Raw genomic sequence first — 115,343 nt, 5'->3', positions numbered from 1 at the left:
CGACAAATTTATTTTTCGGCCGATTGAACAGTTCCAGCGGCGTGCCAACCTGCTCGATGCGACCGGCGTTCAGTACCACAATGCGCTGCGCCATCGTCATCGCTTCCACCTGATCGTGAGTCACATAAATCATGGTGGTGCGCAGTTTCTGATGCAGGCGAGACAGCTCGCCGCGCGTCTGCACGCGCAGCTTGGCATCCAGATTGGAAAGCGGTTCATCAAACAGGAACAGGTCAGGTTCACGCACGATCGCACGACCAATCGCCACGCGCTGCTGCTGCCCACCCGACAGCGCACGCGGTCGGCGATCCAGATAAGGTTCCAGCCCCAGCATGCGGGCGGCTTCATCAATGCGACGGATGATTTCGTCTTTGGGGAAGTGCAAGTTCTCCAGCCCGAACGCGAGATTCTTGCGCACCGAAAGGTGCGGATAGAGCGCGTAAGACTGGAACACCATCGCAATCTTGCGCTCTGCTGGCGTGAGATCGTTCACCTTGTGGTTGTCGATCAACAGCTCACCGCTGCTGATCTCTTCCAGCCCGGCAATCATGCGCAGCAGCGTGGATTTTCCACAGCCCGACGGCCCCACAAAGACCATGAACTCGCCATCATGAATCGTTAAGTCCACGCCTTTGATGATGTTCACCGCACCATAGTTTTTGTGGACGTTTTTTAGTTCAAGACTCGCCATTGTCAGCCCTCGCAAACAGAATCTAACTGTGCCAATAACATCAGCATGACCAGCGCCTGCCCGTAAGGCACGGCGACATTGGGAATATCGCGATAGAACTGTAAGTCGTGTCCCATCGCTGTGCCGTCCGAGACACCCTGTACCACGCCCTGTGCGTCAATCTGCGCCACCACGGCGGCATAGCCTTTTTCCAGTACGTCCTGCGGGAAATCGTGCAGCATGCCCAATCGACGCGCCGTCAGAATCCCGGCGATAAATCCGGCGCTGGCGGAGGTCTCCAGCGGCGAATCTGGGTCATCCAGCAGCGTGTGCCACAGGCCAGACTCGTGCTGGCAACGTGCCAGCGTTGTCGTTTGCTGCTCCAGAATCGCTTCCAGCGTGCGCAATACCGGCGCGGACAGTTGATCCTCCGCCAGCACTCGCATTTCCGGCAGCACCAGCGTGATCCAGGCGTTGCCGCGTCCCCAGAATGCATTGGCATAGTGATGGCGACCGACAAACGTCCAGCCGTGATACCACAGCCCGCTACGCACATCGGCCAGATAGCGCGCATGCGTAACGAGCTGATATTCCGCTTCTTCGATCAGATCGCGGCGGGAGAGCAATTTCCCCGCCACCACCAGAAACAGACCGGCCATAAACAGCGTGTCGTCCCACAATTGCCCGGTGTTTGGCCGCTCTTTCACCGTGTGCTGGAAGCCGCCGTCCTCGGTTTTCGGTAGCGAGTGCAGCAGCCAGTCCGCCCAGTCACTCACGGTTTCACGCCACTGCGCGGGCGCATCCGGTTTGTCCTGACACAGCAACGCCAGCACCAGCATCGGCGCCGTCGAGTTGATCTGACGCGGCGGCAGCCCGGCATCCAGCTTTTGCTGATACCAGTTCGCCAGCGTCGTCAGCATGGTGTCGTCCTGCGTCAGATGCGCCAGCTTCCAGAAACCGTACAGCCCGACGCCGACTTCCCAATCCCACTCTTCGAATTGAATCGTCAGTCCGGCGTCCGGCGTGTCGTCCTGCGTCACGCTGTCGATTGCTTTCAGGCGGCAAAATGCCCGCGCCACCTGCGCCAGCAGCGCTTCGGTTTGTTGTCGGTTAAGTGAACCTGTCTGCATGTCATGGGTTTCCTGTGTTGAACTGCGGGACGACCGGGACATCGTCGGGAAAAATGAAAGGCTGCTGCGCCACGCTGAATCCTGCTTTGTGGCTAAAGGCCAATTCGCCGTAATCGGGATCGTCGATACGCACGCCGTCGCTGTCCTGTATCAGCGAACGCCCTCGGAAGCGGGCAGCGAATGCGGCGAATCCTTGTGCGCCGTCGCCGCTGTCCACGGCAACGAACCACACGTTCTGTTCGCCATACGCGCGCAGTTCGCCTTCCGCCTGCTGGCCTGCGGTCGCAAACGGCTGTAATCCGGCGGGATTATGAAACGCGGCATAGCCGTTGCCGCCGCGTACGAAGCACCAGACATCTTCAACGATGACCTCATCCAGCGCGGTTTGTGGCAGATAGAGGTGCGTCCACGGACGGACATCCTGTTGCAGATCGAACACCATCAGCGCGCGATTACGGTACTGCATCAAGTGCGGCAAACGTCCATTGCCCGCCCAATAAGAAGGACGGTGCACGCCGTCAGGGCGATCTTCGCCGGGGTGGTTCACCCACAGGCGGGCGGCATAGTGCGTACCCAGCCGCACGTCCAGCAGATGCTGCTGGTGTCCGGGCTGGCCGGGGTGATGATCGAAGACGGAAGAAAACGCCACGTCGTTCTGCTTCCAGGCGATGATGCGGGCGCTGCGGTTCAACCCTTGAACCCAACGTGCTTCTGCACCGTGCGGCAGTGACCAGTGTGCAATTCGATCCGTCGTTTCCGGCGGCTGATAGTCGCTCAGGCACAGCAGCGGCAGCGCGGCACAGTGCGGAATCAGCCAGCCCTCGCCCCACATCAGCGCACACAGGCCGGACAGTTCGGTCAACATGCCGGAGCGCAGTTCTTTATCGTAGGCGCGTCCCATGGTGCCAACCGCGACGCCGTTCTGATGTACCCACGCCGTCATCAGCATGATGCGGTCAATCACCACGCGAGACTTCTCGCGCAGATCGGCATCCTGCGCCAGTTCATACAGCGCCACCAGCCCAATCAGATCGATGGGGTAATAGGCAGCCGAGTTCCACTCCACCAGCCCGTGCTCCAGAATGGAATCAAACCAGCGCATCAGGCGTTCGTGAGCAATCGCTTTCTGCTCCAGACCGCGGCGGCCGCTGCATGGGAAGGTGTCATCAGGGAAGTTTTGCCCGGCCAGATATTGCGCGACGTGGAAGCACAGGCAGTGGTTTTCGCTCCAGAACCACATGGTGTCGTTGCCCGGTTCATCAATCCAGTAGCGGAAACCGAGAATCGCGCTGCGCACGCGACGCCAGTCCTGTGGTGGCAACTGCTGCCCTTGATAGCGCTGCCACAGCCAAATCAGCGGCACCAACTGGAAATCGGCACAGTCTTCGCGGCGGCTGATTTTTTGCAGCGCGCTATTGAGAATCGGCGCGGCGGCATCGTTGCCCTCACCCGTCGCGACAATCGCCAGTAGCCGCCCGAGGCGTTCAAAACCGTGCAGCGCGGTATGGCGTAGCACCGCTTCACGCCGCGCGGCCAGCGTCGGTAACGCAGGCATCGTTTGCGATGGCAAGCGCCCGAAACTGAGCGTTCGCGTCAGCGTAACGCCATTGCAGGTCGCGGCACAGACCAGATCGTAGTAGCCCACCAGAACCGCAGGCAGATCCACCTGCCAGCCGAGATTGCCAGCAGGCAGCGTTTGTTTTTGCTGCCATGCAGGGACGGATTCGTTGACGTTGCCAATCAGCCGATGCGCCATCGTCACGGATTCCGGCAGCGGCTGCGCGCTATTGAGCACCAGCACAGGCGGTTGGATCAGGTTATTTTCCAGCGTCAGCCTGTTCACCCAGCTATCCAGCGCGGCCAGCTGTGCGCTGAGCGCCGCGTCTTCATCAAGCTGCCAGAAGAGCGTGTCGTCCCCCTGATAGCACAGGCTGAACAGGTAGTCGGTATCACGTTCGCACAGCTCTTCGCTATGCACCACCAGCGTGTTCGCCCCTGCTTGCAGCGGCAGTGTGATGTCACAGGTTTGTTCGGTATTGCGGGTAAACGGCGTAAAGCGGGTAATCGGTTCGCCGTTCAGCCACAGCGTGACGCCGCCGCAGGTGCTGAGCGTAAACGGTGCCGCTTGGGCGCTGTTGCTGTGGATCACGCAGCGGGAAAAGCGCTGCACGTGAACCGGACACGGCCAGAAATCGCTGAAATTTACGCTGCGGCTTTCATCGCCGCCGCTCCACATCAGCGGGAAGCGTAAATCGTCCGGCAGCGCCACCTCGCGCTTTGCCTCTTCCTGCAAAAAACGCACGCGGCAGGGCAGCACGCCGACATCGACAAAACCGTTAATAAAGCGGTAATTCACCTTATCCGGCAGCGTATCCGGCTCGGCGAAATAACGTTTTTCCGTCAACTCGGTGATGAGAAACCGATTAATGACGCCGTTCTTCTTTAATTTCCAACCGATATTCATACGGAATCCTGTTTACGGCGTTGAAAAATAAAATAACGAAAATTTATGGCGGCACTTATTTGCACTCTCGCTGTGCACACCCTGCCAATATTTAGGGCAGCGGGCCATTCTCTGCACCGTGACATCGCAATTAGAATGCAAATTTGCATTAAATTGTCATTTGCATTCATTTATTGACATTTCGCATTAATAAATAAGATTCTCGCGTTTATATATGTGATTAATATCACAAAAATGCTTTATTTAAATCAACATTTAAAATATCTTTAACCTGCTTCACATAAATCAATCAGCGTTCTGTCCATGATTGCATGATGAAAATGACAGATGAATGCAAATTTGCATTAATTAAAAGACAGCCTAAATCGCAGGAATAAAATAAATCCCGTCGCCAACGCCAGGGTATTTACGTCATTAATCAAACATAAGATGTGCTCACCAACGGAGAGGTTTATGATGCGTTCCAACACCGCGTTATTTTTTTCCGCCCTTGCACTGGGGTTATTCAGCAGCAGCGCGTTAGCCGCTAAAACGCAAATAACATTTTTATATAGTGACGACGATCCCGAATTAGTGCATTTCATGGAGCAGAAAGTAAAAGCTTTCTCCCAGAGCAATGAGCGCATCGATGTGAATTTTGTCAGCACCGGCTATAACGCGCTGCAAACACAGTTGCCGATGCAGCTGGCAGCAGGCTTAGGCCCGGATATTGCCAAAACCACGCAAATGGGGCTGCTCGGCTATACGCTGGATTTGCGCCCTTACCTGAAAGACCCCGCCGCCTTTGAGAAACGCTACAGCGCCGGTATCGAAAAGATCATGCGCGTGAAAGGCGTGCACAAAGCGGATGCGCTGCCGGGCTTTGTCGCGTCCTGGACCGCCGATCTGCCGTTCGTTAACGTGACGCTGTTTGAACAGGCGGGCGTTCCTCTGCCGCAGCCGGGCTACACGATTGATGATTTGATGAAAGCCTCGAAGCTGGTTGCGGAAAAAACCGGCGTGCATATCCCCTTCACCATCGACCGCAGCGGTTTCCGCTTCTCTGGCCCAGCTTACTCTTACGGCGCACGTTACGATAAAGACGGACTGATCAACTTCCCGGACGCCGCCGCGCAGCAGTGGATTAAAGATCTGAAACGCTGGTCGGACGAAGGCGTGTTCCCGCGTGAAATGTGGGGCGCGGCAGGCGGTGGTCAGTACAAGAGCATGGCGGACGATTTCGTGAACGGCAACATCGTGACCTACTTCTCCGGCAACTGGCTGTTGAACCAGTTCAGTAAGCAGATTGGCGACGGTTTTGACTGGAAAGTGCTGCCTGCGCCGTGCAAAGAGAAATGCATCTCGATGGGCGGAGCGACCTTCATCATGCCGTTCACCACCACCAAACACCCGCAGGAAGTCGCCGAATTTATGGAGTGGCTGGGCAGCGAACCGCTACAACGTGAGATCGCCGAGCGCTTCAATATTATTGTCGGCGCGGATATCACCGATCTGCACTACCAGACCAAAGATAAGCACGTGATCGACGGCCTGAACACCGCGCGTGAAGAGATCAAAAAGATCCCGTCTTACGTCTTTGATTGGGAACGCATGGAAAGTCTGGGCGCGAACGAACTGTACCCTATTATCCTGACGCGCTTTACCCAATATCTGAACGATCAGGTGTCGTTTGATGAGTATCTGCGCCTGACGTCAAACGATGTGAAGCGCCTCAACGAGACGATCGCGACCAATCAACAACAGCGGAAAAACGCACCGTGAAATGGCTGCTGAGGGAGATCGACATCGATGGCGATCGTCCCTTTGATCGCATTAGCGAAAGCACGATATGCGAACAGCGCTGGCCGGGACAACATCGCTATCTGCTGGTCACCGGCGGTTTCACTCGTCTGCTGCACTGGCATGACGGCCTGCTGACCTGCCGCGGCGGCGACCGTTTTCCCATCGGCGACCCAGCCAGCCTGTCGCGGCTGGGGCTGTGGGCGGTACAGGAGATGCTTCAGGCCGTTGAGGGCATCACGCCGCTTACGCCGCTCAGTGAAGCGCTGTTCCTGCACTTCGATAAGCATGTCGATCGCGTGATCGACTGGTCAAAGCAGGCACAGGCCGCTGACTACACCACGCTCGGGCACGTTGTGCTGGCACACCCGCAAGACGCGCTGTCGGTGCAGTTGCTGACCCGCTGTGCGGGCGAGTTGAGTCTGCTGCTCAACAGCCTGCCGGACTCACAAACTGAACCCGTCAGCCTCAGCGGCGATCTGGCGATTGCCTGTCTTCCCTATCTGGATTCTGGAGCGCACGCATCATGACGACATGGCTCTATGCCGGTGTGGATGGCGGCGGTACAGGCTGTCGGGCACGTATTTATCAAGCCGACGGTACGCCGCTCGGTCAGGGACACGGCGGTCGTGCCAATCTGCTGCTCGGCGTGGAAAGCGTGCGCCAGTCGGTGGACGATGCCATCGCGCAGGCGTTGAAGCACAGCGGGCTGTCGCCGGATGACGCATCCCGGCTGAAAGTCGGACTGGCACTCGCCAGCGCAGAACATCGCACCGCCTACGAGGCGTTTCTGGCGTTGCCACATCCTTACGCGACGCAGGTGCTCAACACCGATGCTCTGGGTGCCTGTCTGGCCGTCAATCAAGGGAAAGACGCAGGCGTGGTCATTGCCGGAACCGGCTCCTGTGGGCTGGCGTGGCAGAACCAGACGATTACCGCCTACGGCGGCCATGAATTCCCGATTTCCGATCAGGGTAGCGGCGCACGGCTTGGGCTGGCGGCGCTGCAACATACCTATAATGTGCTGCAAGGCTGGTGCACGCCGTCTGCGCTCAGTCAGCGTATCGACGATTTCTTTTCCGCCAGCACAGCGCCCACGAACACGCTCGACGCGCTACAGACATTTAGCCAACAGGCGAAACCGGGCGACTATGCACAGTTCGCCCGCCACGTATTTGACTGCGCTCAGCAGGATGATGCCGTTTCTCATGCGCTGCTAGCGCAAACGGCCAGCGAAATCAGCCTGCTGTTGGCCGCCGTGGCACGCCACGCAACACCTCGCTTATCGCTCATGGGCAGCATCGGCCTGCATATTCGGCCCTGGCTACCAGACGAGTGGCAATCCCAACTCGCCGCCCCGGTGGGTGATGCGCTCGACGGCGCACGATTGATTGCCTGTCATGATTATGCGTTATACCGCTAGTCCTTTGGGTTCGACCAGCAACCCCGCCTATGGAGATAGTCATGGAATCACTCACTCGCAGAACCTTCGTCAAGCTCGGTGCAGGCAGCGCCATCACGCTGGCTGGCGGCTTTTTTCACGCGAATGGCGAATCAGCAGCCCCCGCCGGGCCGCTGCGCATTGCCATTATTTCAGACGTCCACGTCCACAATATCTACGGTAACTACGATTTTGACGGCCTGCCCGATGCGCAGACCGGAAAGAAGCTGACCATTCGCACCTTGAAAGATTCGGTGAATTCGACCCGCATCTTCAACGAGCCCTACTTTGCGCTGCTGGCCGCGCTGGACGAACTGGCAAAACAGCAGGTGAAATACGTGGTGCTGTCCGGCGATTATTCTGATGACGGCCAGCAGCCTACCGTTGAAGGGATTGCCGCCATCCTGACGCAGTATGAACAGCGCCACGGGATGCGATTCTTCGCCACGCCCGGCAACCACGATGTCAATCGCCCTCAGGGGGATGACTCCTGGCAACGGATGCTCAACGCCGACGGCAGCAGCACCATGCTGAGCAGCAAACCCGGCGTTAAGCTTGGCGACGCGCAGTCGCTGATTGTCACCGCCAAGATGCAGGCGCTCGGCTATGAGCGCGGCCTGCCGCTGATGAAGCCGTTTGGTTTCTTTAAACGCGACGACTTCCTGCACTGGGAAACGCCGTTTGGCGACAGCGACGAACTCAGTAAACGCCAGTATCTCGCCCGTTCGCCGGACGGCAGCAAGCAGTGGAACATTGTGGACGCGTCCTATCTGGTAGAGCCAGAAGCGGGGCTGTGGCTGCTTTCCATTGATGCCAACGTGTATCAGGTCAAAGACGGCCCGGAGAAACGTGAAGGGATTGAAGGCTACTCCACCAGCAGCAATACCGGCTGGAACGCCTTGCTGACCGAGAAACCGTTCATGCTGCCGTGGGTGAAATCGGTGGTACAGCGGGCGAAAGCGCAGAATAAGAAGCTGCTGGTGTTCTCACACTATCCACTGGTCGATTTCCTCGACGGCACGGTGGAGGACGAAAAGCAGCTGTTTGGCAGCAACAGCTTCATTAAACGCACGCCACGGCCGGAGGTTGCCGAGCAGGCGCTGGCGGCCGGAATTCGCCTGCACTTCAGCGGTCACCTGCACGTCAATGACACCGGCGTGTATCGCGGTTCACAGGGGACGCTGGTGAATGTCGCGGTGCCGTCGCTGGCCGCTTACCCGCCCGCCATGAAGCTAGCGACGCTGCATAGTGACCGGGTCGATATCGATACGCTGGTCCTGCGCAACGTGCCGCAATTCAACCACTTGTTCCCGTTCTATCAGAAAGAGTTGGATCGCACCGGTGAACCGCTGGGCGATATTCTGAAAAGCCGCGATTATTACGACTTCCTGCATCATCATCTGGCGCTGCTGGTACGCCAGCGTTTTCTGGTAAAAGACTGGCCAGAAGATTTATCGCCCCTCATTAACACGCTGAACTGTGGCGATCTGCTGTGGATTGCGCAGCAACAGGATCCGCTCAGCGCCAAAACGCTGCCCGACGCCGCTGAGCGCAAACCGAATGCGGTCGCGGGCACAGATGGGTTACAGGATATTTCACTGCTCACGCTGGTGACCGACTGGTATTGCCTGCGCAACGGCAGCGATCTCGCCTGGCAGGATATTCCGGCTGCGCGGGTGAAACAGTACCGCGCCCTGCTGGCGGCCTACACGCCAACGGCCACACTACCGCCGGACAGCCTGCAATACCGCTTCGGCCTGATGCTAAAAATCCTCGCCGGTTACATCAACGATGAGCCAGCGACTCGCTTTGTGGTTGATATGCAGGGGAATTTCGTCACGGTGTGATGTATTCATGGAATTGGCTTTTAGTCACATTGCTTGTGCACGGTTTCGTGCGCCACACTGGAGATAAAACTGAGCTAACTCATATGCTCACGGGTCTTCTCTTCACGGCGTAAAAAATTATGCTGAGGTGAGCATGAACGCCGAGTGAGCGGCATGGACGCCGCGAAAGCCAGTGCCGCGTCGGGAACGCGTCACTGGCGGCTCGAAAAGCGGGCATGGGCACCGAAGGGACCGCGTTAGCGGCATAATTTCCGCCAAAAGCCGGGGTTCATAGGGGGCTGGCTTAGCCCCCTATGTCGGGCGCGTGCTACGACGTAGCATGAAGATAACAGTGCTTGAAGCGCACGAAATATTCCCCCAAACCAAACCAAACCAAACCTAATCGCCTTACATACTTTCTTACCTATTGCCTCTATCGTCATCGATAAAAATCGGTATGTTATAATATAACAATTAACCTTTTACCGATGATAATGACAAGTTTTTACTCCCTCTCCGCGCTGAAGCGCGTGTTACTGGTTTTCCTGCTGTTGGTGCCGTTGTGGTTATTGGTTGGATGGGCGGTGGTGTTGCCATGATTGCCCTGCAAGAACTGGCCTTTGGCTATCGTAATCAACCACCGCTCGCGACGCTCAGCGGGTGCTTTCATCAAGGCTCGCTGACAGCAATTATCGGCGCAAACGGCACGGGCAAATCCACGCTGCTGAAGACGCTGGCGGGTCTGTTGCCGCCACTATCCGGCTCATTCAGCCTCGGTAGGGGTTGTGAAGATAGCGCTATCGGTTATTTGCCTCAGCTCTCCGAATTTGATCGGCAGTTTCCTATCAACGTACGCGATCTGGTGCTCATGGGCTCGCTGCCCCATCGCGGATTACTACGAAGTATCAATGCCAACTGGCATCGTAAAGCGGCAGACGCGCTCGACGCCGTCTCAATGGCAGACTTTGCCGATCGGCATATTGGCGTCCTGTCCGGTGGGCAGCTACAGCGCGTGCTCTTCGCGCGGCTGATGCTGACTCAGGCTCCCATCATTCTGCTGGATGAGCCTTTTACCGGCGTCGATAGCCACACCACGCAGGCGCTTTTGCAGATTATTGAGCAGCTTCACGCAGAAGGCAGGACTATTCTGGCCGTGTTGCACGATCTGGAGCTGGTCGGTCAGCACTTCCCGAATATCTTGCATCTCACCCCAGACGGCCCTCACTGGGGAGAGGCTCAGCCCATCTTACATAGCCTGCGCAAGGCAGACAGCGATACGCCAACGCTCAGGATCGTCACGTCATGATGTTATTTCACCTTATTGCTTCGCCTTTTACCGAATTCGGTTTTATGCGTCGTGCGCTGGTCGGCTGTCTGGTCATCACGCTAAGCGCCGCGCCGTTGGGCTGTTTCCTGCTGTTGCGACGCATGAGCCTGATTGGCGATGCGCTGTCACACGCGGTCTTACCCGGTGTCGCCATCGGCTACCTCATCTCCGGGATGTCGCTGCTGGCGATGGGGATCGGCGGCTTTATCGCCGGACTGGCCGTCGCCATGCTCTCCGGTTTCGTCACCCGCCACACGGAATTAAAAGAAGACGCCAGCTTTGCCGGATTTTACCTCGGCTCGCTGGCGCTCGGCGTCACGCTGGTGTCACTGCGCGGCTCCAGCGTCGATCTGCTGCATGTGCTGTTCGGTTCGATCCTCGCGGTGGATCGCGCCGCGCTGATCGACATTGCGCTGATCGGATCGACTTCCTTACTGGTACTCGCGGTGATCTATCGGGCGCTGGTGATTGAATCGTTTGACGTGACCTTCCTGCGCATCAGTTCAGGCCGCTATCGGGCGTTGATCCACGGCCTGTTCCTGTCGCTGGTGGTGCTGAATCTGGTCGCCGGGTTCCAGCTGTTAGGCACGCTGATGACGGTCGGCATGATGATGCTACCTGCCGCCAGCGCGAGATTTTGGACGCAGCGTCTGCCCGTCATGCTCGGCATTGCGGTGCTGCAAGGGATGCTCGCCAGCCTGAGCGGGCTGCTGTGGTCCTACTATGCCGAGCTGCCCGCCGGGCCCGCCATCATTCTGACGATTACGCTGTTTTTCTGTTTCTCGGTCTGCGTTGGTCACAACGGCGGGCTGCTACGCCTGCGTCGTTGACCAATGAATCTCGTTATCTGCAATGTTCTGTGAGGAAAGAAATGAAACGTTCACTGTTAGCTATTGCGTTATCCGGCCTGCTGCTTAGCCCACTGGCGATGGCAAAGAATCTTGATGTGGTAGCCAGCTTTTCCGTACTCGGCGATATGGTCAGCCATATTGGCGGCGATCGCGTTACCGTGACCGATCTGGTGAAGGTCAATGGCGATCCGCATGAGTTTGAACCCTCTCCGAAAGACAGCAAGACGCTGGCTCAGGCCGATCTGGTGTTCGTTAACGGGCTGGGGCTGGAGGGGTGGATTGACCGACTGGTCACCGCCTCCGGCTATCATGGCGATGTCATTACGGCCTCAAACGGAATTGAAACCCGCACCATGGTGGAAGATGGCAAAACAGAAACCGATCCGCATGCCTGGAACAGCATGAGCAACGGTGTGGTCTACGCGCACAACATCGTTAATGCGCTGGTGAAAGCCGATCCAACGAATGCCGATTACTATCGTCAGCAGGGTGAAGCCTACATCAAACAGCTACAGGAACTGGATAGCTATGCGAAGAAAACCTTTGCCGCGATTCCGCCAGAAAAGCGTAAAGTGCTGACCAGCCATGACGCGTTTGGTTATTTCGGCCATGCCTACGGCGTGAAGTTCCTGTCGCCGGTAGGCTACTCTACCGAATCGGAAGCCAGCAGCAAAAAAGTGGCCTCGCTGATTAAGCAAATCAAGCAAGAGAAGGTGAAAAGCTACTTCATTGAAAACCAAACCGATGGACGTCTGGTGAAACAAATCGCCGATGCCAGCGGCGCACAGCCCGGCGGTGAACTGTACCCGGAAGCCCTGACTGACGCCTCCGGCCCTGCGGCAACCTATACCGCCGCATTTAAGCATAACGTCGATACTCTCGCCGCCAGCATGAAGTAAATCCCATTCCTGCCAGTGCCACAACACTGGCAGGAAATCTCGCTCTGCCCCGCCCTATGAAAAAAATTCACTACACTTAACCAGCACGATCTTTCCGAGGAGGGTCTATGACATCGCAATCTTTCGACAACAACGGGTTACGCCAGAAACTTCGCGGGCTATGGTTTCTGGAATCCTTCATTGATGTACTGGGTGACGGCAGCGTGGTTCATATGATGGGGGAAGGGGCAACCGGATATATTCAGTACACTGACGATAACTGGATGACGGTGCAAATCATGGGCAGCGACAGAGTGCCCTACGACTCGGGCATCATGACGGAGGTTCAGAGCAGCAGCTGATGCAGGCCGCCGCCACCTACTTCGCGTATGCGGGCCGTTATGAAACCCATGACGCAGCGCAGACCGTCACGCACTATCTGGACTATTGCCTCATTCCGAACTGGATTGGTTCCAGCCAGCTGCGCTACGCACAGTTCAGTGAAAACGACACACGTCTCTGTTTAACAACGGATCCGATGACGTTCAACGGCGTGGTGCATAAACCCGAACTCAACTGGCGGAAGCAGTCGGCCTGACACAACGCGTCATGCACAAGGCGTCAGGCACAAACCCGGTTTACACCAGCGTCAGATTGAACGCTTTGCCTTTCAGCTCCGTTTGCGCCTCGGGCGCTAACGCGCTGTCGGTGATGATATCGGTCAGCTCTGACAGAGGCGTGACGCAGAACAGTGAGTACGCGCCGTACTTGCTGCTGTCGGCCAACAGTATCCGGCGGCTGGCATTCGCGCCAAGATCTTGTTTTACGCCGGCTTTCTCTTCCGTCGGCGTGGTGACGCCTTTATCCAGGCTCCACGAGTTGCAGCTGATAAACGCAATATCGGGGTAAATGCTGCGCAACAGACGGCGGCCGTGTTCACCGATGCAGGACTGGCTGCTGTCATCAATACGCCCACCGATAATCGTCACTTCGATCTGCTTGAACTCAGACAGGAACAGCGCAATTTGCAGATCGGCGGTAATCACACGCAGCGGCAGATGTGTCAGGTGACGCGCCAGCTCCAGCATGGTCGTTCCTGCATCCAGCACCACCGCACTGCCCGGTTTGACCAGCGTTGCGGCATAGCGCGCTATCGCCTGCTTTTCCTGAAGACTGCGTTGTAATTTTTCATTCGTGGTCGGCTGGGAAGGAATAAAACGATTGAGCGTCACGCCGCCATGACTGCGGCTAATCACGCCCTGCTCATCCAGTTTGATCAAATCACGACGGATCGTCGCCGGAGAAGCGTCGATCACGGACACCAGCTCATCTACCGTCACCAGATTATGGCTTTTCAGATAATCCATAATCTGATCAAGACGGCTCTGGCCTCTTACTTTATCCCCGCTCATGCGGAAAGCATCGGTTAATGTAGGATCCACGGCGATATCCATCTTGCTGTCATAAAGTTACTGTAAATTGTTGGTTGCAGGATACCAGAAACCTTCCCGAACACGGGAAGGAAGATATCCTGCAATGCGCGCTGTATCGCGTTTTATTCGCTTACAAAACCCCTGCCATCAACGGTGATAAGTTACCGCCAATCAGGCCAGTTGCATCGCGAGCTGGATAGAGATCGCCATACTTTCGGACTTCGCTTTTCCTGTCCAGGCAATATCAAACGCCGTGCCGTGGTCAGCAGACGTACGGATGAACGGCAATCCGGCAGTGATATTCACCCCATCATAGAAGCCCAGCAGCTTGAGCGGAATGTGTCCCTGATCGTGATACATCGCCACGACCATGTCGTACTGGCCTTCATACGCCTGCAAATAGACGGTATCCGGCGGGCACGGGCCATAAACATCAATGCCTTTGGCCTTCATGGCTTCAACCGATGGCGACACGATTGTGATCTCTTCGTCACCAAACAGACCATTCTCGCCCGCGTGCGGGTTAACCCCAGCAACGGCGATACGTGGGTGGGTAAAACCGACACGCTTGAGGAAGACATCCGCCATGTCGATCACCGTTTCCACGCGATCGCGGTTCAGCGTATCCAGGAATTTACGCAGCGCGATGTGCGTTGAAACATGGATAACCTTCAACTTATCGGTATACAGCACCATCGCATAGTCGCGGCTGTTGGTCAGTTTCGCCAGCAGCTCGGTGTGGCCCGGATAAATATGCCCCGCAGAGTGCAGCGCTTCTTTATTCAGCGGCGCGGTCGCAATCGCGTGGACTTCACCGGCCATCGCCAGCGCAGTCGCTTTCTTGATGCAGCGATAAGCCAAATCGCCCGCCTGTGCCTGAACGACACCAGGCTCCAGCGCCTGAGGATCTTCCAGCGGCTCATCAATGATGTTGATGACGCCCGGCGCGAAGACCGCGTCAGCTGGCTTATCAATGATTTTCAGCTCTACGGCTGGCACCACATTCAGCGCCAGAATACGTCGCATCGTCTGTACGCAGCCCACCACCACGGCAGACGCGCCGGAAAGCTCGCCTTCGGCCAGCGACTTTATAATAATTTCCGGTCCAATCCCTGCCGGATCACCCATCGTTACCGCAATAATTTTACTCACTGACCTTCTCCTCAATAAAACGTAAAACGTCGAGCAAAGTAGTTTCGTTGCCAAAACCCCCCGCTTTAGTCATCACAGGGGTCGTGCCGACAACGCTGTTCAGCAGGTATCCCCAGGGCACACAGGATGCGATTTGCCCCTTAATCTGAAAGCCGGTCGCGCCCAGTGCGGTTGCCACGGCAATCGCAATGTCACCACCGGATAAATACAGTCCGCCCGGCAGACGCTGGTTAGCGCTGCCCGCCGTCAGGCTGTCTAGCGCCTGAACAATATTGCGCGTAAGTTCCCCCAGATAGTGGCTGATCGTTTCGCCAAGCTGCTGTCGGCTAAGCCCAAGCTGCTGGCACCGCGCGTCGATCTCGAAGCGCTGATTTTCGTTATGACAGGTACGAATAATGCAGTGATTACCGCTCATCAACGCCTTCACCGCGTCCTCACTCTGAGATGCTATGACGGTGGATGACTCGGCTGAAAAGAGTGCGTTGATATCAATATCAACCAGCGTGACATCGCTGCGCAGCCTGACGGCCGCAATCTGTTTTTGAGCAATGTCGCTCATCGACCCAACGACAGCCAGCAGTGGCTTTTCGGTTTTACGCGTAAAATTCTGCGTATTCGCCAGCGCTTCGCTCAGGCCCGCCGAACCGACCAGCAAGGGGCGAAACGGCAACGTTCTGGCGGCATCAACGATATGCGCCAGATCGTCCTGCACGTCCGTATCAAGAATAATCAGACGCACGCCCTCGTCCGCCAGCTGCTGCAAACGGTGGGCTAAATTAGCCTGACGGACGTCATCAAGGTGTATCTCCGCCACCGGTAACGCGGTTTGTTCTGCCAGGCGGGTAGCGATAGAAGCGGAGGTCACCGGCGTTTTGGGATCGCTGGCAAATTCCGTATCGGTAAGCAGACGACCATTTACCCAGACTTCACCTTTGCGGGTCACACGCCCCAGCGTCGGTGACGCCGCGGCAATCAGCGCGACGGGCACGGCTGCCGCAGACAGCGCGGCGGCGATTTCCGCCCCCAAATTCCCACGCAGCGTCGAATCAATCTTCTTGATAATCCAGCCTTGCCCGCCTGCTGCCTGCCAGGCTGCAACCGCTTCTGCGGTACGTTGAGACGCCACGTCGTCACGCGCCGCACGGCTATCGGTGTTGATCACCACCGCATCGCCCAGTAAATCCGCGTGCAGTTTATTAACGTCAAAAACGACGCTAACCCGCGCGCCATGCTGCGCCAGACCGACGCCCGCATCATTGGCACCCGTAAAGTCATCAGCGACCACTAATACCTGTTCTGCTGATTGCTGCACGTTTGACATACTCCATCCCCGGTTCATGATTACCTGATAATGATTATATTGAATCACGTTTGATTATATGTGAGCAATATCAAATTATTTAAAAGGAATTTCACCTATAAATTATCACCACGATGTGGCAAATGGCGTTTAGACGTGATGAGAACCACGTCATTTGACTGAAAGTAATCACCATCGCAACCATTATCATCATAGCGATAACGCTCTGGCGAAAGAGAAAAGGCAAGGTAATAAGCATGAACATCAATAGCACTATCCTCAGCGGTTACCGGGTACTTCAGGACATTAGTCACCTGTTGGCAGGGAAACAGCACGTTTTATTTGTCACCGACAAAAACATCGTCGGGCTGCCTGACGTTCAGGCGCTGATCGCACAAGTTAAGCAAGCCGTTCCGCAGGTGCTGTTGGTTGATAATGTTCCTGCCGAGCCAAGCCAGCACGACGTTGCTCAGATACTGAGCCAGCTCACACAAACCCAGACCGATCTGGTGATTGGCGTCGGTGGCGGTAGCGTGCTGGATGTCGCCAAACTGCTTTCCGTACTGTGCGCGGGCGATGACACCGTCACGCTGGATAGCCTGCTGGCAGGGGAAAAACCGACGCGCCGCACGACATCCCTGCTTATCCCGACCACCGCAGGAACCGGCTCAGAAGCCACGCCGAATGCCATTCTGGCGATCCCAGAGAAAGAGACCAAAGTCGGCATTATTACGCCAGTGATGCTGCCGGACTACGTTGCACTGGTGCCGGAGCTGACCATCAGCATGCCGTCACATATCGCCGCTTCAACCGGTATTGATGCGCTCTGCCACCTGATTGAGTGTTTCACCTCAACGATTGCCAACCCGGTCAGCGACAACTACGCGCTGATTGGCCTGAAAAAGCTGTTTGCCAACCTCGAAACCTCCGTGCGCGAGCCGAGCAATATGGAAGCCAAGCTGAACATGCTGTGGGCGTCCTACTACGGCGGTGCCGCCATTGCCCACTCCGGTACGCATCTGGTTCACGCTATGTCTTACCCGCTGGGCGGCAAGTACCACATCCCACACGGCGTAGCGAACGCCATCCTGCTCGCCCCTTGCATGCGTTTCGTGCAGGACGCCGCACAGGAGAAATTCGCACAGGCGTATGACCTGCTGCCGGATGCCGATCTGACGCTCAGTACCGCGGAAAAAGCGCAGGCGCTGGTGACCTACTTCAGCGAGTTGGTTAAACGCCTCAACCTGCCTAACACCTTACAGCAGCTCGGCGTGGAAAAAGACCACCTGCCGTACCTGGTTGATGCCGCGTTACAGGTTCAGCGCCTGATGAAAAACGTGCCAACACAGGTCAGCGCCGACGACGTCCGTGAGGTTTATCTGACCCTCTTTTAAAGCGCGGATTTAGGCAAAACGGTTTTAAATTTTCATCTTTTTGATTATGTGTCACGAGGAAGAACAATGAGTAAAAATATTACCGGCGTCCTGACCGCCATCGTCACGCCGTTTGATAACCAGGGCGAATTTAACCCCGCTGCTATGCGTCTTCAGGTTCAGCGCCAGATGCGCTACGGCAACGGTATTTTTTGTAACGGCACCAACGGTGAGTTTTTCGTACTGCACACCGATGAAAAAGTCGCCGTTACTGAAACCTGCGTTGATGAAGTCGCCGGAAAAGTGCCGGTTGTCGGCCACATCGGTGAAATCTCCACGCGGGAAACCATCAAGCTCGGCAAACGCATCGCCGCGCTGGGTGTTGATGCCGTTTCGGTCATCACCCCGTATTTCATCCCACTCAAACAGGAAGAACTGATCGCCCATTACACCGCCGTCGCCGATGCGCTGACTGTGCCGGTGTTTCTCTACAACATTCCTGCACGCACGGGGAATACGCTGGCGCCGGAAACCGTCCGCACGCTGGCGGATCACCCGAACATCATCGGCATTAAAGACAGCGCAGGCAGCTATGAAAGCCTGAGCGGTTATGTGCAAGCGGTGAAAGGTGTACAGGGCTTTAACGTATTGAATGGCCCAGACTCGCTCATTCACCAGGGCTTTGTTGACGGCTGCTCCGCCTGTATTTCCGGGCTGGCTAACGTGGCTCCGGAACCGATCAGCCAGATTTGGCATCGTTTCCACGCCGGTGACATTGAAGGCTCCCGTCAGGCACAAGAACAGGTTGCCGAGTTGCGTAAGACACTGTACGCCATCGCGTTCTCACCGGCTGTGGTGAAAAAAGCGCTGGCGATCATGGGTGAAGATGTCGGCGTCAGCCGCTATCCGATCCAGTTTTCCGCACAGGATGAAGACAACATCCGCAACATCCTTAATCAATTCTCGCAGTAACAGAGAAATATCAATTTCCACTTATAGGCCGAGAAGATATGAACCATTTTAACCTTACTGACACCCTCATAATCGTTGGGATGATTGTGTTTTATATCGCATTCACCTCATGGTTAACCTACAAGCTCCGCAGTAAATCGAACACCGAGTTCATGGAAGGATCACGCGCGCTACCGGCGTTTATCGTCGGTATCCTGCTGATGACCGAGTTCATCGGTGCCAAATCCACCATCGGTACGGCGCAGTCCGCCTTTGAGAACGGCTTTGCCGCATCCTGGTCGGTGATTGGTGCCGCCATCGGTTTCCCGCTGTTTGGTATGATTCTGGTGAAGAAGATTTATAACACCGGGAAGATCACCATCTCCGGCGCGATTGCCGAGAAATACGGTACCAGCACCAAAAACATTATCTCGATCATCATGATCTATGCGCTGTTGCTGGTTAACGTGGGCAACTACGTCAGCGGCGCGGCAGCCATCGCCACGGTGTTGAAAGTTTCTCTGCCTGTCGCCGCGCTGATCACCGCTGTCGTCAGTACTTTCTACTACTACTTCGGTGGCCTGAAAGGGACAGCCTACATCACGCTGATCCACAGCGCCGTGAAGTACGCGGGCGTCATGATCATTCTGTTCGTCGCGTTGAAAATGACCGGCGGCTTCAAGCCGATGATCGAACAAATGCCGGATTACTACTGGACGTGGGACGGAAAACTCGGTGCAGGCACTATCTTCGCCTGGCTGATCGGGACTATCGGTTCTATCTTCTGTACGCAATTCGTCATTCAGGCCATTTCGTCAACGAAAGATGCCACCAGCGCCAAACGTGCGACCTGGGTTGCCTTCTTCTTCTGTATGCCGATTGCGCTGGCTATCGCGGTCATCGGTGTCGCAGCGAAGTTCGCTCACCCTGAAATCAACAGCCTGTACGCGATGCCGGTCTTCCTGCAAGACATGAACCCATGGCTCGCCGGTCTGGTCACCACGTCACTGGTCGCGTCTATCTTCATTAGCGTGAGTATGGTGGCACTGGCTATCGTTTCCCTGTTGATTAAGGACTTCTACGTTCCTTACTGGAAACCGACGCCAGAAAAAGAAATGAAAATGACCCGAATCCTGTCGCTTGTCGTCGGTTTCGCGCCGCTCCTCTTCGTTCTGTTCGTCCCTGAAATTCTGAAGCTGTCGTTCTTTACGCGTGCCATTCGTCTGTCGATTTCCGTGGTTGCGGTGATTGCGTTCTACCTGCCGTTTTTCAACAGCGCACGCGGTGCAAACGCCAGCCTGATATCAGCCTGCGTCGTCACCTCTGTTTGGTATATTCTCGGCAACCCGTACGGCATCGATAACATGTATGTCGCGTTGGTTACCCCTGCTATCGTCATGCTGATCGACCGCATGATTCCGAACAAAGCGGCCAAAATCAAAATTTCTCAAACTGAAAATAAATCAGGAGCCTGAGTCATGAGTAGCGAAACCATTACCGTGGAACGTAGCGGAAAAGTTCATCACGCAGAAGGCGATGCCGCGCGTCTGGATGCCTACATTCCATCGGAATGCCCGCAGAATCATGCGGCCAACCTGCTCCATCTGCCGAACGGCGATGTGCTGTGCGTCTGGTTCGGCGGCACACAGGAAGGGATTGCGGATATCTCTATCTACATGTCCCGTCTGGTAAAAGGCAGCGATAGCTGGAGTCAAGCCGTTAAGCTGTCTGAAGATGCCACGCGTTCCGAGCAGAACCCGGTTCTGTTCCTCGCACCGGACAACGTGCTGTGGCTGCTGTACACCGCGCAGAAATCCGGTAATCAGGACACCGCGATTGTGCGCTACCGTCAGTCTACGGATTTCGGTGCGACCTGGGGCGAGATCGGCACACTGCTCGATCAGCCGGGTACCTTTATCCGCCAGCCCATCACCGTGTTGGCAAACGGCGACTGGCTGCTGCCGGTGTTCTACTGCCGCGTTCAGCCGGGTGAAAAATGGGTCGGCAACGATGATGACAGCGCCGTAAAAATTTCCAGCGATCGGGGGAAAACCTGGCAGGAATATCCAGTGCCGAACAGCACGGGCTGCGTGCATATGAACATCACCCCGCTGAAGGACGGCACGCTGCTGGCGCTGTACCGTAGCCGCTGGGCGGATTTCATCTACCAAAGCCGTTCAACGGATGGCGGTAAAACCTGGTCAGATCCCGTGCCGACCGAGTTGCCGAACAACAACTCGTCCATTCAGGTGACGACGCTGGAGAATGGCCATCTGGCACTGGTGTTCAACCATATGAGCGCCGCCGATGCTACCGAACGCCGTCTGTCACTGTACGATGAAATCGAGGATGAAGAAGACAAAGCCAGCAATGCCAAAATGCCGGAAGTGCAAGCCGGTGCTCGTAGCGCCTTCTGGGGTGCTCCACGCGCGCCGATGACGCTCGCCATTTCGGAAGACGGCGGTAAGAGCTGGCCGTGGCAGCGCAATATCGAAGTGGGGGACGGCTACTGCATGACCAATAACTCCACGGAGAAGCTGAACCGCGAGTTCTCTTACCCCAGCGTCAAGCAAGCGCCGGACGGTAAGCTACACGTGGCGTTCACCTACTTCCGTCAGGCGATCAAGCACGTCGTGGTGAGTGAGGAGTGGGTCAAAGCGAACTAAACCACGCTGCTTTTTCTCTTTGCCAGCGGGGGCTCTCCCCCGCTACCTTCAGGACACTATAATGATTGCAGGAAACCTCAACGCCCTCAAACTCGCCACGCTGCCCGATGCACTGTGGGCTATTCTGTCCGCACCAGGCATGTCGTTAGCTGAACTGAATGCGCTACCCGAAGGCCGTTATCAGCCGGAAGGAGCCGACTGGTTCTACAACATCGGCACCGTGAACACCGCACCGCGCGCCACACGACATACCGAATTTCACAGCAACTACCTCGATATTCAACTGATTCTGGAAGGCGAGGAGATTATCGGTTACGGTCTGAATGATGTGCACGGTCAACCCGCGACCGAACGTAAGCCGGATCTCTACATTCTGGATAATCCTCAGGTGCCGCATCAGATCCACCTGCGGGCAGGCGACTTCGTCACCTTCTATCCGGGTGAAGCCCATCAGGCGCTGTGTGCCATTAACGACAGCCCTGCTCCGGTCAAAAAAGCCGTGTTTAAAATCCCCGTCACATTGTTGTAATTAAGAATGGTTGCATCAAAGCCGTTAAGTTTGATTAAGGAGACACATGTCATGTCAGCGACAGCCCCTAAACACGCCCTGATTACCGGTAGCAGCTCAGGGATCGGTGCCGCCATCACACAAAAATTACTGACGGAAGGCTGGCAGGTAACTGGCCTGTCACGCAAACCGGGTGATTACTCACATCCAAACTTTACCCACCGCGCGGTGGATATTATGGATACGCCCGCGCTGACGGCCATTCTGGTCGAGATTACGCAGGTCGATGCCATCATCCATGCCGCGGGCATCATGAAAGCCGCCCCGCTCGGTCAGCTTTCGCTGGAAGACGGTGAAACGCTATGGCGATTGCATATCAACGCGGCGCAGGTGCTCGCCGACCGTCTGGTCGATAAGCTGCCGCAGGGTGGCCGCATCGTGCTGCTGGGCAGCCGTACGTCGAGCGGTTCAGCAGGGCGCAGTCAGTACGTCACCACCAAATCTGCGATGATCGGCATGGCAAGAAGCTGGGCGGCGGAACTGGCTCCGCGCGGCATTACGGTAAACATCGTCGCGCCGGGCGCAACGGAAACGCCGATGCTGACGATGCCGGGCCGCCAGAGTTCTCCGCCGAAGCTGCCGCCGATTGGACGCTTCATCCAGCCACAGGAAGTGGCCGATCTGGTGGGTTATCTGCTCTCCCCGTCTGCCGCAGCCATTACCGGACAGCAGTTGGTGATGTGCGGTGGTGCGTCGCTATAAGCCATCACGATGTCCTTGCCAAACCGGCCGCACAGGCCGGTTTGGCTAGCTGCTGGAACGCGGTTCAAAGATAAACTTCACTTTTTCCTGTACGGGGGGATGCTCGTCGTTGTCCATCATGGCGAGTACCAAACGCCCGACCTCCGCACCCAGCTTTTCATAATCAAGCCGCATCGCGGTCAGCGCTGGGAACGTGTGCTCACATTGTTCAGAGCCATCCAGGCAGGTAATCGCCAGATCGTAAGGGACTTTCATCAGGCGGCGCTGGCATTCAAAGAGCGCACCCAGCGCTATTTCCTCATGGCTACAGATAATCGCATCCAGCTCCGGCTGGTTTTGCAGCAATTCCGTCATCGCATAGCGGCCAAACTGTAGGCTAGGCGCTTCCGGGATCGTAATTTTCAGATCCGCATTGTGATAGTGCGCCAGCATGGCTTTATTCCAGCCGTTCAACTGCTGTTTTTGCAAACGGTTATCCGTATGCGCGCCGATATAAGCCACGTGGCGATACCCCTTTTCCAGCAGCGACATCGTCAGTTGCTCCGCCGCTTCGGCCAGGGCGATATCAATATTGATATTCGCACTCAGCACGTCAGCACCGGAAACGTTCACCGTAATAACGTTGCTGGCCTGAATAATGTCTCGGGTTCGCTGTGAGAGTTGCGCGCTGAATAACACCAGCGCCGCTGGCCGCTGCTGCAGGAGTTTTTCGACCATTCCCGCTTCGGTATGCTGGCGATATTCATGGCAGCCCATGATTAACGGAACGTTATGTTTGCCCACCGCCTGTTGCAGCGCCTGCACAAAACGCACGCTGGCGCGATCTTGCTGAAAAGGATAAAGCACCGCGATAGCAGGTTGATAGGCTGATGCCAGCGCGCCTGCTGCCTGATTCGGAACATAGCCCAGCGTTTTTATCGCGTCATTGATTTTCTTCTGTGTGGCATCGGAGACCAGACCGGGTTCCCGCAACGCGCGGGACACCGTCATCGCGCCGACACCGGCATGGCTCGCAATGTCCTGTAGCGTCACGCGACTCGTACTCTCGGTGAGCTGGCTGGCCTCTTGATTGGGTTCATAGCCTAATGCTCTGGCGGCCAGTTCCACTTTGCTGCGTAACTTTTCAGAGACCAGATCGGGTTTGCGCATCACGCGCGATACCGTCATCGTGCCTACACCCGCGTAGTCGGCGACATCCTGTAGCGTAACCTTACCGGTACTGCGACGCTTACGCATGCTCACTTCCTCTCCATTCGTCATTTTTCTCATCGCGCGGTCGCGATAACAGCCTCTTACGTCATTGCTTTCAGGCTAGCGTGAAGGGCGAACGGCCCCGCTTTCCCGACGCATTCACGCCGAACCATCGCCGTTCCTAGTGTGCCTGTGACGACGCGGGGGAACAAATAATGGCCCCGCTTGTGCTAAGCAGGTCACAGTTAATGATAGCCATATCAGTTAGCGCTATCTTTTTAGATGTTAGTCACATTATTTTCGAAGACGGCACACTATCCTGCGTTCAGAATGATACAGAGGTGACTCTAATGCTTAACACTTTACTAACACCAGACGTTGTTCAGATTTTACCTGCCTGTGATGACTGGCGTCACGCTATCGCCTTGTCCTGCAAGCCTTTACTGGATAATGGTTCGATTGAACCCACCTATGTTGAGGCTATCTACCGCTCTCATGAGGCCATCGGTCCTTACTATGTCGTCGGCCCGGGGATTGCTATGCCGCATGCCCGCCCGGAAGACGGCGTGAACCAACTTGCCGTCAGCCTTACGCTGATTCGCGACGGCGTGGTTTTCCATTCCGAAGGCAACGATCCCGTACATTTACTGATCGTTCTGGCCGCCACAGACAGCAATAGCCATATCGATATTATTTCACAGCTCGCTCAGTTGTTCGACACGCCTGATGACGTCGCCGCGTTAATTAACGCGACGGAAGTAGAACAGGTGCTTTCCGTTATTTCTCGTTATTAATTGCCACCAGAGGACACAGATTATGAAAATTACAGTCGTATGCGGTAACGGCCTGGGTACCAGCCTGATGATGGAAATGAGCATTAAAAACATCGTTAAAGAACTCGGCGTGGTTGCTGACGTGGACCACGTGGATTTAGGTTCGGCGAAAGGTACGGACAGCGACATTTTTGTCGGAACCAAAGACATTGCCGATCAACTCGTCGCGCAGGCAGTGGGGGGGAAAATTGTGTCCCTAAATAACATGATCGATAAAGTGGCGATGAAAGAGCGCCTGTCGGTCGCCCTGACAGAACTTGGCGCGTTATAAGCGAGGGATCAAAAATGGAATTCTTCCGTTTTTTAATGAGTGATGTGCTGTCTGAACCGTCCATATTGGTCGGTTTGATTGCGCTTATCGGCCTGATTGCACAGAAAAAACCGGCCACGGAATGCATCAAGGGCACGGTGAAAACCGTAATGGGCTTCCTGATCCTCGGGGCGGGCGCGAGCCTGATCGTGTCCTCGCTGGGGGATTTCGCCCAGATTTTCCACCATGCGTTTGGTATCGCCGGTGTGGTACCGAACAATGAAGCCATTGTCGCGGTAGCACAGAAGAACTTCGGCACCGAGATGGCCATGATCATGTTCTTTGCGATGGTCATTAACATCGCGATCGCCCGCTTTACACCGTGGAAATACATTTTCCTGACTGGCCACCACACGCTGTTTATGTCGATGATGGTTGCGGTGATTCTGGCAACAGCAGGCATGAAAGGGGTGATGCTGATTACCGTTGGGTCGCTGGTCGTTGGGGTATCAATGGTGCTGTTCCCTGCCATTATTCACCCGTATATGAAGAAAGTCACAGGCTCGGATGACGTCGCCTTTGGTCACTTCTCTGCGATATCACAGCTGCTGTCAGCGTTTATCGGCAGCAAGTTTGGTAATAAAGAGAAATCAACAGAGGACATGGAAGTACCGAAGAGCCTGCTGTTCCTGCGTGATACGCCGGTTGCCATCGCCTTTACCATGTTTTTCATCTTCATTTTCACCTGTCTGTTTGCCGGCCCGGAAGCGGTGAAGACGATGAACGCCGGTGGGAAAAACTGGTTCATGTTTTCGCTGATCCAATCCATTACCTTTGCCGCTGGCGTGTATATCGTGCTGCAAGGCGTGCGGATGGTGATTGCGGAAATCGTGCCTGCGTTTAAAGGCATTTCTGACAAACTGGTTCCCAACGCTAAACCAGCATTAGATTGCCCGGTTGTCTTCCCGTATGCCCCAAATGCCGTTCTGGTCGGCTTCCTGAGCAGCTTTGCGGCTGGAGTGATCGGTATGGTCCTGCTCTACCTGATGGGATTAACGGTGATCATTCCCGGCGTGGTGCCGCACTTCTTCGTCGGCGCAGCGGCTGGCGTTTTCGGTAACGCCACCGGCGGACGTCGCGGTGCGATTTTAGGTTCTTTTGCCAACGGGCTGCTGATTACCTTCCTGCCTGTTTTCCTGCTGCCAGTTCTGGGCAGTATTGGACTGGCAAACACCACGTTCAGCGATTCCGATTTCGGCGCGGTGGGGATTCTGCTGGGCATTATCGTGCGCTAAGCCCGCATTGATGAATGTCATCCAACAGATCGGTTTTAGTTAACGGGGGAAATGATGGAATTCTATTTAGATACGGCGGATGTCGCCGCAGTAGAACGACTCGCTGGCGTGTTGCCGATTAAAGGCGTGACCACCAATCCGAGCATTGTCGCACGCGGAAAATCCGATATTTACAGCGTGCTGCGGGATATGCAGGCCATTATCGGCACGGAAGGACAGCTGTTTGCTCAGGTGATGTCGCGCGATCCTGATGTGATGGTGGAAGAGGCATTGAAGCTCAGAGAGGTGATTCCTTCTCTGGTCGTCAAAGTGCCAGTGACGCATGCGGGTTTGAGTGCCATCAGGCAATTGACGGCGCTCGATATCCCTACCCTCGGCACCGCTGTATACGGTGCGGGGCAAGGGTTTTATGCCGCGCTGGCTGGCGCTCGCTATATCGCGCCTTACGTCAACCGCATCGATGCGCAGGGTGGCGATGGGATTGCGCTCGTGAAAGAGCTGCAAACCCTGATTAACCTGCACAGCCCGCAAACTCAGGTGCTGGCAGCCAGCTTTCGCACGCCGCGTCAGGTGCTGGACTGCCTGCTGGCGGGGTGTCGGGCGATTACCGTCGACCCTGCCGTTGCTGAACTGTTCCTGCAAGATCCTGCAGTTGACGATGCGCTTAACCGGTTCGATCACGACTGGCAGGCGCGCTTTGGTCATGCCGATCTTGGCTGATTGATGAAAAACACCACTCGCTCGCCGGGTGGTGTTTTCCACTGTTTACAAACCCACCTGCTCTCCCCTTCTCGCGAATTCAAAGGCGAGCGCCACGTCACCCATTTCCCTCTCATGCGAACGCGCATATCTCACCGTAGCCGTAGATCGGTTCTCCCATAAGATAATTGATTGGACAAAATTTGCACATTGAGGAAGGGGTGATTATATTTATCACTCAGTAGTTTTTTTAGTGATAATAACAATAAATAATAGTTACAATATAAAACTATCTATCTTATAAATTTAAATTACGATTTAAATGGCGCATTGCTGAGGCTCTGTATTCTGGCAGAAATACGGCTTCTATTTGAAATACGGCCTTTACCCTTTGCCGACAGCGATAGTGGCAATACTTTTCTCCTATGGTTGATTCAAAATACGTGTGTATCTTTTATTACATTCAGGAGTCCAGCATGTTACTCAAAACGTTTCTATTCGGCACAATTTTAGGAATAACCTCATTTACGGCTTTCGCCGCCAATCCTGTCGATGGAAAGACACTTAACGTTGCGGTTTCTCCAGCTTCACCACCGATGCTATTTAAATCCGCTGACGGGAAATTAGAAGGTATCGATCTTGAACTCTTCTCTTCTTATTGTAAGGAGAGAAATTGCAAACTGAAAATAACAGAATACTCATGGGATGGCATGCTGGGTGCCGTGGCAAGCGGTCAGGCTGATGTCGCATTTTCAGGGATATCCATCACGGATAAACGTAAGAAAGTCATGGATTTTTCTGCGCCCTATTATGTGAATTCATTTAATCTGGTGAGCTTGAATAACCGCGATATAGACCTGAGCGATCTGAAGAATTTACAAAAATACTCTGTAGGGTTCCCCAGAGGTATGGCTTATGCCGATTTGATAAAAACCGATCTGGAACCCAAAGGATATTACTCGCTCAGCAAAGTTAAACTTTATCCCTCTTATAATGAAACCATTGCCGATTTGAAAAATGGCAATCTCGATCTCGCCTTCATAGAAGACCCGGTTTACTTTAACTACAAGAACAAGCAAAAAGCCCCGATTGAAAGCCGCCATGTTTTTAAAGGCGTTGATCACCTTGGGTTTGCCTTTAAGAAAGGTTCACCGGTGCGCGATGACTTTAATACCTGGCAGAGTGAACAGGGTGAAGAAAAAATATCGGGCATCGTAGATAAGTGGATGAAATAAAAAACGATGTCATCACAAGATATGATAAACATCTATTATTTCTTGTTTGAAGGTGTCAAGTACACGCTCATCGTTACATTGACGTGTTTTGCATCAGCCTTGGTTATTGGATTAACCGTCGCCGTGTTACGGCGACTGGTTTTTCCCTCGGTGAAGAACATACTGGATATTCTGGTCTTCATTTTTCGTGGTATTCCCGTTTTAATCGCCGTTTTCCTCGTTTATTTCGGCCTTCCGGCAATAGGCCTGAGTATTCCCCCCCTGCTTGCCATGAACATTAGCATTGGATTAATCAGCGGGAGTTATCTTGCAGAAGTGTTCCGCGGTGCACTTCAATTGGTTGATCCGTCAGAGATTACTGCCGCCAAGACCGCAGGTTTCGGGAAATTACAAATTATAAGATACATCGAGCTACCGCAAATGCTCCGCTTTTCTGTTCCTGGGGTAGCCAACGAATTCTCATCGGTATTAAAAGCCACACCTTTTGCCTACACGGTTGGCATACCGGAAATCACCAAGCAGGCCATGTCTCTGACCGCAGTCACGATGAACGGTCTGGTCATTTATACGCTGGCGGCAATACTTTATTTTCTCATTTACAAATTATCTATTATTGCCGTAAGGCGGCTTGAAAAATCAGGGTGGCAATAGATGACATTAATAGAATTACGCGAGGTCAGTAAGACACTCGGTAGCAAAAAGGTGCTGGATAATCTCAACTTACAGATTGAGCATGGCGAAATAAAAATCGTCATGGGTCCATCTGGCTGTGGCAAAACGACGTTGCTGCGCTGTCTCGCCCAGCTTGAAAGCCCGGATACAGGTAATATATTTTTTCATGGTCATAACGTTACCGATAAAAAGTTTAATATTCTCGATTTCAGGAAAAAAATTGGATTTGTTTTTCAGAACTACGCGCTATACCGCCATCTGAACGTTATGGACAATATTACTCTGGCGCTGCGTAAAGTATTTAACGTCTCCGAACGCGATGCCAGAACTAAAGCCTTATATGAACTGGAAAGGCTGGGTATGGAGGAGCACAGTATGAAATACCCTTCACAGCTCTCTGGCGGCCAGCAACAGCGCGTTGCTCTCATCCGTGCTCTGGTCACCGATCCTGAAATTATTGTGTTTGATGAGCCGACATCCGCCCTCGACCCGCTCATGACACGTGAAGTAGGTTCGCTTATTAAGCAGCTTCACCGGCGGAAAGTCACCATATTGTGCGTCACCCACGATATACGTCTGGCTAAACAGCTTTGCGACAGAGTGACCTTCCTAAACTATGGCAGGATCCGGGCTGAAGGATCTTTCGCAGAGCTGTCAGCCCTCAATGGCGAGCCGGATATTCATTATTTTTTTGGAGAAAAGTAATATGCTTGCCGGATGGATGAGTTTTTATCACGAGCTGATAGATCAGCTTCCACTGGTGCTTGACGGAATCGGCGAAACAGTAAAGCTGGCGATAGTGGTTTCTCTCACGGGATTTTTCTGGGGCATTGTTATTTTTTTTCTGAGTATCAGCAACCGGCCAGCCGTTAAAAAGCTAACAGAAATGTATATGGACTTCTTTATCGGCACGCCATTAATTCTTATTTTATTTGTCATGTATTATGGCTTGCCACAAACCGGTATTAACTTATCGCCTTTCGCTGTCGCGGTAACGGGATTTACCCTTAATATCGGGGCTTATAACGCCGCCTATATGACAACCGCTTACAATTCCCTGAACAAGTACGAGGCAGAGGCGGCCGTCGTACAAGGGTTTAGCCAATGGCAAATATTTCGCTTAATGATATTGCCTCAGGTATTAATCACCTCAGTGCCCGCCCTGACTAATCAGGTCATTAATAATATCAAGGACAGCACCATCGCTTTTCTCATCCAGTACACTGAATTTTTTTCCCGCATTCAGGAAGTCGCGGCAACTAACTTTGAGTTTTTCAGTGCATACCTGTTTGCTGCGCTGGTTTACTTAGTGCTGATTTCTTTTATTGTGCTGCTGTCCAGAATCATTGAACGCAAGCTGCTTGTTCTCACTCAGGCCTAACCTGACAGGTACCGATGATTGATGCAGATAACGGTCAACGGTTCCCCGCGTACTGATTCCAGCACGCTTTTCCTTCACCGTTCTGTCAATGCAGGACGAAATCGCGGTACTTTTCCACCAGCGTCAGAAAATCATCCAGACCGCATAAAGACAGGCTCTCTTCGTCGTAATAACTCATGCCTTCTTCCAGCTCATCGGTGGTGAAAGACAGCTGATTTGCCTGCACCATCACTTCTTCTTCATCCAGCGACAGCGTGTATTCATGCCCCACGCGCCGCCACTGTCGTTCGCTGCCCGCAACAGAGCGCGCCGCCTCTTCAACGTCAGTCAAGATCGTCAGCTGGCCTTTCACTTCTTCATTGAACCAGTGTCCGATCGCTTCATGTCCCATCGACATACGCACGATGACCTGGCCCGTCACATCCCGCAAAAATTCATAGTCCATGATGCCATCCTCACTGTGATGTTTCTTTTGTTCAGTTTAGTCGCCTCTGCCCCCTCTCGTCGTGATACACCTTCACCTTTCATGCTGCAAAGGCACGATGCCAACCGCCAATGCACAGGCAGCGTGAGGTATGACGCGTATAAAACGGGCAGAAAAAAAGGAGGCACAAGGCCTCCTTCGGTGTAGAGATGCGAACTATAGCGAGTTAGACCGCCGTCTGGAAGATCACGCTATCCGCTTTCTCGGTATATTGACCTAACTGGTCAAAATTCAGATAGCGATAGGTGTCCTGCGCGGTTTTATCCACCTGCGACATGTAGGTCTGGTACTCTTCCGAGGTCGGCAAGCGACCCAGCAGCGACGCAACCGCAGCCAGTTCGGCAGAGGCCAGATACACGTTAGCGCCGGTTCCCAAACGGTTCGGGAAGTTACGCGTCGACGTGGAAACGACAGTCGCACCATCCGCTACGCGCGCCTGGTTACCCATGCACAGCGAGCAACCTGGGATCTCGATACGCGCGCCGCTCTTACCAAACACGCTGTAGTAGCCTTCTTCGGTCAGCTGTGCCGCATCCATCTTGGTCGGCGGCGCAACCCACAGGCGGGTCGGCAGCTGGCCTTTGTGGCTATCCAGCAGTTTACCTGCCGCACGGAAGTGACCGATGTTGGTCATACAGGAACCGATGAAGACTTCATCAATCTTCTCGCCCTGCACGTCAGACAACCAGCGAGCATCGTCTGGATCGTTTGGCGCACACAGGATCGGCTCTTTGATATCGGCCAGATCGATGTCGATCACTGCGGCGTACTCGGCATCGGCATCCGCTTCCAGCAGTTGTGGATCGGCCAGCCATTTTTCCATGCCCTGAATACGACGTTCCAGCGTACGACGATCGCCGTAGCCTTCGGAGATCATCCACTTCAACAGCACGATGTTGGAGTTCAGATACTCGATGATCGGCGCTTTATCCAGCTTGATCGTACAGCCAGCCGCAGAACGCTCCGCCGAGGCGTCGGTCAGTTCAAACGCCTGCTCGACTTTCAGATCTGGCAGACCTTCGATTTCCAGAATACGGCCAGAGAAGATGTTCTTCTTGCCTTTCTTCTCAACGGTCAGCAGGCCTTGTTTGATGGCGTACAGCGGAATGGCGTGAACCAGATCGCGCAGAGTAATGCCCGGCTGCATTTTCCCTTTGAAACGCACCAGAACAGATTCCGGCATATCCAGCGGCATCACGCCCGTCGCGGCAGCAAACGCCACCAGACCGGAGCCCGCAGGGAAAGAGATACCGATTGGGAAACGGGTGTGTGAGTCACCGCCCGTACCGACGGTATCCGGCAGCAGCATACGGTTCAGCCAGGAGTGGATAACACCATCGCCCGGACGCAGCGAGACGCCGCCACGGTTCATGATGAAATCAGGCAGCGTGTGGTGCGTGGTCACGTCAACCGGCTTCGGATAGGCTGCGGTGTGACAGAACGACTGCATCACCAGATCGGCGGAGAAGCCCAGACAGGCCAGATCTTTCAGCTCATCACGGGTCATCGGCCCGGTGGTGTCCTGTGAACCTACAGACGTCATCTTCGGTTCGCAGTATTCGTCAGGGCGAATACCCGCAACGCCACAGGCACGTCCCACCATTTTCTGCGCCAGCGAGAAGCCTTTCTTGCTGACCTCAACCGCTTTGGAAATACGGAACACGTCGCTGTGCGGCAAGCCCAGTGACTCACGCGCTTTAGAGGTCAGACCGCGGCCGATAATCAGTGGAATACGGCCACCAGCGCGGACTTCATCCAGTAAGACGTCAGTCTTCAGCGCGAAGGTCGCCAGCACTTCATTGGTGTCATGACGACGCACTTCACCTTCATACGGGTAAATATCAATCACATCACCCATATTCAGATCGTTCACATCGACTTCGATCGGCAGCGCACCGGCATCTTCCATCGTGTTGAAGAAGATCGGGGCGATCTTACCGCCCAGCACCACACCACCACCGCGTTTGTTCGGGACATAAGGAATATCTTCGCCCATGAACCACAGTACGGAGTTGGTTGCCGATTTACGCGACGAACCGGTACCGACAACGTCGCCGACGTAAGCCAGCGGGAAGCCTTTCTTATTCAGTTCTTCGATCTGTTTGATCGGGCCCACGGCGCCAGGTTGATCGGGATCGATACCTTCACGGGCGTTTTTCAGCATCGCCAGCGCGTGCAGCGGGATGTCAGGGCGTGACCAGGCATCAGGTGCCGGAGACAAGTCATCCGTGTTGGTTTCACCGGTGACTTTAAAGACGGTAACGGTAATTTTTTCCGCCAGTTTCGGGCGGGACAGGAACCACTCGGCATCAGCCCAGGATTGAATCACTTTCTTGGCGTGCGCATTGCCTGCTTTCGCCTTTTCTTCTACATCGTAGAAGTTATCAAACATCAGCAGCGTGTGGGACAGCGCTTCGGCGGCGATCGGTGCCAGCTTGTCGTTGTCTAACGCATCAATCAGCGGATGAATGTTGTAGCCCCCTTGCATGGTGCCCAGCAGCTCGATCGCTTTTTCCTGGGTGACCAATGGGGAAGTGGCTTCGCCTTTGGCGACGGCAGCCAGAAAACCAGCCTTCACGTAGGCGGCTTCATCAACGCCGGGGGGGACACGGTTAATCAGCAGGTCAAGCAATACTTCTTCTTCGCCCGCCGGGGGATTCTTGAGTGACTCAACCAGCGCGGCCATCTGCGTGGCATCTAACGGTTTAGGAACAATCCCCTGCGCAGCCCGGTCGGCTACGTGCTTACGATATTCTTCTAGCACGACGTTCTCCTCGCTCTCATTGTCTTCATTATGCCCGGCGCTCTTGTTCCCGCTTGTGGTGTCCATGCCTGGGTGCCAGCGTGTGGATGTAAGGTAGTAGAGTGTCCGGTCCAGCCTCGTCAGCATATCAGGATTTGAATTGATTGTTAATTCGTTCACATAATAGCAACATTAATTTTTATTCAACTATGCTATGTGCCCAATTTCACTATCACTAAAAAATGCCGACATCAGCAGAATAGCATGTCCCTGACGGCACACACTAACTATGCTGAGTTAACCACATAATAGGTAAGTTTTTAACAACATAGCGCGATTAATCATCGTTTGATGGCGTAGCGATAATCAGAATGTTCGCAATAGAGTCGGGAAAAGTGTTAACAGATGATAGGTGCCTTTACGGCAACGATGCCGGATGACCTCTTTGATAACAGGAAAAAACGCCATGAAGATAATACGGTATCTGCCAATGGTTTTCGTCTCTGCTTTCGCGTTCACCGCATCCGTCTATGCCGCCCCCATCGAGCTGGAGGGTATCGGTTTAACGCGCGATATTCCTTGTAATGGCAATAATGTCAATATTTCAGGCAACGGCAACAACATCGTACTGACGGGCAAATGTGCCACGATTTCCGTCGCGGGCTCTGAGCACAACATCACGTTCGATACCGCGACCTCGCTTATCGTGACCGGTGCAGAGATTGCCGCCACTGGTCAATCGACGGGTGACCTGACCGTCGCCGCGTATAAAAACACCATCCGCACGCACATTTTTTCCGAGGATAAACCCGCAAAGGTGAATGTAACGGGCACGGAACATCATCTCGATCTGGATTTTAAAGGCCCTGCCATTGTTTCCTTCAATGGCATCAGCAACCGCCTCTCATGGGGAGGAACAGAACCAAAGCTCTCTTCCAGCGGTGCCAATAACGTCATCAAACAAAAGCCCTAATTTGCTGCGTTTATTCCTCTGAAAGATGCCTGACAAACGGATTCCGGCAACGAAGAACACACGACCCAATCGACAGCTTGCCGATTGGGTCGTTATTTTTAGTACAAAGAATATCGCATCAATTCCCGCCAGAGCGGGTCACATCAGGCCTTAAACGTCAGCCACGGGCGTAGCCGTGCCACAGGTTGAATCAGCCCTGACTGCGCCTGAATATCAATCACAGGCGCAACCGGCTTATAGGCCGCTGGCGCTTCTTCCCGCAGTCGTTCGTCTTTCAGCGTGATGCATTGCCAGGGCAACGTATCTGCCAGACTCGCCGTATCGACCTTGTTACGCATATTTTGCCGACGTTCGGCACGCCCCGCGCCGTGTGAACACGACCACAGCCAGTCGGGATTTCCCTTTCCTGTAACGAGATAAGAGTAATCGCCCATTGAACCGGGAATCAGCGCAAATTCCCCGGCTTTGGCGGGCGTCGCGCCTTTGCGATGTAGGTTCATTCCGTGCTCCGGCAGAATAATGTTATGCGACAGATCGACCACCAGCTTGCTGGCGTCATGCGTAAACACTTGCTTCCAGGAAGAGCGAATCAGTTCAGTCAGCACGATCCGGTTGATCCACGCATAACGTGCGGCGACGCCCATAGCTTCCATATACTCCGTCGCCTGCTCCTCAACCAGACCAAACAGGCCGGACGCCGGATATTTTTCTCCCGCAGGCCAACAGGCTCGCGCTTTATCGATCCCACGCTGGCCGACATAAAAACCCACGTCCCGTGAACCGGTGTGAATCATCACCACGACTTCGCCTTCCTGCACGCCAGCCTGATACGCCGCGTGCCTGTCCAACACGGCATCGACAATTTGCAGCTCGACGAAATGGTTACCCGCCCCTACCGTGCCCAGACTGGAAGGTCGAAGTATCTCGCGCGGCGCAAAAAACGGCTCAGGCGCATGTCGACTATCGGCACGAACCGCCCCAGTTCCAGCAATGGAGCCAAGTTCCGCCGACAAGCGTCGGAAGTCTACCTCCTGCCAAAGCCCCTGCTGAGGCAATGCCGCCAGCCACGCTGGCAACCCCTCGTCAAAGAGCGCGGAAAACGAATCCGGCGTAACAGGAACATCACGCCGATCCAGCAGTAACGTGTTTTTGAGCGCCTGAATCAGCGCGGGTTTGTGCTCATCGGCATCCGTATGATGCACGCCCGTCGTCAGCAGTCGCATGCCGCAATTGATATCCGTCCCAATCGCCGCAGGGATAACGAAGTTCTCCGTTGTGGCGACAATGCTGCCGACAGGCGCAAGCGTACCGGGATGGAAATCCGGCGTCGCGCGCGCGACACAGACACGCGCATCGCTGCCCGGTAGCTGTACCGAGGCGAAATCCAGCAGTTGCTGAACCGCCTTTTCTTCCAGCGGCAACGTGTCCGGCAACAGAACCTGCGCTTCTGCATGCTCCCTGCGGAGATGATAAATAGAATGTTGGTAATCGGTGTCTATCCCCAAACGGGATAAACGTTTTTGTAAGCGAGTAAATGTAGACATGATGCTACCTAGAAAAACAAAAAATCGCTCCTCCCGTTTCGGAGAGAAGGTTGTTTTTCCTGCAGCAGCAGATTCAGGAAAGGATGTCGCGCTATTCTAGGGAGGAACGCCCCTATTGTAAACCGCACGTCACATCGCGCGGGCTCCGTTATGAATTGTTTTATCGATGTTAGTCATTATCCTCGCTCGAAGCCGGGGATATGATAAGCTCAATATATTAGGCATCACTAAATTAGTCAGTTACGCAGGATGGCAGGAACATGGCGTTGAGCAATTCGGATCGAGAATTCATGCAGGACGGTGCCGCAAAAGCAGCGGCTATGCTGCGCGCGATTGGCAATGAAAACAGGCTACTGGTGCTTTGTCTGCTTATCGAGCACGGCGAAATGTCGGTTGGCACGCTGCTTGAACACATCCCGCTGAGCCAGTCCGCCCTCTCGCAGCATCTGGCAAAAATGCGTGAAGAAGGGTTGATTAGCTATCGGCGCGAATCACAAACGCTGTACTACCGCATCGAAAATCAGGACGTGGAAAAAATCGTCGCCACCTTAAAAGGCATTTTCTGTCCCTGATAACGCCAACGGCCTGCAAGGTGAAGGCCAAGGATGGCACGCAATAAAAAAAACGCCACGGCACAATGGCGCCGTGGCGTTCGCGATTCAGTATGACGGATATAAAACTTAGAACGACGTATTCACGCTGACAAAGAAAGTCCGTCCCGGTTCGTTATAGGTTGCCGCACCGGCACCCGCAATGGTAACCACGTTGTTGTTCACCACATCCTGCGCATTACCCGCGCGGAACAGGCGTTTATCAAACAGGTTATCGACACCACCGGTCACGCTCAGGTTCTTGTTAAACTTATAGGTACTGCTTAACCCGAACAGCGCATAAGGGCTTAACTCATTGGTTGCGCTACCCGTTACGCGCTCACCTTTGTAGTTATATTTCTTCGGCTTCTGACGACCATACCAGGTCACATCGGCCAGGAAGGAAAGGTTCTCCGTTGCCTGCCAGTCTACGGATGAGTTCAGGGTAAACTCCGGCGTAATCGACAGATAATCGCCCGTGGTTTTATTTTTCGATTCCAGCATCCAGGTCAGGTTGTTACGCCAGTTGATGCTTTCCGTAACAGGAACGGTCAGGTTACCTTCCAGTCCCTGAATAACGGCTTTCGGTACATTGCCCCACTGGAAGATGTTGGCATTAGCATATTGGGAATTGGTTCCGCCCACCGCTTTACCGATGACATTGTTGCCTGCTTCAATTTTGTTACGGTAATCGTTATGGAAATAGGTGATACCCGCGATCAACCCATCACGGTGAAACTCCAGACCAATCTCTTTATTCAGGCTGGTTTCCGCCTTCAGGTCTTCATTGCCGATCAGGTAGCAAGACGTGCCACCAGCACAACCCTGTCCACGGCTATAGAGGAGATAATTCTCGTTAGTTTGGTACAAGTTCGGCGCTTTATAAGCACGGGCGATACCTAACTTCAGCGTATAGTCATCACCCAGTTCCTGCGACAGGTTGAGCGACGGGCTCCAGTTGGTGCCTGCCGTACTGTGATGATCGACACGTAACGCCGGCGTCAACATGGTGCTGTCCGTCAGTTGGACGTTATCTTCCACAAAGGCAGAAGCCAGACGAGCCGCGGATTTCTCACTACGACCACTACTGCTCAGTGAACCTATGCTTCCCGCTTCGGTTGTCGTCTGCGTGTTCGACACCGGATCCGTCATCTTCTGCTCGTTCCACTCAACCCCGAACGTGAGCACCTGCTCGACCCAGAGATTCAGCGGAAGATTCACTTCGTTGTGCGCGGTGAAATTATCCAGCTTGATCGTGCCATATTGGTTCGGATTAGTGGTATCAAAAATCCCTTCTAAACCGCCAGACAGTCCTTCAAGGATACGGGTATTGTGCGTACGTTCGTATTGCAGATACGACGTAGAACTGACGCCGCTGTCCCAGTAGCCGCGATGCGTGACCGCAAAGTTCTGGCGGTACATGCGGTTGGTTTCCTTGCCATAATTACTCACGACAAGCGGGTTGGTGTTGGTATTTTGCGAATCGCCCGCATAGATATTGCCCTGACGGCTGGAACCCGCTTCGAATTCCAGCGACTGCTGCTTGGTCATATCCCAACGCAACAGGCCGTTGATATCTTTATTACGCACCCCTTCGCGCCCGGAAGGCAGTGAAGCTGACTGATTACCCGCACGTGCGGACTGATGCCCTTGGTTAATATCGCGCGCATCAGCTTGGGTTTTGTTCAGATTACCAAACAGACGGAAGCTCAGACTGTCAGTCAGACCGCCCATCAGGCTGAAATCGGTACGCTTGGTTGCGCCTTCTGAACTATGCTCCGGCGCGTTCAGGAAGGTATTCCAGGTGCCGTGCCATTCTTGCGTCGGCTGTTTGGTGATGATGTTAACCACACCGCCCGCTGCGCCGTTGCCATAGCGCGCCGCGGCTGGGCCGCGCAGCACTTCAATGCGCTCGACCATATCAGCAGGCACCCAGTTGGTGTCACCACGGGTATCGCGCTCGCCGCGCCAGCCGTAACGCACGGCTGTACGACTCGACACGGGCTTGCCATCCACCAGAATCAGTGTGTTTTCCGGTCCCATGCCGCGGATATCGATCTGGCGGTTGTTACCGCGCTGGCCGCTGGTTGAGTTACCGGATAGGTTGACGCCCGGCATGGTGCGAATCAGATCGGACAGATCGTTAGCAGGCGGACGTTTACTGATATCTTCAGCCGTAATCACCGACACGCCCGGAGCCTGACGGGTTTGCTCAGCGGCCGTCACCACCATCGTATCGCCCGATGCTTTACTTTCGGCCTGATTCTGCACCTGAGGGGCAGGTTCCGTTGAAGGCGAGGTCTGCGCAGCGCTCAGAAACGACGTCATCCCGCAGCTAACGCCAATGAGCGTCGCCAAATAACGACGCGATTGTGGTAGTTTCATCAAAATTATCCTGCCCTGTAAGAAATGAATAAGTAGCCTGAAAAAGGATCAACATCGCAGCCGGTACAGCGACACCTAACGACAATCAGCAAAAACGCTGAATAACGGCGGAGATAAAACGCGTAAACGTGGCGGTTATCGGGGAGAAGCGTCATGCCAACGGCATCACGTCGTGTTGTTATGAAATGCTGTGTGTAATCAATCAGCCCTTTTCTCCGCATTGCCGGAAATGGAAAATGCATTTATCGTGCAATGTGATGTCCTCAACGAAAAATGCTATTGAGAAGTATTTGCATTACCATTTTGGCGCGGTCATTGTTACATTTGTCATTCAGGACGGGGTTTGCTCTAGCAGCAAAATGTTTTGCCAAAGCATCAAAATGGAAGGCGCAGGTCGAAGGGTTTAATCAGGTAGGTAATCACGTGCGCAGCTTCACTCAGTCATCAAAGCCGATCTATAAAGATCACATCGTTCAGCAATCGAGTCTGGTCGCGAATAATTACCGTTTTATCGGCCCTCGGTTGATCGATAACACGCCGGTGCTATTCGGGTCGTTCACTGTCGTACAGCTCAATCCCCATCTGATCCTGCATACCGCGGATGTGATTAATCGTCACAACATGAAAACCCAAAACCTGCTGGATGGCGCAATCAAGCTGGCCATCGTGGTAAGTGGCAATGCGCACATCTCCTTTGGTCATCAGGAACTGCATCTGGGAGAGAAGCAGCCCGCCTCGCTGATTGCGCTGACGGAGCCGACGATGTTTACCCGCATCGGCAAGCGCGATGAATATGAGCGAACGATTACGCTGACGTTCGACAGGGAATGGTTGTACGGCAATATGATGGACACCGTTGGCGACTGGCAGGCTATCCACGATTTCACGCAGACCCATCTGGCGACACACCTGTGGACACCATCCCGGCAGGCGCTGGCGATTGCTTTACAAACGTTGGATGCCGAACCTTGTCAAACGCCCCTCCAGCGCCTGTATCTGGAAATGCAGTGTATGAGCCTGATTATCGAGGCGTTTACTTCATTGACCGCCAGCGTCGCGCAGGAAAAAAGCAGCGGTGTTACCCTGCGCAGCTACCATCGCATTCAACAGGTCAGAGATATGCTGGAAAGCGGCAGCGCCGACCATCTTTCGATGAGTGAAATCGCCAAAAGCGTCAACATGAGCGAAAGCACGCTACAGCGCCATTTTCGTCAGACGTTCAATATGAGCGTGTTTGAATACCTGCGTAACTGCCGTTTGCAGCGCGCCATGCTGGCCTTGCAGAAAGACGGCATCGGCATTGCACAGGCGGCCAGCATCGCCGGTTACAACAGCCCCGCTAACTTTGCCACCGCTCTGCGTCGTGCATTCGGTATCACGCCGGGGCAGCTAAAAGACCGCTTCTGATTCTCAATCACTAATAACCAAATGGAATTTATTATTCCGTTTGGTTATTAATCGCTATTCAGCGATGCGCAGTAAATTAGTGTTTTTCTGCCAGCACATGACTATCCATGACCAATCAGACTGATATCACCGCAACGCTTGCCCACCACATCATCCATAGCGAACCTAATCGAGAAGCGCTAGAGGCCGCACGTAACGGGGTGACTGACTTCGTTTCCACCGCACTTCCCATCGTACAAGGTGCGATTGCCGATAGCGGGCTTGCGCCGTTAAAGCAGGTCTTCAGCGGCACGGACAGCCTGACGCGTAGCCTGATTCTGGGTTATGCAGGACACGTATTGGATTTTGACGATTATCATCCGGCGTTTCGCGGCCACCCCAGCACCGTCATTCTGCCTGCCCTGTTTGCTCTGGCGGCAGAAGATTCCTCCGTCACGGAAGAGGCGTTTTTGACGGCGTATGTGATCGGTGTGGAAGCCGCAGGCAGAATCGGGCTGGCATGCGGCCCGCGTCATTACAGCCTCGGCTACCACAACACGGCGACGCTCGGCGCTATCGCCGCCGCTGCCGCTGCTGCACGTCTGGCTGGCGCGTCGGTAGAACAGACGCAAACCATTCTTGGTCTGGCGGCCACGCAGGCCGCTGGGCTGCGGGCGCAGTTTGGCTCAGCGGTCAAACCGCTACATGCCGGGCTTTCCGCCAGAGCGGGGCTAACCGCCGTCAAGCTGGGCTTGGCGGGCTTCCAGGGCAACGAACAGCAGGTGGTTGACGCCTTTCTTGCGGCGCACGGCGATCAAAAACAGCAGCCGGAGCTGCTGGTTGAAAACTGGGGCGCACCGTGGCGTATGTTGTCTCCCGGTCTGGAGTTCAAGCGCTACCCAACCTGTGGCGGCACCCACAGCGCTGCCGAAGCCGCGTTTGCCCTGCGGGAACGGTGGCATCAGCAGAATGGGGCGGATGCCGATCTGGCCGATGCCATCGAACAGATCACGGTGACTTTCCCACCGGGCGGCGATGTTGCTCCCTTTATCCGTAACGCGACAAACGGTGTAGAAGCCCGGTTCAGCCTGGAATATGTGATTGCGGCGGCACTGATTGAAGGGGAGCTAAAGCTGGCTCATTTTTCAGAGGCCCCGGTTGAAACCACGATCGCCGCGCTGGCGAACCGCGTCATACGCCGCGCCGATGAAACCGCGCCACCCGATGAGCTTGACCCAGAGGCGCGCTTTCATGAGGTGACGCTGTACTTACGTAACGGCAGCACGCTAATCCAGCGCACCACACGTCAGGAAACCTCGGCGCGCCCTACCGATCTCCGCGCCAAGCTGCGGCAAACGATCGGTTCGCTGGCGCATCTCGACAGCAATCAGATCGCCGACCGCTGCGCATTACGGCAGGACGGCGATTTACGCTATTTGCTTGGGCTGTTGTTTTAACAAGACACTGTTTTAGCAAGACACTGGTTTTAGCAGGATGCAGGGATGTGAGTTGCTGTCGATAACCGTCATTATCGACAGCACGATTACTGGTAATACTATTATTGGCAATACCATTGCCGACAACCACCACGCTGTCAGATCGGCTTAATCCGCCTGATGGGAAAGCCATTTCCCTTTTTCATCAAATACCGTCACGCCCGGCACTCTGGAGTAATTCCCTTCCCCCTCTGATTTATAGTGGGTCGCCAGTATATGGGGAGCGCGATAGTCAAAATTGAAATAGCCATCATCAGGATTCTTGACGATCAGCTTGCCCGTGCTGTCGATGAGACCTTCTTCTACCTTGAAGTAGCGATTATCAAGGTTGTTTTTAAATGACGTCGCTTCACCATACGTAAACAGGTTCTTTTTCTCTTGCGCGGAAATAGCCGGGAATCGCGTCACATCAAGCTGACGTAATACATGCAGGAACATCAGACGTTCCAGCGGCGTGCCTGCATCTTTCGGGACTAAAAATTGTAATGTGAGTCCACTTCCCACATTCACATCGTATTCATAGCCGACAAACGCGCTGTCGCCATAAATAAAAAGGTTATCAGCTTCTTTACCTTCGGGGACGATCTCTTTGGTTTCAGCCATGAGTTCAGGAATCGACTGAGGAGCTACCTTAAAATAAACATCGTACTTAAACACTTCCGACGGGAATCGTATTTCAATGCGCGTTTTTGACATGCTCCGTTTAATAAAGCGCTCAGGCTTTTCCATGCGCTGTTCGAGTGCTTTCCAGATAGCCTGATGCATTTCTGCGATCTTAAATTCATCAGCGATCTTTACACCATATTTCGCTTCCAATTCCGGCTGAGACAATGCTAAATCGTACATCGACAATGCCTGCTCGCCGCGGTAACGTTCATCCATCGTACGCAGTACGGCAAACGCGTTGGCTAACGCGACGGTGTCCTCAGCATTCGCTACCCCGATAAAGTAGCGTTGCTTAGCCTCATCATATTGAAAATAGACGGCTTCCAATTTGCCCTGTTGATTATCATATGCCGCGCCGTTTTCCGACTGGAACAACACACCCTTTTGCCCTTCCAGCCACGATGCCAGATTAAAATCCTCTTTTGCCGCGCTAACGGTAAGCAGGTCAAAGTCGGTGTTATGCTGCTTATCCCGATAGGTGTAGATCTGCGTGTCTTTATTTTCCCGATCGATAAGCAGACGCCCCATCTTGCGAATATACATCCCGTGCTCTTGTAGGCTCAGCTTGTCGTACATGCTAAACGGCAGCTTAATCGTGAAATATTCTTCGGGATAAAAGGGGATACCGGGGAAATCATCCATCGGCGCGCGGTTAAATGTTTCTTTCTCTTCAAGAAGCCACGCCTGATAGGCTTTTTTATGTTCTTCAAAACGCTGCTGGATTTTGAGTAAACCGGGTGACTGTTCTTCCGTCTTTTTCAAGACCATGGTGATTTCACAATAATAAAACGCACAGGCAGCGCTTTTATCCGATACGAACGTAACCGTGTTTTTCCCGGTGATGTTTAGCGTGTGCCACATACCGTTGACCCGTATACGGTTGTCTTTCATCTCCTCGGTATATTCGCCATCCTCGTTGTAGTAACTCACCTGCGTCGGCGTCAGATTAAAATAGAGGTCATTTTTAATGCTCTTGAGGTTTTTTGCGATATGTTCCTGAAGGTTATCTCTGTTTTTATTGGCTTCAGGATTTTTACTGTTATCAAACACTACGCTGATATCTTCAACCAGATATTTCCCCTCGCTCAGGGTTTCTTCTCCGTTACAGCCCGACAGCCATAAGGCCATCATGATAATACCCAGGTATTTCTTCATCACTTCATCCCTGTAAAATTAAAAAGCCTCCGAGTGCCGCGGCACGCAGAGGCGAGTCATGCATCAGTAAGCTGATGTTATCAAAAAACTTATTATAATTCAGGCACTGACGGTTAGGGTTTTAGCCATTGGTCCAGAAAGCGAAACACCTCTTCCTGCTGTTCCTGATAGAACACGTGCCCCAGATCAGGCCAGATTTTGGTTTGCAGCTTGCTATCTGCCCGCTGGGATTGCCACACCTTGTGCATTTTGGCGTAAGCATCTTCAACAGATTGCGTCGGGAACAGTTTGTCCTGGCCGCCGTTAAATAGCAGCATCGGTTTTGGTGCAGCTACGCTCGCCACATCGGGGAAATCAAAGCGCGTCGGTTGCCCCGGATGCAGCATATAGAATGATGACTGCCCTCTCAGCACATTGTTACCCGGCGTCATCAGACCGTCATACGTGCCAATCCAGGACACCGCTGCCGTTGCTGCTACCTTGTCGGACAGCGCGGCGAGCTGCCAGGCACGATAGGCACCCATTGAAAAACCCACGACGCCGATGCGTTGTTTATCAACCTGCTCAAGCGATGCCAGAAAGTCCGTCGCCCGCATGTCTTCGTAGGCCATCAGCCCCGCGAGTGAGCGCCCCAGATTAAAGAAATTGCTCGCCAGCGCCTGCTGCTGCTCATACTTGATCGGCCCGCGCGATCCCCAACCTAGCGCATCGACCGCCAACACCACATAGCCCCGCTTCGCGAGTTCATCCCCGACAAAGCGGCCAGTGAAAAACTTATCTGCCCATGCCTGTGCGGAATCGAGCTGTGCGTCATTGCCCCACGGCTTAATCATCTTCTCTTTGCCGATATCAAACTTCGCGCCGTGATCGTGCAGCAGGATCACCGCAGGGTGCAGCCCCGCACTTTTTGGTGTCAGGAGCAACGCGTCTACGCGGCTTTCATCGGTCAGGTTAAAGGCGACTTTCTCCGCCGTATAGCTGCCGCGATCCTGTTTTTCCATCGCCTGCGGGGCAAAGTCTTTGGTGGAATCCGGCGTCAGGAGCAGTGAGCGCAGCGTTTTTCTCGACTGGGCTTGCCACTCGCTAAAATCCGTAAAACGCCCAGATAGCCAGGAATCCGTGTAGGTCATCTGCTGTTTAAGCTGCGGATAAAATGAAGGCAGTCCTTCATCCGTCACCGCCTGATCTGTCGCGGGTTGAATCGTAGGGTTCATATCGTTCGCCATCAGTGAAGGACTGGTCAGCAAAGCCGCCAGTAGCCAGACAGAGGAGCGTAAGGTATTAAGATTCATCATAACCTCAAAAATAAAACGTCGTTTCTTTTTGAGGTTTGATTGTAATTGACGCCGCTAAAAATAAACGGACGGAACGCGCATTCTGCGAAGCCGCAGGCAAAAAAAATCCAGCACCTTTACGGTGCCGGATTATGATTCATCGTAGCAGTAGGCGAAAAATGACATCAGGCTACGGATTCACCTCGTTTACGTTCAGCCACCAGCACAACCCCTTTGCGCGATTCATTCGGTGCAAGGCTCCAGATATCGCTTTCGGGAATACTGCGACCATCATATCGGATTCGTTCTCCGTCATACGGCCAAAACGCACGCTGTTCTGAGTCGAATACAAATACCTGAATACCCACTTCTTTACGCGCCATACGTGCCCACAAGGCTTTCCCACCTGGGAATTGAACGTTATCACTCACCAGCACAATGCCGTCATTAATGAGCGCCTTATACATGGCGCTAGCGACATTGGCGTTTCGTTCACGTTTAGTGACAATCACACCTTCAACCTGAGCAAGAGTGTCATCTACCAGTTGCTGATTTTCGTAATAACCGATGACCGCCAAAATAGTCTCGGTTTCATCATTGCTGTGGCGAGATTTTAGGTCAATCTTTGCGACGACAACATGCCGTAAATCTCCGTTAACGTCATCGGGTTCTCCATATATAGCAACGGCATGATGCCGCTCGTTATGGATATAAATATCCACCGCGCGACCGTTCACACTCGTTTCGCCAATTTTCCGATATTCCCGCGCCATAGTGGCGGGACTATATGACATTGGAAGAATCGCCATATCAAAACTCCCGCTATCGTTGAGTACTGGTGACATTGTAAGCATAGCCTGTTGCTCGTCGTTGGGGACTATCATACCAAACATCATGCACATTTTAGCCAATTTACGCCGCGGCGCTCCCCATAAACATTGCAGCCAGGCGAAACAGGGAAATAGGTTGATTCATCGCAGGCTCACGTGAACAAAAAATCGCACCAGACACCCTAGCGTCGCGTCATAGGGAAGCCGTATTGTCTGGCAGACCACACCACAACGAACGCAATCAATAACAGCACCAACAGCGCCGGAGAGAAAGCAGCAACGCCGAGGCGCTCCAGCAGAACACCACCGATGATACCTCCCCCTGCAATAGCCATGTTCCAGGCGGTAACCAACATAGACTGCGCCACGTCAGTCCCCCCTTCAGCCGTTCTGACAAGAGCCGTCTGGAATAACGTCGCCGCACCGCCGAAGGCTAACCCCCAGACGGCCACTGCCGCATAGACCACAGCTGGTACATCACCTGCCACGCCAAGCGCCAGTACGGACAGGCAGAACAATGCCGCTGGCCGGCTACTGGGCGTGTCAGCGTCTGCGGTTGGCAAAAGCGTCGCACGGCTTGAAGAAAAACTGGGCGTGAGGCTATTTCACCGCAGTACGCACAGCATCACATTGACCGTCAGGCTCACTATTTCTGGCGCGTAGCCGACGAATTCTGGCTGAAATCGAAGCAGCAGAACTGGAGCCGTGGGCGCTACGACTTCCCCCCGGCGAACCAGAGTTGCCATTACCCACCTCGATGGTCTGCAACAACATCGAAACGCGCCTCTGTTTCGCACTGCAAGGGTTGGGGATCGCCTACCTGCCAGACTTCTCCATCCGTGAACCGCTGGCCAGCGGCCATCTACAGCCGATCCTGACCGACTATGTGGAGCGCAGCGGCGTCTTCTATGTGTTGTGGCCTGCCAGCAAACACCCGTCACCAAAAGTACGGGCACTCGTCGATTTCCTCTGCGCGCGAGTGTTTCCCGCCTCTGATGCGTAAAAAAAATCCGGCACCTCTAAAAGGTGCCGGATTGAATTCACGCTATTCGAACCTGAGCGAACTTACTTCTTCTTCGCTTTCGGGTTCGGCAGGTCGGTGATGCTGCCTTCAAAGATTTCAGCCGCCAGACCAACGGACTCATGCAGCGTTGGGTGCGCATGGATGGTCAGTGCGATATCTTCTGCATCACAGCCCATCTCGATCGCCAGACCGATTTCACCTAACAGTTCACCACCGTTAGTACCGACAATCGCACCACCGATAACACGGTGAGTTTCTTTGTCGAAAATCAGTTTGGTCATACCGTCAGCACAGTCAGACGCGATAGCACGGCCAGACGCCGCCCATGGGAAGGTCGCGGTTTCGTAGCTGATGCCTTTCTCTTTCGCTTCTTTCTCAGTCAGACCTACCCAGGCTACTTCCGGTTCGGTATAGGCGATAGAAGGAATCACTTTCGGATCGAAGTAGTGTTTCTTACCGGAGATCACTTCGGCAGCAACGTGGCCTTCATGCACGCCTTTGTGCGCCAGCATCGGCTGACCGACGATGTCGCCGATAGCGTAGATGTGTGGCACGTTGGTGCGCATTTGCTTATCAACGTGGATGAAGCCGCGATCGTCAACTTCCACGCCCGCTTTGCCAGCATCCAGGTTTTTGCCGTTCGGTACACGACCGATAGCAACCAGAACCGCATCGTAACGCTGTGGCTCGGCTGGCGCTTTTTTGCCTTCCATCGTCACATAGATGCCATCTTCTTTGGCTTCTACTGCCGTCACTTTGGTTTCCAGCATCAGGTTGAACTGCTTGCTGATACGCTTGGTGAAGACCTTAACGACATCTTTGTCAGCAGCCGGGATAACCTGATCGAACATTTCAACAACGTCGATCTGTGAACCCAGAGCATGGTAAACGGTACCCATTTCCAGACCGATGATACCGCCGCCCATAACCAGCAGACGTCCTGGGACGCTTTTCAGCTCCAGTGCATCGGTAGAATCCCATACGCGCGGGTCATCATGAGGAATGAAAGGCAGTTGGATTGGACGTGAACCCGCCGCGATAATCGCGTTATCGAAGTTGATCGTCGTTTTACCGTTTTCGCCGTCAACTTCCAGCGTGTTGGCACCTGTGAATTTGCCCAGACCGTTAACCACTTTAACTTTACGGCCTTTCGCCATGCCAGCCAGACCACCGGTCAGTTGGGTGATGACTTTTTCTTTCCACAGACGGATTTTATCAATGTCGGTTTTAGGTTCACCGAACACGATACCGTGTTCTGCCAGTGCTTTGGCTTCTTCAATAACTTTAGCAACGTGCAGCAGGGCTTTGGAAGGGATACAACCCACATTCAGACACACCCCACCCAGCGTGGAGTAGCGCTCTACCAGTACGGTTTCCAGACCCAAATCCGCCGCGCGGAATGCAGCAGAGTAACCCGCGGGGCCGGCACCAAGTACCACTACCTGAGCTTTAATTTCAGTACTCATCATGACCTCTTAATTGATTTCCGGCGGGTCTGTGACGTCACACCCGTCGTCTTTCAAGTGGCAGGTGCGTTAGCATCGTGTCTTCACTCCAGTCACTTACTTGAGTAAGCTCCCAGAGATTCAGCCCCTTGCCGCCTTCCTGCCACCCGAAATCCATAGGGTGTATTTTTAATAACGCCCTCTTCCACCGGGACGTGTCTTTGCCGCAGTAGTTTACAAAATCGTTAACAATTTTGAAACAACAAGCGACTAACGATTTGTCCTTGATCACTGACAGCTGTAACAAATTACAGCTTATCAGAAAAAAGCCGGCCGTCAGGCCGGCTTTTCGATTACATCACCAGACGGCGGATGTCAGACAACATGTTGTTAATGATGGTAATGAAGCGAGCACCATCAGCACCGTCAATGACACGGTGGTCGAAGGACAGAGACATCGGCATCATCAGACGCGGAGTGAACTCTTTACCATTCCAGACCGGTTCCATCGCGGACTTAGACACACCAAGAATAGCGACTTCCGGCGCGTTGACGATCGGCGCAAAGTGCGTAGTCCCGATGCCGCCCAGGCTGGAGATCGTGAAACATCCGCCCTGCATTTCGCCAGCAGTCAGCTTACCATCACGGGCTTTCTTGGAGATCGCCATCAGTTCGCGAGACAGCTCAGTGATGCTCTTCTTGTTCACGTCTTTAAAGACCGGAACCACCAGACCGTTCGGGGTATCAACCGCAACACCGATGTTGATGTATTTCTTCAGCGTCAGACGTTGCGCGTCTTCAGACAGAGAACTGTTGAAGCGTGGCATCTGCTCAAGCGCAGCGGCAACGGCTTTCATGATGAAGACAACTGGGGTGAATTTCACATCCAGTTTGCGCTTCTCAGCTTCGGCGTTCTGCTGTTTACGGAACGCTTCCAGATCGGTGATGTCAGTTTTGTCGAAGTGCGTAACGTGCGGGATCATCACCCAGTTACGGCTCAGGTTAGCACCAGAGATTTTCTGGATGCGGCCCAGTTCCACTTCTTCCACTTCACCAAACTTGCTGAAGTCGACTTTCGGCCATGGCAGCATGCCCGGCAGTCCGCCGCCAGCGGCAGCAGCTGGCGCAGACTCAGCGCGTTTCACTGCATCTTTCACGTAAGCCTGAACGTCTTCGCGCAGGATACGGCCTTTACGACCAGAACCCTTCACTTTCGCCAGATTCACGCCGAATTCACGTGCCAGACGACGGATAACCGGCGTTGCGTGAACGTAAGCATCGTTCTCAGCGAACTCGCTCTTGCCTTCTGCTTTCGCAGCCGGTGCAGCAGCAGGTTTTGCTGCTGGAGCTGGTGCAGCAGGTGCCGCTTCTTGCTTAGCAGTTGGAGCCGCCGCAGGTGCAGCGCCTTCCACTTCGAAGACCATGATCAGTGAACCGGTTTTCACTTTGTCGCCGGTGCTGATTTTGATTTCTTTAACCGTACCCGCGAACGGCGCAGGGACTTCCATTGAAGCCTTGTCGCCTTCTACGGTGATCAGTGATTGCTCAGCGGCGATTTTATCGCCAACTTTAACCATCACTTCAGTCACTTCGACTTCGTCACCGCCGATATCTGGTACGTTAACTTCTTTAGCGGCAGAGGCCGCTGGCGCAGCTGCTGCAGGAGCAGCGGCTTGTGCCGGAGCGGCAGCAGGTGCTGCTCCCGCCACTTCGAATACCATGATCAGAGAACCGGTAGAGACTTTATCGCCGGTGCTGATTTTGATCTCTTTAACCGTACCTGCGAAAGGTGCCGGGACTTCCATAGACGCTTTGTCGCCTTCTACGGTAATCAGAGACTGTTCAGCAGCAACGGTGTCGCCTACTTTAACCAGTACTTCAGTCACTTCGACTTCGTCACCGCCGATATCCGGTACGTTGACGTCTTTCGCTGCCGATGCCGCTGGAGCAGCAGCCGGAGCCGCTTCTTTCTTCTCTTCTGCCTTGGCAGGTGCAGCGTCAGCTGCACCGTCGGCGGAATCGAAAATCATGATCAGTTTGCCAGTTTCAACTTTGTCACCGACAGAGACTTTAATCTCTTTCACGACACCAGCCTGCGGAGAAGGGACTTCCATAGAAGCCTTATCACCTTCAACCGTGATCAGCGATTGTTCAGCTTCAACTTTATCGCCAACCTTCACCAGCACTTCGGTGACTTCAACTTCATCTGCACCGATATCCGGTACGTTGATTTCGATAGCCATGTAATCTTTACCTCTTATGCCAGACGCGGGTTAACTTTATCTGCATCGATGTTGAATTTAGTGATGGCATCAGCAACCACTTTCTTATCGATTTCACCGCGTTTAGCCAGTTCACCCAGAGCCGCAACCACGACGTAAGACGCATCCACTTCGAAGTGGTGACGCAGGTTCTCACGGCTGTCAGAACGACCGAAACCGTCAGTACCCAATACGCGGTAATCGCTAGCTGGGATGAAGTTACGGATTTGCTCAGCAAACAGCTTCATGTAGTCAGTAGATGCCACCGCTGGCGCATCGCTCAGTACCTGAGCCACGTAAGGTACGCGTGGCGTTTCGGTTGGATGCAGCATGTTCCAACGCTCACAATCCTGGCCTTCACGTGCCAGTTCAGTGAAGGACGTCACGCTGAATACGTCAGAACCGATGCCGTAGTCTGTCGCCAGAATCTGAGCCGCTTCACGTACGTGACGCAGGATAGAACCAGAACCCAGCAGCTGCACTTTACCTTTGCTACCTTCAACCGTTTCCAGCTTGTAGATACCCTTACGGATACCTTCTTCTGCACCCTGCGGCATCGCAGGCATGTGGTAGTTCTCGTTCAGCGTGGTGATGTAGTAGTAAATGTTTTCCTGCGCTTCACCGTACATGCGATGCAGACCGTCATGCATGATGACCGCAACTTCGTAGGCAAATGCCGGATCGTAGGAAATACAGTTCGGGATAGTCAGAGACTGAATGTGGCTGTGACCATCTTCGTGCTGCAGACCTTCGCCGTTCAGCGTCGTACGACCGGAAGTACCACCGATCAGGAAGCCACGAGCCTGTTGGTCACCCGCTGCCCAGCACAGGTCGCCGATACGTTGGAAACCGAACATGGAGTAGTAGATGTAGAACGGGATCATCGGCAGGTTGTTGGTGCTGTAAGACGTTGCCGCCGCCAGCCAGGATGAACCTGCACCCAGTTCGTTGATACCTTCCTGCAGAATCTGACCTTTCTGGTCTTCTTTGTAGTAAGCAACTTGCTCACGGTCCTGCGGGGTGTACTGCTGGCCTTTCGGGCTATAAATACCGATCTGGCGGAACAGACCTTCCATACCAAAGGTACGCGCTTCGTCAGCGATGATTGGAACCAGACGATCTTTGATAGATTGGTTCTTCAGCATCACGTTCAGGGCACGTACAAACGCGATAGTGGTAGAGATTTCTTTGTTCTGCTCTTCCAGCAGGGTGCTGAAATCTTCCAGCGTTGGCAGTTCCAGCTTCTCATCAAAGTTCGGCTGACGAGACGGCAGGTAGCCACCCAGCGCCTGACGACGCTCGTGCAGGTATTTGTACTCTTCAGACTCTTTATCGAAAGTAATGTACGGCAGTTTTTCGATATCAGCATCAGACACTGGCACGTTGAAGCGGTCGCGGAAGTAACGCACGCCATCCATGTTAACTTTCTTAACCTGGTGAGCGATGTTCTTACCTTCAGCCGCGTCGCCCATACCATAGCCTTTAATGGTATGTGCCAGAATAACGGTTGGTTTGCCTTTGGTGTCCTGCGCTTTTTTCAGTGCAGCGTAGACTTTCTTCGGATCGTGACCACCACGGTTCAGTGACCAAATTTGATCGTCGGTCCAGTCTTTAACCAGTTCTGCCGTCTCCGGGTATTTACCGAAGAAGTGCTCACGCACATAGGCACCGTTTTTGGATTTGAAGGTCTGGTAGTCACCGTCAACGGTTTCTTCCATCAGTTGGATCAGTTTACCGCTGGTGTCTTTACGCAGCAGTTCGTCCCAACGGTCGCCCCACATGACTTTGATCACATCCCAGCCAGCGCCGCTGAAGATACCTTCCAGCTCGTTGATGATCTTACCATTACCAGTAACCGGACCATCCAGACGCTGCAGGTTACAGTTGATGACGAACACCAGGTTGTCCAGTTTTTCACGGGTCGCGATAGTGATCGCACCTTTGGATTCTGGTTCGTCCATTTCACCGTCGCCCAGGAAGGCATAAACGGTTTGCTTAGAAGTATCTTTCAGACCACGGTTTTCCAGATACTTCAGGAATTTAGCTTGGTAGATAGCACCGATCGGGCCCAGACCCATAGATACGGTCGGGAACTGCCAGAAATCTGGCATCAGTTTAGGGTGCGGATAAGAAGACAGACCGTTACCGTGAACTTCCTGACGGAAATTGTTCATCTGATCTTCGGTCAGGCGGCCTTCAAGGAAGGCACGAGCGTAAACGCCCGGAGAAATGTGGCCCTGGAAGTAGACCAGGTCGCCGCCGTCCTGCGCAGTGCGAGCACGGAAGAAGTGGTTAAAGCACACTTCATAGAAAGTGGCGGAAGACTGGAAAGAAGCCATGTGGCCGCCCAGATCCAGATCCTTTTTAGAAGCACGCAGCACTGTCATGATCGCGTTCCAGCGGATTGCTGAGCGAATACGACGTTCCAGATCCAGATTACCAGGGTACTCCGGCTCGTCTTCCACTGCGATGGTGTTGATGTATTGACGTGCAGCTGTACCAGCAGCAACGCTGACACCGCCTTTACGTGCTTCACTCAGAACCTGATCAATCAGGAACTGGGCGCGTTCAACACCCTCTTCACGGATGACCGATTCGATCGCCTGCAGCCAGTCGCGGGTTTCGATCGGATCCACGTCATTATTTAAACGATCTGACATGGTTATTCCTTATCTTCTCTAATCAGTTAGTTTATGGAGCCTGTCTTCCTGCATTCTGACTCAGGTTTCGTCCTAAGCAAAACGCATGAAGACAGGCTCATCGTCGTCATTACCGCATTCAGAGCCCCAAATTACGGATGCTCAATCCCTGCGTTGCTGGAGCCGACGCAGCGATCTCTCGCGCCGACTATGTTCCCGGTTAAGATCCAGCAATACTTCCTCAATAAACGCCAGATGACGGTGTGATGCTTCGCGCGCCTTTTCCGGCTCACGGGCAACAATCGCCTCAAAAATGCTGGCGCGATGAATGCTAACCTGAGCCAACACTTCACGGCTCAAATAAAGCAATTCAAAATTCTGCCTCACGTTCTGTTCGAGCATCGGCCCCATACAGCGCACCAAATGCAGCAACACCACATTATGCGTGGCTTCTGTTACAGCAACCTGATACTGCATAACGGCTTCTGACTCGGCGTCCAGATCGCCCGCTTCCCTCGCCTTCTCAATCACGGCATGACAATCCCGGATACGCTGCAGATCCGACTCTGTGCCACGCAACGCAGCATAGTAGGCAGCAATGCCTTCCAGCGCATGACGCGTTTCCAGAAGATCGAACTGTGATTCGGGATGTGTGCTCAGTAATTCTGCCAGCGGATCGCTGACGCTTTGCCATAGATTGGCTTGAACGAAGGTACCACCACCCTGACGGCGCAAAAGGAGACCTTTGGCTTCCAGGCGTTGAATGGCTTCTCTCAGAGAAGGGCGGGAAACATCGAACTGTTTTGCCAGTTCGCGCTCCGGTGGGAGCTTCTCGCCGGGGCGCAAGGTTCCCTCAAGGATCAGAAACTCCAGCTGCTGTTCAATCACATCTGACAGTTTGGGCTGACGGATCTTGCTGTATGCCATAGTGGATTCTTCTCTGCGAATGGCGCGGAGTCAATTGGTAATACCAATTTCAAAAACGTGACGCTAAAGTAACAAAGTATTCACCTTCTGTCCATAAGGACCTTGAGCTAAATCACCAATCCCACCAGATTTTAACAAATGCACGAGAAACATGCGGCAAAGTGATAGCCCGCCTGTGGTATTACCATTAATCCCCACTGTCTATATTTTAACTTTTTTGAAACGTAAAGCAGGCATTGCTGAACCGTTTAAATACGAAAATAGTGAATTTAAATGCACAAAATAAGGTTTTTTATTCTTATAAGTGAAGCGTAGTTATCCGCAACTTCACATCGTGGTAAACAGCATTTTACAGCAGGGATAAAGAGATAATAAAAGGGAGTAAAACTAAAGGAGTAGCAGCCCCCTTCTCCCCTGAAAAATCCTCTCTCAATTTTCTCGTCATCAGGCTCTTAATCAGGGAAAGGTAAAATTTTTGATGTGGCGATAGTTTTTAATTATCAGACGATAAGAAATCAGTGCAATCTTGCGTACTTACCACTATTCTCTGCCAAACGGTAGCGGTTTTCTTATTTTAAGAAATACCGATCCGTAAAAATAAAATTACACAAACGTATAGTCACTAATACGCGTGTTCGTTCACACCGTGTTTTTTACTTGCACTGGCAGAGGGTTAAATTTGATGGATAATCAACAAACGGACGGCACGCTAAAGCGTGGTTTGAAAAACCGTCATATTCAGTTGATTGCCTTGGGTGGCGCGGTAGGTACTGGCCTCTTTCTTGGTATTGCGCAGACAATCAAAATGGCCGGGCCATCGGTCCTGTTAGGCTATGCGATTGGCGGCCTGATCGCGTTTCTCATTATGCGCCAACTGGGCGAGATGGTGGTTGAAGAGCCGGTAGCCGGATCGTTCAGCCACTTTGCCTATAAATACTGGGGCGATTTCGCGGGCTTTGCATCGGGATGGAACTACTGGGTGCTGTATGTGCTGGTCGCCATGGCCGAGCTCAGCGCCGTGGGGATTTACGTCCAGTACTGGTGGCCAGACATTCCGACCTGGGTATCCGCCGCCGTCTTCTTCCTGCTGATTAACGCCATCAATCTGGCGAACGTCAAAGTCTACGGTGAGATGGAATTCTGGTTTGCCATCATCAAAGTCGTCGCGATTATTGGCATGATCGTCTTCGGTGGCTGGCTGCTGTTCAGCGGTACGGGCGGGCCGGAAGCGACCGTAACCAACCTGTGGGCGCAGGGCGGGTTCTTCCCGAACGGCGTGCTCGGTCTGGTGATGGCGATGGCGGTGATCATGTTCTCATTTGGCGGGCTGGAACTGGTGGGGATTACCGCAGCAGAAGCGGATGACCCAGAGAAAAGCATTCCACGCGCGACCAATCAGGTTATCTATCGCATCCTGATTTTCTACATCGGTTCACTCGCTATCCTGCTGTCACTGTACCCGTGGGGCAAGGTTGTAGAAGGCGGTAGTCCGTTCGTCATGATCTTCCATGAACTGAACAGCAACGTCGTAGCGACAGTGCTGAACATCGTGGTACTGACCGCAGCGCTGTCCGTTTACAACAGCTGCGTGTATTGCAACAGCCGCATGCTGTTCGGTCTGGCGAAACAGGGTAACGGACCGAAAGTACTGAAAACTGTCGATGCGCGTGGCGTTCCGGTTGTTGCTATCGGTATCTCCGCGCTGGCGACGGCGCTGTGCGTCCTGATCAACTACCTTATTCCCGGAAAAGCGTTCGAGCTGCTGATGGCGCTGGTCGTGTCGGCTCTTGTGATTAACTGGGCGATGATCAGTCTGGCGCACCTGAAGTTCCGTGCGCAAAAGGACAAAGAAGGTACGGTGACCAAATTTAAAGCGCTGCTTTATCCGCTGGGCAACTATATCTGCCTGCTGTTCCTGGCCGGCATATTGGTCATCATGTTCCTGACGCCAGGCATTCAGATTTCCGTCATGCTGATTCCGGTCTGGCTGGTTATTCTGGCCGTGGGCTACTTTATCAAAAAGAAAAATCAGGCGACGTAAGCCTAAGCCTCAGCGTTCACCACATCCTTTTCCATGGCCGACTCTGTCGGCCATTTTCATATTTGCAACGTCCATCACACTTTGCCCCACCCAACCCGTTTGTCCATTTTTGCAACCGATTTCATACGCTCTTTTATCCCTATCGAGAGGAATAATCGTGCTTACACGTTAAGCACAGGAGTCGTATTCATGAAGAACAACGCACTGTCCGTTAAAGAAAAGATCGGCTACGGAATGGGTGATGCAGGATGCAACATGATTGGCGGGGCCATCATGCTATTTCTGAGCTACTTCTACACTGATATCTATGGGCTCTCGCCTGCTTTAGTGGGCACCCTGCTACTTTCCATTCGCGTCATCGATGCCGTCACGGACCCGATTATGGGCGCGATCGCCGATCGCACCCAAAGCCGCTGGGGTCGTTTTCGGCCTTATCTGCTTTGGGTCTGCGTGCCCTACGTTCTGTTCAGCGTCCTCATGTTTACCACGCCGGATTGGAGCTACAACGGCAAAGTCATCTACGCTTTCGTCACCTATTTTCTGATGTCGCTGACGTACACCGCCATCAACATCCCCTACTGCTCACTGGGCGGCGTGATCACCGCCGATCCGCATGAGCGGGTTTCTTGTCAGTCATACCGCTTCATCATGGTCGGTATCGCCACGCTCATCCTCTCTTCGACGCTGCTGCCTATGGCTGAGTGGTTCGGCGGCGAGGACAAAGCGCGCGGCTACCAAATGTCGATGGGCGTGATGGCGATCATTGCCCTATTCATGTTTCTATTTTGCTTTGCTACCGTTCAGGAGCGAATTAAACCCGCCATCCCCACCAACGATGCGCTGAAAGCGGACCTGCGAGACGTCTGGAAAAACGACCAATGGCCGCGCATTCTGCTGTTAACCCTGTGCAACGTCTGTCCCGGATTTATCCGCATGGCAGCCACGATGTACTACGTCACGTGGGTGATGGGAAAGTCCGCCTCATTCGCCAGCCTGTTTATCAGCCTCGGCGTGGTTGGCATGATGTTCGGCAGCGCATTGGCGAAACCCCTGACCGACCGTTTCTGTAAACTGAAAGTGTTTTTCTGGGTCAACATCGCGCTAGCGATCTTCTCCAGCACCTTCTATTTCTTCAACCCTCACCTGACCAGCTTTATTCTGGTGATGTACTTCCTGCTGAACGTCCTGCACCAGATCCCGTCCCCGCTTCACTGGTCGCTGATGGCCGATGTGGATGACTATGGCGAGTGGAAAACTGGCAAGCGAATCACTGGGATCAGCTTCTCAGGCAATCTGTTCTTCCTGAAGGTCGGGCTGGCGATTGCGGGGGCGATGGTCGGCTTCCTGCTGTCCTACTATGGTTATGATGCCAATGCTCCACAGCAAAATGCAGAAGCCATGAACGGCATCATTATGTTGTTCACCCTCATTCCGGGCATAGGCTATTTGATTACCGCAGGCGTTGTGCGTTTGCTGAAGGTCGATCGCCAGCTCATGCAGCAAATACAAATCGATCTGGAAAAACGCCGTAATAACTATCGGGAACTGAGCGAGAGCCGCGACAGTCAATCACTCAACGTCAAAAGAGGAGGAGAGAATGATGAACCCACATCAATGGCCTAACCCACTGATTGAACAACGGGCTGACCCTTTCATTCTTCGCCACACGGATGGACAATATTATTTTATTGCCTCAGTACCGGAATACAATCGGCTCGAAATTCGCCGGGCCAGTTCGCTGGAGGCGCTTGCCCACGCGACCCCGGTGACAATCTGGCGCAAGCATGAACGCGGCCCGTTAAGTGCGCTGATTTGGGCACCGGAACTGCACGTGATTCATGGTAAGTGGTATGTCTATTTCGCCGCTGCGCCGACGGAAGACATCAAAGACGGCTTATTCCAGCACCGCATGTTTGCGCTGGAATGTGCAGACAGCGACCCGCTAAAAGGCAACTGGGTAGAAAGAGGCCGGATTTGTACGCAATTCGATACCTTCTCGCTGGATGCCACCCACTTTGAACATAAAGGCAAACGCTACTATCTGTGGGCGCAAAAAGATCCCGCTATTTCTGGTAATTCGAATCTGTATCTGGCGGAAATGGAAAATCCGTGGACGCTGAAAGGCACGCCGGTCATGTTGAGCAAGCCGGAGCTACCGTGGGAAGTGATGGGTTTTAAAGTCAACGAAGGGCCCGCCGTCATTAAGCACGGCGAACGTCTCTTCATCACCTATTCCGCCAGCGCCACCGATGAAAATTACTGTATCGGCTTACTGTGGGCGAACGCAGACAGCGATCTGTTGAACCCGACAAGCTGGCATAAATCGCAGCAGCCGGTCTTTACCACCAGCCGAGCAAACCGGCAGTTTGGGCCAGGCCATAATAGCTTTACGCAAACAGAAACGGGCGAAGACATTCTGGTTTACCACGCCCGCAACTACACGGAGATCGAAGGCGACCCGCTGTATGACCCGAATCGCCATACGCGGATTAAAACCTTCACCTGGGATCGTGACGGAATGCCCGTGTTCGGCGAACCGCCCGCTGACAGACAATAAGCGAGAAACGGTTGCGCTGGGACGCCCAACGGGAAATTAAACCAGCGCACCGTATATCGTCAGGAGCGCGACGACGACCACTAATACCAGCGTCACCTTTTTCGCCAGCGTCACAGCGGCTTTGGGCGTCTCCACAGGCTCAACGTGGGATTCACGCGCGAGAGAAAATTGAGCCAGTTGAGTCAACACCCAATACTGTGAACTGCGAGAATCCCCCAGCGAAGCGAACCAGGCTGGCAGCGCTTTCTCGCCGTGCCCCAGCAGTGCGTAAGCGGCACCCGCCAAGCGTGCGGGGATCCAATCAAGCCAATGCAGTAAACTATCGACGCCAGACTGCGCGCGCTCCAGCGGGGTGTGGTGGCGGGCAAGCCAGGTTTGGCTGGCGCGTAAAAATGCATACCCCGTTAGCGCAATCGGCCCGTAGGGTCCAGCAGCGATAAACCAGAACAGCGGCGCTAAATAAAACCGGAAATTTATCCACAGCAGCGCATTTTGCAGCTCTTTCAGTTGCTCTCCTTCTCCCGTACCAACGGGCAAACCATGAATCAGCGCCAGTTCAGCCGCCATTTCCCGACTGGCATCCGCCTCGCCGCGCTGTGCCGCCTGCAAATAGCGCCGATAGTGCTGACGGATTTCACCCGCACCAATGCACATCAGGCTGATGACAATCCACAGCAGAAGAGAAATCAGGCCAAACAGAATACCGCTCGTGAGCCACAGCAAGCACGCCACGATGCCCATGCTGCAGAGCGTCAGGAACAGCGTTTGCAATAAAGATGGAGACGGCACGTGCCGGAATACGACCTCAAGCCGATGATCGATCTGCCAGTGCTCGCCCTGTTTGAACAAGCGTTCCCATGCCAGCGTAAGCAACAGTGTAAACAGCGTCATTAATCCAGACTCCCTTTGTTCTCTGTCCCGTTTTCTTGTAGCAGACGATGATAGCCGTCCCAGTCAAATGCCGGTCCGGGGTCGGTTTTACGGCCCGGTGCGATGTCGCTGTGTCCGGTAATTCGCGATAGCGTAATAGGATAGGCCTGCATTAGCAGGCGTGTAATCGCCACCAGCGAGTGATACTGCTGCGCGGTAAAAGGCAGCGTATCCGTCCCTTCCAGCTCAATGCCAATAGAGAAATCATTACAGCGTTCCCGACCTTCAAACACCGAAACACCCGCATGCCAGGCGCGCTGATCGAAAGGCACATACTGGGTGATTTGCCCATCGCGGCGAATCAGGCAGTGTGCCGCGACGCGTAAATGGGAAATATCGGCGAAATAAGGATGCGCAGTGGGATCCAACGTCGCCGTAAACAGTTGATCAATATACGGACCGCCAAACTCGCCAGGCGGCAGACTAATATTGTGGATCACCAGTAGGGAAGGCACCTCATCATTCGGGCGGCCATCATAATGCGGTGAAGGCGTGTGTGTAATGTCGGATAACCAGCCATTTTCCAAAAGCATCGGCGATAACCTCGCATCGTATCGTTTGCCGGCTGAATCAGGCGAAAACTCAATTTCAGGAGTAAAAACAACGTCAGTGTAAAAACCATTGTAGCCAAAAGTCCTTGTATCCAAGATACCATGTTTCACGCCATGCTATCTATTCAACTGGGTATCAATAGGTTTTACCGTTTGTTTTGTGATATTCCCGTCGTTTTCCTGCCTGAACACAATCCCGATACGTTTTTTAGTAAGGTGAAATTCCTAACACCATTATGTGATTAAAATCACATTACAAATGTAATAGCACAATAAAAGGCAATCGTTTTCGTGCATTGCGTCTATTTTTACTTAAAATGCATGACAAAATTATCTTCTGATTTTTTTAGATATTACCAAAACTTATTTTGCGGTCTTACGTACGACGTAAATAACGTCTAACACTATGGTACTTAACATGAAAAAAACTTTCGCCGCAGGCGCTTTACTCGCACTGTCATGCTCAATGCCTGCTCTTGCCGACAGCAATAAAGCCGAATACCTGTCCGACTGGTGGCACCAGAGCATTAACGTCGTCGGGAGCGCCCACACGCGTTTCGGACCGCAACTGAACAGCACGACTTACCTGGAATACGAAGCCTTTGCGCGTAAAGACTGGTTCGATTTCTACGGCTACGCCGATGCGCCTAAGTTTTTTGGTGGCGATCCCGACAGCCGTGGCATTTGGGACAAAGGCTCTCCGCTGTTTGTCGAGATCGAACCACGCTTCTCAATTGATAAACTGACGGGCGCTGATCTGAGCTTTGGTCCGTTTAAAGAGTGGTACATCGCCAATAACGTTATTTACGATCAGGGTCGCAACAGCGGTTCACGCCAGAGTACCTGGTACATGGGCTTAGGCACCGATATTGATACCGGCACCGACCTGTCTCTGTCAGTGAACGGCTATGCAAAATACCAATGGCAGAACTACGGCGCCGCTAACGAAAACGAGTGGGACGGCTACCGTGTAAAAGTGAAATACTCTTACCCACTGGGTTCGATGCTGGGCGGCAACGTCTCGTATATCAGCTTCACCAATTTCGATTTTGGCTCAGAACTGCGTGATAAATCGAACTCAAGCCGCACCAACAATTCCATTGCCTCCAGCCATATTTTGGCGCTGGGCTACGACCACTGGCACTACTCTTTCGTCGCGCGTTATTTCCACAACGGCGGCCAATGGGCTGATGGCGCAGAACTCAATTTCGGCAAAGGCCCGTTTGAAGTGAAATCTACCGGCTGGGGCTACTATCTGGTCGTCGGTTACAACTTCTAAAATCGCTTCCTCTTTCCGGCGACCACGGATGTTCGCCGGAAGACTCATAACAGTAACAGATTGAATTGTAATAAGTATTCATTCTGGATGTCCTGATATAAACAAGGTAGCATAGACCTCCGAATCCCCCTTCGGAGTTTTGTCATGTCAACGCGTCGCTACAGTCAGGAACAACGCCAACAAGCCTTGCTCGCTCGTATTGCACAAGATATCCCCGCCAGCGTGCAACTGGCCTTGCGTGAAGATTTAGGTGGCATCGTCGATGCTAATCAAGATATTACCGCGCTTCTGCTCCCCGACAACGAGACCGCCAGCGCACGCATTATCACGCGTGAAGCAGGTATATTCTGCGGCACACGCTGGCTTGAGGAAGTCTTTTCTCAATTAGGCAATACAACAACGATCGTCTGGCACGTTGCCGATGGCGACGCTATCACGCCCAACCAAACGCTGTGTGACATCACAGGCCCAGCCAAACAGCTCCTGACAGGTGAACGCACGGCGCTGAATTTCCTGCAAACGCTGTCCGGCGTCGCCACTGAAGTCAGCCGCTATGTTGCCGTATTACAGGGAACACGTACTCGACTGCTGGATACACGCAAGACGCTGCCTGGGCTGAGAACCGCGCTGAAATACGCCGTATCATGCGGTGGCGGAGACAACCATCGACTTGGCCTATCCGATGCCTTCCTGATCAAGGAAAACCATATTATCGCCGCGGGTTCAATCAAAAATGCGGTAGAAAAAGCACAGTCTCTGCGCAGCGATGTTCCGGTAGAAGTTGAGGTCGAATCACTGAACGAATTACAGCAAGCGCTGGAAGCGGGCGCCGATATCATCATGCTGGATAATTTCAGTCTGGATAACATCCGGGAAGCCGTTAACACTACGCAAGGCAGCGCGCTGCTGGAGATATCCGGTAATGTCACCCTCGACACGCTGCGTGGCTATGCGGAAACGGGCGTAGACTATATCTCCGTGGGGGCGTTAACCAAGCACGTACAGGCACTGGATTTATCCATGCGCTTCGTCTAACCGCTCTTCTATTTCTATCGGCGAGGTGCTATTTCGCACCTCGTTCACCTCTCGACATCTCATCCTCTCGCACACCACCGTAACAACACAAACGACAAATCCCGCGCGGACTTGCTGTCCCGACAGCGTGAAAATTGCGTCTCTGCTCGCAAAAAATTTTCAATCCTCTGCAAATCGCTAAAAACATGTCGTGGCGCTTTCCTGTTTCACATTTCCCTGCTCGTCAGCCTTCGCTCCCTTTTCTATGCTGCCGCCATCCGTATGGATTTATGTACCGCAACATTTATACGCCACAAAATTTATATGCAACAACAGGGAAATCAACATGACAACACAACAAGGATTTACGCTGATTGAGCTGATGATCGTTATTGCGATCGTCGCCATCCTCAGCGCTATTGGCGTACCGGCTTATCAAGGCTATCTGCAAAAAGCAGCGCTAACGGACATGCTGCAGACGATGGTGTCTTATAAAACGCCTGTCGATCTCTGTGGTCTGGAAAATGCCGCGTTTACGGCCTGCAATGCAGGTAGTCAGGGCATTCCGGGTAGCAAATCTTCACGCTATGTCAGCGCCGTTAGCGTCGCTCAAGGCGTGATTACGCTGACTGGCCAATCCACCCTGCAAGGGCTGCGCGTTGTTCTGACGCCAACGTGGGATACCGAAATCGGCGCTTCACGCTGGACGAAAAGCTGTGCCACGGATGACAGTACAGAAAGGCTGCAATCCGCCTGTCAGGACGTTTTCCGTTTCGATAATACGGCAGGCTAATCATGACAGACTCCTCCTTCTCCTCCGAGCATACCCTCAGCGAATTACAGACGCTGTGCCGACGTTATCAGGCATTGTTGCTCAGTCTCGATGAACAAACGCTGTCGGTCGCCGTCACGGCCTCCCCTTCTGCGGAGATGATTGCCGCGCTGCGTTTCGCCAGCAATCGCCGCATTATGGTGGAGCAATGGCCACAAGCCAGAATGGAACAGCAGCTTAACCCGGTGAACGCCGTTGCCGAGCCCGCAGAAACCTACCATGCCGGCACTTATGCCAACACTCATAACAATATTCATAACAACAGCACCGGGCTGCAGGATCATGACGATGACTCCCCTGTTGCACAATTTATCCATCAAACACTACGTCTCGCCGTTCAGCGGCGCGCCTCTGATATCCACTTTGAGCCATTACTGGACGGCTATCGCGTACGCCTACGCATTGACGGCGTGCTACAGGCCATATCCGCACCGCCGCCCGAACTGACAAACCGTATTACCGCGCGGCTGAAAATCATGGGTAAGTTGAACATCGCTGAACGGCGACTGCCGCAGGACGGCCAATTCAGCCTGACGCTGGATCAACAAGCCTACTCATTACGCATCGCTACGCTGCCCGTACAACAAGGCGAAAAAGTCGTACTGCGTATTCTGCAAACGCACCAGCAGGAGTTAGTACTGGATAAACTCGGGCTCACCGCAAAGGCGTTACAGCAGGTGATTAGCGTGCTGAGCGCCTCACAGGGAATGCTGTTAGTCACGGGTCCAACAGGCAGTGGAAAAACCGTCACGCTTTACAGCGCAATACGCTGGCTAAACGAGTGCAGCCGCAATATCTGTAGCGTGGAAGATCCGGTCGAAATTCCCTTGCAGGGCATAAACCAAACGGCAATCAATCCCAAAGCCGAACTGGGCTTTGGCCGAATTTTACGAGCGCTGCTGCGGCAGGATCCAGACGTCATTATGATCGGTGAAATCCGTGACGCTGAAACCGCAGAAATTGCGGTAAAAGCCGCACAAACCGGCCATCTGGTCATGTCCACGCTGCATACCAATTCTGCCGTAGAAACGTTAACTCGCCTCAGTCATCTGGGCATCCCCGGTTACCTGTTAGCCGCGGCGCTAAAACTCATCATTGCCCAACGCCTTGTTCGTCGGTTATGCCCACACTGTAAAACCCCAGAAGAACCGCTACTTTCACTACCAAACGATGTATGGCAAGGGCCACTGCAACATTGGCAAGCCCGCGGCTGTAGCCACTGTTTTTCTGGCTACTATGGTCGCGTTGCGCTCTATGAATTGTTGCCTATCACGCCAGATTTTCAGGCAGCGCTAGCGGGCAACGCCAGCACAGGGGAATTATCTGCACTCTCTCGCCATGCCGGTTTTCCAACGTTACTGACTGCAGGGCTTGAGTTGGTCAACGACGGCCTGACCTCACTTGCTGAAGTCTACTGTGTAGTGGGCGATGAGCGGTCAATGAATCAGGAGGCGAAATGAGGCTACAGCGCTTATATCACTGGCAGGCCATCACGTCCGAGGGCGAATTTATCGATGGAGAACTCATTAGCACACATCGCCAGCACGCCTATGCCAGCCTGATTGCACAGGGTTACCAGCCGCTTCTCGTAAAAGCCAGCCATTACCTGTCGCTACGCTACTGGAAACGTGAACAGCTAGGCGAGTTAATCAAACAGCTTGCTGCCCTGCTACAAGCCGGATTACCACTGCTGGAAGCATTAAAACTGGTGTCGGAACAGCACGATCGCCCCGGCTGGCGCTGCGTATTACGGGATGTTCGTACCCATGTTGCTCAGGGAAGCTCGCTGTCTGAAGCACTACAGGAATATCCTCACATCTTTCCCGTTCTGTATCGTTCCCTCATTGCCGTCGGCGAGCTAACCGGCAAGCTGGACGCATGCTGCCTACAGCTCGCCCAGCAGCAAGAAAAACAGTCCAGGCTGCAACAGAAAGTCATCAAAGCGTTACGTTACCCCTGCTTTGTTTTAGCAATCGCCATGCTGGTCAGCATGATGATGTTAACGCTGGTTCTACCCGAGTTTGCGTCGCTCTATTCCTCGTTCGAGACGCCGTTGCCGTGGTTTACCCGGCAATTGCTTTATCTGGCAGAAATCATATCTGACTACGGACTGATTGGGTTGCTGATGCTTAGTTGCCTGATTGTGGGGTACGCTCGCTTGAGGCAGAAACGGCCATTGTGGAAAACCCGAGAGCAAGAATGGTTGCTGAAGATTCCTATCGTATCCAGCCTGTTACGCGGTAAATCGCTGAACCAGATCTTCCATATTCTCGCCATGACGCAGCATGCCGGTTTAACGCTCCCGGAAGGACTGGATGCCGCCGCGACGATCCGTCACCCGCTCTATCAAGTCGCAATTCAACAAATACAGGCGCAGCTGCATCAGGGGACGTCGCTATACCATGCCACACAGCATCACGCCATACTGTTCCCTGCGCCCTGTCCGCAACTGATCCGCGTGGGGGAAGAAACCGGTGCGTTGGATGCGATCTTTACACAACTGGCAGAATGGCATGAAGGTCGGGTACAGCAGCAGGCAGACATGCTGACACAAACGCTGGAACCGTTGTTGATGATGGTCGTCGGGGGAATGGTCGGGGCGCTGGTGATTGGCATGTATTTGCCTATCTTCAAGTTGGGGAATGTATTGGCCGGTGCCTGAACCGACCAATACAACATACAAACAGCGACAAACTACGCCGTATGCATCACCGCTGACAGCGGACGGAAAGACGGCGCGTAACGGCGGCAATTACCCGTTGAAAATACGGTTTTCCTGCTCGGCCACGCGGATAAATGTTGTACGCTTTGTCAGCTCTTTCAAACGGGATGCACCCACATAGGTACAGGCCGAGCGCAGGCCGCCAAGAATATCGCGCACGGTATTATCTACCGGACCGCGCAGAGGCAATTTAACGGTTTTTCCTTCTGCAGCACGGTACTCCGCCACACCGCCAACGTGACGCTCCATCGCGGAGGCGGAACTCATGCCGTAGAACAGCATCATCTTCTCACCGTTTTCTTCCACGATGGTGCCTTCACATTCATCATGCCCTGCCAGCATACCGCCCAACATGACGAAATCGGCTCCGCCGCCAAATGCTTTCGCGACATCGCCCGGCATGGCGCACCCGCCGTCACTCACGATTTGCCCACCGAGGCCATGTGCCGCATCAGCACATTCAATAACGGCAGAAAGCTGAGGGTAGCCTACACCCGTTTTAACACGCGTCGTGCAGACAGAACCGGGACCAATGCCGACTTTCACGATGTCCGCACCGGAGAGAATCAGTTCTTCCACCATTTCACCGGTCACAACGTTTCCTGCACAGATAACCTTATCCGGGCAGGCCTCGCGTGCTTTTTGCAGGAACGTGACAAAGTGCTCGGAATAGCCATTGGCGACATCGATACAGATAAATTTCAGCTCAGGCGACAGCGCCAAGATTTGCTTTAACTTGATGAAATCAGCCTCAGATGTCCCGGTCGAGACCATGACATGGCGCAATACCGATGCCGGTGTGCGTTGCACAAACTGAGACCATTGTTCGACAGAGTAGTGTTTATGCACAGCCGTCAGAACATCAAAAGAGGCCAGGACTTCCGCCATACTAAACGTACCCACGGTATCCATATTGGCTGCGATAATCGGTACGCCGGACCAGTTGCCGCCGGCATGGAGGAAGGTGAATTGACGTTCCAGTTCAACGTCGGAGCGGCTTTTCAGCGTCGAACGCTTTGGCCGGATGAGAACGTCTTTAAAGCCTAACTTTAAATCTTCTTCAATACGCATGAGGTTCGAGTTCCTGGTTAATGACGGCGGCATACTCAGCATTGTTACTGAGCATAATCATTTCTGAAAAAATAATGCCCTTTACCAGTGACGTTATCATACGCAGGAATAATCCTGCGGCAAGACTGCGATTTTCACTTTATTTGGGATAAAATCAGAGAAATTTACCTATCACCCAGCAAAGTGATAACGTGAAGCACACTGCGGTTGATACCTGATTGACTTCAGGGGGACTGGAAGATATTCCTCACCCTTGAAAATAGTAGAAATGTTAACTTTTCAACACGGGTGCAATGACATACATCGTAGCCTTAACGGGCGGTATCGGCAGCGGAAAAAGCACCGTAGCTGATGAATTTGCCAAATTAGGGGCCACTATCGTTGATGCGGATATCATCGCGCGTCAGGTAGTCGAGCCTGGAGAACCCGCACTGGATGCCATCAGGCTCCGGTTTGGCGACGCTATGCTCAATACTGATGGTTCATTGAACCGTGCCGCACTACGCCAGCGGATTTTCTCCTCACCAGAGGAGAAACAGTGGCTGAATAATTTACTCCATCCGTTGATCCACCAAGAAACACAGGCCCAGTTTCAGGCTGCATCCGCACCGTACATTCTGTGGGTCGTCCCTTTACTGGTGGAGAACGGTTTACAGCAGCGGGCACAGCGTATTCTGGTCGTTGATGTAGACAAAGAAACACAGCTTGCACGTACGCTGGCCCGCGATGGCATCAGCCAGCAACAAGCAGAAAACATACTGGCAGCACAGGCTACCCGAGAACAGCGCCTGGCTTATGCCGATGATATTATTGATAACAGTCGCTGCCCAAACGAGCTGGCTCCACAGGTTGCGGAATTACACCGCCAGTACCTGGAGCTTGCCGCCTCCGCAGCCGACAGGATGACTAAGAATGAGTGACGCCCCCTCAACGATTTTATTCGAATACCCGCTGAACGAAAAAACACGTACCTGGTTGCGTATCGAATCATTATTGCAGCAGTTACATCAAAACCACTCCCTGACCGATATGGGAGGCGCTCTAACATTTTTTCGTGCTATCGCCGAACTGCTCGATGTGCTGGAACGTGGAGATGTCCGTACCGAGCTGCTGAAAGAACTGGAACGGCAACAGCAAAAACTGCTGCAATGGAGTGATGTACCGGGCGTTGACATGGAGCGTATCCATACGTTGAGACGTCAGTTGAAAGATCTGGCTAGTACGTTGATGGCCGCACCACGAATGGGGCAGTTCTTACGGGAAGATCGCCTGATTGGCATGGTACGCCAGCGGCTTGGTATTCCCGGCGGGTGCTGTAGTTTCGATTTGCCCACTTTGCATAGCTGGCTGCACCAGCCTCAGGAACTGCGTGAGAAATTGGTTTCCGGTTGGCTTAACTCCTTATCACCGCTCAAACAAGCCTTGGACATGATCCTGGAACTCATCCGCCATTCTGGCACGTTCCGCCCACAGACCAGCCTGAACGGTTTTTTCCAGGACAATGCCTCCGATGCTGACCTGCTACGTTTGCGCCTTGAGCAGATACATCAGCTCTATCCGCAGATATCCGGCCATAAGACACGCTATGCCATCCGTTTTCTGCCATTAGATAGCGAAAACGGCCATATTCCTCCGCGTTTAACCTTTGAACTGGCCTGCTGCTAGACTCAGCCCCGGCCAGACAGAAATGCGTTAAGTAGCATATATGTGTTAAGTACCAAATAGAGTGAAAAGAATTTTATGACAGTAGAAATTACGACGGTAAAGTGCCCAACCTGCAAGCAGGCAGTCATCTGGGATGAAACCAGCATCTATCGCCCATTTTGCAGCAAACGTTGTCAGCTCATCGATTTAGGGGAATGGGCTGATGAAGAAAAGCGCATTCCAAGTGATGATATGGTTTCTGATAGTGAAGACTGGAGCGAAACGCGCTAACGGCCACGTTTCGCCACGATAGTTTGAAGGCAGGAGCTTTCAGACAGGAAAAAGTAAAGCCAGATTAAAGCGATTTCAGCCAGCGGATCATCTCCGCATTCGCTGGCGGAAACTCCTCCTCACGTAATTCTTCTACGCCCACCCAGCGAGATTCCTGACCTTCCCGACCATAGGGTTCCCCCTGCCACGTTTCAACCAGAAAGAAATGAAGCGTGATGATTCTCTCCGACGTAGAAAACGTTTTGTCGTTTAGCGGTTGTGGTGCGCTGGCTTCGATGCCCGTTTCTTCACGCAGTTCACGAATCAGCGCCTGCTCTGGCGTTTCACCTTCTTCAACTTTACCGCCGGGAAATTCCCACATCCCTGCCATATGAACGCCATCAGGGCGGCGAGCAATGAAATATTGCTGCTCCGCATTGCGGATGATGCCGACCGCGACGGATAACTGTTTTTGCGTCATGACACTTCCTATCAGATTCTTATCAAGTAAAAGGCGGTCAATGACCGCCCTTGTACTTATCACATATTAACTACTGGATCAGCAGTCAATTATTTCTGCAAGCGACCGTGGCACTGCTTATATTTCTTGCCTGAACCACATGGGCAAGGGTCGTTACGTCCAATTTTACGGTCTGCCTGCGCCGGTGAACCGGTGTTCAGGCTATCTTCTTCCTGATGGCTAAACTGTTGCTGCTGTGCCAAACGCTCAGCTTCTTCGCGGCGTTGCTGCTCCAGCGCTTCAATTTCTTCCGGCATTCTCACCTGAACTTTGCTCAGTGTACTGATCACTTCATATTTCAGTGATTCCAGCATCGCGGCAAACATAGAGAACGACTCACGCTTATATTCTTGTTTCGGATCTTTCTGTGCATAGCCACGCAGATGGATGCCCTGACGCAGGTAATCCATTGCCGCCAGATGCTCTTTCCACAAGGAATCCAGCGTCTGCAACATCACGCCTTTCTCGAAGTTACGCATGACTTCAGCGCCAACCACTTCTTCTTTGCGATGATAAACCTCAAGCGCCTGCTGGAAAATACGCTCACGCAGTGTTTCTTCGTGCAGCTCAGGCTCTTTATCCAGCCACGCCTTGATCGGCATATCCAGATCGAAGTCGTTCTTCAGGCGCTGTTCCAGACCTTCCGTATCCCACATTTCTTCCAGAGATTCCGGTGGAATATAGCTGTCGATGGTCGCTTTAAACACATCCTCACGAATGCTGGTGATGGTTTCACTGATATCGGACACATCCAGCAGTTCGTTACGCTGTGTGTAGATCGCACGACGTTGGTCGTTCGCCACATCATCGTATTCCAGCAGCTGTTTACGAATATCAAAGTTGCGGCTTTCCACTTTACGCTGTGCGTTAGCAATCGCCTTGGTGACCCACGGGTGCTCGATCGCTTCGCCGGGTTTCATCCCCAGTTTACGCATCATATTAGAAACGCGATCGGAGGCAAAAATACGCATCAGCGCATCTTCCATCGACAGATAGAAACGTGATGAACCCGCATCCCCCTGACGACCGGAACGACCACGCAACTGGTTATCGATACGGCGAGATTCATGACGCTCTGTACCGATAATGTGCAAACCACCCGCAGCCAGCACCGCATCATGGCGCACTTTCCAGGCCGCTTTGATTTCTGCAATTTGCGCGTCATCTGGATTTTCCAGATGGGCGACTTCGGCCTGCCAGCTACCGCCCAATACGATGTCCGTACCACGACCGGCCATGTTGGTCGCGATGGTGACCGCACCAGACTGACCCGCCTGTGCAACGATGTCCGCTTCCATGGCGTGGAATTTCGCATTCAACACATTGTGTTTGATGCCCGCTTTTTCCAGCGCCTGAGAAACCACTTCTGATTTCTCAATGGAGATCGTACCGACCAGAATAGGCTGGCCTTTTACAGAGCGGTCTTTGATATCTTCAATGATGGCATCAATTTTTTCCTGCTCGGTCATGTAGACCAGGTCAGGCAAGTCTTTACGAATCATCGGACGGTTAGTCGGCACCACAATCGTATCCAGCTTATAGATGGAGCTGAATTCGAACGCTTCGGTATCTGCCGTACCGGTCATACCTGCCAGTTTTTCATACAGACGGAAGTAATTCTGGAAGGTAATGGAAGCCAGCGTCTGGTTTTCATTCTGAATGGCCACCTTCTCTTTCGCTTCCACAGCCTGATGCAGACCATCAGACCAGCGACGCCCCTGCATGGTACGGCCTGTGTGTTCGTCGACGATGATGACTTCACCGTCTTTCACAATGTAATCAACATCGCGGGTAAACAACACGTGCGCACGCAGCGCAGCAGTCACATGGTGCATCAGCATAATGTTGGTCGGAGAGTACAGCGACTCGCCCTCTTCCATAATGCCTTCTTTCACCAGCAGTTCTTCTACCAGAACCAGACCACGCTCGGTGAGGTTAACCTGACGCGCTTTCTCATCAACAGAGAAGTGGCCTTCACCGTGGAAGGTATCCGAATCTTCTTTCTCCTGACGGATCAGGTGAGGGATGATTTTATTGACGCTGATATAAAGTTCAGAGCTGTCTTCAGCCGGGCCGGAAATGATCAGCGGCGTACGCGCTTCATCGATCAGGATGGAGTCAACCTCATCCACCAGCGCGTAATATAACTTACGCTGCACGCGCTCTTCCGGGCTGAACGCCATGTTGTCACGCAGGTAGTCAAAACCGTATTCGTTATTGGTACCGTAAGTGATATCTGCCGCATAGGCTTCACGCTTCGCTGGAGCAGGCATTCCCGGCAGGTTGATACCAACGCTCAGGCCAAGGAATTCAAACAACGGACGGTTATTTTCGGCATCACGCTGTGCCAGATAATCGTTCACGGTAACTACGTGTACACCACGGCCAGTCAGCGCATTCAGGTACGCAGGCAGCGTTGCGGTCAGCGTTTTACCTTCACCGGTACGCATCTCCGCGATGCACCGCTCGTTCAGTACCATACCGCCGATAAGCTGCACGTCGAAATGACGCATGCCAAAGACACGCTTACTGGATTCACGGACTACCGCGAAGGCTTCCGGCAGCAGGTTCTCTAACGTTTCACCCTTTTCCAGACGAACACGGAACTCTAGCGTTTTCGCTTGCAGTTCCTCATCTGAAAGTTTTTCCATTTCTGGCTCTAAACGACCAATGACATCAACGTTTTTACGCATACGACGCAGCGTACGATCGTTACGGCTACCAAAAATTTTGGTTAGGATATTCATGACCATAATAGTTTTAATCTCACAAGTGCCACGTATCCAGTGGCAACACAACATCGAAAAACTGAGAAACTCAGCAAAAAACGAGAGAAATTTCTTCAGCTAATTATCCACTACACGTTCAGCTGAAAAGAGAGGGCCCTGCGCGGATGCCGCGGATTTGGGCAAGCCAGACGCCGATTTGATGGTGTGCCTGAGGATAAAAAGTGACATGCCCAGCATGGGGGGAGATCACAAAGGGATACTGGGAATCCTGCGTCAGTAACGCATTTAGCGTATCCAGCAAAACCAAAGAGTGAGGTTGAAGATCGTCAACCTGCTCGGCACTGGCCGTCTGTGGCGTCGTCAACGCAAAAGAAAGATGACGGATTACCGTGCGAATCGCATGCTGATGCCAATAATCAACGCTGTAGGACGAGCGCCGATGCGCTTCCTTCAGCGCGACCAGATCGGTAAGGTTCAGCGATACGTGATTCTGGCGACTCACGCTGGAGCTTGAATTAGGGAGTGAGGCGATATCCTGTGAGTCGTTCAGGCTTGTTGGCAGGCCAAGACTCGCCGCGACCATCCCTAATAAGAGATGCGGCCAGAAATAACGTCTGCCAAATTGTCGCCAACGATTTAGAATACCAATCACGAGTAACATCCACCGGAGCCAGGTCTATGCGTGATAGCCGCCCACAATCACTGGAATTTCTGTTTGATAGCGCATCCATGTCGGGTAAAGGCCCGCTACAAGATGTGCAACAGCGCGCTATCGCCTTATTAAAACTCAACCGTGCCGTACGCGGGTTACTGCCTGCACCGTTGCACCCATGGTGCCGCGTCGCTAATTACCGGCAAGGTTTACTGATACTGGAAACCGCCAATGCCAGTTGGCTGATGCGGTTACGTTACGAACAACCTGCGCTGCTCTCTGCATTACGCGCACAAATACTACCATCATTGGCTTCAATCGACATCAGGATTAATCCAACGCTTGCCGCAAAAGGGCATGAAATCGTGAAAAATAATGACATTACGCCGACGGAAAATATCGATGACAAACCGTTGCGTCAGTTGAGTGAACAAAGTGCGGAGACATTGAGGACATTAGCAGGCAACAGCCCGGAAAAACTCAGAAAGATATTAGAACGACTGGCTTCATTGGCCGGAGAGAGTACCAATAAAACCAGTCGTAATAAGAAATGATTACTTCAAGTTCAAGCGTTACGCCAACACGATAGACGGTGCTTTAAATGCCAACGGCATCTCAGCTTCGTCTTCAAAGGTCACGTATTCCCACGCTTCCTGATTTGCCAGCACAGCCTGCAACAGTTTGTTGTTCAGTGCGTGTCCAGATTTAAACGCAGAGAACGCACCGATGATGTTGTGGCCACACATAAACAGGTCACCGATGGCATCCAGCATTTTATGGCGAACAAACTCATCTTCAAAACGCAGACCGTCTTCGTTCAGTACGCGGTAATCGTCAACGACGATGGCACAATCCATACTGCCGCCCAGGCACAACCCACGAGACTGCAAGTATTCGATATCGCGCATGAAACCGAACGTACGCGCACGGCTGATCTGGCGAACAAACGCATCAGCGGAGAAATCCAAACGATAGCGCTGGTTGCCCGCATCAATCGCCGGGTGGTTGAAGTCGATAGTGAAATCCAGACTGAAGCCGTTAAACGGTTTCATCTCGGCCCACTTGTCACCATCTTCAACGCGAACAGGCTGTTTGATACGTACGAATTTCTTGGCACAATTCAGCTCTTCGATACCGGCATCTAACAGCAGATAAACGAACGGGCTGGCGCTGCCATCCATAATTGGAATTTCCGGCGCGTCAACATCAATGACAATATTGTCAATGCCCAACCCTGCAAGCGCAGCGTTAAGATGCTCCACCGTAGAAATACGGACGTCATGCTCATTAACCAGGCAAGTACAGAGCATGGTATCACGCACGGATTTTGCATCAGCCGGAAAATCAACCGGGGGATTCAAGTCTGTGCGGCGATAGATGACCCCGGTATTTGCCGGTGCAGGACGCATGGTCAACGTGACCTTCTTGCCGGTATGTAACCCGACACCAGTCGCCTGAACAATACGTTTTAATGTACGTTGTTTGATCATCATTTTATCTCGCATGTTACTGAACCTACCGACCTAGTATACACCAGGCTCGGTGGCACAGTTTAGCACAAAGAGCGGAGATTCCAACGTTATCTGGCAGCAAATTAGTCTGCCTGCTTACGCAGAAACGCCGGGATATCCAGATAGTCTGGCTCTTTATTCGTCTGCGGATTCTGGTCGTTAACCACTTTAGCAGCAGGTTTTTCCTGCGCCAGTGGCGTCATACCGTGTTGCTGATAACGATGATCCATCACAGGCTGGCTGGCCTGCTTGTTCGTCACCAGAGTAATCTCAGGACGCTTGTCCATGCCGATACCCGTCGCAACAACCGTGACACGCAGTTCATCATTCATTTCCGGGTCAAGCGACGTACCGATTACGACTGTCGCATTATCGGATGCGAATGCACGGATGGTGTTACCTACGGTCTCGAACTCATCCAGACGCAGATCAAAGCCCGCCGTGATGTTGACCAACACGCCACGAGCGCCGGACAGATCGATATCTTCCAGCAGCGGGCTGGAGATCGCCATTTCAGCAGCTTCTTCTGCACGGTCTTCACCACGCGCAACACCGGAACCCATCATGGCATAACCCATTTCGGACATCACGGTACGCACGTCTGCAAAGTCGACGTTCATCAGGCCTGGACGCGTGATCAGCTCAGCAATACCCTGCACCGCGCCTTTCAGTACATCGTTTGCCGCGCCAAATGCATCCAGCAGGGAGATACCGCGTCCCAGCACTTTCAGCAGCTTGTCGTTTGGAATAGTGATCAGCGAGTCGACGTGCTTAGACAGTTCAGCGATACCCTGCTCTGCAAACGCCATACGCTTTTTGCCTTCAAAGTTGAAAGGCTTGGTCACCACAGCGACGGTCAGAATGCCCAGGTCTTTTGCGACTTCGGCAACAACCGGCGCAGCGCCTGTACCTGTACCACCGCCCATGCCCGCGGCGATAAACACCATGTCCGCACCTTCCAGTGCTGAACGCAGTGCTTCACGATCTTCTTCAGCCGAATTACGGCCGACTTCAGGGTTAGCGCCAGCACCCAGACCTTTCGTGATGCCACTGCCGATCTGAATCGTCTGGCCCACAGCCGTTTTGCGTAATGCCTGCGCATCCGTGTTGACCGCGAAGAATTCGACGCCTTCGATGCGCTCACGCACCATGTGTTCGACGGCATTACCACCGCCGCCACCGACGCCGATGACTTTAATCACCGCGTCGTTGGTTAATTCCATTGGTTCAAACATAATTTCTCTCCGTTTGTGCCTGTAACTGCGAGATCATAAAACTGTGCCAGGTGATCTCTTTGATAACATTAAAATTCTTTCCTCAACCAGCTGTTGATTCTCTTGAACCAGTTGCTCACTGAGGCACGTTTTTCGACTTCATGCTCACCACCCAGATGAGATTCTTTTCCGTAATGCAGCAACCCAACCGCCGTTGAGTAATAAGGCTCTTGGGCATAATCCGTCAGCCCTGTTATATTCATTGGTTGTCCAATACGCACCTGTGTATGGAACACACGCTGCGCACAGGCCGCCAGACCGTCTATTTGCGCGGCACCGCCCGTCAGCACGATCCCGGCTGCCAGATGGTGTTTCACGCCTTGTTGACGCAACTGCTCCTGCAACTGTAAAAGTTCATCGTTCACCAAGTTCAACAGCTCGGTGTAACGTGGTTCAATCACTTCCGCCAATGTCTGTCTTTGCAGACTGCGGGGTGGACGTCCTCCAACGCTCGGGACTTCCACATTCTCATCTTTGCCAACGATCGCGCCTAATGCACAACCGTGACGCACCTTGATCGCTTCGGCATCCGTCGGCGGTGTACCAAATGCGTAAGCAATATCGCTGGTAACCACATTGCCCGCATACGGAATCACTTTAGTGTGTCGCAATGCGCCACCGGTATAGACCGCGATATCCATTGTACCGCCGCCAATATCAACGACACACACGCCCAGCTCACGTTCATCTTCTGTCAGAACCGCATAACTGGAAGCCAGTCCCGCAAAAATCAGTTGGTCGACCTTTAAGCCGCAGCGTTCAACGGCTTTAACAATATTCTTCGCCATATCGTTATGGCAGGTTATCAGGTGGACTTTCGCCTGCATGCGCACGCCGGATAAGCCAACCGGGTTTTTAATCCCTTCCTGATAATCGATCGCGTACTCCTGTGGAATCACATGGAGAACACGATGTTCATCACGCACGCGCACGGATTTAGCGGTATGCACCACGCTTTCCACGTCGTCCTGCGTAACCTCTTCTTCTGAAATAGGCACCATCCCTATTTCATTCTGGCAGCTGATGTGTTTTCCCGAGAGCGCCAGATACACGGAAGAGATCTGGCAGTCTGCCATCAACTCAGCCTGATCAATAGCGCGCTGAACACATTTAACGACCGATTCCAGATCGTTTACGCCGCCTTTATCCATACCGCGTGACGGGCAACTGCCTACGCCAATAATGTTGACCATGCCATCGGGCAGAACTTCCCCTACCAGCGCAGCCACTTTTGCTGTACCGATTTCCAGCCCAACTACCAGTTTTCTGTCCGTCGACTTGATCATTGTTGTTTAGCCTGTGCCTGTTTCTGGTTACTGTTCTGTTGCTGATCAATGTCTTAGTGCTGACCAACTCGTTGCCGATCACCGTGTTGTTGTTGATCACCCTGTTGCTGATCAAGCAAAGCTGGAGCCCAACCTATCGCGGCCCCGCTGTCATACCGCAAATCCACATGGCTGATACGTTTGTTTTCGCTCTGAGCCTGCCGCTGCAACAGCGGATACAGCTCGATAAAGCGTTGCAGACGTTTAGCCCTGTCGTCCCGTCCCAATTCGAGGCGAGTATCATCGTCTAATCCTAGTTGCCACGAATGCCGCGCACTCATCGCCACCATTTTTAACGTAAACTTCCCGGCGGCCAGCGTCTGATTCATTGTGCGATAGCCTTCCAGCACTTCTGCTTCACTACCTTCCGGGCCATACAGCAGCGGCATCTTGCGGTTGCCAATACGTTCGGCGGGTACACTGAACGAATTTCCTTCTGCATCAACCATTAGCTGATCATTCCAACGCGCTACCGGAACATATTCAACCAGATGAATCTTTAATTCGTCCGGCCACTGCTTGCGCACGCTAGCCTGTTTTATCCACGACAGACGCTCGATCTGCTGCTGGATCACGTTCACATCCTGTGTCATGAACGTTCCCGGCGACCCCAACGACAAAATGGCCTGACGGATATCGTCGTTGGTGGTGTACTGCCTTTCCCCTGTCACTGCCATGCGGGAGAGCGGTAAGCGGCTGGCATCTTTCATCCACCCCACAACCATCCAGCTTCCCCAGACGATCGTCCCTATCACCATCAGCAGGAAAATCATTCCTGCCAATTGGCCTCCATTACTGCGACGTGTTCCTTTGGTTTCAGGCTCTCGTCCGCGTGTATTCAGCGCTGCCTGCGACATATCAGCCAGCGAGCTCTAAAATTTTCACGACCAGTTGCGAGAAAGTCAGCCCACGTTGGCGCGCTGCCATAGGAACCAGACTGTGGCTCGTCATCCCCGGAGACGTATTCACTTCAAGCAGATAGAAGGCACCGTCGCTATCCAGCATAAAATCGACGCGTCCCCATCCGCTACAGCCCACCGCACGATAAGCCGCCATCGCCAGGCCCGCTAGCGCCTGCTCTTGCTCGTCCGGCAAACCACTCGGACAGAAATACTGCGTATCATCCGATAAATACTTCGCTTCATAATCGTAAAACGTACCCGCAGGCTGAATACGAATAGAAGGCAACACGTCATCACCCAGGATAGCCACCGTATACTCTGGGCCGCTCAGCCACTTCTCGATCAGAATATCGTCATCGTGACGGAATGCTTCTTCCAGTGCCGCAGGCAGTTCGCTCAGCGTATTCACTTTGCTCATCCCCACGCTGGAACCTTCACGGCTTGGCTTGACGATCAACGGCAACCCAAGATGGGTGAATTTCGCCAGCAGCGCGTTTGCCGCCGTTTCTGAATATTGGCGACGATCCAGCGCCACGTATGGCGACACCGGTAATCCCACGGCTTGCCACACCTGTTTGGTGCGGAGTTTATCCATCGTCAGTGCAGATGCCATGACGCCGCTACCGGTATAAGGCAGCCCCAAGAACTCCAGAACGCCCTGCAATGTACCATCTTCGCCACCACGACCATGTAAGGCGATGAAAATCTTGGTAAAGCCTTCTTCCTTTAACGTCGTCACAGAGACGTCACGGGTATCAACCGCATGCGCGTTGATGCCCGCTTCTTTCAGGCCAGCCAAAACCGCCTGACCGGAAAGTAACGACACTTCACGTTCGGCAGAGGTTCCACCAAGCAATACAGCAACTTTCTCAGTCATGATGTTCCTCATTCACTCATCTGTGGCTGTAATCTGGAATCAGCCAGTTTACGCGCCAGTTTACCGATGTTGCCGGCGCCCTGAACCAAAATCAGGTCTTCACCTCGCAGCGCCTGTGACAACAGTTCCGGTAAAGTATCCACATCCGTCACCAGAATCGGATCAATCTTACCTCTGCCGCGAATCGTACGGCACAGCGAACGGCTGTCCGCGCCCGGAATTGGCGACTCTCCAGCGGAATACACATCCAGCATCAGCAGCACGTCAACCTGCGATAGCACGTGTGCGAAATCGTCATACAAATCGCGGGTTCGCGTATAGCGATGCGGCTGAAAAATCATGACCAACCGCTTATCTGGCCACCCGGCGCGGGCGGCTTTAATCGTGGCATCGACTTCCGTCGGATGGTGGCCGTAATCATCCACCAACATCGCCGTACCGCTTTGACCATTCACCAGCTCAAGCGGATATTCACCGAGAAAATCAAAGCGACGACCGGTGCCCTGAAAACGCTCAAGCGCGCGCAGAATCGCCTCGTCATCAATGCCTTCATCGGTCGCCACAGCAACCGCCGCCGCCGCGTTGAGCGCATTGTGACGCCCCGGTGCATTCAGCGTGACAGTAAGCAGTGGTTTATCTTTCCGCTCCAGCGTGAAATGCCCTTGCGCGCCAGTCTGGTGATACCCTGAAATACGTACATCAGCATCGTCGCTAAAGCCATACGTGGTGATATGACGACCCACACGCGGCAACAGCTCACGGATTACCGCATCATCAATACACATCACTGCTTGCCCGTAAAACGGCAGGTTGTGCAGGAAATTGATGAACGTCTGCTTCAGGTTCTCAAAATCACCCTGATACGTGTCCATATGGTCAGCTTCGATATTGGTCACAATCGCTACCATCGGCTGCAAATGCAGGAAAGACGCATCGCTTTCATCCGCTTCCGCAATCAGGTAACGGCTTGAGCCCAAACGCGCATGCGTTCCCGCCGCCTTCACTAATCCACCGTTCACAAATGTCGGATCCAGTCCCGCTTCCGCGTAAATACTGGAGACCATCGCCGTCGTCGTCGTCTTACCGTGCGTACCTGCGATCGCAATACCGTGACGAAAACGCATCAGCTCCGCCAACATCTCGGCACGACGGATCACCGGAATACGTGCGTCATGCGCGGCGACAATCTCAGGGTTATCCGCAGTAATCGCACTCGACACCACCACCACGCTGGCGTTCAGAACGTTCTCTGCACGGTGGTGGAAGTAAATCTGCGCGCCAAGTTCAGTCAACTGCTGCGTCACCGCATTTGGAGCCAGATCGGAACCGCTAATTTCATAACCTTCGTTGGCCAACACTTCGGCGATACCACCCATGCCAGCACCGCCGATGCCGACAAAGTGTATGTGCCGGACGCGATGCATCTCGGGCACGATTGAACGTAGTTTCGCCAGTTGTTGAGTATTCACTTTATTCTATCGCTACCTTGTAGCGTCGTCGCACAGCCTTATGTCCGACAACGTTGTATTAATTAACCATGAGCCACATGTGTGGCCCGACTGCCTGCAGCTGCACTGACTTCCGCCGCAACCCGGTCGGTTGCATCTGGAATGGCCACTGCGCGGGCTTTTTGTGCCATTGTCAGCAAGGTTGCGCGATCCCAACCGGATAGCACCTCGCTAACAGCAGCCACGCTGAACTGTGGCTGCTCAATAATTTTTGCCGCGCCTGCCTTTTCCAACGGCAGCGCATTCCAGTACTGCTGCCGATCTTTATGCTGGAACGGGACAAACAGCGCCGGTAACCCAGCCGCTGCAATTTCACTGACGGTCAATGCGCCGGAACGGCACACCACCACATCAGCCCAAGCGTAAGCTGCCGCCATGTCATCAATAAATTCGGTAATCTTGTGCTGCGTCTGCCCAACATCCTGATAGGCCTGTTGAACGGTTGATAACGCCCCTTTACCAACCTGATGCCAAATCGTCACGCGATCGCCCAGCTGTGCTGCCACACTGGGTAACGTTTGATTCAGCACTCTTGCGCCCTGACTACCACCAACAACCAGCACCCTCACAGGGCCTGAGCGATCGGCTAATCGTGTTTCCGGCGCAGGCAATGCTAGTACATCGGTTCTGACCGGGTTCCCCACAACATCTGCTTTAGGAAACGCGCCCGGGAATGCCTGCAATACCTTTTTGGCGATATGGGATAACCAGCGATTGGTCAACCCTGCAATACCGTTCTGCTCATGTAGGACGACCGGAATGCCGCACAGCCAGGCAGCCAAGCCACCGGGACCGGAAACATAACCGCCCATCCCCAGCACCACGTCAGGCTGGTAACGGCGCATAATCGCGCGAGCCTGACGCACTGCCTGAAAAATACGAATCGGCGCGCTTAACTGCGCCCGAATGCCTTTACCACGCAAGCCAGAAATGCGGATAAAATCAATTTCGATACCATGCTTAGGCACCAAATCGGCTTCCATACGATCCGCCGTACCTAACCAGCGAACCTGCCAGCCCTGCGCCATCAGGTGGTGCGCAACCGCCAGCCCGGGGAAGACATGCCCGCCCGTACCGCCAGCCATCACCATCAAACGCTTGCCTTCGCCACTCATCGGGCACCTCTCGTAAACGCCTGCGCTTTCGTCAGACGCGTTTCAAAATCAATGCGTAACAGCAACACTATTGCCGTCGACATAATCAGCAAACTGGAACCGCCGTAACTGATCAGCGGCAACGTCAGCCCTTTGGTCGGTAGCATCCCCGCCGCCGCGCCTACGTTTACCAGCGTCTGAAAACTGAACCAGATACCGATAGAACACGCCAGAAAGCCCGAAAAACGCTGATCGATCTCCAGCGCCCGCTTCCCGATAGACATCGCGCGAAAAGCGACGAAGAATATCATTAACAACGCTAAAACCACACCGATATAGCCGAGTTCTTCACCTAAAATAGAGAAAATGAAATCGGTATGTGCTTCCGGCAAATATTCCAGTTTCTGTACTGAATTCCCCAGCCCTTGCCCCCAGAATTCACCGCGCCCAAATGCCATCAGGGACTGCGTTAACTGGTAGCCGCTGCCAAACGGATCGTCCCATGGATTCCAGAAAGACGTCACACGGCGCATACGGTAAGGCTCAGCAATAATCAGCAGGCCAACGGCAAACACGCCACAGCCGATGATCGCCAGAAACTGCCACATCTTAGCGCCAGCCAGAAACAGCATCGCCAGCGTCGTAATAAACAGTACCACCACGGTGCCGAGGTCAGGCTGTGCAAGCAGCAGCACCGCCAACACCACCATCACGCCCATTGGTTTGCAAAAGCCCCAGAAGTTATTTCTCACTTCTTCAACTTTGCGCACCATGTAGCTGGACAGGTAGCAAAACAGCGCCAGCTTGGATAATTCCGCAGGCTGAATACGCAATGGCCCCAGCGAAATCCAGCGTGACGCACCGTTGACCGAGCTTCCCACCGCGAGCACCACCAGCAACATAACCATGGCGAGCAGTAGCAGTACCGGGCTGTAACGTTGCCATATCTCCATCGGCACACGCAGCGTGATTAACGACAAGCCAAATGCCAACCCGATATAAATCGCATCACGTTTCGCGAACAGGAACGGGTCGCTGGCAAGACGCTGTCCAACAGGCATAGAGGCCGACGTCACCATCACAAAACCAATCACGGCCAGCCCAAGCGTCAACCACACCAGCGTCCTGTCGTACAGGACAACGCTGAGCGTATCGCTTTCGCGCGTTCCCATAACCCAGCTCTTGATGCGCTCGATAAACGCCAGCCCGAAGAACCGCATCAGCCTAACTCCTCCGCCAGACGAGCGAATTCATCGCCTCGCTGTTCAAAACTGCGGAACTGATCCAGGCTTGCGCAGGCTGGCGACAGCAGCACCATATCGCCCGGCTTAACGCGTTCAGCGATGATACGCATTGCTTGTTCCATCGTTTCTGTCTGCTCGGCAATTTCTGGGCGCAGCGCAGCCAGTTGTTGCCCATCCTGACCGAAGCAGTACAAATGAATGTGCTCGCCCTGCAAATACGGCACCAGCGGCGAGAAATCGGCAGATTTACCGTCACCGCCTAACAGCAGGTGCAACGTGCCTTCTACCGCCAAACCGCTCAATGCGGCCTCGGTGCTGCCCACATTGGTGGCTTTAGAATCATTGATCCACCGCACGCCATTACGCTCGAAAACCATTTGAAAGCGATGAGGCAATCCGGTAAATGACGTCAACGCCGTCAACGCCGACGCACGTGGAATCTTCACTGCATCAGCCAACGCCAGCGCTGCCAATGCATTCGTATAATTGTGCTGCCCAACCAGCTTGATTTCACGGGTATTGAGCACACGTTCACCGTCAACCCGCAGCCAAGTTTCTCCCTGCTGACGGTTAAGGTGATAATCGCCGACATCGACGCCAAAACTGCGACAGCGTGCATCCGCACCGCGAACCGGCATGGTCAGCGCATCATCAGCATTCACAACACACAAATCCGCGTGTTCATAAATACGCAATTTCGCTGCCCGGTACTGCTGTAGACCAAACGGGTAACGGTTAGTGTGATCTTCCGTCACGTTCAAAATGGTTGCCGCAGCAGCGTGCAGGCTACTCGTCGTTTCCAACTGGAAACTCGACAGCTCCAGCACATACAGCTGAGCGGGCTGTTCAAGCAGTTGCAGTGCAGGTAGACCGATGTTGCCCCCCACACCCACCTGCCAGCCTGCGGCACGCGCCATTTCGCCGACCAGCGTCGTCACCGTACTTTTACCGTTAGAGCCGGTAATCGCCACAATTGGTGCCTGCGCTTCACGGCAGAACAGTTCGATATCGCCAACAATCTCAATGCCAGCGTCGGCGGCGTCACATAGAATCGGCGTCGCCAACGCAACACCAGGACTGGCGACGATCAAATCTGCGCTCATCAGCCAGTCTTCATTCAGGCTACCGAGGTGTCGTTCTACCTGCTCCGGCAGCTTATCCAGACCCGGCGGACTGATACGGGTATCCACCACGCGCGGTACGACATCGCGCGCGAGAAAGAAATCAACACAGGAGAGCCCGGTCAGACCCAACCCGATAATGACGACTTTTTTACCCTGATAGTCCACCATGTCTTACCGTACCTTCAGCGTTGCCAGGCCAATCAGCACCAGCATCAACGAAATAATCCAGAAGCGCACAATCACGCGCGGTTCCGGCCAGCCCTTAAGTTCATAATGGTGATGAATCGGCGCCATGCGGAAAATCCGCTGCCCGCGCAACTTAAAGGACCCGACTTGCAAAATCACCGACAGCGTTTCGACCACGAAGACACCGCCCATAATCACTAACAAAAACTCCTGACGCAGCAGGACCGCAATAGTCCCCAGCGCGCCGCCCAGCGCCAGAGAACCTACGTCCCCCATGAAGACCTGCGCCGGATAGGTGTTAAACCACAGGAACCCAAGCCCTGCGCCCACAATCGCGGTACAGACGATCACCAGTTCACTGGCATGACGGATATACGGAATGTGCAGGTAACCGGCAAAGTTCATGTTCCCTGTTGCCCATGCCACCAGTGCAAAACCCGCCGCAACAAACACAGTCGGCATGATTGCCAAACCATCCAGACCATCAGTCAGGTTTACGGCATTACTGGTGCCGACAATCACAAAGTAGGCCAGCGCAACATAGAGCAGGCCCAGTTGCGGCATTACGTCTTTGAAAAACGGCACAACCAGCTGCGTGGCTGGCGTATCTTTACCGATGGAATACATGGTGAAAGCCACCACGAGCGCAATCACCGACTGCCAGAAATATTTCCAGCGGGCAATCAGTCCTTTGGTATCCTTACGGACCACTTTGCGATAATCATCAACAAAACCGACCGCGCCGTAGCCCGCTAACACCAGCAGTACGCACCAGACATACGGGTTAGACAGATTCGCCCACATCAAAACGGAAACGATAATCGCCACCAGGATCATCACGCCCCCCATTGTCGGGGTTCCGCGCTTACTGAAATGTGATTCCGGCCCTTCGTTACGCACCACCTGCCCAATCTGCAAACGCTGCAGCCAGGCAATCATGTGCGGCCCCATCCATAAGGAAATAACCAATGCGGTCAGCAGGCTGACAATGGCGCGGAACGTCAAATAAGAAAAGACGTTAAAGCCGGTATAAAGTTTGGCCAAATGTTCGGCCAGCCATACTAACATTGCGCATTCTCCTGTAATGCATGTACAACCTGCTCCATCGCAGCACTGCGTGAGCCTTTGACCAATACGCTGATGACGTTATGTTCTGACATCAGCACCTTCAAACGTGAAACCAGCGCGGCTTTATCCTGAAAATGCTCACCCTTGCCACTGGCAGTGCCGATCAATTCACTCAACGTTCCCACACTCAATACGCGATCGATTCCCGCAGCACGCGCCGCTTCGCCCACTTGACGATGGCACTCAGGGGCTTCACCCCCCAACTCGCCCATATCACCAACGACCATCACACGGTAGCCCGGCATCTCTGCCAGCACCTGTGCCGCCGCCGTCATTGAACCGACATTGGCGTTGTAGCTGTCATCCAACAGCAGCCTGCCTTCAGACAAAGCTATCGGGAACAGTCGCCCCGGCACCGCCTGAAGCTGAGATAATCCGGCTTTAACGGCTTCCAGCGTCGCTCCGACGGACATCGCCAGCGAAGCCGCCGCCAGTGCATTAGAAATGTTATGTCGACCCGGTAAAGGCAGCAGAACCTGCGTTTCACCAAACGGTGTATGCAGCATGAAACGCGTGCCTTGCGCCAAAACCTCTACGTCGCTGGCAAAAAAATCGATATCGCAAGCAGCCTGCGGTGAGAAACGCCAGACGGTTTTATGATTCAGCATGACCTGCCAGTGCGGGAAATCGTTGCTGTCTGCATTCACGATCGCTACGCCGTCTGCTGGCAAACCAGAAAATATCTCACCTTTAGCCTGCGCCACACCGGCCAGTGAGCCAAAGCCTTCCAGATGCGCGGCAGCCAGATTGTTGACCAGCGCGCTTTCCGGCCGCACCAGATCGGTGGTATAGGCAATCTCACCAATGTGATTTGCCCCCAGCTCAATCACTGCGAACTGGTGTTCCGCCGTCAGACGCAACAGCGTCAGCGGCACACCGATATCGTTGTTGAAGTTACCAGCGGTATACAACACGGAGCCACACTGGCGCAGAATCGCCGCCGTCATCTCTTTAACCGAGGTTTTACCGGAAGAGCCTGTCAGGGCGACAACACGCGCCGTTGACTGCTGACGAACCCAGGCACCCAATTGGCCCAGCGCCAGACGCGTATCGCTCACCAGCAGTTGCGGCACATTGATAGGTAAGTGCTTACTGACTAACAGAGCCGCCGCACCGCCTTTCACTGCATCCGCAGCGTAATCATGCGCATCGAATTTCTCGCCTTTCAGCGCGATAAATAAACCGCCAGACGTCAGCTTACGCGTATCGGTTGAAACATCTTCAATATCAATATTTTCGCCAATCAGCTGCGCATTCAGCACCGTGGCAAGCTGCTGCAAGGAGACGCGAATCATGCAATCACCCCCAGCAGGCGGGCAACGGTGATGCGATCGGAATAATCGAGACGCTGATTGCCCACCAGTTGGTAGTCTTCGTGCCCTTTACCCGCAACCAGCACTACGTCATTTTCCTGCGCCTGCATAATCGCGCTAGTGACCGCTTCAGCACGTCCGTGAATCACCTGAACGCGCCCGGCATCCAGCAGCCCAGAGAGAATATCGGCCACGATCGCCTGAGGCTCTTCACTACGCGGGTTATCATCGGTAACCACAACGCGGTCGGCCAGTTGTTCTGCGATACCGCCCATAAGTGGGCGCTTACCTTTATCACGATCGCCACCACAGCCAAACACACACCAGAGTTTCCCCTGACAGTGCAAGCGTGCCGCTTCAAGCGCTTTTTCCAGCGCATCTGGCGTGTGGGCGTAATCCACAACGACCGTTGGTTTTGCTTCAGCATGGAAAACTTCCATGCGGCCACATACCGGTTGCAGCTGAGAACCCGCGATAACCAATTTATCGAGCGGATAGCCCAGAGACAGCAGCGTTGCCAGCGCCAGCAGCATATTGCTGACGTTAAACGCGCCCATCAGGCGGCTTTCAATTGCACCATGCCCCCAGCTTGAATCAAACGCAATCGTGGCACCGTTATCGTGATAATCAATCTGTGTCGCTTTCAGCCAGCGCCCACGGCAGCCGGGGACAAGATTGTTTTCCATAGTGACGGCAACCGCATCCGGCAGCTTCGCCAACCAGCGCAGTCCGACGTCGTCATCTGCGTTGATAATCATCTGCCCAACACGATGATCGGAGAACAGCGCCCATTTGGCCGCTTCGTAGCTTTCCATATCGCCATGGTAATCAAGATGATCGCGGCTCAGGTTAGTGAACACCGCCGCCGCGAACGGCAACGCAGCCACACGATGCTGCACCAGACCGTGGGAGGACACTTCCATGGCGGCGAACGTCGCACCTTGATCGACCAGTTGGCTCAGCACCTGCTGAACATCGACAGCAGACCCTGTCGTATTCTCCGTCGGAATCGCCCGACCTAATAGACCATTGCCTACGGTGCCCATCACGGCACTCGTTTCGCCTAATGCCTGACTCCACTGCGCCAGAAGCTGAGTTGTCGTCGTTTTTCCGTTGGTTCCCGTTACGCCAATCAGCTGTAGCTTTTCCGCAGGCTGCTGATAAAAACGGCCTGCCAGTGCGGACAGCCGCTGATTCAGGTTGCTGAGATACACCACTGGTACACCGTGCATTTCGCGAACGGTGCCATCAGCGGCCTCACCTTCAGCTTCGGCAACAATCGCTGCTACGCCTTGCGCAATTGCCTGCGGAATATAGCGCCGTCCATCTGCTTTGTGCCCGACAATCGCGACAAACAGATCCCCGGCAGCCGCAACGCGGCTGTCTAATGTCATTTCCCGCAGCGCGCGCGCCGGAGTGTCTTGCACCCACGGCGCAAGTAAATCGCGCAAATTACGATCTGCCACCTGATCCCTCTTCTCTATTAATTACAAACTCGTTTTTGTCGCCTGTCGGCAACGCATCCGGTTCGATATTCATCGTACGCAGAACGCCGCCCATGATGGCGCCAAAGATTGGCGCAGAAACCGCGCCGCCGTAGTACTTCCCTGCCTGCGGATCGTTAATCACGACAACCAGAGCAAAGCGTGGGTTACTGGCTGGTGCCACACCCGCCGTGTAGGCAATATATTTGTTGATGTACTTGCCATCTGGGCCAACTTTCTTGGCCGTACCGGTTTTAATCGCGATACGGTAGCCTTTGATGGCCGCCTTGGTACCGCCGCCGCCGGGTAGCGCAACGCTTTCCATCATGTGCACCACGGAACGCACCAGCGCTTCAGGGAAGACGCGTTCGCCAGGAACCGGTGGATCGACTTTGGTAATCGATAGCGGACGGTAAATACCGAAACTGCCGATCGTGGCGTAGACTCGCGCTAACTGTAACGGTGTTACCATCAGCCCGTAGCCGAAAGAAAAGGTGGCCCTCTCTATGTCAGACCACCGTTGTTTTTGAGGGTATAAGCCACTGCTTTCTCCGACCAACCCCAAATTGGTCGCTTTTCCTAATCCAAAGCGCGAGTAAGTATCTACCAGCGCAGAGGAAGGCATCGCTAACGCCAGTCTGGAAACACCGACGTTACTCGATTTCTGTAGCACGCCCGTCAGCGTCAATTCGCTGTAGCGCGCCACGTCTTTGATTTCATGACCGTTGACGTAGTAAGGCAGCGTATTGAGCACGCTATTTTCTTTGACGACACCACGCTGCAACGCCGTCATTACCACCATCGGTTTAACCGTAGAACCCGGTTCGAAGATATCGGTGATGGCGCGGTTACGCATAATCTCTTTCGGCGTATCCGCAAGATTGTTCGGGTTATAAGACGGGCTATTCGCCATCGCCAGCACTTCACCGGTATTCACATCAACCAGCACAGCCGTTCCTGACTCAGCTTTGTTAAAGGCAACCGCGTTGTTGAGTTCGCGGTAAACCAGCGCCTGCAGACGCTCATCAATGCTCAGCGCCAGATTGTGTGCAGCCTGGCTATCAACAGAAGAGATATCTTCAATCACGCGACCAAAGCGGTCTTTACGCACGGTTCGTTCACCGGGTTGCCCGGTCAGCCAGCGATCAAAGCTTTTCTCAACGCCTTCAATACCCTGGCCATCGATATTGGTGAAGCCGATGAGGTGAGAGGTCACTTGTCCAGAAGGGTAATACCGACGAGATTCCTGCCGCAGATTAATGCCCGGCAGTTTCAGTTTATGAACATATTCGCCAATGGCAGGATTCACCTGGCGAGCCAGATAAACGAAGCGCCCTTTCGGGTTAGCGTTGATCTTGGTTGCCAACTGATCCAACGGAATATCGAGCGCATCAGACAGTGCTTTCCAGCGCGTATCCAACGTAATACCGCCACGATCGTTCACTTCTTTCGGATCGGCCCAGACGGCATTCACCGGCACGCTGACGGCCAAAGGACGGCCAGCACGATCGCTTATCATGCCGCGTGCCGTCGGCACTTCCTGTACGCGCAGAGAACGCATATCCCCTTCGCGCACCAGTTTGTCTGGGTTGATAACCTGAAGATAAGCCGCACGCGCCATCAAGCCAACCATCGCAAGCAGGATACAGCCGCAAAGCAACGCAAAACGCCAGCTAACAAAGCTGGCTTGATCTTCCTGGCGCTTTAACTTTCCTGTACGGGCTGCTTTCATGCTTAGCTGGTTGCCTATTTAGTTCATTGCTTAACCACAATGTTTTCCTGTGACGGATCAACGTGCCCCATTTGCAGTTTTTCCGTCGCGATCCGCTCCACGCGGCTATGATCCCCTAGTGAGTTTTCCTCCAGGATCAAGTTTCTCCATTCGATATCCAACGCATCACGCTCCAGCAGCAGCTGTTCGCGTTCTGCTGTCAGCAGTCGCGTCTTATGCGCCGTGGTGACCACAAAGACCGCAGAAACCAGCACGGCAATCATCAGCAACACCGGGAGCTTTGCATTACGCAGCAAATCCTCACCGATGACGCCGACCAGAGTATGCCGCTCGTTACCGATCACGCTGGCAGTCTCTCAGCGAAGCGCAGAACAGAACTGCGCGCGCGTGGGTTTTCCGCAACTTCTGCTTCCGAAGGCATCAGTTTCTTGCCGACAGCTTTTAGCGTCTGTCCGCCCTGGCTGCGCAACTGTTCTTCCGTTAACGGCAGGCCAGCTGGCACCTGTGGCCCGCGGCTCTGATGGCGAATAAACCGTTTCACAATCCGATCTTCTAACGAGTGGAAGCTAATCACCGACAGACGTCCCTGCGGAGCCAGTACGCTCAGTGCGCCTTCTAGCGCACGTTCGATCTCTTCCAATTCGCTATTGATGTAAATGCGGATCGCCTGAAAACTGCGCGTTGCCGGATGCTTATGCTTTTCTCTAATCGGACTGGCGGCAGCGATCAATTCAGCGAGTTCTTTTGTCCGCGTCATCGGGTCGAGACGATTACGCTCCACAATGGCGCGGGCAATACGTTTGGCAAAACGCTCTTCGCCGAATGTTTTCAAGACCCAGACAATGTCGTCAGCTTCCGCTTTCATCAGCCATTCCGCGGCGGACAAGCCACGTGTCGGATCCATGCGCATATCCAGCGGGCCATCGCGCATAAATGAGAACCCACGCTCAGGGTCATCAAGCTGAGGAGAAGAAACGCCAAGATCGAGCAGAACGCCATCGATCTGCCCGGTCAGCCCGAGTTCCGCAACATATTCCGCCATCGCGGAAAACGGCCCGTGAATAATAGAGAAACGAGGATCGTCAATCGCCTTGGCGGCTTCAATTGCCTGAGGATCGCGATCGATAGCTAACAGACGTCCTTCCGGCCCCAGTTGGGAAAGAATCAGACGAGAATGACCACCACGGCCAAATGTGCCGTCGATGTATATGCCGCCGCTGCGAATATTCAGGCCATTTACTGCCTCATCCAACAGGACGGTGGTATGTTTATAATTTTCCAGCATGGCTATAGCGATAGGTCCTGCAATCGCTCAGACAAAGGTTCCTGAGTCGATTGTTCAGCGTCAATATCATCCCTGACCTGTTGATACCAAGTCTGTTCATCCCACAGTTCAAACTTGTTGAACTGCCCGACTAGCATCACTTCTTTTTTGAGGTCCGCATGCTGCCTTAACGTATTCGCAATCAACAAACGCCCTGCACTATCCATTTGGCACTCGCTGGCATGCCCCAATAACAAACGCTGAACACGACGTTCAGCAGGGTTCATGCTCGACAAGCGCGACAATTTTTGTTCAATAATTTCCCATTCAGGTAAGGGATAAAGCAGCAGGCATGGCTGATGCAGGTCAATGGTGCAAACCATTTGACCTTGCGATTCCCCGTTCAGCATTTCCCGATATCGGGTAGGCACAGCAAGGCGCCCTTTACTGTCGAGGTTAACCAGCGTAGCCCCACGAAACATACCTGAGTTACCCCTCCATAACCTTTTTCACCACTTTACCCCACAAAATCCCACCTTTAAGAGTGTACGGAGGGTATGAAAACCTTGTCAAGCCAGAGCTGGCGCGCTTTGGGATTATTCCTGAATGAATTGGGGCCGTCATAGAGGTAAAAGGAATAAGGAGTCAGAATTAACAAAGATTAACATCATGATAATTTGAGGAAAATTCATAGCGGAACGGGAACATTGCAAACATATAGCCACCAAGTCCGGCATATCGATTATTTTTATTGTCACAAGCTGATACCAAAGGCAGCGGTTTTCAGAATAGTCTTACCAGGCCGAACACCTTGAATACCAAGGCCTACACAAGCCCGCAGCATCATACCGTAGCGGTTAACATCTGCTCAATGTCACATTTTTAACATCAACATCGCCGATTCTTCATTAATCAGCCGATTTACGTTAATTGATGCCCCACCGACGAACGCGGTTTCCTGAAAAGAAAAGCAGGCTCAGGAAATGTATCGAATACATTAAGCGTCCCTCATCCTCAAAACGCATTAAAAATGGAGCACCACAAGCCACCCTGTTTTATCGGTCATCTACTCACTTCCTTTAATGCTTTAACGCAATTCCTTCCCACACAGAAAGGTCTTTCACCAAAAAACCATAACAATTTGTTTTTAAACAATTTTAAATCCCTTGTCGCGATAAAAAAACGGGAAAATTGCCGGGCAGATATAAAGTAGCGGGAAAGTATAAAAAACACTCACAAATAAATATTTTTACCTAGTACAAAGCCAATCATGCAGTGATGTAAACTACACAAACAAAATAAGGCATGACAAAAAACCACATTAAACCATTACACCAGTTTATCCGCCCTAAGAATGGAGCAACCAGGCATGTTTTCCCCGACGTCACGATTGCGAAGTGCCACTGCAGATACCTTTGCGCTCGTTGTCTATTGTTTCATCACCGGCATGGCGATAGAAATCATGCTTTCCGGTATGAGCGTCGAGCAATCGCTGTCTTCACGCTTGTTATCTATCCCCGTCAATATTGCCATTGCCTGGCCGTATGGGCTTTACCGCGATCGCGTGTTGAATATGGCCAGACGTCACGGCGGTGAGCATTTTCTGGTACGCAGCGTCGCCGATCTGTTTGCCTATGTCAGTTTCCAATCCCCGGTTTACGCCATCATTCTCTGGTCTATCGGGGCGAACCCCGCGCAAATCCTGACCGCAGTTACCAGTAATTTGGTGGTGTCGATGGTGACGGGCGTGATATATGGCTACTTTCTGGAATATTGCCGTCGGCTATTCCGGGTCGCCTTGCCGTAAAAGTGAATTGAGGCTGGGTAAGGAAGAAGCGCCATAGCAATTTATGGCGCAAAAAGCAGGTCGAAATTACGCGCGGCTCAAAGAGCCACGACGATACAGATTACGCCGGATACGATTCAAACCAGGTTTCGGCCTTTTCGGCTCATCCAGACTGGCCAACACCAACTCCAGTACGCGTTCCGCGACTTCACGATGGCGCTGAGCGACAGACAATACCGGACACTCCAGATAATCCAACAGTTCATTGTCCCCAAAGGTCGCGATAGCCAGATTATTCGGCAAACGCCCGTTAATCTTCAGGTTGACGTCCATCACTCCCTGCAATAGCGGGAATGAAGTGGTGAATAACGCTTCGGGCATAGGATTATTTTTCAAATAATCCATAAACGCGGCAGCGGCAGCCACGCGTTCATAGCTATTAGAATAAAGGTAATTCACTTCGCGCGGATCGCCCGCCCACGCCTGACGGAACCCCTGCTCACGCAGGAAGCTGACGGAAAGCTCAGGCAAAGCGCCAAGATAAAGTACCGATTTCGCAGGCACTTTTCTTAATTCCTGCGCCAGCATTTCAGCATCTTCAAGATCGGCCCCCACCACGCTGGTGAAGTGCTCACGATCTAACGCCCTGTCTAACGCAATAATCGGCAGACTGCCGTTTATCCAACGTTGATAAAACGGGTGCTCCGGCGGTAATGCGGTAGAAACAATAATCGCGTCAACCTGGCGCTGCAACAGATGCTCAATACAGCGCATCTCATTGTCTGGCTGATCTTCTGAACACGCAATTAATAGCTGATATCCGCGCTGTCTGGCCTGACGCTCCAGATAATTAGCGATGCGTGTATAGCTGGTATTTTCCAAATCGGGAATAACCAAACCAATTGAACGCGTACGCCCGGCACGTAATCCAGCCGCGACGGCGTTGGGATGATAATTGTGCTCCCTGACGACAGCCATGACTTTCTCAACGGTCTTATCGCTCACGCGATATTGTTTTGCTTTCCCGTTAATGACATAGCTGGCTGTCGTGCGTGAAACACCCGCAAGACGCGCGATTTCATCCAGTTTCACGGTAACCCCTTAGTAGGCCGGAAAATAAGTAGGCCGGCTCAATAAATAGTATGATGACCATAAAATCATCATGGATATGGCGTAGATCTAACAGCAGAAGCTTTTGTACGGCAACTGCTTTTATCACGTTACCGACATATTTCAAGCTGCCATATCAATAATGGATGTCTTTTAAGCTGAATATATTGTGTCTATATAAGATAAGGGAAATAAAAAGGCCCGATACTATTATCGGGCCTCTTAAAAGAAAAAGCAGCGAAAAGTCGATTAACGCATGATTTTATCGCCGCGCGATACGCCGACGATACCAGAGCGCGCCACTTCAACAATTTCGGAGACTTCACGTACGGCACTCAGGAACGCATCCAGCTTATCGCTGGTGCCAGCAAGCTGTACAGTATAAAGCGAAGCGGTGACATCCACGATCTGGCCGCGGAAAATATCGGCGCAGCGTTTCACTTCTTCACGACCATAGCCTGTAGCCTGTAGCTTCACCAGCATGATCTCACGCTCAACGTGCGCGCCCTGCCCCAGCTCGCTGACGCGCAGGACATCCACCAGCTTGTGCAGTTGCTTTTCGATCTGCTCCAGCACTTTCTCATCGCCTACCGTCTGGATAGTCATACGAGATAGCGTTGGGTCTTCGGTTGGTGCCACCGTCAGACTTTCGATGTTGTAGCCGCGCTGGGAAAACAGGCCGACGACACGTGACAAGGCGCCTGATTCATTCTCAAGTAATACTGACAAAATCCGCCGCATGATCAGGTCCTCTCCGTTTTGCTCAACCACATTTCATCCATCGCCCCGCCGCGAATCTGCATGGGGTAAACATGCTCGCTGCTGTCGATGTTGATATCAACAAACACCAGACGGTCTTTCTGCGCCAGCGCTTGCAACAGCTTGCTTTCCAGTTCGTCCGGCGTATCGATAGAAATCCCGACGTGACCGTACGCTTCAGCCAGCTTGACGAAATCCGGTAATGATTCCATGTAAGAACTGGAATGGCGGCCAGAGTAGATCATGTCCTGCCACTGCTTCACCATGCCGAGGAAACGGTTGTTCAGGTTAATGACCACCACAGGCAGATCATATTGCAGCGCCGTAGAAAGCTCCTGAATATTCATCTGAATACTGCCGTCGCCCGTTACGCAAATCACCGTTTCTTCCGGCAGCGCAAGTTTGATGCCCAATGCCGCAGGCAGGCCAAAGCCCATCGTGCCCAGTCCACCGGAGTTCACCCAGCGGCGTGGTAAATCGAAAGGATAATACAGCGCAGCGAACATCTGGTGCTGGCCGACGTCCGATGCCACATAGGCTTTGCCTTCGGTCAGCCGATGCAGCGTTTCAATCACCGCCTGTGGTTTAATCTTGTCGCCTTCGGTACTGTATTTCAGACAGTGACGCCCACGCCACTGTTCGATACCCTGCCACCAGTCGCGCAGCGCATCAAACTGCTGTGGTGCGCCATCCTGTGCCAGCAACTCCAACATCAAGGTTAATACTTGTTTAGCATCGCCCACGATAGGGATATCGGCGTTTACCGTTTTGGAAATCGACGCGGGATCGACATCAATGTGCAGAACCGTCGCATTCGGGCAGTACTTCGCCAGATTGTTCGTTGTTCGGTCGTCGAAACGCACCCCTACGGCGAAAATCACATCGGCGTTATGCATAGCCGTATTGGCTTCATATGTCCCGTGCATCCCCAGCATACCGAGGCACTGACGGTGCGTGCCAGGAAAGCCGCCCAGCCCCATCAGGGAGGTTGTCACTGGCAGGTTAAGTTTTTCCGCCAGCGTCAGCAGTTCTTCATGACACTCCGCATTAATGACGCCACCGCCGCTGTAGATAATCGGTTTTTTTGCCGCCAGCAGGGTTTGCAACGCGCGACGAATCTGACCTTTGTGCCCTTGAACTGTCGGATTATAGGAACGCATGCTGACGCTTTCAGGATAAACGTACGGTAGTTTATTCGCTGGATTCATGACGTCTTTCGGCAGATCGACCACCACTGGCCCGGGACGCCCAGTCGATGCCAGATAAAACGCTTTTTTCAGAATCGTCGGGACATCTTCCGCTTTCTTGACCAGAAAACTGTGCTTCACAATAGGGCGGGAAATGCCCACCGTGTCGCATTCCTGAAAGGAGTCATAGCCAATCAGCGAAGTCGCAACCTGACCGGACAACACCACCATAGGAATGGAGTCCATATAGGCAGTAGCGATACCGGTAATCGCGTTGGTCGCACCAGGACCAGACGTGACCAGCACGACGCCGACCTCACCCGTCGCGCGCGCATAGCCATCCGCCATATGTACCGCACCTTGCTCATGCCGCACCAAAATATGCTCGATACCACCAACCGTATGCAGGGCGTCGTAAATATCCAACACCGCACCGCCCGGATAACCGAACACATGTTTTACGCCCTGATCGATCAACGATCGGACCACCATTTCGGCGCCTGACAACATCTCCATGGGTCTGCCTCTTTTGTTCAGAAAGCGGAATCCGCTTCTGTATTGATCGGGAGAAATCCCCGAACTCACGTTGTGTTAATACTGTTAACTTTTAGTACAAGAATACGAAATATTATAGGGATTACTGATAACCCATTAACATAACGCCAGATTATGACGCAGACAAACGGCAAAAAACCACCGCCCTTAATCGTGCCTAGGGGAAATCGAACGTGAGGGAAAAAGGAACTGAGATAAAATACTAACTGAAAACCTTCAGACCTGAGAGATCGTCCATGAAGGACATAAATTACAGAGTGAAATATTGAGGCCGAAAACCACATTTCTTTTCAGGAAACGCGCATCTCGGCCTACAACATCATCAAGACTCGGCGTACATCGCATCAATTTCCAGCTGGTAACGCTGGTTGATGATCTTCCTGCGCAGCTTGAGCGTTGGCGTCAGTTCCCCTTCTGCCATCGAAAACGGCACAGGCAGCAGCGTGAATTTCTTCACCTGCTCCACGCGGGAAAGCTCTTTCTGCATCTCCCGCAAGCGCTGCTCGAACAGCTCAATAATATGGCTGTGGCGCAGCAGCTCCAGACGATCGTGATACTTCAGGTTGATAGAGTGAGCGTATTCTTCCAATGCCTCAAAGCAGGGAACAATCAGCGCAGACACGTACTTACGCGTGTCCGCAATAATCGCAACCTGCTCGATGAAGCGATCCTGTCCCAGCGTGCCTTCCAGATGCTGCGGGGCAATATATTTACCGCCGGAGGTTTTCATCAGATCTTTCAATCGTTCGGTAATAAACAGGTTACCATTGGCATCCAGTTCCCCCGCATCGCCGGTTTTCAGCCAGCCATCTTCGGTAAAAGTGTCTGCGGTTTCCTGCGGACGGTGGAAATAACCCCGCATGATGGTCGCACCGCGCACCTGAATCTCTTTTTCCTCACCAATGCGGACTTCAATGCCCGGCAGCGGCGTACCAATAGAGCCCAGGCGGAAGCGACCTTCCTCCCAGCAGGAAACCGTCGCACAGGTTTCGGTCATGCCGTAGCCATAAATGATGCGAATCCCGATCGACCGGAAAAACAGAATGATGTTGTCATCCAGTCGTGCGCCTGCGGCTGGCATAAAGCGAATCTCGCCCCCCAGTAACTGGCGCAGTTTTCCTAACACCAGACGGTCTGCATAGTGGTGCATAACGCGACGGAAAAGACCGCCCTTCTTCGCGGTCTGGCTCGCAAGAAAAGCGCGTTGCCCCTGCGCGATAGCCCAGTTAAATAGCCGCTGGCGATACCACGGCGCCTGCGCCACTTTTTCATGGATAGCGCTATACACTTTCTCATAAAAACGCGGTACGGCGCACATCACGGTAGGCTTCACCGTCTGCATTGCCTCACGCACCAGATTCGTGTTGCTGAGATACACGTTCTGCGCGCCGCGGTGCATAATGACAAAGCTCCAGGCGCGCTCAAATACGTGGGAAAGCGGTAAGAAACAGAGCGATACGTCATTTTCTGACATATCCAGACGATCGTCATGCAGCTTAAGCTGCATCGCCATGTTGGTGTAATCCAGCATGACACCTTTCGGCTCACCGGTAGTGCCAGAGGTATAAATCAGCGTAAACAGATCGTTGAGATCGCGGCTGTCGATACGCGTTTGCCATTCATCACGCCAGAAATCTTCTACGGCCTGCGCTTCAAATTCATGCAGAGATTGTGCGATGTCGCTACCGCGCAGGTTAACGCCTTCATCCATCACGATAATGTTTCGCAGTTGCGGGCACGTGTCCCGCAGCGCCAGCAGCGCATCCAGTTGCTCCTGACCACCAACGAATATCGTACGGATATCCGCATCATTGATGATGAATGCCGCCTGTGCCGCCGTATTCGTGGCATAGATCGGCACGCTGATCGCACGCAGGTGCAGCAGCGCCAGATCGGCCAGAGACCAGTTCATTGAGTTATGAGAGAAAATCGCAACCCGTTCCTGAACGTCCAGCCCCAACGCTAAGAGCGCGCTGGCAATGCGCTGAATGCGCTGCCCGGCCTGTGTCCAGGTGAGCTGCTGTTCGCCCGCAGGCGTCCACTCGCGCAACGTAATGCGGCCTGCGCAGTGATTGATTCGATCTTGGACCCGGTGCACCACATGGTATGGCTGTAAATGATTATTCATCTGTAAAAGAATTTCTAAGGGGGAAGAATTTGACAGCGTTTCAGCGTACAGCTGTACATTATTTGGCGTGCAGTCTACCGTCATTGTTCAAAACCGCAACGATCTTTCGTTCATTCGACGCAGGCTATCGCTGGTTTACTTGATGCACATCACACCAATCAAAAGTTGACATAACCCTGATAATCGCGTACCAATAAAGGAACACCGAATTTTAGATGACGAGACACCATGTTCAACTTTACTGTCCTACTAGGCCTACTACTAAACGCATCCTTCTTGCGCGGTAGGTTTGTGGGCAGAGTTCAGAACTAAGTTTCTCGCCACACGATACAAAAACCCGCGCTGATGCGCGGGTTTTTTTTTACTCGCCGAGCGCCAAGTACAAGTAGACACGACAAGGAACTAAACCGATGAGCGAGCAAGTCATTATTTTCGATACCACATTACGCGATGGTGAGCAGGCTTTACAGGCGAGTCTGAGTGTAAAAGAAAAGCTGCAAATTGCCTTCGCCCTGGAACGTATGGGTGTTGATGTCATGGAAGTCGGCTTTCCTGTTTCCTCTCCCGGCGACTTTGAATCTGTTCAGACGATCGCCCGTAACATCAAAAACAGTCGTGTCTGTGGCCTGACTCGCTGCGTCGAGAAGGACATCGATGTCGCCGCAGAAGCGCTGCGTGTCGCAGAAGCGTTCCGTATCCACACCTTTATCGCGACCTCGCCGATGCACATCGCCACGAAGCTGCGCAGCACGCTGGATGAAGTGATCGAACGCGCCATTTACATGATCAAACGCGCGCGTAACTACACAGACGACGTTGAATTTTCCTGCGAAGATGCGGGCCGCACGCCAATCCCAGACCTGTGTCGCGTGGTTGAAGCTGCCATCGACGCCGGCGCTCGCACCATCAATATTCCTGACACCGTCGGCTACACCATGCCGCATGAGTTTGGCAACATCATCTCCTCGCTGTACCAACGCGTTCCTAATATCGATAAAGCCATTATTTCTGTTCACACCCACGACGATCTGGGTTTGGCCGTCGGCAACGCCATGGCGGCAGTGCATGCAGGTGCACGTCAGGTAGAAGGCACGCTGAACGGTATCGGCGAACGCGCGGGTAACTGTTCACTGGAAGAAGTCATCATGGCGATCAAAACCCGCCATAACATCCTGAATGTCCACACGAATATCAATCATCAGGAAATCTACCGCACCAGCCAGTTGGTCAGCCAGATTTGCAATATGCCTATCCCCGCTAACAAAGCGGTTGTGGGTGCCAATGCCTTCGCTCACTCCTCTGGTATTCACCAGGATGGCGTGCTGAAGAACCGTGAAAACTACGAAATCATGACGCCGGAATCCATCGGCCTGAAAGAAGTCCAGTTGAACCTGACTTCCCGTTCCGGTCGCGCCGCGGTGAAACACCGCATGGAAGAGATGGGCTATCAGGACAGCGATTACAATCTGGACGATTTGTACTCTGCCTTCCTGAAACTGGCGGACAAGAAAGGTCAGGTCTTTGATTACGATCTGGAAGCGCTGGCCTTTATCAGCCGTCAGCAGGAAGAGCCTGAGTTCTACCATCTGGATTATTTCAGCGTTCAGTCCGGTTCCAGCGTGATGGCAACCGCCTCTGTCAAACTGATCTGCGGCGAAGAAACCCAGTCAGAAGCTGCAACGGGTAATGGTCCGGTGGATGCCGTTTATCAGGCGATCAACCGCATTACGGGTTATCAGGTTTCGCTGGTCAAATACCAACTGACCGCCAAAGGTCAGGGGCGCGATGCACTGGGTCAGGTTGATATTGTCGCGGATTATCAGGGGCGTCGTTTCCACGGCGTCGGTCTGGCAACGGATATCGTTGAATCTTCCGCGCAGGCAATGGTAAATGTATTAAACAACATCAAACGTGCTCAGCAGGTAGAAAAAGAAATTCAACGTCTGCAGCAGCACAGTAACCAACAACAAAACGATAGCAAACAACAAAACAGTCAGGAAACAGTGTGATGACAAAGAGCTACCATATCGCCGTTTTACCCGGAGACGGCATTGGCCCGGAAGTAATGGCGCAGGCCCATAAAGTACTGGATGCGGTACGTCAGCGTTTTGGCATCCGCATTACCACCAGCGAATATGACGTTGGCGGTATCGCCATTGACCGTCAGGGCACACCGCTGCCGCAGGCGACCGTTGCAGGCTGTGAGCAGGCCGATGCGATTCTGTTTGGTTCCGTGGGCGGCCCAAAATGGGAACACCTGCCACCGGCAGAACAGCCGGAGCGCGGTGCGTTATTGCCTCTGCGTAAGCACTTCAAACTGTTCAGCAACCTGCGTCCTGCTCGTCTGTATCAGGGGCTGGAAGCGTTTTGTCCGCTGCGTAGCGATATCGCCGCGAAAGGCTTTGATATCCTGTGCGTCCGCGAACTGACGGGTGGGATCTACTTCGGCCAGCCAAAAGGTCGTGAAGGTAGCGGTCAATATGAGCGCGCTTTCGATACCGAGGTGTATCACCGTTTTGAGATTGAGCGCATCGCGCACATCGCGTTTGAATCTGCTCGCAAACGTCGCAGCATCGTGACCTCCATCGATAAAGCCAACGTGCTGCAAAGCTCGATTCTGTGGCGCGAGATCGTGAATGAAGTTGCCAAAGCCTATCCCGATGTGAAGCTGTCCCATCTGTATATCGATAATGCGACAATGCAGTTAATCAAAGATCCGTCTCAGTTTGACGTGATGCTGTGTTCTAACCTGTTCGGTGACATTCTGTCCGACGAGTGCGCCATGATTACCGGTTCAATGGGCATGCTGCCTTCCGCAAGCCTGAACGAACAAGGCTTTGGCCTGTACGAACCGGCTGGCGGCTCCGCGCCGGATATCGCCGGTAAAGATATTGCCAACCCGATTGCACAGATTCTGTCGCTGGCGCTGCTGCTGCGTTACAGCCTGGGTGCGGATGATGCCGCAGAAGCGATCGAAAAAGCCGTTAATACCGCACTGGCTGAAGGCTACCGTACTGCCGATCTGGCAAGCACCGGCAGCGCGATCGGCACCAATGAAATGGGCGACGTGATTGCGCGTTTTGTCGCGCAAGGGGCATAACCATGGGTAAGACGTTATATCAAAAATTGTTCGAAGCGCACGTGGTTCATGAAGCGCCGAACGAAACGCCGCTGCTGTACATCGACAGACATCTGGTACACGAAGTGACTTCCCCGCAGGCTTTCGACGGCCTGCGCGCGATGGGCCGCAAGGTTCGTCAACCGGGGAAAACCTTCGCGACGATGGACCACAACGTGTCCACGCAGACCAAAGACATCAACGCCAGTGGCGAGATGGCCCGCATTCAGATGCAGGAATTAATCAAAAACTGTGCGGAATTCGGCGTTCAGTTATATGACCTGAACCACCCGTATCAGGGCATCGTTCACGTTATCGGGCCTGAACAAGGGATGACGCTGCCGGGCATGACCATCGTCTGCGGTGACTCGCACACGGCAACGCACGGCGCATTTGGCTCACTGGCTTTCGGTATCGGTACGTCGGAAGTGGAACATGTGCTGGCGACGCAAACCCTGAAGCAGGGTCGCGCTAAAACCATGAAGATTGAAGTCACCGGCGATGCACCACACGGCATCACCGCGAAAGACATCGTGCTGGCGATCATCGGTAAAACCGGTAGCGCAGGCGGCACTGGTCATGTGGTTGAATTCTGCGGTACCGCTATTCGTGCACTGAGCATGGAAGGCCGTATGACGCTGTGCAACATGGCGATTGAGATGGGCGCGAAGGCAGGTCTGGTCGCACCGGACGAGACGACCTTCAGCTACCTGAAAGGCCGTCAGTTTGCACCGAAAGATGCCAACTGGGATGCCGCCGTTGCGTACTGGAGCACGCTGAAATCCGATGATGACGCGCAGTTCGACACGATCGTCACGCTGGACGCCGCTCAGATCGCGCCGCAGGTCACCTGGGGCACCAACCCCGGTCAGGTTATCGCCGTCAATCAGGAAATCCCTAGCCCTGACTCTTTCAGCGATCCGGTAGAACGCGCCTCCGCGGCCAAAGCACTGGCCTATATGGATCTGCAACCCGGCATTAAACTGACTGACGTGAAGATCGATAAAGTCTTCATTGGCTCCTGCACCAACTCGCGTATCGAAGATTTACGCGCTGCGGCAGAAATCGCCAAAGGGCGTAAAGTCGCCGCTGGCGTTCAGGCTATCGTCGTCCCCGGTTCCGGCCCAGTAAAAACCATGGCGGAACTGGAAGGGCTGGATAAAGTGTTCATCGAGGCGGGCTTTGAGTGGCGCTTACCGGGCTGCTCCATGTGTCTGGCGATGAACAATGACCGTCTGAACCCCGGTGAGCGTTGTGCATCAACCAGCAACCGTAACTTTGAAGGCCGTCAGGGTCGCGCTGGCCGCACCCACCTGGTCAGCCCGGCAATGGCTGCGGCAGCGGCAGTGACGGGTCGCTTTGCCGACGTCCGCGAGTTGAATTAAGAGAGAAACCGACATGGCTAAATTTACTCAACACACAGGTCTGGTGGTTCCTCTGGATGCCGCTAACGTCGATACCGACGCCATCATTCCCAAGCAGTTTCTGCAAAAGGTGACGCGTACCGGTTTCGGCCAACACCTGTTCCACGACTGGCGCTTTCTGGATGATGCGGGCCAACAGCCTAACCCTGAGTTTGTGCTGAATCAGCCGCATTATAAAGGGGCGAGTATCCTGCTGGCGCGGGAAAACTTCGGCTGCGGTTCTTCCCGTGAGCACGCGCCGTGGGCGCTGACCGATTACGGCTTCAAAGTCGTTATCGCCCCAAGCTTCGCCGATATCTTCTACGGCAACTCGTTTAACAACCAGCTGCTGCCGGTGAAACTGAGCGACGAGGAAGTGGACGAGCTGTTCAAGCTGGTTGACGGGCAAGAAGGGATTAACTTCACCGTTGATCTGGAAAATCAGGTTGTTCAGGCGGGCAGCAAAAGCTACCCGTTCGAAATCGACAGCTTCCGCCGTCACTGCATGATCAACGGATTAGACAGCATCGGCCTGACGCTGCAACACGAAGCGTCTATTACCGAGTATGAAAAGAATCAGCCTGCATTTTTGAACTGATTCAAGATTACAGATAGCCCGAAGCCCGCACTTTACTGCGGGCTTTTTCTTTTGGAAGAATGGGGGGATTACAGCAGCGAGGCTATCAGATAAAAAGCCAGCATACTCAAGAGCACCGCGCCCACAATATTTCTGATAAAGAATGAAATTACGACACTCACTATCGCGCCGAGAAAATACGGGTTATCAGGAAAGGCGCGAATCACGCCGTGGTCCATTAAAATAATCGGTCCGCAAATCGCAGTGAGTAAACAAGGTGCTGAATACTTTAATGCACGATGGAGTAACACCGGAATTTTTACCGGTACGGCGGGCTCAAGAAAAATATAGCGATTAAAAAACACGATCCCTGCCAAAACGAATATCAATAACCAGCTCATTTTTCTTCCTTAAGCACAGACGCAACGAACACAGAGAAAAACATGCCGCCGACGCCAGCAATAGCAATCGCACCTTCTACCTTGAAATAGGTCAACAGCATCGACAACAGCAGAGAAAACAGGACGCCAGAAAAGGTGCTGATTTTCTTTATCATCGGCACAACAATGGTGATAAACGTGGCAACGATAGAGTAATCAAGATGATATTTATCCAAATCGGGCACAGATGACGCCATGACCACGCCAAGAATACTGAAGATATTCCAAAAAATATAAAAGGTGAAACCCGCACCAATTAAATAGCTGGTACTAACGTTGTTCTTTCTGTCTTTCTTTTCACTGAGTGCAAAAAGCTCGTCTGATAATAAAAAACCGATAGGAAGGCGCTTTCTCAATTTCAACGTTGAAACATATTCGCGTAACGTCAGGCCATATATCAGATGTTGTGCGGTGATAAAAAAAACGGAGATTAATAGCGTCGCGACATTCGCCCCGGACATGAGTAAGCCCAGCGAAACGAGCTGCGCCGCCCCCGCGAAAATAATCGCGGACATCCCGATACTTTGCCCAACGGATAATCCCGACTGGATAGCCATAGAGCCAGCTAAAATTCCCCAGGGCACCACGGACAAACAGAGCGGAAGCATTTCAACCACGCCGGTCATAAAATGCTTCCACGGACTAACAGTGTCTTTTGATTCAGACGATGAACGGGCTACGGTGTTTTCCATATAACATTGCACTACCATAAAAATATCGATAGCGGAAAACTAACAAAACGTTTTTTAAGAGTATTGGATGAATTTGCTGCGCCCCAGAATAGGGGCCGAGTATAACTACAGATTGCCTTTAGCAAACTCGCCCGGCGTCAGCCCCAACGAGTTTTTGAAATGGCGATGGAAGTGGCTCTGATCGGTAAAACCGCACCGTACGGAAACATCGAGGATCGCATCGCCTTTACGCAACAATGCCTTAGCCTTGCGTAGCCGTGCCTGAATCAAGTAGGCGTGAGGCGTAATCCCCACCACCGCTTTAAACTGTCGTAGGAAATGCCACACACTGAGTTCGGCCAGCGCAGCCAATTCAACGAGAGCCAGTTCTCTCTCAGGATAGCTGTCCATAAACACTTTAACGTTCAATATATTTTGGGTCGCAACCGGCAGCATCTGTGGCGTCAGACGCGTCTTGCTGTAGCGCATCGTCAGCCAGGTTAATGACGACAACAGCAGCGTTTCTTTCAAGAGCATATTGCCCGGCTGAGCGAGCATATTGAACGTCATGAGCAGTTGATCCGACAGCCCAGGATCGTGAACAACCGCGTCGGGAAACCACGGGATGGAATCCTTTGAGCGTTGCAGATCCTGATTAATCGAGAGAAAAAGATCGGGATGCGGATAAATGGCGCGATAGGCCCAGCCGGTTTCGACCTCCGAACTCCCCGTGTGTACATCGTCCGCGTTCACCAGAATGATGTCGCCTTTGGGCGCAACGTGCTCTGCACCGGAACGATAAAAACGCTGAGCCCCCTGCTCAATCACACTGATGCAATACGTATCATGCACATGGCGAGGAAAACGCTGCTGGTAGTACTGCGCCTGCAACATATCCAGACCACCTAATGCCTCCAGGTGTCTGAAATGTGTTTGCTCTTGCACTACCGGCTTTTTATGCACGTGTGAATCCTCTTATCGTTTGTACAAAATTGCTCTGGCGGAAGCGACATAGGCGTACTTCTTTATAGCCAGAAACAGCATACCTGTTTCACTGATTCTATCAGAAGCGGGTTCACATCCCCATGCTCGAAAAAACAACGAAAAAAGCCAGCGACAAAGCCGCTGGCCATTGATGACGCATTCTCGTCTTTATGTCTTTTACCAACCGGGTTACATCAGATGAAATCGGGACACGCCAAGATTCAACCGTTCGGCCTGCTGCTCGAGCGATGCAGCAGACGAGGAAGCCTCCAGCACCAGCGTTGCGTTCTGTTGCGTGACGCGATCCATTTCTGATATCGCTAACGACACCTGATTGATACCACTGCTCTGTTCATCAGACGCCAGCGCGATCTCATTCATGATGCGGGTGACATTATTAATTTCAGCCACAATCTCGGCCATCGCTTTACCCGCTTCGGATGCCAGCGTCGTCCCCTCTGCCACTCTGGCTTCGGATTCTTTAATCAGTGCGGCAATTTCCGTTGCGGCGTTAGCCGAGCGCTGTGCCAGATTACGCACCTCTCCTGCGACTACCGCAAATCCTTTACCCTGCTCACCCGCACGGGCAGCTTCTACTGCCGCATTCAGCGCCAGAATATTGGTCTGAAATGCAATCCCATTGATGAGCGAGATAATCTCAGAAATTTTGCCTGAACTCTTGGCAATGTCATCCATAGAACCGACAACTTGTTCCACAATGCCGCCACCGTTCACCGCTTTGGCTGAGGTCTCCGTTGCCACAACGCTTGCATGGTGCGCATTATCGGTATTCTGCTTCACGGCAGCCGTGAGCTGCTCCATGCTGGCCGCCGTTTCCGCCAACGCCGCAGCCTGCTGCTCTGTTCGTGCAGACAAATCCGTATTACCGACGGCAATTTTCGTCGAACTGCTGTGAATCGACTCCGCACTGTCGCGTACCGAGCCAACTGTTTCGGAGAGCGAATCCTGCATTTGCTGGATGTTGTTCCCCAAAATACCGATTTCATTGCGTCCGACATCCACACTCGCGCGCGTTAAATCTCCGTGCGCGATGGCCTGTATGCGTGACACCCAATACTGCACTGGATTAATAATGACCCGACGAATGACGAAGAACGTCATGCCCGTTAACACGATAGCTAAAATAAAGGCACCCGACATGAGCGTATAACCCAGTGTCGAATTCCGTTCAGCCGTCACATTAATATTTTTTGCCATCTCAACCCGATAAAGATAGGACGCTTTCAACGGCACATCATACTCATCATCCAATTTAGACAGGGTCGTCGACTCAAATGCATTGAGTTCTTCAACATTGCCCTTCTTCGCTATGTCAAACATGGGTTTAATACCGCGTTCAACATAATCGCCATAGCGCGCTTTTAATTCGTTATCGCGGGCGAGTTCAACATTTGAGCGAACTGACCTATTTTGATACCCATTAAACATTTGCTGAGACAGCGACAGACGTTCTTCTGCCGCTTTCATACTCGCATTGTAGTTATCCGTAAGACCATTACGTAAGTGATTCACAGCATGGAGCAAATTCATACGCGCTGCACGCATATGATTAGCACTATCAACCAATTCCATTCGAACATTCAATTCCAACGTCGAACTATTTAACGATTGTTCAGCCTGTTTAAGAAAATAGGACGATGTGGAAACTGCCAAGGCAAAAAGAAGTAAAACACCAGAAAAAACAATGACGAAAAGGGGCGTCAGTTTAATATTGTGCACACCAGGTGCAGCGTGCCAAGGTTCTGGTTTTTCGTAAATCGCTATTGACTGATAAGGAACATCGCTCATTTTTACATCCGTCGAGTTATTCAAAAAATTGCTGTGAAGTAAATTGCTGGTAAGCAAGAAAAAATAAAATGCTGCTATATGTTACAGACTATTTAAAGATTGTGACAATGTGCGTTAAACGCAAGATAAAAAACAATGGGCTATAAAAAATAATTTTATCCATAGGAGCGTCATCACAAAAAACCACCTATGATTTCAAAAGAAATAGTTTCCCCAAAAAACAATTTATAATAAAAACCATTACACTCAATTAGTGAATTATTTTAGTCATTATTCTTACATTAATATTAATTATAAGAGAAAAAAATAGATTAACGGCGTCATTCTTTTTTATTGAGAATAAACACGCTTTAACATTCAATATTACTGACTGATTCACTATTTCGTCATCCTGAATACAGAACCCCACATTACCCCGCACGATGAGCACACAAGGCGTCACACGCCGAGAAAAAGCAGTAAGCCGAGTTGCCATTTCGATCACGGTATTTTCCCGCGGACGTACTATGCTGAAAACGTTCAACTCAATGTGTGAGAGGAGCCTATGGCGCGCACTATTCAGCGTTACCGTTTAAGCATCTCTGGCGATTGCCGGGCCTGGTTCAACATCGACCATCGCCTCACCAATGATTTCCCTCGTCCGCCTCATGCCTGAATCAGCGCCACGCTGATCATTTCCTGTTCCTGCATTCCTTACTTCGGCGTCACATAACGTGTCGCGACGGAATTCTTTTTTCTGGAGATCTATGGCATGAAACGCATCCCTGAACCATTCCGCATTAAGATGGTAGAAAATATCCGCATGACAACGCAGGCGGAACGTGAAAAAGCCCTGACAGAGGCGGGGTACAACCCTTTCCTGCTGCGTAGCGAAGACGTCTACATCGACCTGTTGACCGATTCTGGCACTGGCGCGATGAGCGACCGCCAGTGGGCCGGTTTAATGATGGGTGATGAAGCTTACGCAGGGTCACGCAATTACTATCATCTGTGCGAAAAAGTCGAAACCTTGCTGGGCTACCCGTTTACGATTCCCACCCATCAAGGGCGCGGCGCGGAACAGATTTTATTTCCGTGTCTGATAGCCAAGAAACAGCGTGCTGGCGGCGCGAAAAAGCCCATCTTCATTTCCAACTTCCACTTCGATACCACCGCTGCGCACGTCGAGCTAAATGGCGCTCGGGCCATTAACGTCGTCACACCAAAAGCTTTTGATACGAACACGGCCTATGACTGGAAAGGCGATTTCGATCTGGACCAGTTACAAAGCGTGATTTCACAGCATGGCGCGGAGAATGTCGTCGCCATTATCACCACGGTAACCTGCAACAGTTCAGGCGGACAGCCCGTCTCGATGAGCAACATGCGTGACGTTTACCGTATTGCACAGCAGCATCAGATCCCTGTGGTGATTGATTCGGCACGTTTCTGCGAAAACGCCTGGTTTATCAAGCAGCGCGAAGCGGGCTACGCGGATAAATCCATTAAAGCCATCGTGCATGAAATGTATGAATACGGCGACATGCTGACGATGTCCGCGAAGAAAGACCCAATGGTGAATATTGGGGGGCTGTGCTGTTTCCGCAGCGATGAGGACCTGTTTAACGAGGTGCGCATTCGCTGCGTCCCGATGGAAGGTTTCGTCACCTACGGCGGACTGGCTGGACGAGATATGGAGGCACTCGCCATCGGGCTGGAAGAAGGGATGGACGAAGACTATCTGGCCTACCGTATTGGACAGGTCGCCTATCTCGGAGAACGCCTGAAAGCCGGTGGAATTCCGATTCAGTATCCCGTTGGAGGACACGCTGTCTTTGTTGATGCGGCACGGCTATTGCCTCATATTCCGCCAGAGCAATTCCCTGCGCAGGCCCTTAACAATGCGCTGTACCTGGAAGCCGGTATCCGCAGCGTTGAAATCGGCTCACTTCTGCTAGGACGCGATCCAGACACCGGGCAACAGAAAGCGTCACCACTTGAGCTACTGCGTCTGACTATCCCACGCCGGGTCTACACCAACGACCACATGGACTACATTGCAGATGCCCTTATCGCATTAAAAGCCCGTGCCAGCGATATTAAAGGGTTAACGTTCACCTATGAGCCCCCCGTGCTGCGGCACTTTGTCGCCCGTCTAAAACCAGTGGAATAACCCGCTGTAAGCATGCCCGGTGTCTTTCTCTGCGGGCATGCTTCCTTTCCAGTCTTCCTCTTCAATTTGCTTTTGCGAAGCTGCGCGCAGGCCGATCGCGCCGTTTAAATGTCAGCTAAATAAGCAGGTATATTTCATTCTCGACCAACACCAGCGTTGACAATTGTCAACACACGACTTTACCATGACCCTATATAGCGATGAAAAAACATCCAAATAAGCATATTCAGGCAGCTATTGAATACGCACTAGCGCAAGGCTGGCGTTTTTATCCCAGCAACGGGCATGCATTTGGCAGACTTATCTGTGGCACGCCGGATCACAGTACCCATATGATGAGTATTTGGTCCACGCCATCAGTCCCGGAAAATCACGCAAAGCAGATCCGCCGCAATGTCGATAGCTGCCTGATAACGTTGAAACAATAGAAGGTCTATACGGCTTACCGAGGAATTTATGACAACGTATCACTTTTCTCTCACGCTAGCGGGCGTTTCCGCAGATACGGCTGGGCTGGAAGATGCGCTTTTTGCCAGCGGCTGCGACGACGCTCTGATCTGCTTCTATGGCAGCGCCGTCTATCTCGAATTTGATCGAGAAAGCCCCCGTTTTTCTACCGCGGTTATCAATGCTATTCATGATATCGAGTCCGCAGGCATCCAGGCCAAAGTCCACTCCGTCGATGCAGTCTGGGTTGGGATCAGTGATATCGCAGCCTTGTCTGCGCTGTCGCGTCAGGCTATTGCGCTTCTCAAAGATGGAAAACGCGGTGCGGGCGATTTCCCCTCTCCGGTCCAGCGCTTACGCGGTACATCACCGCTGTGGGAATGGAGCGATGTCGCCGACTGGCTGGCCAAACAAAAAAAAATCCCCCAAGAATTAGCCGATAACGCCCGGGAGCTTGCCACGATTAATCTGGCTTTACAGATACGCAATGCCCACCAGCAGGACGAATTAGCACGTTATTGTGCACTGCTCAGCGAAGGCAAGCCATTACGTGAACCAATCATCACGTAAACAACGCCGCTGATACCTCACTACCCTGCAAACCACCCGCAGCAGACAAAGCTAGCGGCAGGTAAACACCATAAAAAAAGCCAGCGAAAAACTCGCTGGCTGGTGAAACATCACCATTACTCAGAATACATTGTTTTACTTAGAATAAATTGTTTTACTCAGAATAAATTGTTTCGCACCACCTAGAGCCAATGACGGTACTCTTCATCAGACATGTCGTTCAGGTGCCACTGCGTTGCCTGCTGCAATAATGCAACGCGCTGTTGGGTAGACATCCATCGCAACCACTTTGCCTTACAGGTCGATAAGTAGGTTTGATAGAACCGATACAAACGGGAAATCGCCATAAGCCACCTCCTCTCTTTCCTTGTTGGAAAGTATCGACGTAATATAGGGAAAGATAAATTGATGACTTTAGTGCAGGGAGTTCCTCTTTTATGTCTTCTCCTCGATTGCAACAACAGTTCATCCGCCTGTGGCAGCACTTTCAGGGGCAAACCACCGACACCACGCTGCAAGAGCTAACCGGGGTACTGAACTGTTCCCGACGTCATATCCGTTCACTGCTGAACGCGATGCAGCAGGAAGGCTGGCTGATCTGGCAGGCAGAAGCCGGAAGGGGAAAACGCTCTCAGCTATCGTTTGTTTATACCGGACTGGCGCTACAGCAGCGGCGCGCCGAGGATTTGCTGGAACAGGATCGCATTGAGCAACTGGTGCAGTTGGTCGGTGATAAAGAAGCGGTACGCCAGATGTTACTTGCCCATCTTGGACGGAGTTTCCGGCAGGGAAAACATATTCTGCGCATCCTCTATTACCGCCCCTTACGCAACCTGCAGCCAGGTTCGGCGCTGCGGCGTTCGGAAATGCACATTGCACGGCAAATTTTTAGCGGGCTGACCAATATAAATGAGGAAAATGGGGAACTAAAACCCGATCTTGCTCACCATTGGCAAATGCTGGCCCCGCTGCACTGGCGTTTTTATCTGCGTCCGGCCATCCGCTTCCATCACGGTCGCGAGCTCACGATGGAGGATGTCATCACCTCCCTCAAGCGCCTCACCGCATCGCCGCTGTTTTCGCACCTTGAAACCATCACATCACCGATGCCCTTCGTGATTGATATCCGGCTGAACAGCGCGGATAACTGGCTGCCGTGGTTATTAGGCAGCGTGCACGCCATGATTTTGCCGCAGGAATGGCAAACGCTACCCGATTTTGCACAACACCCAATTGGCACCGGCCCTTACGCCGTGGTGCGCAATAATAGCAACCAGCTAAAGATCCGCGCCTTCGATGATTATTTTGGCTATCGGGCGCTCATTGATGAGGTCAATATTTGGGTACTGCCCGACGAGCCAGAGGAAATGCCGGTATCTATCCAACTCCAGTCTGACAATTCTCGTCACGAACAGCTGGAAAGCCGGATGGAAGAAGGCGGCTATTTCCTGCTGTTCGATAAGCGTTCGCCGTTAGCATCACGACCGGAAGCTCAGCGATGGCTCAGGCAGGTCTTTAACCCTATTTCGCTACTCAACCACGCCAATATCAGCAACCAGCGTGACTGGTCTCCCGCCTACAGTTTGCTGCCGCGCTGGCACCATCACCATCCCGATGTACCACAATCCATGCCGAAAGGGCTAACGGACGTCACGCTCACGTTCTATCAGGCACACCCTGAATATCGGATATTAAGCGAGATAATGCACACACTGCTGGCACAACACGGCGTCACATTACATATTCAGACGGTCAGCTACGAAGACTGGTATCAGGGCAATGCCGACAGCGATATCTGGTTTGGTAGCCTGAATTGTTACCTGCCGATCGAATTCTCCCTGTTCGCGATGCTCTACGAACTCCCGCTGGCGCAGCACTGTCTGAATGACGATCTGCACGCGGACGCGCAGCAGTGGCGCAATCACTCGCTGCCGATGGCAGAGTGGTGTGAAAAGCTGATCGCCAGCGGCCAACTGCACCCTCTTCTGCATCACTGGCTACAGCTTCAGGGGCAGCGCAGTATGCGCGGCGTCAGGATGAATATGCTGGGCTGGTTTGATTTTAAATCCGCCTGGTTCGCGCCGCCGGAACGCTGAGAGCCTTTCGCTGCCCGACTTAACCCTTTACAATGTGCCGTTCTCAACGGGGTGCGGAAATATTTTTCGCTGAGAAGATACCCGTCGAACCTGATCCGGTTAATACCGGCGAAGGGATTTGAGAGTGCTGCTCATTGCTGCCTCAAAGTCCTTTGCCACCCTATGATTCTCAGGAGTGCAAAGTGTTAAATCAATTATTACCGCGTTCAGCCACCGTGCTGAAAACCAGCCTGTCTTGCCTGCTACTGCTCTCAGCGTCGGCGTTCGCCAAGCCTGCGCTTACCGTATATACCTACGATTCATTCGCTTCCGAGTGGGGTCCAGGCCCTGTCATCAAGACCGCGTTTGAAAAAGAGTGCGAGTGCGAGCTGAACTTCGTCGCGCTGGAAGATGGTGCCTCACTGCTGAACCGTCTGCGTATGGAAGGCAAGAACAGCAAAGCGGATATCATTCTGGGGCTGGACAACAACCTGTTGCAGGCGGCGGAACAAACCGGCCTGTTTGCGCCACACAATCTGGACACCCGCGCCGTCACGGTGCCGGGCGGCTGGAACAATAAGACGTTCGTGCCTTATGACTACGGCTATTTCGCGTTTGTGTATAACAAAAACACGCTGAAGAACCCGCCGAAAAGCCTACATGAGCTGGTGGACAGCAACGAACCGTGGAAAGTGATCTATCAGGATCCACGCACCAGCACGCCAGGACTGGGGCTGCTGCTGTGGATGCAGAAAGTGTATGGCGATGATGCGCCGCAAGCCTGGCAGAAACTAGCGAAAAAAACCGTTACCGTCACCAAAGGTTGGAGCGAAGCCTACGGTCTGTTCCTGAAAGGGGAAGCGGATCTGGTGCTGAGTTACACCACATCGCCAGCCTATCACATCATTGAAGAGAAGAAAGACAACTACGCGGCAGCGACCTTCAGCGAAGGGCACTATCTGCAAATTGAAGTCGCCGGACAGTTGGCTTCCAGCAAAAATCCCGAACTGGCAAAACGCTTTATGCAGTTCATCCTGAGCCCAACGTTCCAGCAGGCGATCCCTACCACAAACTGGATGTATCCGGCGGTGAAAACCGATCTGCCAGCAGGCTTCGCGACGCTCGCGGTGCCGGAAAAAGCCATGCAGTTCAGCGCTCAGGAAGTCGCTGACCAAAGGACGCGGTGGATTCAGGCATGGCAACGCGCCGTCAGCCACTGATCGGCGGACGTCTGTGGCCAGGGCTACTGGCCACCACGCTGTTAATTTCCGTTGCCACACTGGCTTTCGGTGCCCTGTGGCTACAGGCACCCGAAAGCCAGTGGCGCACGCTATGGCATGACAGCTATCTCTGGCATGTCATTCGGTTTACCTTCTGGCAGGCCTTTCTCTCCGCACTGTTCTCTACCGTTCCGGCCATGTTTCTCGCCAGAGCGCTGTACCGGCGACGCTTTCCCGGCCATCGCTGGCTGCTGCGCCTATGCGCGATGACGCTGGTGCTGCCCGTGCTGGTCGCCGTTTTTGGCCTGCTCAGCGTTTACGGTCGCCAAGGCTGGCTGGCCTCTGCGCTGGGCTGGTTTGACCTGAAATATACATTTTCGCCCTATGGGTTGCAGGGCATTCTGCTGGCGCACGTCTTCTTTAATCTGCCGCTGGCAACCCGATTGCTGTTGCAGTCGCTGGAAGGCATCGCTACCGAGCAGCGTCAATTGGCCGCGAATCTGGGCATGAACAGCTGGCAGCATTTCCGGCTGCTGGAATGGCCCGCCCTGCGCCGGCAGATTTTACCCACTGGCGCGCTGATTTTTATGCTCTGCTTCGCCAGCTTCGCCACCGTGCTGTCGCTGGGCGGCGGCCCGCAGGCAACCACGATCGAGCTGGCTATCTATCAGGCATTAAGCTTTGATTACGATCCGGGGCGCGCGGCGCTGCTGGCGTTAATCCAGATGGTTTGCTGTCTTGGTTTGGTACTGCTGAGCCAGCGGCTGGGGCGCATTCTGCCCGTCGGCAGCACACAACAGCTTGCCTGGCGCAACCCGCAAGATAGCGCTTTAAGCCGCCTCACCGATGGCGTGCTGATTGGTGCACTGTTGTTGCTGGTCGTCCCTCCTTTGCTGGCCGTGGTAGTAGATGGCGTGAACCGATCGCTGGTTACCGTGCTGCAACAGCCTGTGCTCTGGCAAACGCTGTTTACCTCGCTGCGCATCGCCTTAGGCGCAGGACTCCTGTGTCTGGTACTGACCATGATGCTGCTCTGGAGCAGCCGCGAGCTCAAGCTACGCCAGAAGCCACTCTACGGGCAGTTGATGAACCTGAGCGGTATGCTCATCCTCGCCATGCCCGGTATTGTGCTGGCAACCGGCTTTTTCCTGCTGCTGAATAACAGCATCGGGTTGCCGCAATCCCCTTACGCACTGGTGGTGTTCACCAACGCGCTGATGGCGATTCCCTACGCGATCAAAGTGCTGGAAAACCCCATGCTTGACGTTGCCGAGCGTTACAACCGACTCTGCACGTCACTGGATATTCGCGGCTGGCAGCGATTGAAGCTGATCGAACTCGCCGCGCTGAAACAGCCGCTGGCGCAGGCGTTAGCCTTTGCCTGCGTGCTGTCGATCGGGGATTTCGGCGTTATCGCGCTGTTCGGCAATGAGCAGTTCCGCACGCTGCCGTTCTACCTGTACCAGCAAATTGGTTCCTATCGCAGCGCCGACGGCGCAGTCACGGCGCTGCTCTTAATGCTGCTGTGCTTTATGTTATTTACCCTGATTGAGAAACTGGCAGGCCGTCATGATCGCGCTTGAGAAATTGACCTACTTTTATCAGCACTTGCCCATGCGTTTTGATTTTCACGTCAAACCGGGCGAGCGCATCGCCATCCTCGGCCCTAGCGGCGCAGGGAAAAG

99 protein-coding genes, 3 pseudogenes and 1 riboswitch (2 of these 103 running past the window's edge) are annotated in these 115,343 nt (G+C 53.2%); of the genes and pseudogenes, 52 read left to right on the top strand and 50 right to left on the bottom strand.

What is annotated here, in order from left to right:
• The 3 genes in view from Q3A88_RS03850 to Q3A88_RS03840 are tightly spaced (at most 2 nt apart) and all read right to left on the bottom strand, a layout consistent with a single transcriptional unit that may run on beyond the window.
• Positions 1 to 691 carry the 5' portion of an ABC transporter ATP-binding protein gene (locus Q3A88_RS03850; protein ID WP_233990221.1) on the bottom strand. Its footprint begins 401 nt before the window's first position, so only the first 691 of its 1,092 coding nucleotides appear in the window; the start codon lies at positions 689 to 691; the stop codon falls past the left edge of the window.
• A gap of 2 nt (positions 692 to 693) precedes the next feature.
• Positions 694 to 1,800 (bottom strand): glycoside hydrolase family 105 protein, encoded by a 1,107-nt coding sequence (locus Q3A88_RS03845; protein ID WP_039465869.1) that lies wholly within the window; start codon positions 1,798 to 1,800, stop codon positions 694 to 696.
• A gap of 1 nt (position 1,801) precedes the next feature.
• Entirely contained in the window at positions 1,802 to 4,264 is a 2,463-nt protein-coding gene (locus Q3A88_RS03840; RefSeq protein WP_317177431.1) for a hypothetical protein, read from the bottom strand.
• Positions 4,265 to 4,717: 453 nt separating this feature from the next.
• Between Q3A88_RS03840 and Q3A88_RS03835 the strand changes: the two genes are divergently transcribed.
• The 8 genes and pseudogenes from Q3A88_RS03835 to Q3A88_RS21875 all read left to right on the top strand — a co-directional run bounded on the left by Q3A88_RS03835 (position 4,718) and on the right by Q3A88_RS21875 (position 12,964).
• Positions 4,718 to 6,025 carry an ABC transporter substrate-binding protein gene (locus tag Q3A88_RS03835; protein ID WP_010286561.1) on the top strand — a complete coding sequence of 436 codons (1,308 nt, stop codon included), beginning with the start codon at positions 4,718 to 4,720 and terminating at the stop codon, positions 6,023 to 6,025.
• Positions 6,022 to 6,573, top strand: a complete 552-nt coding sequence (locus Q3A88_RS03830; RefSeq protein ID WP_317177430.1) for a glucosamine kinase — start codon at positions 6,022 to 6,024, stop codon at positions 6,571 to 6,573. Before Q3A88_RS03835 ends, Q3A88_RS03830 begins: the two co-directional genes overlap by 4 nt.
• The gene (locus tag Q3A88_RS03825) at positions 6,570 to 7,466 is read left to right on the top strand and encodes a BadF/BadG/BcrA/BcrD ATPase family protein (RefSeq protein WP_317177429.1); all 897 of its coding nucleotides are present in this window, start codon (positions 6,570 to 6,572) and stop codon (positions 7,464 to 7,466) included. Before Q3A88_RS03830 ends, Q3A88_RS03825 begins: the two co-directional genes overlap by 4 nt.
• 41 nt (positions 7,467 to 7,507) lie before the next feature.
• A complete protein-coding gene (locus Q3A88_RS03820) occupies positions 7,508 to 9,331 on the top strand; it encodes a metallophosphoesterase (protein ID WP_317177428.1) in 1,824 nt (607 codons plus the stop codon).
• A gap of 574 nt (positions 9,332 to 9,905) precedes the next feature.
• Positions 9,906 to 10,616 (top strand): metal ABC transporter ATP-binding protein, encoded by a 711-nt coding sequence (locus tag Q3A88_RS03815; protein WP_181025861.1) that lies wholly within the window; start codon positions 9,906 to 9,908, stop codon positions 10,614 to 10,616.
• Positions 10,613 to 11,467, top strand: a complete 855-nt coding sequence (locus tag Q3A88_RS03810) for a metal ABC transporter permease (RefSeq protein WP_317177427.1) — start codon at positions 10,613 to 10,615, stop codon at positions 11,465 to 11,467. Before Q3A88_RS03815 ends, Q3A88_RS03810 begins: the two co-directional genes overlap by 4 nt.
• Positions 11,468 to 11,508: 41 nt before the next feature.
• Positions 11,509 to 12,387 carry a metal ABC transporter substrate-binding protein gene (locus tag Q3A88_RS03805; RefSeq protein WP_039465858.1) on the top strand — a complete coding sequence of 293 codons (879 nt, stop codon included), beginning with the start codon at positions 11,509 to 11,511 and terminating at the stop codon, positions 12,385 to 12,387.
• Positions 12,388 to 12,494: 107 nt separating this feature from the next.
• Positions 12,495 to 12,964 (top strand): annotated as a pseudogene (locus tag Q3A88_RS21875) (lipocalin-like domain-containing protein).
• 40 nt (positions 12,965 to 13,004) lie between these two features.
• On the opposite strand, the gene Q3A88_RS03790 reads toward Q3A88_RS21875, so the two are convergent.
• The 3 genes from Q3A88_RS03790 to dtnK all read right to left on the bottom strand — a co-directional run bounded on the left by Q3A88_RS03790 (position 13,005) and on the right by dtnK (position 16,272).
• On the bottom strand, positions 13,005 to 13,820 hold the full coding sequence (locus tag Q3A88_RS03790; RefSeq protein WP_233990211.1) for a DeoR/GlpR family DNA-binding transcription regulator: 816 nt from the start codon (positions 13,818 to 13,820) through the stop codon (positions 13,005 to 13,007).
• 150 nt (positions 13,821 to 13,970) lie between these two features.
• Positions 13,971 to 14,951 carry a D-threonate 4-phosphate dehydrogenase gene (locus Q3A88_RS03785; RefSeq protein WP_317177424.1) on the bottom strand — a complete coding sequence of 327 codons (981 nt, stop codon included), beginning with the start codon at positions 14,949 to 14,951 and terminating at the stop codon, positions 13,971 to 13,973.
• Positions 14,944 to 16,272: a D-threonate kinase gene (gene dtnK / locus Q3A88_RS03780; protein ID WP_317177423.1), complete on the bottom strand. Its 1,329-nt coding sequence runs from the start codon at positions 16,270 to 16,272 to the stop codon at positions 14,944 to 14,946. The genes Q3A88_RS03785 and dtnK overlap by 8 nt, the downstream gene beginning before the upstream one ends.
• A 236-nt stretch (positions 16,273 to 16,508) precedes the next feature.
• Between dtnK and Q3A88_RS03775 the strand changes: the two genes are divergently transcribed.
• The 6 genes from Q3A88_RS03775 (at position 16,509) to Q3A88_RS03750 (ending at position 22,511) form a co-directional block, all read left to right on the top strand.
• Complete coding sequence (locus Q3A88_RS03775) at positions 16,509 to 17,645, top strand: iron-containing alcohol dehydrogenase (protein WP_110162422.1); 1,137 nt, start codon at positions 16,509 to 16,511, stop codon at positions 17,643 to 17,645.
• Positions 17,646 to 17,711: 66 nt separating this feature from the next.
• A complete protein-coding gene (locus Q3A88_RS03770) occupies positions 17,712 to 18,596 on the top strand; it encodes a dihydrodipicolinate synthase family protein (protein WP_110162421.1) in 885 nt (294 codons plus the stop codon).
• A gap of 38 nt (positions 18,597 to 18,634) precedes the next feature.
• Positions 18,635 to 20,050, top strand: a complete 1,416-nt coding sequence (locus Q3A88_RS03765; RefSeq protein ID WP_039549716.1) for a sodium:solute symporter family protein — start codon at positions 18,635 to 18,637, stop codon at positions 20,048 to 20,050.
• 3 nt (positions 20,051 to 20,053) lie between these two features.
• A complete protein-coding gene (locus tag Q3A88_RS03760) occupies positions 20,054 to 21,241 on the top strand; it encodes a sialidase family protein (RefSeq protein WP_317177422.1) in 1,188 nt (395 codons plus the stop codon).
• Between the two features lie 61 nt (positions 21,242 to 21,302).
• A complete protein-coding gene (locus Q3A88_RS03755; RefSeq protein ID WP_039555260.1) occupies positions 21,303 to 21,770 on the top strand; it encodes a YhcH/YjgK/YiaL family protein in 468 nt (155 codons plus the stop codon).
• A gap of 51 nt (positions 21,771 to 21,821) precedes the next feature.
• The gene (locus Q3A88_RS03750; RefSeq protein ID WP_317177421.1) at positions 21,822 to 22,511 is read left to right on the top strand and encodes an SDR family oxidoreductase; all 690 of its coding nucleotides are present in this window, start codon (positions 21,822 to 21,824) and stop codon (positions 22,509 to 22,511) included.
• Positions 22,512 to 22,556: 45 nt separating this feature from the next.
• On the opposite strand, the gene Q3A88_RS03745 is transcribed toward Q3A88_RS03750, so the two are convergent.
• A complete protein-coding gene (locus Q3A88_RS03745; RefSeq protein WP_317177420.1) occupies positions 22,557 to 23,747 on the bottom strand; it encodes a LacI family DNA-binding transcriptional regulator in 1,191 nt (396 codons plus the stop codon).
• Positions 23,748 to 24,052: 305 nt separating this feature from the next.
• Here Q3A88_RS03745 and Q3A88_RS03740 point away from each other — a divergent pair, with 305 nt between their 5' ends.
• The 8 genes from Q3A88_RS03740 (at position 24,053) to Q3A88_RS03705 (ending at position 30,067) form a co-directional block, all read left to right on the top strand.
• A complete protein-coding gene (locus Q3A88_RS03740; RefSeq protein WP_010286817.1) occupies positions 24,053 to 24,496 on the top strand; it encodes a PTS sugar transporter subunit IIA in 444 nt (147 codons plus the stop codon).
• Between the two features lie 22 nt (positions 24,497 to 24,518).
• The gene (locus tag Q3A88_RS03735) at positions 24,519 to 24,806 is read left to right on the top strand and encodes a PTS sugar transporter subunit IIB (RefSeq protein WP_010286822.1); all 288 of its coding nucleotides are present in this window, start codon (positions 24,519 to 24,521) and stop codon (positions 24,804 to 24,806) included.
• Between the two features lie 14 nt (positions 24,807 to 24,820).
• Complete coding sequence (locus Q3A88_RS03730; protein ID WP_010286825.1) at positions 24,821 to 26,080, top strand: PTS ascorbate transporter subunit IIC; 1,260 nt, start codon at positions 24,821 to 24,823, stop codon at positions 26,078 to 26,080.
• A gap of 54 nt (positions 26,081 to 26,134) precedes the next feature.
• Positions 26,135 to 26,800, top strand: coding sequence for a fructose-6-phosphate aldolase (fsa, locus tag Q3A88_RS03725; RefSeq protein ID WP_039317201.1), 666 nt, complete (start codon positions 26,135 to 26,137; stop codon positions 26,798 to 26,800).
• A 455-nt stretch (positions 26,801 to 27,255) separates the two neighbouring features.
• Complete coding sequence (locus Q3A88_RS03720) at positions 27,256 to 28,014, top strand: transporter substrate-binding domain-containing protein (RefSeq protein WP_317177419.1); 759 nt, start codon at positions 27,256 to 27,258, stop codon at positions 28,012 to 28,014.
• A 6-nt stretch (positions 28,015 to 28,020) separates the two neighbouring features.
• Entirely contained in the window at positions 28,021 to 28,665 is a 645-nt protein-coding gene (locus Q3A88_RS03715) for an amino acid ABC transporter permease (protein ID WP_110162415.1), read from the top strand.
• Positions 28,666 to 29,391: an amino acid ABC transporter ATP-binding protein gene (locus tag Q3A88_RS03710; protein WP_039283380.1), complete on the top strand. Its 726-nt coding sequence runs from the start codon at positions 28,666 to 28,668 to the stop codon at positions 29,389 to 29,391.
• Between the two features lies 1 nt (position 29,392).
• Positions 29,393 to 30,067, top strand: a complete 675-nt coding sequence (locus tag Q3A88_RS03705) for an amino acid ABC transporter permease (RefSeq protein ID WP_040031999.1) — start codon at positions 29,393 to 29,395, stop codon at positions 30,065 to 30,067.
• Between the two features lie 85 nt (positions 30,068 to 30,152).
• Here Q3A88_RS03705 and yacL read toward each other — a convergent pair whose 3' ends face one another.
• Both yacL and acnB read right to left on the bottom strand, forming a co-directional pair.
• On the bottom strand, positions 30,153 to 30,512 hold the full coding sequence (gene yacL, locus Q3A88_RS03700; protein ID WP_014916617.1) for a protein YacL: 360 nt from the start codon (positions 30,510 to 30,512) through the stop codon (positions 30,153 to 30,155).
• A 205-nt stretch (positions 30,513 to 30,717) separates the two neighbouring features.
• On the bottom strand, positions 30,718 to 33,315 hold the full coding sequence (acnB, locus tag Q3A88_RS03695; RefSeq protein WP_100018553.1) for a bifunctional aconitate hydratase 2/2-methylisocitrate dehydratase: 2,598 nt from the start codon (positions 33,313 to 33,315) through the stop codon (positions 30,718 to 30,720).
• 445 nt (positions 33,316 to 33,760) lie between these two features.
• On the opposite strand from acnB, the gene Q3A88_RS03690 reads away from it, so the two are divergent.
• Positions 33,761 to 34,267 (top strand): DUF3060 domain-containing protein, encoded by a 507-nt coding sequence (locus Q3A88_RS03690; protein WP_317177418.1) that lies wholly within the window; start codon positions 33,761 to 33,763, stop codon positions 34,265 to 34,267.
• Positions 34,268 to 34,410: 143 nt separating this feature from the next.
• Here the strand turns inward: Q3A88_RS03690 and Q3A88_RS03685 are convergent, their stop codons facing one another.
• Positions 34,411 to 35,811 (bottom strand): RtcB family protein, encoded by a 1,401-nt coding sequence (locus tag Q3A88_RS03685; RefSeq protein ID WP_317177417.1) that lies wholly within the window; start codon positions 35,809 to 35,811, stop codon positions 34,411 to 34,413.
• A 260-nt stretch (positions 35,812 to 36,071) separates the two neighbouring features.
• On the opposite strand from Q3A88_RS03685, the gene Q3A88_RS03680 reads away from it, so the two are divergent.
• Entirely contained in the window at positions 36,072 to 36,383 is a 312-nt protein-coding gene (locus tag Q3A88_RS03680; protein ID WP_039317193.1) for an ArsR/SmtB family transcription factor, read from the top strand.
• 108 nt (positions 36,384 to 36,491) lie between these two features.
• Here Q3A88_RS03680 and Q3A88_RS03675 read toward each other — a convergent pair whose 3' ends face one another.
• Positions 36,492 to 38,786, bottom strand: coding sequence for a TonB-dependent siderophore receptor (locus tag Q3A88_RS03675; RefSeq protein ID WP_317177416.1), 2,295 nt, complete (start codon positions 38,784 to 38,786; stop codon positions 36,492 to 36,494).
• A 423-nt stretch (positions 38,787 to 39,209) separates the two neighbouring features.
• Here Q3A88_RS03675 and Q3A88_RS03670 point away from each other — a divergent pair, with 423 nt between their 5' ends.
• Positions 39,210 to 40,193: a helix-turn-helix transcriptional regulator gene (locus Q3A88_RS03670; protein WP_014916622.1), complete on the top strand. Its 984-nt coding sequence runs from the start codon at positions 39,210 to 39,212 to the stop codon at positions 40,191 to 40,193.
• Positions 40,194 to 40,300: 107 nt separating this feature from the next.
• Positions 40,301 to 41,629: an MmgE/PrpD family protein gene (locus Q3A88_RS03665; protein ID WP_317177415.1), complete on the top strand. Its 1,329-nt coding sequence runs from the start codon at positions 40,301 to 40,303 to the stop codon at positions 41,627 to 41,629.
• 147 nt (positions 41,630 to 41,776) lie between these two features.
• On the opposite strand, the gene Q3A88_RS03660 is transcribed toward Q3A88_RS03665, so the two are convergent.
• From Q3A88_RS03660 to Q3A88_RS03645, 4 genes and pseudogenes are all read right to left on the bottom strand, one after another.
• Positions 41,777 to 43,489, bottom strand: coding sequence for a hypothetical protein (locus Q3A88_RS03660; protein WP_317177414.1), 1,713 nt, complete (start codon positions 43,487 to 43,489; stop codon positions 41,777 to 41,779).
• A 113-nt stretch (positions 43,490 to 43,602) separates the two neighbouring features.
• Positions 43,603 to 44,781, bottom strand: a complete 1,179-nt coding sequence (locus Q3A88_RS03655) for a dienelactone hydrolase family protein (RefSeq protein ID WP_317177455.1) — start codon at positions 44,779 to 44,781, stop codon at positions 43,603 to 43,605.
• A gap of 167 nt (positions 44,782 to 44,948) precedes the next feature.
• On the bottom strand, positions 44,949 to 45,659 hold the full coding sequence (locus tag Q3A88_RS03650; RefSeq protein WP_239005580.1) for a hypothetical protein: 711 nt from the start codon (positions 45,657 to 45,659) through the stop codon (positions 44,949 to 44,951).
• 116 nt (positions 45,660 to 45,775) lie between these two features.
• Positions 45,776 to 46,117, bottom strand: a pseudogene (locus Q3A88_RS03645) (MFS transporter); the annotation flags it as partial.
• Here Q3A88_RS03645 and Q3A88_RS03640 point away from each other — a divergent pair.
• Positions 46,113 to 46,596: pseudogene (locus tag Q3A88_RS03640) on the top strand (LysR family transcriptional regulator); the annotation flags it as partial. The pseudogenes Q3A88_RS03645 and Q3A88_RS03640 overlap by 5 nt on opposite strands.
• Positions 46,597 to 46,658: 62 nt before the next feature.
• Here the strand turns inward: Q3A88_RS03640 and lpdA are convergent.
• From lpdA to pdhR, 4 genes are all read right to left on the bottom strand, one after another.
• Positions 46,659 to 48,083, bottom strand: a complete 1,425-nt coding sequence (lpdA, locus tag Q3A88_RS03635; RefSeq protein ID WP_014916629.1) for a dihydrolipoyl dehydrogenase — start codon at positions 48,081 to 48,083, stop codon at positions 46,659 to 46,661.
• A 332-nt stretch (positions 48,084 to 48,415) separates the two neighbouring features.
• Positions 48,416 to 50,305, bottom strand: coding sequence for a pyruvate dehydrogenase complex dihydrolipoyllysine-residue acetyltransferase (aceF, locus tag Q3A88_RS03630; protein ID WP_104212766.1), 1,890 nt, complete (start codon positions 50,303 to 50,305; stop codon positions 48,416 to 48,418).
• 14 nt (positions 50,306 to 50,319) lie between these two features.
• The gene (aceE, locus tag Q3A88_RS03625; protein ID WP_014916631.1) at positions 50,320 to 52,983 is read right to left on the bottom strand and encodes a pyruvate dehydrogenase (acetyl-transferring), homodimeric type; all 2,664 of its coding nucleotides are present in this window, start codon (positions 52,981 to 52,983) and stop codon (positions 50,320 to 50,322) included.
• 141 nt (positions 52,984 to 53,124) lie between these two features.
• Positions 53,125 to 53,889 carry a pyruvate dehydrogenase complex transcriptional repressor PdhR gene (gene pdhR / locus Q3A88_RS03620; RefSeq protein WP_010306328.1) on the bottom strand — a complete coding sequence of 255 codons (765 nt, stop codon included), beginning with the start codon at positions 53,887 to 53,889 and terminating at the stop codon, positions 53,125 to 53,127.
• 682 nt (positions 53,890 to 54,571) lie between these two features.
• On the opposite strand from pdhR, the gene Q3A88_RS03615 reads away from it, so the two are divergent.
• The 3 genes from Q3A88_RS03615 to Q3A88_RS03605 all read left to right on the top strand — a co-directional run bounded on the left by Q3A88_RS03615 (position 54,572) and on the right by Q3A88_RS03605 (position 58,487).
• On the top strand, positions 54,572 to 55,930 hold the full coding sequence (locus Q3A88_RS03615; protein WP_233990184.1) for an amino acid permease: 1,359 nt from the start codon (positions 54,572 to 54,574) through the stop codon (positions 55,928 to 55,930).
• A 189-nt stretch (positions 55,931 to 56,119) separates the two neighbouring features.
• Complete coding sequence (locus tag Q3A88_RS03610; protein ID WP_317177413.1) at positions 56,120 to 57,553, top strand: MFS transporter; 1,434 nt, start codon at positions 56,120 to 56,122, stop codon at positions 57,551 to 57,553.
• Complete coding sequence (locus tag Q3A88_RS03605) at positions 57,531 to 58,487, top strand: family 43 glycosylhydrolase (RefSeq protein ID WP_233990272.1); 957 nt, start codon at positions 57,531 to 57,533, stop codon at positions 58,485 to 58,487. Before Q3A88_RS03610 ends, Q3A88_RS03605 begins: the two co-directional genes overlap by 23 nt.
• A 36-nt stretch (positions 58,488 to 58,523) precedes the next feature.
• On the opposite strand, the gene ampE is transcribed toward Q3A88_RS03605, so the two are convergent.
• The gene (ampE, locus tag Q3A88_RS03600) at positions 58,524 to 59,378 is read right to left on the bottom strand and encodes a beta-lactamase regulator AmpE (RefSeq protein WP_317177412.1); all 855 of its coding nucleotides are present in this window, start codon (positions 59,376 to 59,378) and stop codon (positions 58,524 to 58,526) included.
• A complete protein-coding gene (ampD, locus tag Q3A88_RS03595) occupies positions 59,378 to 59,950 on the bottom strand; it encodes a 1,6-anhydro-N-acetylmuramyl-L-alanine amidase AmpD (RefSeq protein WP_039285308.1) in 573 nt (190 codons plus the stop codon). The genes ampE and ampD overlap by 1 nt, the downstream gene beginning before the upstream one ends.
• A 436-nt stretch (positions 59,951 to 60,386) precedes the next feature.
• On the opposite strand from ampD, the gene Q3A88_RS03590 reads away from it, so the two are divergent.
• From Q3A88_RS03590 to hofC, 5 genes are all read left to right on the top strand, one after another.
• Positions 60,387 to 61,247: a nucleoside-specific channel-forming protein Tsx gene (locus Q3A88_RS03590; protein ID WP_039283422.1), complete on the top strand. Its 861-nt coding sequence runs from the start codon at positions 60,387 to 60,389 to the stop codon at positions 61,245 to 61,247.
• Positions 61,248 to 61,391: 144 nt separating this feature from the next.
• On the top strand, positions 61,392 to 62,282 hold the full coding sequence (nadC, locus tag Q3A88_RS03585; protein ID WP_233990178.1) for a carboxylating nicotinate-nucleotide diphosphorylase: 891 nt from the start codon (positions 61,392 to 61,394) through the stop codon (positions 62,280 to 62,282).
• Between the two features lie 325 nt (positions 62,283 to 62,607).
• Positions 62,608 to 63,054 carry a prepilin peptidase-dependent pilin gene (ppdD, locus tag Q3A88_RS03580; protein WP_110162402.1) on the top strand — a complete coding sequence of 149 codons (447 nt, stop codon included), beginning with the start codon at positions 62,608 to 62,610 and terminating at the stop codon, positions 63,052 to 63,054.
• A gap of 2 nt (positions 63,055 to 63,056) precedes the next feature.
• Positions 63,057 to 64,553: a type II secretion system protein GspE gene (gene gspE, locus Q3A88_RS03575; RefSeq protein WP_317177411.1), complete on the top strand. Its 1,497-nt coding sequence runs from the start codon at positions 63,057 to 63,059 to the stop codon at positions 64,551 to 64,553.
• Complete coding sequence (gene hofC, locus Q3A88_RS03570; RefSeq protein ID WP_110162400.1) at positions 64,550 to 65,755, top strand: protein transport protein HofC; 1,206 nt, start codon at positions 64,550 to 64,552, stop codon at positions 65,753 to 65,755. Before gspE ends, hofC begins: the two co-directional genes overlap by 4 nt.
• A gap of 90 nt (positions 65,756 to 65,845) precedes the next feature.
• Here the strand turns inward: hofC and Q3A88_RS03565 are convergent, their stop codons facing one another.
• A complete protein-coding gene (locus Q3A88_RS03565; protein WP_010681506.1) occupies positions 65,846 to 66,886 on the bottom strand; it encodes a GMP reductase in 1,041 nt (346 codons plus the stop codon).
• 293 nt (positions 66,887 to 67,179) lie between these two features.
• Here Q3A88_RS03565 and coaE point away from each other — a divergent pair, with 293 nt between their 5' ends.
• The 3 genes from coaE (at position 67,180) to yacG (ending at position 68,821) form a co-directional block, all read left to right on the top strand.
• Positions 67,180 to 67,806, top strand: a complete 627-nt coding sequence (gene coaE / locus Q3A88_RS03560; protein ID WP_014916643.1) for a dephospho-CoA kinase — start codon at positions 67,180 to 67,182, stop codon at positions 67,804 to 67,806.
• Entirely contained in the window at positions 67,799 to 68,551 is a 753-nt protein-coding gene (gene zapD, locus Q3A88_RS03555) for a cell division protein ZapD (RefSeq protein WP_039509888.1), read from the top strand. Before coaE ends, zapD begins: the two co-directional genes overlap by 8 nt.
• Positions 68,552 to 68,626: 75 nt before the next feature.
• Entirely contained in the window at positions 68,627 to 68,821 is a 195-nt protein-coding gene (gene yacG / locus Q3A88_RS03550) for a DNA gyrase inhibitor YacG (RefSeq protein ID WP_039465810.1), read from the top strand.
• Positions 68,822 to 68,885: 64 nt separating this feature from the next.
• Here yacG and mutT read toward each other — a convergent pair whose 3' ends face one another.
• The 3 genes from mutT to secM form a co-directional block, all read right to left on the bottom strand.
• Positions 68,886 to 69,281: an 8-oxo-dGTP diphosphatase MutT gene (gene mutT / locus Q3A88_RS03545; RefSeq protein WP_039278334.1), complete on the bottom strand. Its 396-nt coding sequence runs from the start codon at positions 69,279 to 69,281 to the stop codon at positions 68,886 to 68,888.
• A gap of 89 nt (positions 69,282 to 69,370) precedes the next feature.
• Positions 69,371 to 72,073, bottom strand: coding sequence for a preprotein translocase subunit SecA (gene secA / locus Q3A88_RS03540; protein WP_014916645.1), 2,703 nt, complete (start codon positions 72,071 to 72,073; stop codon positions 69,371 to 69,373).
• Positions 72,074 to 72,185: 112 nt separating this feature from the next.
• Positions 72,186 to 72,701, bottom strand: coding sequence for a secA translation cis-regulator SecM (gene secM, locus Q3A88_RS03535; RefSeq protein WP_174435823.1), 516 nt, complete (start codon positions 72,699 to 72,701; stop codon positions 72,186 to 72,188).
• Between the two features lie 26 nt (positions 72,702 to 72,727).
• Between secM and Q3A88_RS03530 the strand changes: the two genes are divergently transcribed.
• Positions 72,728 to 73,255, top strand: a complete 528-nt coding sequence (locus Q3A88_RS03530) for a DUF721 domain-containing protein (RefSeq protein ID WP_317177410.1) — start codon at positions 72,728 to 72,730, stop codon at positions 73,253 to 73,255.
• 18 nt (positions 73,256 to 73,273) lie between these two features.
• Here the strand turns inward: Q3A88_RS03530 and lpxC are convergent, their stop codons facing one another.
• From lpxC to mraZ, 16 genes are all read right to left on the bottom strand, one after another.
• The gene (lpxC, locus tag Q3A88_RS03525) at positions 73,274 to 74,191 is read right to left on the bottom strand and encodes a UDP-3-O-acyl-N-acetylglucosamine deacetylase (RefSeq protein WP_039278868.1); all 918 of its coding nucleotides are present in this window, start codon (positions 74,189 to 74,191) and stop codon (positions 73,274 to 73,276) included.
• 104 nt (positions 74,192 to 74,295) lie between these two features.
• Positions 74,296 to 75,447 (bottom strand): cell division protein FtsZ, encoded by a 1,152-nt coding sequence (gene ftsZ, locus Q3A88_RS03520; RefSeq protein WP_005975217.1) that lies wholly within the window; start codon positions 75,445 to 75,447, stop codon positions 74,296 to 74,298.
• A gap of 68 nt (positions 75,448 to 75,515) precedes the next feature.
• On the bottom strand, positions 75,516 to 76,772 hold the full coding sequence (ftsA, locus tag Q3A88_RS03515) for a cell division protein FtsA (RefSeq protein WP_010298002.1): 1,257 nt from the start codon (positions 76,770 to 76,772) through the stop codon (positions 75,516 to 75,518).
• 53 nt (positions 76,773 to 76,825) lie between these two features.
• Entirely contained in the window at positions 76,826 to 77,668 is an 843-nt protein-coding gene (ftsQ, locus tag Q3A88_RS03510) for a cell division protein FtsQ (RefSeq protein ID WP_039278323.1), read from the bottom strand.
• Position 77,669: 1 nt separating this feature from the next.
• The gene (locus Q3A88_RS03505) at positions 77,670 to 78,590 is read right to left on the bottom strand and encodes a D-alanine--D-alanine ligase (protein WP_039509897.1); all 921 of its coding nucleotides are present in this window, start codon (positions 78,588 to 78,590) and stop codon (positions 77,670 to 77,672) included.
• An 8-nt stretch (positions 78,591 to 78,598) separates the two neighbouring features.
• Positions 78,599 to 80,059: a UDP-N-acetylmuramate--L-alanine ligase gene (gene murC / locus Q3A88_RS03500; protein WP_010681517.1), complete on the bottom strand. Its 1,461-nt coding sequence runs from the start codon at positions 80,057 to 80,059 to the stop codon at positions 78,599 to 78,601.
• 62 nt (positions 80,060 to 80,121) lie between these two features.
• Positions 80,122 to 81,213 (bottom strand): undecaprenyldiphospho-muramoylpentapeptide beta-N-acetylglucosaminyltransferase, encoded by a 1,092-nt coding sequence (gene murG, locus Q3A88_RS03495; RefSeq protein ID WP_110162397.1) that lies wholly within the window; start codon positions 81,211 to 81,213, stop codon positions 80,122 to 80,124.
• Positions 81,210 to 82,412, bottom strand: a complete 1,203-nt coding sequence (gene ftsW / locus Q3A88_RS03490) for a cell division protein FtsW (protein ID WP_039283451.1) — start codon at positions 82,410 to 82,412, stop codon at positions 81,210 to 81,212. Before ftsW ends, murG begins: the two co-directional genes overlap by 4 nt.
• Positions 82,412 to 83,728, bottom strand: coding sequence for a UDP-N-acetylmuramoyl-L-alanine--D-glutamate ligase (murD, locus tag Q3A88_RS03485; RefSeq protein ID WP_110162396.1), 1,317 nt, complete (start codon positions 83,726 to 83,728; stop codon positions 82,412 to 82,414). The genes ftsW and murD overlap by 1 nt, the downstream gene beginning before the upstream one ends.
• A gap of 3 nt (positions 83,729 to 83,731) precedes the next feature.
• Positions 83,732 to 84,814: a phospho-N-acetylmuramoyl-pentapeptide-transferase gene (gene mraY, locus Q3A88_RS03480; protein ID WP_010298023.1), complete on the bottom strand. Its 1,083-nt coding sequence runs from the start codon at positions 84,812 to 84,814 to the stop codon at positions 83,732 to 83,734.
• A complete protein-coding gene (gene murF / locus Q3A88_RS03475) occupies positions 84,808 to 86,169 on the bottom strand; it encodes a UDP-N-acetylmuramoyl-tripeptide--D-alanyl-D-alanine ligase (protein ID WP_110162395.1) in 1,362 nt (453 codons plus the stop codon). Before murF ends, mraY begins: the two co-directional genes overlap by 7 nt.
• Entirely contained in the window at positions 86,166 to 87,653 is a 1,488-nt protein-coding gene (gene murE / locus Q3A88_RS03470) for a UDP-N-acetylmuramoyl-L-alanyl-D-glutamate--2,6-diaminopimelate ligase (RefSeq protein WP_110162394.1), read from the bottom strand. The genes murF and murE overlap by 4 nt, the downstream gene beginning before the upstream one ends.
• Positions 87,640 to 89,403, bottom strand: coding sequence for a peptidoglycan glycosyltransferase FtsI (locus tag Q3A88_RS03465; protein ID WP_014916654.1), 1,764 nt, complete (start codon positions 89,401 to 89,403; stop codon positions 87,640 to 87,642). Before Q3A88_RS03465 ends, murE begins: the two co-directional genes overlap by 14 nt.
• 23 nt (positions 89,404 to 89,426) lie before the next feature.
• Positions 89,427 to 89,747: a cell division protein FtsL gene (ftsL, locus tag Q3A88_RS03460; RefSeq protein ID WP_014916655.1), complete on the bottom strand. Its 321-nt coding sequence runs from the start codon at positions 89,745 to 89,747 to the stop codon at positions 89,427 to 89,429.
• On the bottom strand, positions 89,744 to 90,688 hold the full coding sequence (rsmH, locus tag Q3A88_RS03455; protein WP_010681524.1) for a 16S rRNA (cytosine(1402)-N(4))-methyltransferase RsmH: 945 nt from the start codon (positions 90,686 to 90,688) through the stop codon (positions 89,744 to 89,746). Before rsmH ends, ftsL begins: the two co-directional genes overlap by 4 nt.
• A gap of 2 nt (positions 90,689 to 90,690) precedes the next feature.
• Entirely contained in the window at positions 90,691 to 91,149 is a 459-nt protein-coding gene (gene mraZ, locus Q3A88_RS03450) for a division/cell wall cluster transcriptional repressor MraZ (protein WP_010298042.1), read from the bottom strand.
• An 887-nt stretch (positions 91,150 to 92,036) separates the two neighbouring features.
• Between mraZ and Q3A88_RS03445 the strand changes: the two genes are divergently transcribed.
• Positions 92,037 to 92,474: an L-alanine exporter AlaE gene (locus Q3A88_RS03445; protein ID WP_231051755.1), complete on the top strand. Its 438-nt coding sequence runs from the start codon at positions 92,037 to 92,039 to the stop codon at positions 92,472 to 92,474.
• Positions 92,475 to 92,540: 66 nt separating this feature from the next.
• Here Q3A88_RS03445 and cra read toward each other — a convergent pair whose 3' ends face one another.
• The 4 genes from cra to Q3A88_RS03425 form a co-directional block, all read right to left on the bottom strand.
• Positions 92,541 to 93,545, bottom strand: coding sequence for a catabolite repressor/activator (cra, locus tag Q3A88_RS03440; RefSeq protein WP_039278293.1), 1,005 nt, complete (start codon positions 93,543 to 93,545; stop codon positions 92,541 to 92,543).
• A gap of 267 nt (positions 93,546 to 93,812) precedes the next feature.
• A complete protein-coding gene (gene ilvN / locus Q3A88_RS03435) occupies positions 93,813 to 94,304 on the bottom strand; it encodes an acetolactate synthase small subunit (protein ID WP_010681718.1) in 492 nt (163 codons plus the stop codon).
• 2 nt (positions 94,305 to 94,306) lie between these two features.
• Positions 94,307 to 96,025, bottom strand: coding sequence for an acetolactate synthase 3 large subunit (gene ilvI, locus Q3A88_RS03430; protein WP_014916658.1), 1,719 nt, complete (start codon positions 96,023 to 96,025; stop codon positions 94,307 to 94,309).
• A gap of 361 nt (positions 96,026 to 96,386) precedes the next feature.
• Complete coding sequence (locus Q3A88_RS03425) at positions 96,387 to 98,192, bottom strand: AMP-dependent synthetase/ligase (RefSeq protein ID WP_039285311.1); 1,806 nt, start codon at positions 98,190 to 98,192, stop codon at positions 96,387 to 96,389.
• 410 nt (positions 98,193 to 98,602) lie between these two features.
• Here Q3A88_RS03425 and leuA point away from each other — a divergent pair, with 410 nt between their 5' ends.
• From leuA to leuD, 4 genes are read left to right on the top strand one after another with little or no spacing between them, the layout of a single operon-like run.
• On the top strand, positions 98,603 to 100,201 hold the full coding sequence (gene leuA / locus Q3A88_RS03420; RefSeq protein ID WP_317177409.1) for a 2-isopropylmalate synthase: 1,599 nt from the start codon (positions 98,603 to 98,605) through the stop codon (positions 100,199 to 100,201).
• Positions 100,201 to 101,292, top strand: a complete 1,092-nt coding sequence (gene leuB, locus Q3A88_RS03415) for a 3-isopropylmalate dehydrogenase (protein WP_010298064.1) — start codon at positions 100,201 to 100,203, stop codon at positions 101,290 to 101,292. The genes leuA and leuB overlap by 1 nt, the downstream gene beginning before the upstream one ends.
• Before the next feature lie 2 nt (positions 101,293 to 101,294).
• A complete protein-coding gene (leuC, locus tag Q3A88_RS03410; protein ID WP_014916661.1) occupies positions 101,295 to 102,695 on the top strand; it encodes a 3-isopropylmalate dehydratase large subunit in 1,401 nt (466 codons plus the stop codon).
• A gap of 13 nt (positions 102,696 to 102,708) precedes the next feature.
• On the top strand, positions 102,709 to 103,311 hold the full coding sequence (gene leuD, locus Q3A88_RS03405; protein WP_039526799.1) for a 3-isopropylmalate dehydratase small subunit: 603 nt from the start codon (positions 102,709 to 102,711) through the stop codon (positions 103,309 to 103,311).
• Positions 103,312 to 103,379: 68 nt separating this feature from the next.
• Here leuD and Q3A88_RS03400 read toward each other — a convergent pair whose 3' ends face one another.
• The 4 genes from Q3A88_RS03400 to Q3A88_RS03385 form a co-directional block, all read right to left on the bottom strand.
• On the bottom strand, positions 103,380 to 103,691 hold the full coding sequence (locus Q3A88_RS03400; RefSeq protein ID WP_039465790.1) for an AzlD domain-containing protein: 312 nt from the start codon (positions 103,689 to 103,691) through the stop codon (positions 103,380 to 103,382).
• Complete coding sequence (locus tag Q3A88_RS03395; protein ID WP_110162391.1) at positions 103,688 to 104,422, bottom strand: AzlC family ABC transporter permease; 735 nt, start codon at positions 104,420 to 104,422, stop codon at positions 103,688 to 103,690. The genes Q3A88_RS03400 and Q3A88_RS03395 overlap by 4 nt, the downstream gene beginning before the upstream one ends.
• Before the next feature lie 105 nt (positions 104,423 to 104,527).
• Positions 104,528 to 105,364, bottom strand: coding sequence for an AraC family transcriptional regulator (locus Q3A88_RS03390; protein WP_317177408.1), 837 nt, complete (start codon positions 105,362 to 105,364; stop codon positions 104,528 to 104,530).
• Positions 105,365 to 105,574: 210 nt separating this feature from the next.
• Complete coding sequence (locus Q3A88_RS03385) at positions 105,575 to 107,194, bottom strand: methyl-accepting chemotaxis protein (protein ID WP_317177407.1); 1,620 nt, start codon at positions 107,192 to 107,194, stop codon at positions 105,575 to 105,577.
• A gap of 544 nt (positions 107,195 to 107,738) precedes the next feature.
• Between Q3A88_RS03385 and tnaC the strand changes: the two genes are divergently transcribed.
• The 4 genes from tnaC to Q3A88_RS03365 all read left to right on the top strand — a co-directional run bounded on the left by tnaC (position 107,739) and on the right by Q3A88_RS03365 (position 110,363).
• The gene (gene tnaC / locus Q3A88_RS03380; RefSeq protein WP_072010003.1) at positions 107,739 to 107,849 is read left to right on the top strand and encodes a tryptophanase leader peptide; all 111 of its coding nucleotides are present in this window, start codon (positions 107,739 to 107,741) and stop codon (positions 107,847 to 107,849) included.
• Between the two features lie 96 nt (positions 107,850 to 107,945).
• A complete protein-coding gene (gene tnaA / locus Q3A88_RS03375; protein WP_039497944.1) occupies positions 107,946 to 109,346 on the top strand; it encodes a tryptophanase in 1,401 nt (466 codons plus the stop codon).
• A 200-nt stretch (positions 109,347 to 109,546) separates the two neighbouring features.
• Positions 109,547 to 109,774 (top strand): hypothetical protein, encoded by a 228-nt coding sequence (locus Q3A88_RS03370; protein ID WP_014916669.1) that lies wholly within the window; start codon positions 109,547 to 109,549, stop codon positions 109,772 to 109,774.
• 28 nt (positions 109,775 to 109,802) lie between these two features.
• Positions 109,803 to 110,363 (top strand): hypothetical protein, encoded by a 561-nt coding sequence (locus tag Q3A88_RS03365; RefSeq protein WP_317177406.1) that lies wholly within the window; start codon positions 109,803 to 109,805, stop codon positions 110,361 to 110,363.
• A 182-nt stretch (positions 110,364 to 110,545) separates the two neighbouring features.
• On the opposite strand, the gene sgrT is transcribed toward Q3A88_RS03365, so the two are convergent.
• On the bottom strand, positions 110,546 to 110,710 hold the full coding sequence (gene sgrT / locus Q3A88_RS03360; RefSeq protein ID WP_039521610.1) for a glucose uptake inhibitor SgrT: 165 nt from the start codon (positions 110,708 to 110,710) through the stop codon (positions 110,546 to 110,548).
• Positions 110,711 to 110,800: 90 nt separating this feature from the next.
• Between sgrT and sgrR the strand changes: the two genes are divergently transcribed.
• The 4 genes from sgrR to thiQ form a co-directional block, all read left to right on the top strand.
• On the top strand, positions 110,801 to 112,459 hold the full coding sequence (gene sgrR, locus Q3A88_RS03355; protein ID WP_317177405.1) for an HTH-type transcriptional regulator SgrR: 1,659 nt from the start codon (positions 110,801 to 110,803) through the stop codon (positions 112,457 to 112,459).
• Between the two features lie 37 nt (positions 112,460 to 112,496).
• A riboswitch (TPP riboswitch) is annotated at positions 112,497 to 112,594 on the top strand.
• Between the two features lie 80 nt (positions 112,595 to 112,674).
• Complete coding sequence (gene thiB, locus Q3A88_RS03350; RefSeq protein ID WP_317177454.1) at positions 112,675 to 113,658, top strand: thiamine ABC transporter substrate binding subunit; 984 nt, start codon at positions 112,675 to 112,677, stop codon at positions 113,656 to 113,658.
• Positions 113,634 to 115,241 (top strand): thiamine/thiamine pyrophosphate ABC transporter permease ThiP, encoded by a 1,608-nt coding sequence (gene thiP / locus Q3A88_RS03345; protein ID WP_039555365.1) that lies wholly within the window; start codon positions 113,634 to 113,636, stop codon positions 115,239 to 115,241. Before thiB ends, thiP begins: the two co-directional genes overlap by 25 nt.
• Positions 115,228 to 115,343 carry the 5' end (the start) of a thiamine ABC transporter ATP-binding protein ThiQ gene (gene thiQ, locus Q3A88_RS03340; RefSeq protein ID WP_110162386.1) on the top strand. It continues 595 nt past the right edge of the window, so 116 of the gene's 711 nt are visible here — the first part of the coding sequence; its start codon is at positions 115,228 to 115,230; its stop codon lies beyond the right edge, outside the window. Before thiP ends, thiQ begins: the two co-directional genes overlap by 14 nt.

This window comes from Pectobacterium sp. HCp5_1, from assembly GCF_032905925.1.
Lineage (GTDB): Bacteria > Pseudomonadota > Gammaproteobacteria > Enterobacterales > Enterobacteriaceae > Pectobacterium > Pectobacterium brasiliense_A.
The sequence above is the reverse complement of the archived record's forward strand: the minus strand, read 5'-3'. Positions and strand labels throughout refer to the sequence as shown.

What these genes read in the sequence shown, in the direction of transcription:
- Q3A88_RS03845 (WP_039465869.1), bottom strand. Translation starts at nt 1,800, where the DNA reads ATGCAGACAGGTTCACTTAACCGACAACAAACCGAAGCGCTGCTGGCG.
- Q3A88_RS03840 (WP_317177431.1), bottom strand. Translation starts at nt 4,264, where the DNA reads ATGAATATCGGTTGGAAATTAAAGAAGAACGGCGTCATTAATCGGTTT.
- Q3A88_RS03835 (WP_010286561.1), top strand. Translation starts at nt 4,718, where the DNA reads ATGATGCGTTCCAACACCGCGTTATTTTTTTCCGCCCTTGCACTGGGG.
- Q3A88_RS03825 (WP_317177429.1), top strand. Translation starts at nt 6,570, where the DNA reads ATGACGACATGGCTCTATGCCGGTGTGGATGGCGGCGGTACAGGCTGT.
- Q3A88_RS03820 (WP_317177428.1), top strand. Translation starts at nt 7,508, where the DNA reads ATGGAATCACTCACTCGCAGAACCTTCGTCAAGCTCGGTGCAGGCAGC.
- Q3A88_RS03815 (WP_181025861.1), top strand. Translation starts at nt 9,906, where the DNA reads ATGATTGCCCTGCAAGAACTGGCCTTTGGCTATCGTAATCAACCACCG.
- Q3A88_RS03810 (WP_317177427.1), top strand. Translation starts at nt 10,613, where the DNA reads ATGATGTTATTTCACCTTATTGCTTCGCCTTTTACCGAATTCGGTTTT.
- Q3A88_RS03805 (WP_039465858.1), top strand. Translation starts at nt 11,509, where the DNA reads ATGAAACGTTCACTGTTAGCTATTGCGTTATCCGGCCTGCTGCTTAGC.
- Q3A88_RS03790 (WP_233990211.1), bottom strand. Translation starts at nt 13,820, where the DNA reads ATGGATATCGCCGTGGATCCTACATTAACCGATGCTTTCCGCATGAGC.
- dtnK (WP_317177423.1), bottom strand. Translation starts at nt 16,272, where the DNA reads ATGTCAAACGTGCAGCAATCAGCAGAACAGGTATTAGTGGTCGCTGAT.
- Q3A88_RS03775 (WP_110162422.1), top strand. Translation starts at nt 16,509, where the DNA reads ATGAACATCAATAGCACTATCCTCAGCGGTTACCGGGTACTTCAGGAC.
- Q3A88_RS03770 (WP_110162421.1), top strand. Translation starts at nt 17,712, where the DNA reads ATGAGTAAAAATATTACCGGCGTCCTGACCGCCATCGTCACGCCGTTT.
- Q3A88_RS03765 (WP_039549716.1), top strand. Translation starts at nt 18,635, where the DNA reads ATGAACCATTTTAACCTTACTGACACCCTCATAATCGTTGGGATGATT.
- Q3A88_RS03760 (WP_317177422.1), top strand. Translation starts at nt 20,054, where the DNA reads ATGAGTAGCGAAACCATTACCGTGGAACGTAGCGGAAAAGTTCATCAC.
- Q3A88_RS03755 (WP_039555260.1), top strand. Translation starts at nt 21,303, where the DNA reads ATGATTGCAGGAAACCTCAACGCCCTCAAACTCGCCACGCTGCCCGAT.
- Q3A88_RS03750 (WP_317177421.1), top strand. Translation starts at nt 21,822, where the DNA reads ATGTCAGCGACAGCCCCTAAACACGCCCTGATTACCGGTAGCAGCTCA.
- Q3A88_RS03745 (WP_317177420.1), bottom strand. Translation starts at nt 23,747, where the DNA reads ATGCGTAAGCGTCGCAGTACCGGTAAGGTTACGCTACAGGATGTCGCC.
- Q3A88_RS03740 (WP_010286817.1), top strand. Translation starts at nt 24,053, where the DNA reads ATGCTTAACACTTTACTAACACCAGACGTTGTTCAGATTTTACCTGCC.
- Q3A88_RS03735 (WP_010286822.1), top strand. Translation starts at nt 24,519, where the DNA reads ATGAAAATTACAGTCGTATGCGGTAACGGCCTGGGTACCAGCCTGATG.
- Q3A88_RS03730 (WP_010286825.1), top strand. Translation starts at nt 24,821, where the DNA reads ATGGAATTCTTCCGTTTTTTAATGAGTGATGTGCTGTCTGAACCGTCC.
- fsa (WP_039317201.1), top strand. Translation starts at nt 26,135, where the DNA reads ATGGAATTCTATTTAGATACGGCGGATGTCGCCGCAGTAGAACGACTC.
- Q3A88_RS03720 (WP_317177419.1), top strand. Translation starts at nt 27,256, where the DNA reads ATGTTACTCAAAACGTTTCTATTCGGCACAATTTTAGGAATAACCTCA.
- Q3A88_RS03715 (WP_110162415.1), top strand. Translation starts at nt 28,021, where the DNA reads ATGTCATCACAAGATATGATAAACATCTATTATTTCTTGTTTGAAGGT.
- Q3A88_RS03710 (WP_039283380.1), top strand. Translation starts at nt 28,666, where the DNA reads ATGACATTAATAGAATTACGCGAGGTCAGTAAGACACTCGGTAGCAAA.
- Q3A88_RS03705 (WP_040031999.1), top strand. Translation starts at nt 29,393, where the DNA reads ATGCTTGCCGGATGGATGAGTTTTTATCACGAGCTGATAGATCAGCTT.
- yacL (WP_014916617.1), bottom strand. Translation starts at nt 30,512, where the DNA reads ATGGACTATGAATTTTTGCGGGATGTGACGGGCCAGGTCATCGTGCGT.
- Q3A88_RS03690 (WP_317177418.1), top strand. Translation starts at nt 33,761, where the DNA reads ATGAAGATAATACGGTATCTGCCAATGGTTTTCGTCTCTGCTTTCGCG.
- Q3A88_RS03685 (WP_317177417.1), bottom strand. Translation starts at nt 35,811, where the DNA reads ATGTCTACATTTACTCGCTTACAAAAACGTTTATCCCGTTTGGGGATA.
- Q3A88_RS03680 (WP_039317193.1), top strand. Translation starts at nt 36,072, where the DNA reads ATGGCGTTGAGCAATTCGGATCGAGAATTCATGCAGGACGGTGCCGCA.
- Q3A88_RS03675 (WP_317177416.1), bottom strand. Translation starts at nt 38,786, where the DNA reads ATGAAACTACCACAATCGCGTCGTTATTTGGCGACGCTCATTGGCGTT.
- Q3A88_RS03665 (WP_317177415.1), top strand. Translation starts at nt 40,301, where the DNA reads ATGACCAATCAGACTGATATCACCGCAACGCTTGCCCACCACATCATC.
- Q3A88_RS03660 (WP_317177414.1), bottom strand. Translation starts at nt 43,489, where the DNA reads ATGAAGAAATACCTGGGTATTATCATGATGGCCTTATGGCTGTCGGGC.
- Q3A88_RS03655 (WP_317177455.1), bottom strand. Translation starts at nt 44,781, where the DNA reads ATGAATCTTAATACCTTACGCTCCTCTGTCTGGCTACTGGCGGCTTTG.
- Q3A88_RS03650 (WP_239005580.1), bottom strand. Translation starts at nt 45,659, where the DNA reads ATGATGTTTGGTATGATAGTCCCCAACGACGAGCAACAGGCTATGCTT.
- lpdA (WP_014916629.1), bottom strand. Translation starts at nt 48,083, where the DNA reads ATGAGTACTGAAATTAAAGCTCAGGTAGTGGTACTTGGTGCCGGCCCC.
- aceF (WP_104212766.1), bottom strand. Translation starts at nt 50,305, where the DNA reads ATGGCTATCGAAATCAACGTACCGGATATCGGTGCAGATGAAGTTGAA.
- aceE (WP_014916631.1), bottom strand. Translation starts at nt 52,983, where the DNA reads ATGTCAGATCGTTTAAATAATGACGTGGATCCGATCGAAACCCGCGAC.
- pdhR (WP_010306328.1), bottom strand. Translation starts at nt 53,889, where the DNA reads ATGGCATACAGCAAGATCCGTCAGCCCAAACTGTCAGATGTGATTGAA.
- Q3A88_RS03615 (WP_233990184.1), top strand. Translation starts at nt 54,572, where the DNA reads ATGGATAATCAACAAACGGACGGCACGCTAAAGCGTGGTTTGAAAAAC.
- Q3A88_RS03610 (WP_317177413.1), top strand. Translation starts at nt 56,120, where the DNA reads ATGAAGAACAACGCACTGTCCGTTAAAGAAAAGATCGGCTACGGAATG.
- Q3A88_RS03605 (WP_233990272.1), top strand. Translation starts at nt 57,531, where the DNA reads ATGAACCCACATCAATGGCCTAACCCACTGATTGAACAACGGGCTGAC.
- ampE (WP_317177412.1), bottom strand. Translation starts at nt 59,378, where the DNA reads ATGACGCTGTTTACACTGTTGCTTACGCTGGCATGGGAACGCTTGTTC.
- ampD (WP_039285308.1), bottom strand. Translation starts at nt 59,950, where the DNA reads ATGCTTTTGGAAAATGGCTGGTTATCCGACATTACACACACGCCTTCA.
- Q3A88_RS03590 (WP_039283422.1), top strand. Translation starts at nt 60,387, where the DNA reads ATGAAAAAAACTTTCGCCGCAGGCGCTTTACTCGCACTGTCATGCTCA.
- nadC (WP_233990178.1), top strand. Translation starts at nt 61,392, where the DNA reads ATGTCAACGCGTCGCTACAGTCAGGAACAACGCCAACAAGCCTTGCTC.
- ppdD (WP_110162402.1), top strand. Translation starts at nt 62,608, where the DNA reads ATGACAACACAACAAGGATTTACGCTGATTGAGCTGATGATCGTTATT.
- gspE (WP_317177411.1), top strand. Translation starts at nt 63,057, where the DNA reads ATGACAGACTCCTCCTTCTCCTCCGAGCATACCCTCAGCGAATTACAG.
- hofC (WP_110162400.1), top strand. Translation starts at nt 64,550, where the DNA reads ATGAGGCTACAGCGCTTATATCACTGGCAGGCCATCACGTCCGAGGGC.
- Q3A88_RS03565 (WP_010681506.1), bottom strand. Translation starts at nt 66,886, where the DNA reads ATGCGTATTGAAGAAGATTTAAAGTTAGGCTTTAAAGACGTTCTCATC.
- coaE (WP_014916643.1), top strand. Translation starts at nt 67,180, where the DNA reads ATGACATACATCGTAGCCTTAACGGGCGGTATCGGCAGCGGAAAAAGC.
- zapD (WP_039509888.1), top strand. Translation starts at nt 67,799, where the DNA reads ATGAGTGACGCCCCCTCAACGATTTTATTCGAATACCCGCTGAACGAA.
- yacG (WP_039465810.1), top strand. Translation starts at nt 68,627, where the DNA reads ATGACAGTAGAAATTACGACGGTAAAGTGCCCAACCTGCAAGCAGGCA.
- mutT (WP_039278334.1), bottom strand. Translation starts at nt 69,281, where the DNA reads ATGACGCAAAAACAGTTATCCGTCGCGGTCGGCATCATCCGCAATGCG.
- secA (WP_014916645.1), bottom strand. Translation starts at nt 72,073, where the DNA reads ATGGTCATGAATATCCTAACCAAAATTTTTGGTAGCCGTAACGATCGT.
- Q3A88_RS03530 (WP_317177410.1), top strand. Translation starts at nt 72,728, where the DNA reads ATGCGTGATAGCCGCCCACAATCACTGGAATTTCTGTTTGATAGCGCA.
- lpxC (WP_039278868.1), bottom strand. Translation starts at nt 74,191, where the DNA reads ATGATCAAACAACGTACATTAAAACGTATTGTTCAGGCGACTGGTGTC.
- ftsZ (WP_005975217.1), bottom strand. Translation starts at nt 75,447, where the DNA reads ATGTTTGAACCAATGGAATTAACCAACGACGCGGTGATTAAAGTCATC.
- ftsA (WP_010298002.1), bottom strand. Translation starts at nt 76,772, where the DNA reads ATGATCAAGTCGACGGACAGAAAACTGGTAGTTGGGCTGGAAATCGGT.
- ftsQ (WP_039278323.1), bottom strand. Translation starts at nt 77,668, where the DNA reads ATGTCGCAGGCAGCGCTGAATACACGCGGACGAGAGCCTGAAACCAAA.
- Q3A88_RS03505 (WP_039509897.1), bottom strand. Translation starts at nt 78,590, where the DNA reads ATGACTGAGAAAGTTGCTGTATTGCTTGGTGGAACCTCTGCCGAACGT.
- murG (WP_110162397.1), bottom strand. Translation starts at nt 81,213, where the DNA reads ATGAGTGGCGAAGGCAAGCGTTTGATGGTGATGGCTGGCGGTACGGGC.
- ftsW (WP_039283451.1), bottom strand. Translation starts at nt 82,412, where the DNA reads ATGCGGTTCTTCGGGCTGGCGTTTATCGAGCGCATCAAGAGCTGGGTT.
- murD (WP_110162396.1), bottom strand. Translation starts at nt 83,728, where the DNA reads ATGGTGGACTATCAGGGTAAAAAAGTCGTCATTATCGGGTTGGGTCTG.
- mraY (WP_010298023.1), bottom strand. Translation starts at nt 84,814, where the DNA reads ATGTTAGTATGGCTGGCCGAACATTTGGCCAAACTTTATACCGGCTTT.
- murF (WP_110162395.1), bottom strand. Translation starts at nt 86,169, where the DNA reads ATGATTCGCGTCTCCTTGCAGCAGCTTGCCACGGTGCTGAATGCGCAG.
- Q3A88_RS03465 (WP_014916654.1), bottom strand. Translation starts at nt 89,403, where the DNA reads ATGAAAGCAGCCCGTACAGGAAAGTTAAAGCGCCAGGAAGATCAAGCC.
- rsmH (WP_010681524.1), bottom strand. Translation starts at nt 90,688, where the DNA reads ATGCTGGAAAATTATAAACATACCACCGTCCTGTTGGATGAGGCAGTA.
- mraZ (WP_010298042.1), bottom strand. Translation starts at nt 91,149, where the DNA reads ATGTTTCGTGGGGCTACGCTGGTTAACCTCGACAGTAAAGGGCGCCTT.
- Q3A88_RS03445 (WP_231051755.1), top strand. Translation starts at nt 92,037, where the DNA reads ATGTTTTCCCCGACGTCACGATTGCGAAGTGCCACTGCAGATACCTTT.
- ilvN (WP_010681718.1), bottom strand. Translation starts at nt 94,304, where the DNA reads ATGCGGCGGATTTTGTCAGTATTACTTGAGAATGAATCAGGCGCCTTG.
- ilvI (WP_014916658.1), bottom strand. Translation starts at nt 96,025, where the DNA reads ATGGAGATGTTGTCAGGCGCCGAAATGGTGGTCCGATCGTTGATCGAT.
- Q3A88_RS03425 (WP_039285311.1), bottom strand. Translation starts at nt 98,192, where the DNA reads ATGAATAATCATTTACAGCCATACCATGTGGTGCACCGGGTCCAAGAT.
- leuA (WP_317177409.1), top strand. Translation starts at nt 98,603, where the DNA reads ATGAGCGAGCAAGTCATTATTTTCGATACCACATTACGCGATGGTGAG.
- leuB (WP_010298064.1), top strand. Translation starts at nt 100,201, where the DNA reads ATGACAAAGAGCTACCATATCGCCGTTTTACCCGGAGACGGCATTGGC.
- leuC (WP_014916661.1), top strand. Translation starts at nt 101,295, where the DNA reads ATGGGTAAGACGTTATATCAAAAATTGTTCGAAGCGCACGTGGTTCAT.
- leuD (WP_039526799.1), top strand. Translation starts at nt 102,709, where the DNA reads ATGGCTAAATTTACTCAACACACAGGTCTGGTGGTTCCTCTGGATGCC.
- Q3A88_RS03400 (WP_039465790.1), bottom strand. Translation starts at nt 103,691, where the DNA reads ATGAGCTGGTTATTGATATTCGTTTTGGCAGGGATCGTGTTTTTTAAT.
- Q3A88_RS03395 (WP_110162391.1), bottom strand. Translation starts at nt 104,422, where the DNA reads ATGGAAAACACCGTAGCCCGTTCATCGTCTGAATCAAAAGACACTGTT.
- Q3A88_RS03385 (WP_317177407.1), bottom strand. Translation starts at nt 107,194, where the DNA reads ATGAGCGATGTTCCTTATCAGTCAATAGCGATTTACGAAAAACCAGAA.
- tnaC (WP_072010003.1), top strand. Translation starts at nt 107,739, where the DNA reads ATGGCGCGCACTATTCAGCGTTACCGTTTAAGCATCTCTGGCGATTGC.
- tnaA (WP_039497944.1), top strand. Translation starts at nt 107,946, where the DNA reads ATGAAACGCATCCCTGAACCATTCCGCATTAAGATGGTAGAAAATATC.
- Q3A88_RS03370 (WP_014916669.1), top strand. Translation starts at nt 109,547, where the DNA reads ATGAAAAAACATCCAAATAAGCATATTCAGGCAGCTATTGAATACGCA.
- Q3A88_RS03365 (WP_317177406.1), top strand. Translation starts at nt 109,803, where the DNA reads ATGACAACGTATCACTTTTCTCTCACGCTAGCGGGCGTTTCCGCAGAT.
- sgrT (WP_039521610.1), bottom strand. Translation starts at nt 110,710, where the DNA reads ATGGCGATTTCCCGTTTGTATCGGTTCTATCAAACCTACTTATCGACC.
- sgrR (WP_317177405.1), top strand. Translation starts at nt 110,801, where the DNA reads ATGTCTTCTCCTCGATTGCAACAACAGTTCATCCGCCTGTGGCAGCAC.
- thiP (WP_039555365.1), top strand. Translation starts at nt 113,634, where the DNA reads ATGGCAACGCGCCGTCAGCCACTGATCGGCGGACGTCTGTGGCCAGGG.